The following is a 111,397-nucleotide window of genomic DNA, read 5'->3' on the forward strand; positions in this document are numbered from 1 at the left end:
AACTTGCATCACTGATGTATAGTTGAATTGTTCGACTAATTTAGGTGTTACTTCGTTGTTAAATTTTGTTTTTAAACGGCTTTCCATGTGGATAAATCCTCCTTCCCTGATTATTTAATAACTTCGTTAGATTTAGTTGACACACGCACTTTTTTGCCATCTTCAACACGGTAAGTTACCCGAGTAACTTCACCGGTCTTAGGATCAACAAGTTGTACATTTGAGGCATGAAGCGGAGCTTCAACTTCAACGATACCACCGGTTGATAATTGCGTAGGTTTTTGGTGTTTTTTGACAATGTTAATGCCTTCAACCACAACTTTATCTTCTTTAGGTAAGGTTTTTAGGACTGTGCCTTCTTTGCCTTTATCTTTACCAGCAATAACTTTTACTTTGTCGCCAGATTTAATACGCATTATGTATCCTCCTTCGTTATTTGATTACAGAACTTCTGGAGCTAATGAGACGATCCGCATATAGTTATTGTCACGTAGTTCACGGGCTACAGGTCCGAAAATACGAGTTCCACGAGGGGTTTTATCATCACGGATAATGACACATGCATTTTCATCAAATTTGATGTATGAACCATCTTTACGACGAGCACCTGATTTTGTTCTAACGATAACTGCTTTTACGACATCGCCTTTTTTGACAACTCCACCTGGTGTTGCTTGTTTAACCGTTGCAACAATCACATCACCAATGTTAGCGGTCTTACGTCCTGAACCTCCAAGTACTTTAATAGTTAATACTTCACGGGCACCTGAGTTGTCAGCAACTTTTAATCGACTTTCTGATTGAATCACTTGGTTATCCTCCTTCCGAGTAGACTAGATTGATTAGATAATAACTGCTTCTTCTACAATCTCAACTAAACGGAAGCGTTTCGTTTTAGATAATGGACGAGTTTCCATAATACGAACGATATCGCCTTCTTTGGCTTGATTGTTTTCATCATGGGCAGTATATTTCTTAGAATATTTCATTTGTTTGCCTAATTTTGGATGTTTTTTCCGAGTTTCAACGACAACAGTGATTGTTTTGTCATTTTTTGCGGATAAGACACGTCCTTGATAGACCTTACGTTGATTACGTTCTTCACTCATTACTTATAATACCTCCTTTGCCTTATTTGCCAGACAATTCTTGCTCGCGCATTACAGTTTTAATACGTGCAATTGATTTGCGAACTTGTTTGAGTTGAGCAGTGTTTTCTAATTGTCCTGTTGCTAATTGGAATCGAAGGTTAAATAATTCTTTTTTAAATTCTTTTTCTTTGGCTACCATTTCTTCAGTAGTCAATTCTCTAATTTCTTTAATTTGCATTCGATTCACCACCATATTCTTCACGTTTTACAAATTTAGTCTTGACAGGTAATTTGTGTGACGCTAAGCGGAATGCTTCACGTGCCACTTCTTCAGGCACACCATCAATTTCAAACATGATTTTGCCACGTTTTACTGGTGCAACCCATCCTTCAGGAGCCCCTTTACCAGAACCCATCCGGACACCGATTGGTTTAGATGTATATGATTTATGAGGGAAAATCTTAATCCATACTTTCCCACCACGTTTCATATAACGGGTCATCGCGATACGGGCAGCTTCAATTTGACGGTTGGTGATCCATTTAGATTCGACGGCACGAAGACCATATGAACCAAAATCAACATTCTTACCACCTTTAGCTTCTCCGTTCATTTGACCACGGAATTCACGACGGTGTTTTACACGTTTTGGTACTAACATGCTTATTTCCCTCCTTTGCCAGAGTTTTCTTGACCTGGTAAGATTTCACCACGGCAAATCCAAACTTTAACGCCGATTTTACCATAAGTAGTGTCTGCTTCTTCCCAAGCGTAGTCAATATCTGAACGTAGAGTATGTAATGGAACGGTACCTTCACTATAGTGTTCAGTACGAGCCATATCTGCTCCGTTCAAACGACCTGATACTTGTGTTTTGATTCCTTGTGCGCCAGCGCGCATTACACGTTGGATAGCTTGTTTTTGTGCACGACGGAAAGCAACACGGTTTTCTAATTGTTGTGCAATATCTAAAGCAACTAACTTAGCGTCTAAGCTAGGTTCTTTGATTTCAACGATATTAATATGAACTTTCTTACCTGTTAATTTGCTTAAGTCGTTACGTAAAGTATCAACTTCAGCTCCACCTTTACCGATAACCATACCTGGTTTAGCAGTGTGGATTGATACGATAACTCGGTTAGCAGCGCGTTCAATTTGAATTTGAGAAACTGAGGCATCTGTTAGTTTACCGTATACATAGTTACGAATACGTAAATCTTCATGTAAGAAATCGGCATAGTTCTTGTTGTTAGCGAACCATTTAGCATCCCAGTCACGGATAATGCCGACACGCATTCCTATTGGATGTACTTTTTGACCCATATTATGCCTCCTCTTTTTCTGATACTACCACTGTAATGTGGCTGGTACGTTTATTGATTGCAGAAGCAGAACCTTTTGCCCGTGGACGGTACCGTTTTAGAGTTGGTCCTTCGTTGACATAAGCTTCGCTTACATACAAGTTTTCTAAATCTAAATCATAATTGTGTTCAGCGTTTGCGATAGCTGACATCAATACTTTTTCAACGACTGGAGAGCCAGCTTTTGGTGTGAATTTCAAAATTGCGATTGCTTCACCAACGCTTTTCCCTCTGATTAAGTCTACTACCAAACGCACTTTACGAGGGGCAATACGAACTGTTTTAGCCGTTGCTGTTGCAGAAGTAATTTGTTCTGACATGTGTTTCCCCTCCTTTATTAGCGTTTAGCGGTCTTTTTATCGTCCGCTGCGTGACCTTTATAGGTCCGTGTTGGAACGAATTCGCCTAATTTATGTCCGACCATATCTTCTTGGATATATACTGGCACATGTTTACGGCCATCATAAACTGCAATGGTTAAACCAATGAAGTTAGGGAAGATGGTTGAACGGCGAGACCAAGTTTTAATAACTGATTTCTTAGGACTATCTGCTTGAGCTTCTACTTTTTTCATGAGATGGCCATCGACAAAAGGCCCTTTCTTTAAACTACGACTCAAAAGTGTAGCCTCCCTTCATATTATGTACTACGGTCTATTTTTTACGACCACGAATGATTAACTTGCTAGATTTCTTACGTGGGTTACGTGTTTTAGTACCCATTGTTTTCTTGCCCCATGGTGACATTGGACTTGGACGACCAATTGGAGCGCGTCCTTCACCACCACCGTGTGGGTGATCGTTAGGGTTCATTACAGAACCACGGACAGTTGGACGAACAGATAACCATCTTGTCCGACCAGCTTTACCTAAGTTAATCAATTCATGTTGTTCGTTACCAACAGTTCCAATGGTTGCACGACAAGTTGAAAGAATCATACGAACTTCACCTGAAGCTAAACGAACTAAGGTATATTTACCTTCTTGCCCTAATACTTGGGCACTTGCTCCAGCAGAACGAACTAATTGTCCACCTTTACCAGGTTTTAATTCGATGTTGTGGATAAATGTACCGACCGGAATGTTAACCAATGGTAAGGCGTTACCGATTTGGATATCGGCGTTTTCACCAGATTCAATTTTTTGACCTACTTTAATGCCTTTAGGGGCAATAATATAAGCTTTCACACCGTCTTCATAATGAACTAATGCAATATTTGCAGAACGGTTTGGATCATATTCAACTGTTGCGATGGTTCCGATGACACCATCTTTGTTACGTTTGAAGTCAATCACACGGTAAGCACGTTTATGACCGCCACCGTGATGACGAACTGTGATTTTACCTTGACTATTACGGCCAGCATTTTGTTTTTTTGATTCTAGTAATGTTTTTTCAGGTTTGTTCGTTGTAATTTCTGAAAAATCATAACCAGTCATGTTACGACGACCGTTTGTAGTTGGTTTATAATGTTTAATCGCCACGCGTTTTCCCTCCTACTTTAAAGATTGTTTAAGAATTATTCTTCTTCAGCGCCTTCACCGAATAATTCGATGTCTGCGGATTCAGCTGTTAATGTTACAATTGCTTTTTTGTAACGACGGGTGAAACCTACGTAACGACCCATACGTTTCTTTTTAGCACGAACATTGACAGTATTTACTTGAGCAACTTTTACGCCTTCAAACATTGCTTCAACAGCTTGTTTGATAAGGTTTTTATTAGCACGACGATCAACTTCAAAAGTATATTTCTTGTCATCGATTGCTAACATTGATTGTTCAGTGATTACTGGACGTAAGATAACTTCTGAAAATTCCATTATGCTAATGCCTCCTCTACTGTTGCTAATGCTGCTTGAGTAATTAAGACCTTATCATAATTTACAACATCTAAGACATTGACATTACCTTGGTCGATTACTTTCACATTTGGAATATTACGAGCAGCTCTGAAGACTGCTTCATTGTTATCTTCTAAGACAAGTAATACTTTGCGGTTCAAATCTAAGTTAGATAAGATTGCTTTGAATTCTTTAGTCTTAGTAGCTTCTAATTGGTCAACTACAACAAATTCGTTATCAATCACTTTTTGTGATAAGGCTGAACGAATTGCTAAGCGACGCATCTTTTTAGGTAATTTATAACTGTATGAACGAGGTGTTGGGCCGAATACTGTTCCGCCACCAACCCATTGTGGTGATCTGATTGAACCTTGACGGGCACGACCTGTACCTTTTTGTCTCCAAGGTTTACGTCCACCGCCGCGTACAGCAGAACGGTTTTTCACTGCGTGAGTACCTTGACGTTGAGAAGCTCTTTGCATGATAACTGCATCAACAACTACGCTTTGGTTTGGTTCAATCCCGAAGATTGCATCATTTAATTCAATTTCTCCTGCATTGCTGCCATCTTGTTTAAATAATGTTACTTTTGCCATTCTCTCGTTCCTCCTCTCTTAATTAATTGCTTTTAACTGCAGTTCTGATTTCTACTAAAGATTTTTTAGGTCCTGGGACGTTTCCTTTAATCAAGATTAAGTTGTCTTCAGCTACAACTGCTACAACTTCAAGATTTTGGATTGTTACTTGTTCGCCACCGGTTTGACCTGGTAGGTTTTTGCCTTTGAATACTTTAGAAGCATCTGACGCCATACCCATTGAACCAGGACGACGGTGGTAACGAGAACCGTGAGCCATAGGTCCACGAGATTGTCCGTGGCGCTTGATGGCACCTTGGAATCCTTTACCTTTAGATGTACCCGTTACATCAATGATGTCACCGGCTTCGAAAGTTTCTACTGTGATTTCTTGTCCTACTTCAAATGATCCTAGCTCAACATTACGAAACTCGCGAATGAAGCGCTTAGGAGTAGCATTTGCTTTTGCTACATGACCTTTATGTGGTTTTGTGGCTAACACTTCGCGTTTGTCTTGGTAACCTAATTGAACTGCTTCGTAACCATCGTTTTCAAGTGATTTAACTTGTAAAACAACGTTTGGAGTAGCTTCAACAACTGTTACAGGGATTAATTCTCCGTTTTCAGTGAAGTATTGAGTCATACCGACTTTTTTTCCTAAGATTCCTTTGGTCATGAGTACACCTCCATTTTTTAATTTTTATAATTTAATTTCTACGTCAACGCCACTTGGTAAATCTAATTTCATCAAAGCATCTACTGTTTTAGCAGTTGGATCAATGATATCGATTAAACGTTTGTGGGTACGCATTTCGAATTGTTCACGTGAATCTTTGTATTTATGTGGTGAACGGATAACTGTATAGACTGAACGTTCTGTTGGTAACGGAATTGGTCCAGCTGTTTTAGCTCCAGTTCTTTGCGCAGATTCTACGATTTTATTCGCTGATACATCCAAAGCACGATGTTCATATGCTTTCAAACGAATCCGAATTTTTTGTTTTGCCATGTGTTTTCCTCCTTCGTCATTCATCTTATTATGACTTGCTCCACAAGAATTACCGTCACATCCGTTCAATGGCAACTCAACCGGGTGTGTCGCAACCTCTCGTTTCAACGCTTCCCCTCACTCATTTCTGGGGGGTATGCACTAATTTAGGGCATAGCAATCCCTTTTTTAAGGCACAAAGAGTATTATAGCGAACAAATCCGCCATATGCAAGGCTTTTCCCTCACTTTATTAAAGTTTTTCTATGAAAACCTTTTATTTTTATTTTCTTGGTTTTGACCCTCAATTACATGCTTAAATTTTTCTTCTATACTTACATTTAATAAAGTTCGTGTTTGATTAGACTATAAAAAAAGAGAGCAGGCAAGAAGTAGAAAATCTGTGGTTTTCTACTTCTTGCCTGCCCAGCGCACTCTTGACTAGGATGGAACAAGTCGCATTGCGACGCCGTTTCCATCCAGTCAACTCCTCCGTGACATCATTCTTATTTTAATATAAACTAGCGGAGCTGGGCATGTTTGCCTAGCCCCTTGTTTCATTTATGAAATTAACGTGTGAAATCAATCCGTTTAGATAGAGGGTACATGAAGATAGCCCCTAAAGCTAAAGAACCTAATTCAATCACAACTTGTGAGATATAAAGCGGCCAGAAGGCATCGCCTGATCCTAGCATGATAATCATTAAAGTGATGGTAAACATCGATAATGAGAAAACAATTGCTAAAATCGCATATTTCACTAACATCGGATCGCCTTTAAAACCTGCTTTTTGAGCCCAAGTCGCAGCTTTTTCCGCTAAGTATTTACCAATAAATAGGAAGACTAAGGATGACAGTGACCCAATCACCATATCCCAAATACCATAAGCAAAGTAGTTAACGATAAAAACACCCACCGTAATGGCGTAAATATGCCGTTTATTGTAGAGGGCCAAGAAGTTTAGTCCTTCTGAAATCCGAAAACCTGGTCCAAAAGCCAGTGGGGCTAAGAGAAAGGTTAAGACGACATAGAGGGCTGAAACAACCGCCATAAGGGTCATATCGTGGGCTTTAGAGTTTACAGACTGTCCTTGATGATTCATTTTTATCCGCTCCTTTGTAGGTCAGTTTCCTGCCTAGTAGTCTACTATGGCCAAAGGACAAAGAGTGGTACTCCACTGAAGTGCCATAGCTATCTTAATTAAGACTTATCAATCTTACCGAAATAGAGCTGAAGTTTCAAGCCTTTTTAGCCAAAAATCACTCATCCTACCGGCTAATTATACTTGACCGACTAGCGAAACTAAAAAAACTGGTCAAAAAAATGAGCCTGGTCAACTATTTAACATAGCCAACCAAGCCCATATAATTATTTGATTTAATTCCTTGACAATTTATGCCTATAACAGAGAATGATCTTCTTTCTTTTCTTCCTCTTCCATGGCTTTAGACGCTTTTTCTAATTGCTTAGCCGCAAAGTCACGGCCACCTAAACCAAAGGCCAGCGCAATTGCAATGCCCACAGAACCGAGGACAATCATAAAGGCTGTATTAACAATCGTTTGAGCAATTTGTAATTGTTCTAGAATCATAAAGGCACCCACAATAATAATTGAATAGCGAACAAATTCGCCAGCTAGATTATTACCAGTGGCCTTAGCCACGAAATTAGCAAAGATATTACCACCTATAAGAGCAATACCTAAAATAATTAAGGCAGATAGGACTAAAGGTAAGTAGGCAATAATACTTTCACCAATCGTATTTAAGACTTCAAGCTTAAGCACATTGATTGCTTCTACAATAAAGAAGAGGACAATTACGCCACGGAGAATTCCTGCTGTTAAGCCAGAAATTGAAACATCTGATTCTTGCGAGTTAAAGTTGAGATACTTAGAATATTTATTAATCCCAGTGGTTGCTAACAAGTTTTCAACCAGGTCCCCGACCAACTTAGCAATAAAACCACCAATAATTAATAGGACAGCTGCTGTAATAATATTAGGAATAGCTGCTAAAATAGAATTGAGCATGCTAATAATTGGGACAGAAATCGATTGGATACCCAAGGTCTCCAAGGCTACCGTAAGAATTGGGACAAACAATAAAATGTAAATAATCGTAGCAACTACTTCGGCGACTTGTTGGTCATCTACATCCATTTGACCAGTTTGGCCAGTCATCTTGGCATACCACTTATCAATATTTAAACCGGATAGTAAATTTTTGATTAAGCGACGAACGAACTTACAGAAAAATGCACCCACCACTAAAATTAAGATGGCCAAGACAATATTAGGAATATAGTTGAAGAACTTATTAAACATATTAACAATCGGATCCATCACTCCACCCACATTTAAACCATTTAAAATGGCTGGTAAGAAGAATAAGATTACTAGAAAATAAACAATGGAGCCAATAGTGTCTAGGAATGTTTTACCTTCCTCATCGTTTTTAGCAATTCCCCATTTTTCTAAGCGATCAGAAAATCCAATCTTCTCTAGACCTTTAATAATTAAACTCTTTAAAGCCCAAGCAATAATTAAGGCTAAGATAAGCATTAACAAAGCCCCTAAAACCCCTGGAACAGCTGACATAATAGAATCAAAAAACTTTTGATAATTCATTAAAGCATCCTCCTATCTTTTATTATAATTCCACAAATAATTGTAACATATTTGTTATAATTACTAAAATGATAACTGTTTACCTCTCATTTTAAACTATTTACCGGAATATACTAACTACTTACGTTTCGTACATATCGTTGTAATAACAAAGCAAGAGATACATCACAAAACCTCCCCCGTCTAGTAGATAAAAAACATGACTTTTAAGACTATTGAGATAAATTAAGATTAATATGACTACTGTCGCGGAAATTAAGCGTTTAAGCCAGCGACCTGGTAGTTCTTGGTAATATAGCTAGGATAAACGGAGTAAAAAGATAAGGGGTGAAAAGACAACCATCATTAGCAATAAAACTTTGGGGTGCTTCCCCAGTAAATACTGCCAACGTTGATTCACCATTTCTTCGTCTAGACCTAAATACTGCTTAAGCTGACTATAGCCTAAAAAGCTCGTTGCGCACCCAAGGCAAGGGTTTTTATAGAATTTGAGCACAAAAAAACACCCCGAAGGGTGTTTTGATTAATCAACTAATTATGCAAGGATTGTAGTTACAGTACCTGCACCTACAGTACGTCCACCTTCACGAATTGAGAAACGAGTTCCTTCTTCGATAGCGATTGGGTGAATTAATTCAACTTCCATAGTTACATTATCACCAGGCATTACCATTTCAGTACCTTCTGGTAATTCTACAACACCAGTTACGTCAGTTGTACGGAAGTAGAATTGAGGACGGTAGTTAGAGAAGAATGGAGTATGACGTCCACCTTCTTCTTTTGATAATACATAAACTTCAGCTTTGAATTTAGTATGTGGAGTAATAGATCCAGGAGCTGCTAATACTTGACCACGTTCGATATCTTCACGAGTAACACCACGTAATAAAGCACCAATGTTATCCCCTGCTTCAGCAAAGTCTAACATCTTACGGAACATTTCAACACCAGTTACAGTAGTTTTCTTAGTTTCATCGTGGATACCAACGATTTCAACTTCGTCACCAACTTTAACTTGACCACGTTCAACACGGCCAGTTGCAACAGTACCACGACCAGTGATTGAGAACACGTCTTCGACTGGCATCATGAATGGTTTGTCAGTTTCACGTTGTGGTTCTGGAATATATTCATCAACTGCAGCCATTAATTCCATGATTTTTTCTTCTTGAGCTTCGTCACCTTCTAAGGCTTTCAAAGCAGAACCAGCGATTACAGGGATATCATCTCCTGGGTAATCGTATTCAGATAGTAAATCACGAACTTCTAATTCAACTAATTCTAGTAATTCTTCGTCGTCCACTTGGTCAACTTTGTTTAAGAATACTACGAAGTAAGGAACACCTACTTGACGTGATAACAAGATATGTTCACGAGTTTGAGGCATTGGACCATCAGCAGCAGATACTACTAAGATAGCGCCGTCCATTTGAGCAGCACCAGTGATCATGTTTTTAACGTAGTCCGCGTGTCCTGGAGCGTCGATATGAGCGTAGTGACGGTTTTCAGTTTCATACTCGATATGAGAAGTATTGATTGTGATTCCACGTTCTTTTTCTTCTGGTGCGTTATCGATTGAAGCATAATCTTTAGCTTCACCAAAACCGTGTTTTGCTAATACAGTTGCGATCGCAGCTGATAAAGTTGTTTTACCGTGGTCAACGTGGCCTAATGTACCAATGTTAACATGGGGTTTCGTACGTTCGTATTTTTCTTTTGACATTCTTATTCCTCCTAATAATTGGATAATAGATTCAATAAACACCTATCAAAGTTAATTATAGCGTGTCTTGTTAGGGATTTCAACAATATAATCCCTAACAAATCAGCTAGTTTCTAACAAATTAATTGCCAGAATGTTTTTTGATAATTTCTTCTTGGATAGATTTAGGAACTGCTTCATAGTGGTCAAATTGCATAGAGAAAGTACCACGTCCTTGAGTAGAAGAACGTAAGGTAGTTGCATATCCAAACATTTCTGATAATGGAATGAAACCTTTCACGATTTGCGCATTACCACGCATAGTTGTTCCTTCAACACGTCCACGACGAGAGTTTACGTGTCCCATTACATCCCCTAAATATTCTTCAGGAACTGTAATTTCTACCGCCATCATAGGTTCCAAGATGGTTGGTTGAGCTTTCTTAGCAGCTTCACGTAAGGCTAATGAAGCAGCTACCTTGAAGGCCGTTTCAGATGAATCGACATCATGGTAAGAACCATCATATAATTTAGCTTTAACGTCTACTAATGGGTAACCAGCTAAGACACCATTTTCCATAGCATCTTTAAGTCCGGCTTCAACTGCTGGGATATATTCACGTGGTACCACACCACCGACGATTGCGTTTTCGAATTCGAAACCGCCACCTTCTTCGTTAGGTGTGAATTCAACCCAAACGTGACCATATTGACCTTTACCACCTGATTGACGAACGAATTTACCTTCAGCTTGACAAGCTTGACGGAAGGTTTCACGGTAAGATACTTGTGGCGCACCTACAGAGGCATTTACCTTGAATTCACGTTTCAAACGGTCAACAATGATATCCAAGTGAAGTTCACCCATACCGGCAATAATTGTTTGACCTGTTTCATGGTCAGTGGTTGCACGGAAGGTTGGATCTTCTTCAGCAAGTTTTGCTAAAGCTTGGGACATTTTATCTTGGTCAGCTTTTGAATCTGGTTCAATTGCTACGTTGATAACTGGTTCAGGGAATTCCATTGATTCTAGAATAACTGGTGTGTCTTCAGCACATAAAGTATCACCGGTACCGGTATCTTTCAAGCCAACAGCTGCGGCAATATCACCAGAAAATACTTCTGGGATTTCTTGACGGTGGTTGGCATGCATTTGAAGAATACGGCCGACACGTTCACGTTTGTCTTTACTTGCATTTAAGACATATGATCCAGCTTCAAGTGTACCTGAATACACACGGAAGAAGGTCAAACGACCTACGAATGGGTCAGTCATCACTTTGAAGGCTAAAGCCGCAAAAGCTTCTGAGTCATCCGCATGGTGAGCTATTTCTTCTTCTGTTCCTGGAACAGTACCAATAATTGGTGGTACGTCAGTTGGAGCAGGTAAGTAATCAATGACACCATCAAGCATTAATTGAACCCCTTTATTCTTGAAGGCTGATCCACAGAATACTGGGTAGAATTCAACAGATAGGGTAGCTTTACGGATAGCTTGTTTTAGACGGTCAACAGAAATTTCTTCACCGTCAAGGTACATCATCATTAATTCTTCATCATAATCAGCCACAGCTTCGATTAATGAGTCATGTAATTCTTCAGCTTTATCTTTTAAGTCAGCAGGAATTTCAATCTTATCAATTTGAGTTCCTAAATCATCAGCATATTGCCATGCTTCCATGGTTACTAAGTCGATAATACCTGTAAAGTTATCTTCAGCACCAATTGGTAATTGAACCGCATGGGCATTTGCTTGAAGACGATCATGGATAGAATCAACTGCATCTAAGAAGTTTGCGCCTAATTTATCCATCTTATTAACAAATACCACACGTGGTACATGATAAGTGGTAGCTTGACGCCAAACTGTTTCAGTTTGAGGTTCTACACCTGATTGCGCATCCAAAACAGTGACAGCACCATCGAGTACACGTAATGAACGTTCTACTTCAACCGTGAAGTCCACGTGCCCTGGGGTGTCGATAATGTTTACGCGATACCCTTTCCATTGTGCAGTTGTTGCTGCAGAAGTGATGGTAATTCCACGTTCTTGTTCTTGTTCCATCCAGTCCATTTGGGAAGCACCCTCATGAGTTTCCCCAATTTTGTGGATTCGACCGGTATAATACAAGATACGCTCAGTGGTCGTTGTTTTACCAGCATCAATATGAGCCATGATACCGATATTACGAGTGTTTTCAAGAGAAAATTCTCTTTTTGCCATCGGTTTTTACCCCTCTTTCATTTTTTGAGATTTCATTTACATCGTTTCTAGAGTGACAATACCATAGTTTGAAATAGATTACCAACGGTAATGTGCGAAAGCTTTGTTAGCTTCTGCCATTCTATGCATATCTTCACGTTGTTTCACTGATGCACCAGTATTATTAGCAGCATCCATTACTTCACGGGCAAATCTTAATTCCATAGATTTTTCACCACGTAAACGTGAATAGTTAACTAACCAACGTAATGCAAGTGTGACACGACGATCTGGACGAACCTCAACTGGGACTTGGTAGTTAGATCCCCCAACACGGCGGGCTTTAACTTCAAGTAATGGCATAATGTTTTCAATTGCTTGTTCGAAGACTTCTAATGGTTCATTCCCAGTTTCTTCACGGATAATGTCGAAAGCTGAGTATAAAATTTTAGAAGCTTTTCCACGTTTACCGTCTAACATAATACGGTTAATTGTACGAGTTACTAATTGTGAATTATAAATTGGATCTGGCAAAACTTCACGTTTTGGCGCTCTTCCTTTACGAGACATTCACTTTCCTCCCTTCATTTGTAAGTTAATCGAGTATATATTTATTTTTTGGCTTAGCCTTTAGGACGTTTTGCACCGTATTTAGAACGACTTTGTTTACGGTCGTTAACACCTGAAGTATCTAAAGCACCACGTACGATATGGTAACGTACCCCTGGTAAGTCTTTTACACGTCCACCACGAATAAGAACAACACTATGTTCTTGTAAGTTGTGGCCTTCACCTGGGATATAAGCAGTTACTTCCATCAAGTTTGATAAACGAACACGGGCATACTTACGTAAAGCAGAGTTCGGTTTCTTAGGTGTCATGGTTCCCACACGAGTACATACACCACGTTTTTGAGGTGACATAGTAGTGATTTGAGAACGTTTGAAACTGTTGTAACCAACGTTTAATGCTGGTGAATTTGATTTAGAAGTTTTGCTCTTACGAGGCTTTCTGATCAATTGATTAATTGTAGGCATTTATAGGTCCTCCTCTCCTAATTCCTAGTCCACACATCCAAGTGTGTCATATGTGATAAAAAGTTAGGCAACCCCCAAGGGATTGCTAGCATCAGGTGGTTTTAAAGCAGTCAGCACGACTGGTTATCAGGAATCTGACATTAAAACACCTTAAATAATTTAACACTAATAAAGACTGGGGTCAAGGAAAATATAAAAAAAGAAGCCTAAATATAGCTTCTTTTCTTAACTTATTTTGCATCGACATTTATATGGTTGTATTTTTCAGGTTCTTCCTCAAATTTACGTACCACATATGGGCAAGTCGCTTTAATCTTCTTACCTTCTTTATCCATTTCTTCCACCAAGCGGTCTAGCAATTGACCTGCAGCACCTTGGCCACGGAGTTCCGGTGAAACAAAAGTATGGTTAGCATCCACTACGTTTGCATCTGCAGTTACCGGAAAAGTAATTTCTGCAATCTTTTCCCCTGCTTCATTATATGAACGAATTGCTTGACCTTCACGAACTAATTCCATAATATTCCCTCCTTTTTCATGATTTTATTATATAATGGTTACTGCAACCTGCCAAGAAATTGGCTTGGTATCGTAATGTCAAAGGAGATGCTTATGTTATTAAGTCGTAAAAATACCTTAAATATTCAAAGTCTAAGAAAACAACTCGCTTCACTCACCCCTTCTGAAAATTATCAAGAAACAGAAGCCTTAATCGAGGAATTGTCGGACTATGTCCGACTCTATCAAGTTTATGAAGCTGCCCTAAACGAAGTCGCTACTAAATTAGAAAATCTCGATAATGAATTTCAAGTAAATTATAACCATAACCCGATCCACCATATTGAATCTCGTCTTAAAAGCTTTGAAAGTCTAGTTAATAAAGCACGTCGTTTTCAAGTTAAATTAAGTATTCCTAATTTAAAACGGGAAATTCTTGATATTGCGGGAATTCGAGTGATTACAAATTATGTCGAGGATATTTATCAATTGGAAAAACTCCTCCTACAACAACATGATATCTCCCTGTTGAAACGCAAGGATTATATTAAAAGCCCCAAAGCCTCTGGTTATCGTAGTTTACATATCGTTGTTTCTGTTCCCGTCTTCCTTTCAACCGGTGTCAATTATATGCCAGTTGAAATTCAAATCCGTACCATTTCCATGGATATGTGGGCTAGTTTGGAACATAAACTACGATATAAAAATGATGGTAATGAGAAAGTGGCCCAGTATGAGGATGAGTTACAAACTATCTCTGAGCGATTATTCGCGATAGACCAAGAAATGCAGACCATCTACCACGCAATTTCTTAACTTTTTATTTTTAAATTTAACTAGACAAATAGCCAAGCCCTTTTATGATAGGACTTGGCTATTTGTATTTTCAAAACCTAATTTATATGACAAATGTATTTTGTGATTATTATGTTTAATTAGCTTATGATCACCATGATTTCCCATATAAATTATCCCAATAAAAATTTAAAACATAAAAAAAGACTAGCCATCTGGCTAGTCAAGATATTTAATTATTTCTTAAAGTTGGGAACAGTAAAACATCACGAATTGACTGAGCATCAGTTAGGAGCATCGCCAAGCGGTCGACCCCAATTCCGATACCACCAGTAGGTGGCATACCATATTCAAGAGCTTCTAAGAAGTCATCATCCACAGGATGAGCTTCATCATTACCAGCATCTTTTTCAGCCATTTGCGCTTCAAACCGTTCTCTTTGATCGATTGGATCCGTTAACTCGGTAAAGGCATTGGCGTATTCATTACCAACAATGAATAATTCAAAGCGGTCAGTAAAGCGCGGATCTTCATCATTCTTACGAGCGAGTGGTGAAACTTCCACAGGATGTCCGTATACAAAAGTTGGTTGAATACATTTATCTTCACAGTATTCTTCAAAGAAGTTATTGATTACGTGACCTACCGTATTATCATGGTCATTTAATGGCACATGGTGTTCTTTGGCTAATGCTTTAGCTTCTTCAAAGGTCATTTCTTGCCAGAAATCAACCCCCGTATATTCCTTAATCATATCAACCATATGACGACGTGCCCATGGCGTTTCTAAATCAATTTTTTGACCCGCATAGTCAATCACGGTTTGACCAATGGCTTCTTTAGCAACTGTCCGGATCAGATTTTCCACTAGGTCCATGCAGTCTGTATACACAGAATAGGCCGTATAAATTTCAATGGTTGTAAATTCAGGGTTGTGAGTAGTATCAATTCCTTCATTCCGGAAGACCCTTCCCAATTCATAAACCTTTTCAAAGCCACCGACTACGAGACGTTTTAAATGGAGTTCAGTTGCAATCCGTAGATATAATTCCATATCTAAAGCATTATGATGGGTGATAAATGGCTTAGCAGTTGCCCCACCTGCTATATTATGTAAAACAGGGGTTTCAACTTCTAAGTAACCCAAGTCATCCAAATAACGCCGGATTTGCCGGATAATCATCGAACGATTGATGAAACGTTGACGACTGTCATCATTAGAAATCAAGTCCAGATAACGTTGACGATACCTTTGTTCCACATTGGTTAAGCCATGGAATTTATCTGGTAGCGGACGTAAAGCCTTAGTTAGAGGATAAAATTCTTCTGCGTGGACTGAAAGTTCACCGGTATTCGTCTTGAAAACATATCCTTTCACTCCAACAATATCGCCTAAGTCAGCTTGCTTGAACCAAAGATAACGGTCTTCGCCTATTGCATCCTTACGCACATAGATTTGGATTCGGCCAGCCATATCTTGAATATGGGCAAAACCAGCTTTACCTTTACCCCGTTTAGAGACTAAACGACCCGCAATAGCCACTTGAATTTTAACTTCATTTTCAAAATATTCTTTATCGTATTGATCATAACTTGAAATAAGTTCTTGTGATAAATGGCTCCGTTGGAAACCTGAATCGAAAGGTTTAGCGTCTTCCGCTGCAAATAATTCAGCCATTTTTTCACGACGAACAATTAATTGATCATTTAAATCTTCTACCTGTACTTCTTTTTCTTTATCTAACACCCATGTCACTCCTTATTCTGAAATACTCTATCATTAGCATTTAAACATATTTTCTATATTTTTACAATCGTTGACCGGCTTTGGACTTAAAATTATCCATTAATCCAAGTCTTCAGACCTCTGTTCAATTTCAGCAACCATAGCCTGTAAATCACTTTCACTAAATTGATAAACCTCATTACAATAATGACAGACCACTTCAGCGCCATGGTCTTCAGCAATAATCGTCTTGAGTTCTTGGCTTCCAATCATAGCTAGCCGATTACGGTAGTAGCCCTTGGAACAAGGGCAATGGAAGGAAAGGGCCTGCCGGTCTAATTCGCGGTAATTGCCTGCCCCTACTAAAATATCTGCTAGTTCTTCTAAAGATTTACCTTGGTCAATCAAATCAGAAAAACGTCCCAAGGCTTGTAGTCGGTCTTCCAAGGCAGTAATTGTCTCTTCACTGGCACCTGGTAAGACTTGTATCATAAAGCCCCCCGCGGCCAAGACCGATTCATCCGGGGCCACTAAGACAGATAAGCCAATAGCGGAAGGCGTTTGTTCAGATACAGCCATATAATAAGTAAAGTCTTCCCCCAATTCACCCGAAACCAAGGGGACTTGGCCGACATACGGTTCCAAAGAATCTTCGATCGTCTTCTTGACAATCAAGGTGCCGGGTAAACCTACCCCACCGGCTACATCAATTTTACCGGCCGCATTCAAAGGTAAAGCAACATGAGGCTGACTAGCAAAGCCCCGGACGCGGCCATCATTATAGGCTTCAGCCATAATCCGGCCAAGCGGACCTTGACCATCAACGACGACATTAAGTCGATCTTTTCCTTTTAAATTAGCCGCTAAAAGACTGGTCGCAATCAAGGTCCGACCAAGGGCTGCAGTCGCAGTTTGCCAAGTATCATGACGTTGATGGGCCTCTTCCACTGTTTCTGTTGCCTTGACCACAAAGAGTCTTACTTCTTGATTAAAGGCTAGCGCCTTCATTAATTGATCCGTCATTGGTCTTTCCTTTCTTTTGTCCCATGAAAAAACCGAACGGAAAAGCACAAGATGCTCTCTTTCGCTCGGTCCTTTTAAATTTAATTACAAATTAGGGTCTGAATCCACTGGTTTATCGGTTGGATTGATTTCAGATGCCCCTGGGGCTGCTCCAGCTTGACTTGGATCAGCTTCTTCTTGAGCTTTTTCCTTAGCTTCTTCAAAACTATCAGCCTTTTCTGGCTCTTGTTCTGCCTCTTCTTCATCTGAATCAAGTGGCATATGACCTGTTTCAAACAAGGATTTAATTTGACGTTTATCTAAGGTTTCAATTTCTAACAACTTGTTAGCAATGACATCTAATTGTTGACGGTGAGCTGTGATAATTTCGGTTGCATCTTGATGGGCTTCTTCCATAATACGACGCACTTCGTTATCAATCTCAAAGGCAATATTTTCAGAATAAGCCGCATGTTGACCGTACTGACGACCCGCAAACGGTTTGGAATCATCTTCGTATTGAACTGTACCCAACTTATCAGACATACCATATTCGGTTACCATTGACCGCACAATCGCAGTCGCTTGTTTAAAGTCTTGACTAGCCCCCGTTGATTTATGGTTAAAGACGATTTCTTCCGCTACACGACCACCTAATAGACCGACCACTTGTTCATATAATTCTTTATACGTCACAATATATTGGTCTTCCTTAGGTAACATAATAGCATAACCGCCCGCGCGTCCCCGCGGTACAATCGTTACTTTGTGGACAATCCGCGCATCAGATAAGACCATCCCTACAACCGTATGACCAGCTTCATGGAAAGCGACCGTCCGGCGTTGAGCTTGAGAAATTTGTTTATCAGCTTTAGCAGGACCTGCAATCACACGGTCGTGAGCCTCGTCAACATCTGCCGCAGTAATTTCTTTGCGGTTAAAACGCGCTGCAATTAAGGCGGATTCATTTAATAAGTTTTCAAGGTCAGCCCCAGAAAAGCCAGGTGTTTGTTGAGCAATCACTTTTAAATCTACATCTTTAGCTAATTTCTTATTGCGGGCATGGACGCGTAAAATAGCTTCCCGACCTTTAACATCAGGGTTACCCACGAGAATTTGACGGTCAAAACGTCCAGGACGTAATAAGGCAGGGTCTAAGACATCAGACCGGTTGGTGGCTGCCATGACAATGATTCCTTCATTGCCTTCAAAACCATCCATCTCAACTAGCAATTGGTTAAGGGTTTGTTCCCGCTCATCGTGGCCACCGCCCATACCGGCGCCCCGTTGGCGACCCACTGCATCAATTTCATCAATAAAGATAATAGCTGGTGCAGCTTTTTTAGCATTTTCAAACAAGTCACGGACCCGGCTAGCACCGACCCCAACAAACATTTCAACGAATTCAGATCCAGACATACTAAAGAATGGTACACCGGCTTCACCTGCAACAGCTTTAGCAAGTAATGTTTTACCTGTTCCTGGAGGGCCTTCTAATAAGACCCCAGCTGGAATCCGAGCTCCTAAGGCTGTAAAGCGTTTTGGATCTTTTAGGAATTCAACCACTTCGACCAATTCTTGTTTTTCTTCTTCTGCTCCGGCAACGTCTGAGAAACGTACTTTAACATTTTGCTTAGAGACCTCTTTTGATTTACTCTTACCAAAGTTCATCACGCCACGGCCGCCGCCACCTTGTTGCATCATGGTATAAAGAATAAAGAAGGTAGGAATCAGCAAGAAGAAATAAGGTAACATGGACAACCACATGCCTGCACTGGACTCAGGCAAAGACTTCATTTCAGTTTTGCTGGCCTTAGCAAGATCAGTCACAGTTTTAAGGGTGGCATCATTACCTAAGATTTCAGTTTTAAATTTCTTAGCAGTATCTGAGCTTTCAAAAATAGAAATAAAAGAATCGGTTTCTTCTTTACTATTTTTTTCCTTATAGTCACCCTGGACACTATAGACGCCAGAGCCAATTTGAATTTCAAACTTGTCGATTTTACCTGCTTCCAATTGAGTCATGAATTCACTTGAATTAATTTCATCAACCTGGCCAAACTGGGACAGGGAACCGGTAAAAGCTTGAAATACACCAAATAAAGCCAAAACCATCACTACATAGAATAGGATGCCTCTTGGAAATTTTGGTTTTAAATTACGATTGTTCATCCAAGCATTTCTCCTTTAGTTATTTATTTAGTTAGCATTTAAAAATTATACCATAAACATTTTAAAAAGATGAAGCATAATGTTTATTGATAAACTTCAGGTTTAAGTACCCCAATATAAGGTAGGTTACGATATTTTTGCTTAAAGTCAAGGCCATACCCAACCACAAATTCATTAGGCACTTCTAAACCAACATAATCAGGAATTAAGTTTTTAACAATTCGACGTTCAGGCTTATCCAATAAGGTACAAACCTTGACTGAAGCTGCTTTCCGGTATTTAAACAACTCTACCAAATAGTTAAGCGTGCGGCCGGTATCAATAATATCTTCAACTACTAAGACATGACGACCTTCTAAGCGCGTATCTAAGTCTTTGATAATTTTAACTTCACCCGATGATTCAGTTTCTTCACCATAACTAGAAACGTCCATAAAATCAATATCAAGATAAATATCCATCTCACGAACAATGTCAGCCATAAAGACCGCTGCCCCTCGGAGGATACCGACTACGACCACTTCTTTGCCCCGATAATCTTGGGTCAATTGTGCACCTAGACGCACGACCGCTGCATGAATTTCTTCAGGACTAACTAAGACTCTCTCAATATCTTTATCTAACATGGGTATGCTCCTTTTTCTAAATATAGGTCTAATCTTATCATACTTTGGAAATTTGCTCTATGGTTTGATACAGAAATAAATAAGTCGCAAACTCTTGACTCACAATGGTTGGGTGGGCCGCTTTAATATTAGGTAAGCAAGCCATAATTTGATTTTGCCGGTCTACCAAAAGCCAAATTTGGTTTCGTATATTTTTTGGAAGCTTTTGGTCAATCATGACCCGGGCCAATTTCTTATGAAAAATGCGCCCACTTGCATCTTGTAATCGGATTTGGTCTCCTGGCTGCCGGTGCCTTAGTAAATAATTAATCGGTTGCTTAATATCGATATTCAGCGGGAGGACACATTGAGCTTCACTTAATAGCTTGTGGGAAACTTGCTCTTTTCGGAAAATACCAACCCGGTGGCATTCATCCACCCAGATCCATTTATTTAATTGTGTCAGAGGATGGAAGTCACTGTCATCAACAGATTCCTCAGGTCCAAGCTCTTTACTTCTATTAAATATCCGAATTTGGTCGTAATTCCGTTGTACATACCATTCACTGGGTAAATTCAAGCCTTGGTTGGGACTCGCAGTATCACAGATTAGTTGGTCCAACTGGTCTAATAAGCGTTTGTTATAAGACCCTAGATCAGCAATCAAACGTTCTTCAATAAAAATGGTTAAAAATGTCCGCCGCCTACTAGCTGATAATTGACGCCAAGTTGGGCGGTCCAGAATCCAGCCATTTTCACCTAAGGCAAGGACTAATTGATCTTCCTGGGCCATGTAGGTTTCAAAATTTTCTTGGTAGGCCTCAGCCGCCGCTTGGGTCATACTCTCTAAATTTGCTAGAAATTGCGGATTTTCACCTTCTAACCACGGTAACAGGTCCTGCCGCACTCGATTCCTTAAATGATGACGCGAAGAGTTGGTCGAATCTTCGCGATATTCTAACTTAAAATGTTCAGCATAATCCAACAATTCTGCTTTGCTTATTGACAATAAGGGGCGAACTAAGTCTGTAGCCACACCCTGTCCTTGATCAGTTGTGAGAATTCGCTGACTATATCGACGAATCCCCGCCAAGCCCTTAAAAGAAGTTCCTCGAATGAGGCGGATCATTAAAGTCTCGGCTAAATCATTGGAATGATGAGCTGTAACTAAGACCTGGCTTTGACTAGCGGCCAGGACATTAGCAAAAAAGTGATAGCGTGCCTCGCGTGCCAAACTTTCAGTATTTTTATGGCTAGGTTCCTGCCATTCACCGATAAAATAAGTGAGCTGATGGTGATGACAAAAAGATTCGACCAAACTAGCATCCAAGTCAGCATCTGACCGCAAATGATGGTTGAAATGAGCCACAATAATTTCCTTTCCCTGATTTTCTTTCAGGGCAAGCAACTTAATCATCAGGTCCAAAAGCACCATCGAATCGAGGCCACCTGAAACACCCATAACTAATTTATCGGTCTGCTGCCACTGGGGCCAAGCGTCAAAACTAGCCTTTACTTGTTTTAATAAAGCTTCCATCGCGGCCTCCCATCTTAATAGCGACTCTTGCTTATAAAAAGAGGCTGGTCAATCATCCAGCCTCCCTAAGTGATTTAATGTTTCCCTGGCTGCTTATAAAACAGCCGAGTGAGGGCGAGAAAAGGGGCTAGCCCTTTTACCTAGCCGCACTCCTGTCCCGCCCCCGCTATCTATAATAACTATCTAATTATGTTCGACGACCACCACGGCCGCCACGTTTACCTTCAGTGTTCCGTTTAAGAGACGTTAACCGATCTTCAGAATCCTTCAAGAAACGATTCATCATTTGGTCAAAATCATTGGTGGATGATTCTGAAAAAGAATGATTACTTGACGATACAAACTTCGGTTTGTTTTTGGGACCATTAGCAAAATTATTGGAATCTTTCTTATGAAAATCATCCTTTTTGGGTCTTGGTTTAAAGTTCTTAGACTGTTTTTTATCATCAGATGCTTTTGCATCATCATCTTTCATCGATAAATTAATTTTACCGTCGGGCATAATCTTAATGACCTTAACTTCAACTTCATCGCCAACTTTGATGAAATCATTAATATCTTTAACAAATGAATTTGAGAGTTGAGAAATATGAACTAGGCCTGATTCATTATCGGATAGAGACACAAATGCTCCAAAATTTTTGACACTGACAACTTTCCCTTTTACTTTAGCGCCAACTTCCAATGACATAAATAACAATATCCTCCTTAGATTCTCTGAATAGTTTTAGGGGCGATTGGCTTGAGCGGCTTGATCAAAGCCGTCATCTTCGAGACCCTCTAATTTAAAGATAATTTCGCCTTCTTTAGAATAATAGTAATCTTTTCGTGCAACTTGGGCTAAATATTCAGGGTCGTTTAAACGTTGTGCTTCTTCTTGTAGTTTAGCATGGGCCGCTTGGACTTCTTGATACTGAGCTTTTGCCTGCAAAAGATTTTCTTGGTTAACCGATTGCGCTTGTAGAGCTGTAAAAATCGGCACACTACAAATAAAAATTGAAGCGAGGCCTACCATCGCAATAACAAGCGGACGCTTGACAGACTGCTGCGAGCGGCCTTGATTTTCTTTATAATTACCTGGTTGTTGATTCAAATAAACAACCTTTGACTTGCCTTGTGCTTGCATGGTGACACCTCCTTGCTCTTATCGAGTATATCAATAAAGCTGGTTAATTTCCATCAAAATAAGGAAATTCAGACAATAAATTATTGATTGTTAAACTTCATCCGCTGACCGTTCATTTGCCAAAACAGAGTACATTGAGTCGGCATCTTCTTTTTTTGTTGAATCCTTGAGGGCTTCAACTTTAATTACTAGGGTTCGATTTCCGTAGCGAATGGTAATCTCGTCACCTACTTTAACAGTAGCCGATGACTTAGCCACAATATCATTAATTAAGACCCGTCCTTGGTCTGCCACTTCTTTAGCAACTGACCGACGTTTAATTAAACGAGATACTTTCAAAAATTTATCTAACCGCATTATTCTTGCTCCTCTCCTTGATTAACAATGGACATTGACTCTTTCGCTAAAGCTTTTAAGGCAGGCAACCATTGATAAGACACCTTGCCTTGGACTAATAAACGGATGGCTAATTTACCCCCATTTACGGTAACTTCGGCTTTTAACGGGACTTCCTGTAAGGCTTGGAAAATATTCGGCCCTTTAAGTTTCATACTGGCCCGTTCATTATAGGTGACCACAATTCGCTGCCGGTCTTGTTTAATTTCTTCAATACCAGATTTTAAGCCGTAATACTTAATTAAGGCAATATCTAACAAGTCAGCCACTTGGTCTGGAAACTCTCCAAAACGATCAATTAGCTGGTCTTGGATGCTACGATAGGCTTCCTCAGAATCGATTTGTTGAATTGCCTTATACATATTTATTTTCTGCCGTTCATCTTGAATATAATCTTTAGGAAGATAAGCGTCCACGTCCACATTCCATTCAATAGCTTGGGACTCATATTGAGATTGTTTCTTCTTAATCCCTTTACGTTGGTCAACGGCTTCTTTTAACATCTGGGTATAAAGGTCATAACCGACAGAATCGATAAAGCCAGACTGTTGCTTACCAAGCAAGTTACCGGCGCCGCGAATCGACAAGTCCCGCATAGCAATTTTAAAACCAGATCCTAGGTCAGTAAATTCCCGGATGGCTTTCAGGCGCTTTTCTGACACTTCACTTAATTGTTTAAAGGGTTCATACATAAGATAAGCATAAGCCACCCGGTGGGTCCGACCGACCCGACCTCTTAATTGATAGAGGGTCGATAACCCCATTTTATCTGCATGGTCGACAAACAGGGTATTGGCATTAGGAATATCAACCCCTGTTTCAATAATAGTGGTTGTCACCAAAACATCATAGAGACCTTGGATAAAGTCCACCAGTACGGTTTCCAATTCTGTTTCGGACATTTGGCCGTGGGCTACCGCAACTCGGGCTTGGGGCACGAGCTGGCTGATTTCATCCGCCCGTTGGTAGATGGTTGCCACCCGGTTATAGAGATAGAAACATTGACCGCCCCGTGCCATCTCCCGTTCAATGGCGGTTTTAATAGCCCCTTCATTCCGTTCCATGATATAGGTTTGGACCGGAAATCGGTTATTGGGTGGCGTTTCAATCACAGACAAGTCACGAATCCCAATCATAGACATATGCAGCGTTCGCGGTATCGGCGTCGCCGTCAAGGTCAAGACATCCACCTGAGCCTTGAGCTGTTTCAAACGTTCCTTGTGTTTAACCCCAAACCGTTGCTCTTCATCGACAATTAAGAGGCCCAAGTCATTAAAAACAATGTCCTTCGACAGGATACGGTGGGTTCCGACCACAATTGAAACTGCTCCGCTTTTAAGCTTAGCAATAGTTTCCTTCTGTTGGACCCGAGACACAAACCGACTCAAGAGACCAATTTCAAAGGGCCAATCATTAAAGCGAGCCTGGAGGGTATTATAATGTTGCTGAGCTAAGACAGTGGTCGGCACCAAGAAAGCCACTTGCTTGCCATCCATCACTGCCTTAAAGATTGCCCGCATAGCTACTTCAGTTTTACCGTAACCCACATCACCCACCAAAAGCCGGTCCATGGGCCGACTTTTTTCCATATCGGCCTTGATTTCTTGGCTGGAAGTTAATTGGTCAGGCGTTTCCACAAAACCAAAGGCTTGTTCAAATTCTGACTGTTCCGGTGTATCCGGGCTAAAACGGTAACCTTTTTCGGCTTCCCGTTTAGCATATAGTTTAATTAAATCATCGGCAATATCTTCAACCGTAGCTTGGACCTTTTGCTTAGTTTTGGCCCACTCTGTCCCCCCTAATTTATTAATTTTCGGGGTTTTAGATTCAGACGAGACATATTTTTGGATTAAATGAATTTTGTCCACGGGAATCAAAACCCGGGCATTATTTTGATATTCAATGGCCAACATATCCCGGTGGACCCCATTCATTTCTAGGGTTTCCATGCCTGTATAACGGCCGACCCCATGATTAAGATGGACCACATAGTCCCCTACAGATAATTCATTATAAGACTTAATCTTTTCTGCATTAGATAAATGAGGTTGACGGACCCGACCTCTGGGACGGTTCACTTCTTTAAATAGGTCATGGTGGGTGACTAAAGCCCAAGCTTGCTCTGATAAAACAAATCCCTTAGAGAGATCCAAGGTGACCAAGTTGACCCGGTTCGCTTGAATCGGTTGCTCATCTTGTAAATAAACCTTATCAAAACCGTGATCAGCTAAAGCTTGACGAAAATTCAAGACCTGTTTCTTACTCGGCAAAGCCACTTGGACCACATAACCTTGTTTGAGCCAGGTTTGAAGATCATCAATAATCATGGGCATTTGACTGAAATAAGGGGTCATAGTCTGGTACTTATAATTAAATAGTCCCGCCAATGCCATGGCGACATAACCTCGTTGGAGCACGGAAAAATGTAAAGTCGAACCAGAAAAATTCTTTACTAGGTCTTCGAAGTCCCATTTAATGGGTAAATTAGGAATTAGTTGTCCTTTTTCAATTTCTTGCTCAATCCAATAATGGTTTTGTTCAATTTGTTGGACTTGCTCTTGTTGTAATTTGGCATAGTCATTGATGACCAAGTGACCATCATAACGTAAATAATCTAAGAGCGAGCTCGTCTCAGGAATTAAACCAAAGAAGGCTGAGGCATATTTTAAAGGTTCATTATGGTCAGCCAAGTTCTTTAAATCACCCAGTAAATTTATTTGTAAATTATTTTTTATAGCGGGATCTTTCACCTTATCCAGGTATTTTTTAGCTCGTTTCTTCAGCTCATCCGCAACCATTAATTGCATGAAATTCGGGAAAATCAATTCCTGAACTGGGCTTAAAATTACTTCATCTATTTGTTCCACTGATTCTTGGGTTTCAGCATTAAAATAACGAATCGAGTCCACTTCACTATCGAAAAAGTCTAAGCGGACTGGATAGTCGCTATCTAAAGGATAGAAATCAACAATCCCTCCTCGAACTGAAAACTCACCCGGAGTCATCACCATATTGACTGACTTATAAGATAAGGCAATCAGCGTATCTAATAGGGCTTGCCGGTCTAGCTCTTGGCCGACCTGGATAATCTTATTATAGGCCACCCATTGGTCAACCGGATTTAATTTCTGGCGTAGACCCGCTAAAGTCGTTAGAACAAAACCCGGTTGTCCTTGAGCCAAAAAGTTTAAGGCCGCCACTCGTTGGGATGCAAAATCCATCGAAGCTTGGGCATATTCAATCGCAAGATTATCATCCGCAGGATAGGTTAAAACCGGCACCTCAGGTAAAATATGGGCTAAGTCTTGACTCAATTCTTGCATCTGTAGGTCTGAACTTTCCACAATCAAGATCGTCGTCGGTCTCGCTTGAAATAATTGAGCAAGATAAATAGCACGGGCTGACCCATCTAAGCCCGTGATTAAGTAGGGGAGTTTTCTCTTTTTATCCGCATTAATTTGTTGAATACTTTCCTGAAAAGCATTTCGATTTAATTCTACTTGCATCTGCTTTCCTCTCATATAATATTTATAAAATAAAGGAAGAAACCATACGGTCCAGTTCCATTTTATTTATTAATTAAACTTGTTCATCGTCTGAATAAAGTCCTCGTTATCAAGGTAGTCTGTTAAGGCTGAGGCCGCTTGACCTACAGCTTGGTCAATCAAGACTTGTTCAGTTTTATCAAAGGGAGCCAGGACGTGGTCTACGACCTTCCAACCTGGATGGGGACGGCCAATTCCTACTCGAATTCGATTAAATTGGTCAGACCCCAATATTGAAATAATTGATTTCATCCCATTATGACCACCTGAAGACCCTTTTTGCCGCAAGCGAATCCGGCCTGGATCTAAGTCTAAATCATCATAAACTACCACTAAATCCTCCATTCCTATTCCATAATAAGACATTATCGGTAGAACTGCTTCACCAGAAGCATTCATATAAGTAAAAGGTTTAAGCAAAAGGACTTTTTCTTTGGGACTATGCCAGATTTCATAGTCCGCCCTAAATTTCTGTTTAGTCATGGCCAAGCCATGATCTTGCATAAACTGATCAATCACAGCAAACCCGACATTATGTCGGGTCGCTTCATATTTTTCACCGGGATTCCCCAGTCCAACAAATAGTTTCATTATATAACTCCTCTTATTATTGCTTTTGCCCAACCATTATAACATAACTTTCATAGGAAAGCCTTTTCAGCAAGCTTCATTGATTGAAAATGAAAATTTTGTGTGATAACATTCACTAAGTAAGGAATATATTTTAAGGAGTGAATATTTTATGACACAAGAAAAACGTTCCGGTAAGATTATTTTAGTAGGTGATGGTGCCGTCGGTTCATCTTTTGCCTTTGCCCTTGTTTTACAAGATGTGGCTCGTGAAATTGGTATTATCGATATGAATAAAGATAAGACCGTCGGAGATGCCATGGACTTAGCTAATGCTGTTCCATTTACTCGACCTAAAACTATTTACTCAGCTGATTATTCAGACTGTGCTGATGCTGAAATCGTTGTTATTTCTGCCGGCGCTGCCCAAAAACCAGGTGAAACCCGTTTAGACTTAGTGAATAAGAACTTAGCAATTTTCAAATCAATCGTAACAGAAATCGTTGCTTCAGGATTTGATGGTATTTTCTTGGTTGCCACCAACCCAGTAGATATTTTAACCTATGCTACTTGGAAAATCTCTGGCTTCCCTAAAGAACGGGTAATTGGTTCAGGAACTTCCCTTGATACCGCCCGCTTCCGCCAAGAAATCGCTCAATTAGTGAATGTAGATGCCCGCAGTGTCCATGGTTATATTATGGGCGAACATGGAGACACTGAATTCGGTGTTTGGTCAAATGTAAATATTGGCGGCCAAAATGCCCAAGCCTGGCTCCACAATATGGACTTAGAATTACCCATTGAAGATATTGAAGAAAAAATTGTTGATAAAGTCCGTAACGCAGCTTATGAAATCATTAATAAGAAAGGGGCTACTTTCTACGGCGTGGCTGCTGCCTTAGCCTCTATTTGTAAGGCCATTTTATCTGATAGTCAAAGTATTCTGCCTCTATCCGTTTACTTAGATGGTCAATATGGGGCTGAAGATATCTTTATTGGAGCGCCCGCTGTCATCGGTCGCAAAGGGATTGAAAAAGTCGTTGAAATTTCCTTGGATGACGACGAAAAAGCTAAAATGGATCACTCCGTGTCGACTTTAAAAGCCATCATTGACAAGAGTTTTAAAGACTAAACTAACTAATTGATAAGAAGTAAGAGCCAGGAAAAATTTCCTGGCTCTTGTCTTATTTTTTTGTGAAAATTTGAGTAAAAAAGAACTGGACAAAAGTCCAGTTTCTTTACTAATTAAATTCTACTTCCACTGTATTGGTTAATACATCGCGGTAAGTATATGAAACGCGTTCAAAATTATTTTCATCTTGGTCCAAATTAACAATAAACACAGAACGATAAGTTTCTTGTAAGACACCTTTACGTTTCTTTTTCTTCTTCCGGCCCATTTGAACAGTGATTTTAATTTCTTCACCAATTCGTTGGTCTAGTAAACCTTTAATTTCCGCTATCTCGCGTGGCATTGGCTTCACCTCACTGCTAGTAGTATACCATAAATAATGATAAAAAACAATCATAACATATCTAATCCGCCATAACAAGTAGAAAGCCAAATTTTTAAGTTTAACTTGGTAAATCGTTCAGACTATTCATTTAGTTACAATTTTACCCTATCCCTTTACTGCTAAATAAGCTTGGTAAAGTTGCCCAAATTCTTCTAGACTCAGGGATTCGCCCCGACGTTGACGGTCAAGCTCTGCCTGGTCAAAAATCGCTTCCCATTGGTCAGCAGACAAATCGGCAAGATTAGTGGACATTGCATTCTTATAATTATTCCACAAGGTCTTCCGCCGGTAGACAAAGGCAGCTTGGACAAAATTTTGAAAATCACTTAAATCGGCTAAATCTAAACGAGGGGTGGCTAACCGCTCCAATACTAAGACAGCAGAATCAACATTTGGCTTAGGGATAAAAACATTCTTGGGCACAATAAAGTCTAGCCGTGCTTGCATTTGTAACTGAATCGCTATTGTTAAAGAATTATAGGCTTTGGTGCCTACCTGGGCCGTCATCCGTTCTGCCACTTCTTTTTGCATCATCATGACTAGACGGTCGAAAGGCAAGTGACTATCAATTAAATGCATAATAATTGGGGTGGTGATGTAGTAAGGCAGATTAGCAACCACTACTAAACGGTCAAGATCTTTTAAACTTGCATATTCTGGGGCCTGAAAATCCACCTTCAAAATATCCTGATGGATGACTTTTACATTATCATAAGCCGCCAATGTATTCTCTAAAATTGAAACAAAGCGGGCATCAATTTCAAAGGCTAACACTTGTTTAGCAGACAGGGCTAAGAATTCTGTTAAGGCCCCTATTCCAGGTCCAATTTCAATTACGGTCGTATCTGAATCGATGTCAGCCGCAGCTACCATCTTGTCTAGAATATTTGGCTCAATCAGAAAGTTCTGTCCTAAACTCTTCTTCATGGCAATATCATAATATTTCATGATTTGCGCGGTCCGGGTTGGGGTAGCAATCGGTCTAAATTCTGACATTTAATCCCCTCCTTCTTCTAAAAATTCTTCAAGGGTTGCTTGGCTAATCTGGTAACGGGCCAGTTGTTTCTGTAATTGCTTGCCATTAAGATGACCCAAGTGAAAATGTTGGGCCACCCTTTGTCGGTTCTGCTTGGCTTGGGGATGGCCAATCAATCCAAGAGAAACTAGAACCGATGTCGGGATCACTGGGGCTGTCTCCGATTTTTGCGGGGTCATCACCGCTTCTAAGGCAGCTACAATGGCTTGGGGCTTAGCATGTTCTATGCCTAGACTATCATGTTTGCGGTTTCCTCTAGCTTCTTGGGGCGTTAAATAAGCTTGCTTAGCTGTCGGAACTGCCTGAGTGATTAAGCGGCGGATCCGGTCGCCTTGATAGTCAGGATCTGTAAAGATAATAATGCCAAATTCCTGGGCAGCATGGCTAATCTGTTTTTGAACTGGGCGACTTAAAGCAGATCCATTGGTCTCGATGGTTTTCACTTGAGAACCAAAGACCTCAATCAAACGCTTGGTATCGTCACGCCCTTCCACCACAATAACTTCCTGAGGAGGTGTATATATCATAAGCTCCTCCTATTTTTCAGGGTACCACTCAAAGAGTTTAAAGGCATTTTCAGTCGTAATGTGTCCTATTTCCTCAAGAGATAAATCACGGACTTGCGCCAGCATTTCAGCAACATAGCGAACATAGGCAGGTTCGTTTTGTTTGCCCCGTTTAGGTACGGGAGCCAAATAAGGGGCATCAGTTTCAATTAATAATTTATCCAAGGGAACTAATTTTGCGGCTTCGCGGACTTCTACTGTTTTTTTAAAGGTAACCACTCCGGAAAAAGACAAGTGCATACCTAAGTCGAGAAACTTTTTGGCAGCTTCTGAATCTTCACCGAAGGAATGCATAATCCCCCCAGCTTCAGGTAAACCTTCACTTTTAAGAATCTTATAAATATCATCCGTTGCATCCCGGTTATGAATCGTAATTGGTAAATTATGTTCCTTGGCCATGGCGATTAAACGACGCAAGACTTTTTCTTGTTCAGCCTTAGTTGAATCGGGCCAATAATAATCTAAACCAATTTCACCTAACATTTTGACCTGGGGCTTTTCTAAGTCTTGCTCCAATTGTTTTTCAATAGCAGCATTATAGCGGTGGGCTTCGGTAGGATGCCAGCCAATCACTGAGATGATTGAGTCATAATCTTGAGCATATTGGAGACTCTTGTGGATGGTTTTCTCATCAAAACCGACCACTGCCATATAGGCCACGCCATTATCACGGGCCCGTTGAACCACTTGGTCTTCAATGCCCTCAAATTGATCAGCATTGAGGTGGGTATGGGTATCAAAAAGGGCTAATTTTGTCATAATCTTCTCCTTTATAAAAGAAGAGGCTGAGACCCTAGGCCTAACCTCTTTTTTTAAGCGATAGAATTCTATTCAACACTTGAACCATTGTCAGCATCATCCGGTGCAAAAACAAACTTAACATTTTTGCCAGATTCTGCAGTAAGAATCATTCCTTGACTAATGAAACCCATCATTTTACGCGGAGCTAGGTTGGCAACAATGACTAATTTCTTACCAATTAAGGCTTGATAGTCAGGATAATATTTGGCCATACCGGATAGGATTTGCCGGTGACCATTTTCGCCCGCATCTAAGCGGAAACGTAACAATTTATTAGAACCTTTAACAGGCGCTACATCTAATACTTCAGCTACTTTGAGATTGACCGCTATAAAGTCATCGTATTGAATTTCTTTTTGGTCTTCTCCTAATAACTGAGTAGCTTCTGGCTGCCAGTTTTCATCATCAACTGAATAAGCCTGGTCATTCACAATATTACTTCCCCCATTCATCGCGGTTTGAATGTAAGCAATTTCTGCTTCGACATCTAAACGCGGGAAGATAGGTTCCCCTTTCTTAACCACTTGGGCGCTTTCAGGGAATTGTCCCCAAGCCAAATCATCCAATTGCCGGTTGGTTTCAGATTCAATACCTAACTGTTGGAAAATCTTTTCTGGGCTTTCTAACATAAATGGACGTAACAAGTTGGCAACCAAGCGTAAAGCTTCAGCCAAGTGATACATAACCGCGCCGAGTTGGTCCTTAAGATCTGGATCCTTGGCTAAGACCCAAGGCGTCGTTTCATCAATATATTTATTGGTACGTGAAACCATATGCATGACATGGTCGAGAGCCTGATCAAAAGTCATGCTTTCCATACTTTCAAAATAAGCAGTCATTTCATCAGCTAAATAGGCTTCAAAATCTTGGTCAAAATCAGTGCTTACTTTTGCTTGCGGTACTTGGCCATCAAAATATTTATTCATCATAGCCACGGTCCGATTTAATAAGTTACCTAAATCATTGGCCAATTCAAAGTTTGCCCGGTTAACGAAGTCTTCCGGTGTAAAGACAGTATCATTACCCTGACTCATCTCTCTTAAAAGATAGAAGCGAGTTACATCAAGACCATAACGGTCAATTAAAGTTTCAGGATAGATCACATTTCCTCTAGACTTAGACATCTTGCCATCTTTCATGACAATCCAACCATGGGCATAGATTTTTTTAGGCAGTGGTAAATCGAGCGCCATTAATAAGATTGGCCAATAAATCATATGGAAACGGGAAATATCCTTACCAATCACTTGTACATCAGCTGGCCAGAACTTATCCATAATATCTTGATGATCATTGCCATAACCTAACTTGGTAATATAATTGGACAAAGCATCAATCCAAACATAGACCACATGTTTAGGATTAGACTTAACTGGAATCCCCCAAGTAAAAGAAGTCCGAGAAACAGCCAAATCTTCTAGACCTGGTTTAATAAAGTTATTGACCATTTCTGTTTTACGGAAAGCTGGTGTAATAAAATCAGGATGTTGGTCGTAGTATTCCAATAAACGATCCGTATAATTGCTGAGTTTAAAGAAGTAAGATTCTTCCTTGACTAATTCAACCTTATTACCAGTTGGGGCAATCCCACCGATCACCTTGCCATTTTCATCTTTGAATACTTCACTTAACTGCGTTTCAGTAAAGTATTCCTCATCAGAAACAGAATACCAACCTTCGTACTCCCCTAAGTAAATATCTCCTTGGGCTAATAAACGTTCAAAAATATCTTGAACTGCTTTTTGATGATAATCATCACTGGTTCTAACAAAGCCGTCATTAGAAATTTTTAGTTTTTCCCAAAGAGCTTTAATATCTGCTGCCATTCCGTCTACATAGGCTTGAGGTTCAATACCTAAGTCAGCAGCTTTTTGTTCAATTTTTTGCCCATGCTCATCTGTACCGGTTAAGAAATACACATCATAACCCATTAAACGTTTGTAACGTGCCATGGCATCCGAAACCAGGGTCGAATAGGAATTACCAATATGTAACCGCCCAGATGGATAATAAATCGGTGTCGTAATATAAAATGTCTTTTCAGTGTGAGTCACGAATGAGTGCCCCTTTCCTTGTGTTGATACCTTCAATTATATACCAAATAAAGCTTATAAAACAGTCTTTTAGCCAGATAAGCTAAAAGGCTAGGATTCTCTATGGATTTTGGTTTTAGGCACGGCTTAGTGAGTCAGCAAAACTATGGTTAAGAATAGATGATGATTTTTTTGAAAAAAGTTAAGTGCCTACTGAATTAGTTTGTATTTTTCATTAGTGCGCGGTAATACACAGACCCGCAATATGGCGTGCATTGAAACTTGGCAATACACAAGGAATTCTAATTTTGTGCATTGAAACTCGGCAACGAACAGGAACTTATAATGTTGTGCATTGAGGCGTTGTTATGCACAAAATCAAAGATTGCGTGAGCAAGTGGCATTAAAAAAGGGATGGACCTTTCGTCCATCCCCTTCTAATTTATTTAGTTAAATTATTTATTAACCCGTAAAGCAAAGCTAGGTGCAAAGTAAGAGTTTACTTGACTATATTTCAATGGAGTTCCAAAATCTACTGCATGTAAGTAGTTACCATTACCAGTTGCTAAGGCAACGTGATAAGTTGAACCACCATCAGACCAGAAGTATAAGTCGCCTGCTTGGGCTTCAGATACGGGAATTTGAGTACCTGAGTTTTGTTGAGCTCCTGTCCAACCACCAATATCAATACCGTAAGTTTCTTTGAAGACATATTGTACGAAACCTGAGCAGTCAAAACCAGATGGTGATTTACCGCCCCATACATAAGGTGTGCCGATATATTTTTCAGCATTAGCAATTAAAGTATTCACATTGGCTGAAGCAGCTTGGGCAGCTTCGGCAGCAGCATTGGCAGCTTCACGTTTAGCTTGGGCTTCAGCGGCAGCTTGGTCAGCTGCGGCTTGTTGTGCAGCGGCATCGGCTTGGGCTTGAGCTTCGACAGCAGCTTGGGCTTCGGCAGCAGCAGCTTCTTGTGCAGCGGCATCGGCTTGAACTTGTTCTTCAGTTACAGTTTGGTCAGTTTCAGCTGGAGCTACTTCTTCAGCAGGAACTTCTTCTACTGGAGCTACTTCAGCAGGAGCAGCCGGCTGTCCAGCAGCGGCATCGGCTTGGGCTTGAGCTTCAGCAGCAGCAGCTTCTGCTTCCTGAGCTGCTTGTTCAGCGGCGGCTTGTTCTGCTTGGGCTTGTTCCGCTTGAGCTTGGGCTTCTTGAATGGCAGCATCTTGTGCTTCTGCTTGTGCTAATGCTGCTTGGTACTGAGCATCTAACTCAGCTTGTGAGTCAGCTTGTGCAGCTGCAGCTACAGATGCTTCTAAAGCTGCTTGGTTAGCTGCCTCAATTCTTAATTGTTCTTCATAAGCCGCTTTTTCATTGATAAGGGCTTGTTTTTGGTCAGCAGCTAAATTAAGATCATTGGTTAATTGATTATAAGCTGCCTCTTTGTTAGCTGTTTGGGTAGCTAAATCTGCTTTTAAGCCTTCAAGTTCATCCATCTTAGCAACTTTTTCAGCTTTGGTTGCTTGTGTTTCAGATTTTTTACTTTCAACGGCTTCTTTATCTTCTTTTTGTGCAGAAATCATATCTTTATTGGCTTCAACTAAACGGTTAACCACGTCAACACGTCCAACTAAATCAGAAACTGATTTAGAAGAAGCAACATAATTTAAATAGTTACTTGTTCCAGCAGAGACTTGAACCTTACGTGCTTGTTTAGCTAAAAGTGCTTGACGTTTTTCAATTACTTCTTCAAGCGTTTTAATTTCTTGATTTAAGTCTTCAAGCTTAGCATCATCAGCATCGATATCATTTAACAATTCATCTGCTTGCGCTTTTAAAGCTTCAATCTGTGCGTAGGCATTTTGTAATTCTGTATAAACTGAAGATTGTTCAGCAGATAAGTTATCAATTTGCGCTTGCGTATCGTTAATCATGGTATCGTAGTCTTGTGCTGAAGCAACGATAGGGGATGCTACAGCAGTTAAAGCGGCTGCTGATGTGAATAAAGTTTTGAATAAATTCTTATTTGAAGACTTTTTCATAGTTTATTTGCTCCTCGTTCTTTTAGTTTATAATTTATAATTTAATTAAGTATTTTCTAAGAAAATCTAAGTGATAATCTACTTCAATTATTTCACTGATAGCATCGTATCACAGAATCACCCTTTTGTGACTTATTTCGTCAATTCGTATAGTCTTTGTAACATTCTTGTAATTTTTATGAATTTTTTTGTCATTTTTTTGAAGACCGCCCGCATGTTGGATTGATTCTGTCACAGTTAATCCCTATAATAAAACTATTAAACAAAGAAAAGGATGTGACCTAGGTGACAATTATTGATGAATTAGAATGGCGCGGGGCCATCAACCAACAAACCGATGCAGATGGTCTTAAAAAACTAGTAAGTGAAAAGGAAATCTACCTCTATTGTGGGGTTGATCCAACCGGAGACTCTATGCATATCGGCCATCTAATTCCTTTCATGATTCTAAAACGATTCCAATTAGCCGGTCACCATCCCATTGTAGTTATTGGTGGCGCGACTGGTTCGATCGGTGATCCTTCAGGACGAACCAGTGAACGGACGCTACAAACGATGGAAGTGGTCGAAAATAATGCGGATAAACTCAAAGCCCAAATGATTCACCTGTTCAATAAGGGACAAGGCGGGGACTTTGAAATTGTCAATAACCATGATTGGCTAGGTAAAATCTCCCTCTTAGACTTCTTACGCGACTACGGCAAACACTTCAATATCAATACCATGCTCGCTAAGGATATTGTGGCCAGTCGTCTAGATGTAGGAATTTCCTTCACTGAATTCTCTTATCAAATTTTACAATCAATCGATTTCCACCATCTATATAAAGAACACCAAGTTCAATTACAAATTGGTGGTGGCGACCAATGGGGTAATATTACTTCTGGATTAGACTTTATTCGTCGGATGGAAGGGCCTGAAGCTGAAGCATATGGCTTAACCATTCCCCTAATGTTGAAATCAGATGGGACAAAATTTGGTAAGTCAGCTGGGAATGCTATCTGGCTAGACCCTGAAAAAACGACACCTTATGAGTTTTATCAATTCTGGCTAAACCAACAAGATACTGATGTGGTTAAATTCTTGAAATACTTTACTTTCTTATCTAAAGAAGAAATTGACGCCTTGGCTAAGGAAATTGAAGAAAGACCCCATTTACGGGTAGCCCAACAACGTCTGGCTGAAGAAATCACTCGTTTTGTCCATGGTCAGGCTGCCTTAGATGAAGCTCAATTAATTACCAAGGCCCTCTTTACCGGAGATGTGGCTCAATTAAATGAAAAACAAATCCGCGATGGCTTCAAAAACATGCCTCAATTTACAGCGCCGCAAACCGATAACACCCTGGCTATTTGGTTAACTGACATTGGACTGGTTGATTCTCGCCGCCAAGCCCGTGAATTTGTCTCAAATGGCGCCATTTCCTTAAATGGGCAAAAAATCACTGATGTGGATTATCCAATTTCAAGTGACCTGGCTATTGGTGGTAAATACCTCATTGTACGTCGCGGTAAGAAAAATTATTACTTAGTTACATTTGAAGATTAATTATTAATATTTTTAATAGGCAAAAGGAGACTGGAAAAACCAGTCTCCTTTTTATATATAAATCTATACTATAAAAACTATTTCTTAGCGATGACTTCAATTTCAACTAGGCCACCCAAAGGTAGGGCTGCTACCGCAAAAGCAGATCGAGCTGGGAAAGGTTCAGAAAATTTTTGAGCATAAATTTCATTCACTTTGGCAAAATCCTTAATATCATTTAGTAAGACTAAAACTTTCACCACATTATCTAAAGTTAAGCCAGCCTCTTCTAGGACATAGCTAATATTGATAAACGCTTGTTGGGTTTGCCCTTCAATGCCTTCAGCCATTCGACCTGTTTGGCGGTCAATGCCTAATTGCCCCGATAAATAGACAAAGTCTCCCGCATCAATGGCTTGTGAATAAGGTCCAACAGCTTGAGGTGCCTTATCTGATTCAATTTTTTTCATACTCATTCTCCTTTGATAATTTTTCTATTATTGTAGCGAACTTCAAGAAGCAATGTCTACCAATTACTTGGGTTCCAGGCAGTGCCATCTAATTGCCCCTGCCGCCGTTCAAGTAAACCAGCTTGTTTTTGAGCTAATTCCAAGGCTGCCTCCAGGTAAGCACGGTCTAAATAGGCAGGACACTGGTCTTGCCAGGCTTTAATCTGGTCTTGTAACCACTGTAAGTCTTCCATTAGTCTTCCTCCCAGTTATTCGCTAAGTCGACCATTTCATCTACCTCATCTATTTGATCTTCAAGTTGGCCCAAGAAGGTCTCAAAAATAAGTGCCTGGGTCGGATTACTTTGAAATGGAAAGGACCTTGCTTGTAATTTCTTTAGTAAAAAACGACTGTATGAAACCTGGCCGACCTGACCGCGACTCAAATAATGTTGGTAGGCTACGGCCAACAAAGCTTTTTCCTGGTCAGTCTTTAAAGCGAATTGATGAATGACAAATGGCGGCAGAAAGTCTAATTTAAAATGGCGGGCTAAGACATGATATGGACTCAATATGTCGGACAGACTATGGCCTTCACGCCCCCCAATTTGGTAATGGTAGGCTGCTGCTCCGACTGTCACACATAATCCTAAAGCCTTGCCTTTAAGTCCCTGACTAAAAGCTTCCAGGTCAGCATCGGTATCAAAAACTTGATCTAACCATACTTTTAAAATAGCTGGTGCTTGATACCAAATTAAGGGGAACTGAAAGATAATCCGGTCTGCCCTTAATAAACGTTGCCGCTCTTGGACCTTGTCAAAGCTGCCCAGAAAATCTAACTGGGACTGCAAATCGATCCATTCAATGCCAGACAAGTCTTGCGCACACTCTTTTAGAAAGCTCTGACTTTGGGACCTAGTCGCATCCCTGTGGGCTAAATATATTAAGGTTGTCATTGGTCACCGTCCTTTGGGTCTACCGCCACCACTTGGCTCGGCTTATGTGGCAGATGAATAATAAATTGGCTACCTTCATTTGGTTGTGATTGAACCTCGATACTAGCATGATGGGCATCAATTAACCCTTTAACTAAGGACAAACCAATCCCCGACTCACCAAATGTCGTATTTTTCCGCGAAACATCTACTTTATAGAAGCGTTCCCAGATTTTCTTCAATTCCTGAGCATCCATCCCAATGCCATGGTCACGTACCTTAATCTCCACATAATCAGTTTGCGAATGGGCTGAGAGCTCAATTGCTGAATTTTCAGAAAACTGAATGGCATTGGTCACCAAGTTAATGATAATTTGTTGTAACCGGTCATGGTCACCCCATAAGACAAGCCCTTCTTCAATATTTAGCTGAATTTGGTCATTTTTAGCTGCCGCCTTGACCGCCATTTGAGCCTTAATATCTTCAAAAAAGCTTTGGCCTTGGATGGTCACATAATTTAAATGATATTGACCCGAGCGAATTTTCTCATAATCTAAATTCTCATTCACTAGTCGAGTTAACCGTTGGGTTTCTCGATGAATCAATTCCAAACTTCGTTGCCGGTGTTTTTCTGGAATCATATTATTCATGAGCCCTTCGGTCATCCCACCCATGGTGGTCAAAGGGGTCCGCATTTCATGGGCCACATCCATCATAAACTGACGGCGTAAATCTTCTTGAGCTTTAATTTCTTCCTTGGATTCTTGCAAAGCTTGCGCCATGTGTTTAAAGTCACGGGCTAGGTCCCCAAACTCATCTTTAGCCGAGGTGTCGACTTGGACTTGATAATTTCCTTTGGTAATCTCTTGGGTCACTGCCTGTAATTGATGGATTTTCTTCGTTTGAAAATAAGCATAGAAAATCGTAATGGCAATCCCAATCACTAAGGCCGCAAGCGAGGTCCAATAAATATTCTGACGGACTTGGGCTAATTGGTCCTGTAAATCATCCAAGGGTGCTCCCAGTGAAATAAAGCCATCCGGAAACTGGCCCACATCATGGTGGGGTAAATATACAGTTAGGTATTGGTCAATTTTGCCATCATTTTGAATCCGTTGAATGGTTCTAAAACCCAAAACTTCATTTGAATTCAACTGATTCAAGTCTTCTTGCGATAAACTGGCATTATTTCGTTGATCATAAGACGGATAGATGGTCCGACCATCAGGTAGATAAACTTGGATTAGAATATTTTCACTGGCTAACAATTGCGATGCCCGGTATAAATCTTCCCGAGAAAAATTATTCTCAACAATATTCCGACCATAGTCCATCAGTTGGTCTTGACGTTCTTCCTCGATTTTAGACGTAATATAAGATTCCATCCGAACCGTTATTAAAGATAGGGTTAAGAAAATCAGGATAACAATTCCTAAGACTTGTTGCCAGAGGAATTTCATTCCTGGTCACCAGGTTCTTGGTATTTATAGCCCACACCCCATACGGTTTGGATTAATTGCGGGCCTACAACTTCAATTTTTTGCCGTAATTTCTTTATATGGGCATCGACCGTCCGTTCATCTCCATAGAATGGATCTTCCCATAATGAAGTCAAAAGGTCATCCCGGGAGAAGACCCGTTTAGGGCTCTTAGCAAAGGTCACCAACAAATCAAATTCTTTTGGAGTTAGGTTTTCAATCACTTGGTCATTATAACGTGCTTCCCGTGTTGCAGTATTAATCTTAAGATGGTCTGTGGTTACATCAAATTCAGCATCTGCTTCATGTTGGTCAGAAGGCACTATTTGAGCCCGACGGTGGAGAGCTTTCATCCGGGCTAGTAAGGTCATGGGACTAAAAGGTTTAGTCACATAGTCATCAGCCCCCATCTCTAAACCGATGACTTGGTCTGATTCAGAGTCCCGTGCGGTCAACATAATTATTGGGGTTTCTGCTGATATTTTACGGATTTGTCGACAAATTTGCATGCCATCCATGGAAGGAAGGTTTAAATCAAGAATCACAATATCCCAGTGCTTAGGCTCAGCTTTATAGGCTTCAAAGCCTTCTAAGCCGTCATTTTTAAAGGTTGCAGTATAATTTTCATTTTCAAAGAACATCTCCATCATTTCGCTGACAGATTCATTGTCTTCAATCATTAAGATATTCATGGTATCCCTCCTGTTCTGATTGGTATTATACTACATTAAGACTAGATAAGTAAAAAAGAGCGCGGGCAAGAAGTAGAAAATCTTAGATTTTCTCTGTTCTTGCCCGCACTTTGAGTATTTATGGTTTATTAACCTGATGAATGACCATTAAAAAGCGAGTCACCTTTTTATTTTCTGAGTAGCAGCTTAAGTATTTTTGATTTTTCTATTGAATGGTCTCCAAAATCTCCTCCAAAATTTCCTGGTCTTGGTCCGCTTTTGACCGAGTCGAAACCAGGGTCACTTCATCCACAATACATTCTATGGTATACCGGGTTTTGCCATCCTTATCATCATAAGACCGACTCCGCATTTTTCCGCTTAAAGCCACTTGTTGACCCTTTTGGCAATACCGTTTAATTAAATCGGCTGTCTGGTTCCAGGCGACAAAAGGGATAAAATCCGCATCCCCCGATTTACTTTTATTCCGCCGCCGCACCGCCAAGACATTGTTACACACCCGGGAATTATCCGAAAGGTTCTTCAATTCAATAGGCCTAACAATTCGTCCCACAAACATTACTTGATTCATTGCTTTCCTCCTTATTTTTGGACTAATAATAAATACCCCAAAAAAAGGCCAATCCTTTTACAGATTGGCAGCAATTTTTGTTAGTTTGCGAAAACGATGGTTGACCCCAGATTTAGAAATTGGTCCCCCAGGAACTTGTTCCCCAATTTCTTTCAAACTCATTTCTGGATTAGCTAGACGGAAACGAGCAATTTCTTCTAATTTCTCAGGTAAGGAGGATAAACCAATGGTCTCTTCGATGAGACGAATGGCTTCAACTTGCTTTTGGGCTGCATCGACCGTCTTATTAATATTAGCATTCTCCATATTCATTAAACGATTAACAGAATTCCGCATATCGCGAACAATCCGGATATCTTCAAATTCAAACATGGCTGAAGAAGCACCAATCACTGACAAGAAATCAGCAATTTTCTCTGCTTCTTTAATATAAGAAATGTAGCCGTTGCGGCGGACCACTGTGCGAGCATTCAAATCAAACAGGTTCATCATTTGGCAAATATTCTGATTATGGCCTTCATAATTTGAATAAATCTCTAGATGATAGTTACTCGATTCTGGGTTATTGACGGACCCACCTGCTAAGAAAGCCCCTCTCAAATATGACCGAGCTTTTTGTTGGTCAGCCATAATGATTGGATCAACCTCAGTAATAATTTGACCATCCTTATAGATTTGTAATTCATCCAGGATATCAATCACATGATGACGGCAACGAACAATATAAACATTATTCTTTTTCAATTTCATCTTCCGCCGCACCAAGAGTTCTGCTTCCGTTTGGAAGTGATTTTTAAGTAAGAGATAAATACGTCGTGCAATCGCCGCATTCTCACTTTGAATATTTAAGACAAATTGACGTTGGTAAATGGACAGGGCTCCATTCATTTTAATCAAGGCGGCTAGTTCTGCCTTAGCATGTTCATGGTGTACTTCCAAGAGGGTACATTCTTTTTTTACATCGGCTGCAAAGGTCATGGCTAACTTCCTTTCGAATAACTATGCCTTACTTTTATTGACTTCTCGCATATAAAATTTACTCGTCTCTAAAATGTGACGGAGTTCCTCCACAACTTTTTCGGTATCGTGGTAGGCTCCTCCATCTTTCATACTTAGAAATTCACTCGAAATAACCCGGCAGCCTTGTTGGCGTAAACCATTGAAGTCATGCCGTACTTGGAGTAAATACTCTTCATTGGGTTGATTTTCGATATAGTCTTGGGGCACTTGAGAAATATTCACTAAGACTGTATCAATAAAATTCTTCTTTAAGTGCTCATGCAAAACCTCCACATGGTTAGCATCTGAAAAATTCTCAGTTTCACCAAGTTGGGTCATAATATTACAGATATAAACAACCTGAGCTTGGGTTTCATTCACTGCTTGACCAATTTCATCGATCATTAAGTTAGGCAGGATACTAGTATAAAGACTGCCTGGGCCGAGCACAACCATATCCGCATCCATGATAGCCTCCACTACCTTAGGAGAAGCTAGGCGAGCAGGTTCCCCATCCATAGTAGTTAAATCGACATGCTGAATCTTCTTCCGGTGTTTAGCAATTGAGGATTCTCCGACTGCAATTGAACCATCCTCAAATAAGGCATTCAAGACCAAGGGTTCCTCTGCTGCAGGTAAAACCTGGCCGCGAATATTCATCCACTTGGACAAGAGTTCAATGGACCCCGATAAAGACCCTTTCATTTCTTTTAAGGCAGCAATAATTAAATTACCAATGGCATGACCTGCTAAGAAGGCGTCTTCGGTATCAAAACGATACTGGAACATCTCCAAAAAAGTTTCATCCATATCAGCCAGAGCCGTCATACAGTTACGAATATCGCCTGGAGGGACCACATTAATATAATCACGAATAATCCCAGAAGAACCACCGTCATCAGCGACGGTGACAACCGCTGTAATAGAGGCATCTAAAGCCTTTAAGCCCCGCAAAATTACTGGTAAGCCTGTACCGCCACCAATGACAGCGACTTTATAGCGCGGTGCATTCTCACTCATTGTCATCACTTTCCTTTATTTTTTTAAATAATCTCGGTGCGAGATATTAACCGTATAACGGTCATTTTTTAACTGATTACCAATCCGCTCAGCTAAGGCAACAGAACGATGTTGCCCCCCTGTACACCCGATTGCTATCGTGACACTTGGCTTTCCTTCTTTTTTATAGCCTGGTAAACAGAATTCAATTAAATCCATGAATTTCCGGTAAAATTCTTGACTTTCAGGTTGCTTCATAACATAATCATAGACCACTTGGTCCTTACCAGTAAGGGGACGAAGTTCATCGATATAATAGGGATTTGGTAGGAAACGTACATCTATCACAATATCCGCATCAATGGGAGCTCCGTATTTAAAACCAAATGAGAGAATTTCAATATGAAAAGGAGTATATTCCTCTGTTTTAAAAGCTTCCGTAAGCTTAGCTCGTAATTGTCTTGGCGTCAAATCTGAGGTGTTAATAATCATTTGAGCCCGACTCCGAATATCAGCTAAAACTTTCCGTTCTTTGGTAATTCCATCTAAGGTCCGGCCGTTTAATGCTAAAGGATGAGACCGACGTGTTTCTTTATAGCGAGACACGAGTGCTTCATCATCGGCCTCCAAAAATAAAATCCGGGTTGTTACAAACTGAGTATTGGCCATGTTTGAGATAATATTTTCTAATTCTTGGAAAAACTCCCGACTTCTTAGATCAATAACCAAGGCAATCTTGGTTATTTTACCAGATTCTTTCATTAATTGCCAAAAAGTGGGCAATAAAGTCGGGGGCATATTATCAATACAGTAATAGCCTAAATCTTCAAAACTCTGTACCGCCACGGTTTTACCCGCTCCAGACATACCCGTAATAATCACTAATTCTAAACTATCGGTCATCTTTGTCCTCCTCCAATCATCTGAGAGCAACTTATACGGCAACCAAGTGATCAATCGCTTGACTAATTTCCTTTGCTTTTTGAGCTAGACTTTGACGGTCACCCGCTTTAATTCCATAATAGAGCTTAATTTTAGGCTCAGTCCCACTTGGTCTAAAAGCTAACCAAGACCCATCGGCCAAACAATATTTTAAGGCATCCGATTTTGGTTCGGTCAAGCTGCTTTCTTGGCCTTGACCATCGACATGGATTTGATTTAAATAATCATATTTATCTGTAACTTCAATTCCGGCAATCGTATTGACAGGAGTTTGCCGGATATGGCTCATAATCTCTGCCATTTGGTCTTTACCTGCTTGGCCTTCAAAAACCTTCGATACGGTAACTTCTTGGAAATAGCCATATTTTTGATAAATATTTTCTAAAACTTGCGGTAAAGTCCGGCCTGCTTTTTTATGATAAACCACCATTTCTGCCAGTAATAAGAGGGCTTGAATGGCATCCTTATCCCTCACAAAAGGCTTAATCAAGTAACCATAGGATTCTTCAAAGCCCATAATAAATTCATGGTCACCGCTCGTTTCATACTGCTTAATTTGTTCAGCAATGTATTTAAAACCCGTTAGGACTGACTTAGTTTCAATCCCATAGTCAGCCGCAATAGCATCAACTAAATCGGTCGATACGATTGATTTAACAAGCCGACCATTTGGAGCCAAACTAGCTTTTTCTTGCAAGGCCTTTAGGATATAATCAGCCATCAAAACTGCAATTTGATTCCCTGTTAAAATTTGAAATTCACCGTCGTCTAAAGGAATCATGGCCCCCAAGCGGTCAGCATCTGGGTCGGTAGCTAAAAGAATATCCGCCCCTACATCTTGGCCAAGTTTTTGGGCTAAGTCAAAAGCGGATACTTCTTCAGGATTGGGAGATTTTACAGTTGGAAAATCCCCATTACCTTGGGCTTGCTCCTCTACCACATGAATTTGCTTAAAACCAGCTTGTTTTAGGGCTTTCATCCCTAGATATAACCCCGTTCCATGTAGCGGAGTGTAGACAATATTGACCATGTCCGCATGATTTTTGATTAGATTAGGATTAATTGTGACACTCTGAATAGCTTCAAGATAAGCTTGATCTAGGTCATCCCCAAGAATTTCTAGTAAGCCTTGGTCGACTAACCGAGATTGGTCAGCCACCTTCACAGTAAGGGGGCTAGCAATTTGACGAATATATTTGGTTAAAACATCCGCATCTTCTGGAACCATTTGGCCGCCATCAGAGCCATAGACCTTATAGCCATTATATTCAGCTGGATTATGGCTGGCCGTAATCATAATGCCCGCGAAGGCTTTTAAGTGACGTACGGCAAAAGATAAGACGGGGGTAGGTCGTAAACTCTCATAGACATAGGCTTTAATGCCATGGAAACCAAGGACTCTAGCTGCTTCAAAGGCAAATTCATAAGACATGTGCCGAGAATCATAGGCTATGGCTACTCCCGCTTGAACAGCATCCTGGCCCTTATCCAAAATCAATTGGGCTAAGCCTTCGGTTGCTTGTCTCACGGTATAAATATTCATCCGGTTGGTACCTGGCCCTAAAACACCCCGCATGCCAGCCGTTCCAAAAGATAGGTCCGAACCAAAGGCATCCTGAAGTTGAGTTTCAGAAAGTTTACTTAATTCTTGATTTAACGCTTTATCTAAAGTTTCAAAATTTTTCCATTCTTGATAGTTTTTTTCCCAAGTCATAACTTTCCACCTTTTCATAAATTTTCATTCTTTATTATACCATGGAAAGAAGAGGCTTACAGTATTTTCCCTTAATTTGCCCCACCATCTATCCAACCGCTCTTCTACTTGATGAAATGACTTAAATTAGACAAAAATCCTCGTCCACCTATTTAACTATGGTGGTTCGAGGATTTATTAATTACTATTTAACTATTTAAAGCTTAATCATTTAAGGCTTGGAGGTAATTATAAGCACCTTGACCAGCCAAAGCGCCATCACCGACTGCTGTAGCAACTTGACGTAAGTGTTTTTGACGAACATCGCCCACAGCAAATACACCAGGAATCTTGGTTTCCATAAGGTCATTGGTTACAATCCAACCCTCAGGATCAGAAATGCCTAACCCTTCTGCAATCGCTGCGTTAGGTACTAAGCCTACATAGACAAAGACCCCATCCGTAGGCATGGTTTTTTCTTCACCGGTTTTGACATTCTTAACTTGAACCGCTTGGACCATAGGGTCGCCTTGGATTTCTTCAACGACACTATCCCAAATGAAATGAATCTTGTCATTGGCAAAGGCCCGGTCTTGTAATATTTTTTGGGCGCGTAATTGGTCACGGCGGTGGATAATTGACACCGACTTAGCAAATTGAGTTAAATAAGTGCCTTCTTCCACGGCAGAATCGCCACCGCCGACAACCACAATATCCTTATCTCTAAAGAAGAAACCATCACAGACCGCACAATAAGAAACACCACGACCATTGAGGTCTTTTTCACCTGGCACTTGTAATTCTCGGTGGTGGGCTCCCATGGCTAAAATCAAAACAGGGGCTTGGTAGACCTTATCACCTACAAAGACTCGACGTATCAAACCATCAATTTCAATTTTATTGACATCGCCGTATTCATGTTGGGCACCAAAGGCCATGGCTGAATCATAAAAGTTTTGGGCTAAGTCAGGTCCTGCAATCTTGGTATAACCCGGATAATTCTCCACATCTGCCGTGTTAATTAACTCACCGCCTGGCGCACCCTTTTCAATTAAAATGGTTTTTAAATTAGCGCGTGAGGCATAAAGAGCTGCAGTCATTCCCCCAGGACCTGCACCGATTACGATTACATCTGCTTCCATTATTGTGTTTTCTGTCTCTGTCATTCTACAAACTCCTTAAACTATGACTTTTGATAATCTGTCGCTAAGTGTAACAGGATACACCCTTTTAGACAAAAATTATGCTTACTCATCACCGAGATGATCTTCAATCTTAGCTTCAGATTTACCTTCCCGTGTCATTAAACTATAAACCAGTTTTTGAACGTCCTCGCCTTCATATAGTAATTTATATAAAGCTTGGGTAATCGGCATTTCAATTTCTAAGTCCTTAGCCAGTTCAAAGGCAGCCTGACAGGTATTTAGCCCTTCAATTGCCATATTAATTTTAGCTCTGGTTTCTTCGATTGAGTAGCCTTGTCCTAATAAGCGACCGGCGCGATAATTTCTTGAGTGTTGACTGGTCGCAGTTACAATCAAATCACCCAAGCCGGATAGACCCATAAAGGTTAAAGGATCTGCACCTAAAGCTACCCCTAGACGGGTGATTTCAGCCAAACCACGGGTTAAGAGGGCTGCTCTTGAGTTATCACCGTAACCTAAGCCATCAATCATACCAGAGGTAATCGCAATAATATTTTTAAGGGCGCCCCCCAATTCTACCCCTAACATATCGGTATTGGTATAGACCCTAAAATATGGATTCATAAAAAAAGCTTGGACCTCTTGGGCAGTTTCTAGATTTTGAGCGGCTATGGTAACCATGGTTAACATATCTTGCCCGACTTCTTCGGCATGACTCGGTCCCGATAAGACAGCTAAGCCACGGTAAGTATCAACTGATAAACTGGCTTTAATCATTTGACTCACCCTCAGATGGGTCCCCACTTCAATCCCTTTAGTTGCATGGACAATCAAAGGTTGAGTGGCGTCTCCTTGACCTAAGACTTGATTTAATTGGTCACAGACCGACCGAATCGCCTTAGTAGGTACGACAATCAGAATCATTTGGCTATCGGCCACTGCTTGCTTCATGTCTGTCATGGCTGTAACTGTTTGGGGCAAAGGACAATTATTTAAATATTTAGCGTTCACTTGGGTCTGGTTAAAATAATCGACTAGGGCCTGGTCCCGCCCCCACAAATTAACTTGATGGCCATTATTAGCCAAAACTCTGGCCAGGGCAGTCCCCCAGGAACCCATTCCTAAGACAGCTGTTTGCATAATAATCCTCCTTATAGCTGAGTTTGATAATAATTAATTTGATGCGACCGACGTCGGTAAAGGATAAAAATAAGACTGACTATGACTAAGACGAGTGACAGCCATTGAGAAACCCGTAAGGAACCTAAATAGAGACTATCGGTCCGCATTCCTTCAATCGTGAAACGTCCCGCACCATACCATAGTAAATAAAAAGCGAGAACTTCTCCCTCTAGTAAAAATCTTGGTCGGTGACGAATAACTAAAATAATAAGCAAGCCGAATAGGTTCCACAGAGATTCATATAGAAAGGTTGGGTGATAGTAAGTACCATTAATTAGCATTTGGTCAATAATAAATTGAGGCAAATGCAGTTTTTGGAGAAATTCTAAAGAAACTGGGCCACCATGGGCCTCTTGGTTCATAAAGTTTCCCCAACGACCAATCGCTTGGGCCAAAATTAAGCCTGGTGCCGCCGTATCCAATACCGTAATAAAATTAATTCCATACCGCCGGCACAAGTAATAGAGAGTAACTACCGCGCCAAGCACACCGCCGTATATAGCAATCCCCCCATGCCAAATTTGAATAATTTGATCCGGGTTGGCTAAATAATAATCCAATTTAAAGATGACATAGTATAAACGGGCGCCAATAAAGCCAAAGATGACCGCATAGAAGAAAAGATCAAACACGCGGTCTGGATCAATTCCTTTAGCTATAGCTTCTCGACGAAAGACCCATTCTCCTAAAATAATACCTAGGACGATAATTAAGGCATACCAGCGAATTTGCATGGGGCCCAGCTCAAATGCAATTGGGTCAAAGGCTAACAGTAAGGAACTAATCATGCTCCACCTCACGATTAGAAAGAATCAATGCATCTAAGCGACGGGTAAATTCTTCTTTGGCATCAAAACCAAGTTCAGATGCCCGGAAGTTCATCGCGGCTGATTCAATAATAACGGCCAAGTTACGACCAAGTTTAACTGGAATTTTAATTTTCGGTACATTCACCTCAAAGATTTTTTCATATTCATGGTCATAACCTAAGCGGTCATATTCAATGGTACCATCATCAATTCTTAGGTCAATGATTAAATCCAGCCGACGTTTACGACTAACTGACCGTACCCCGAAAAGGGTCATCACATTGATAATCCCAAGCCCTCGGATTTCTAGTAAATTTTGTAAGATTTCAGGCGCTTCTCCCATCAAGGTTAGCTCATCAATCTGATAAAGTTCGACCCGGTCATCCGCCACTAAGCGGTGCCCTCTTTGAACTAATTCCAAGGCGGTTTCTGACTTACCCACCCCAGAAGCGCCCACTAGGAGAACCCCCATCCCATAAACCTCTAAAAAGACCCCATGCTTGGAGACCCGTTCTGCTAGATAGGTTTCTAAGAAATTGGTTACATTAGCCAACACGCGAGATGTTTTAGACCGGGCTGATAAAATTGGAATTTGATATTTATCAGCAATCGGAATTAACTCTTGGGGCACTTCCATCCCACGGGCAATAATAATGGCAGGGGTGTCCACGGTACACAGATTTTTAAAAATTTCTTGTCGTTCTTCACTAGTTTTACTATTCAAAAAGCCCATTTCCGTCCGACCAATTAACTGCACCCGTTCATGGGGGTAATTATCAATATAGCCGGTTAAAATTAAGCCAGGACGGGAAACTTCACTGGATTTAATTATTATGTTTTCAAATTCTTGACCATATACAATATCTACTGCCAGAGTAGAGGTTAATTCTTTGACACTCACTGTGTTAGACATAAATTTCCTCCTTTTTGCTCGTTCTATTAAAGTATAGAAATTTTTAAGTAAAATAACAAGTTTATTCCCCAATTCTCCCCTGGCATTCCTGAGATTGTCAGACAAGGGTTGCTAAGTAACTAAAAAAGGGATTGAGCTTTTTTGCCCAATCCCAATTATTTTCTCCTACAATTTCGACCTAGAAGTTACTCCAGTCATCCTCAGAATCAGGGGTCACATCACGGCGGTTATGGTTGTTGTCTTTAGATTCTGGCCAAGACCAGCCAGCATTTCCCTTCTTATGACCACGCCCCTTAACTTCGTAATCATTTGGCAGACAAACAGCTAAGGCAATATAGACCCAGAATAGGACCGAACCCGAACCAAAGGCACCGATAAAGAAGATAATCCGGAGAATGGTTGGGTCAATATTAAAAGCTTCACCTAACCCCCCACATACTCCAAAAAGTTTACGGTCAGTTGATGATTTATATAATTTAATCATAGTTATTCACTCTTTCTAATTAAAATTCAGTATCTTTTAAGAAAATATTACCAATCATAGTTTCTAAAGCAAGCTCAACTTGTCCGTTTTCACTTCCTCGGTCAAAAGTAAAGGATTTGGTCGCCTGCATCGTGGTGACTTGATCAAGGCGACTTTGGACCTTACCTTGGTTACTTTTAGCCTTACCTTTAAGACCCAAGGCTTTAGGAATGGCCACTTTAATATCGCCACTTAACGTATTAATCCGTAACTTGCCAACTTCTTGATTCCGCTTAGTTACATAAATATCCGAATTATTACCATCAACCGTTACGTCTTTTAGATTATCCTCTAGACGGATATCCCCATTTAAACAGGAAATCATGATCATATCAATGTCTGAACTTTCAACATTAATATCGCCATTTAAATTATCAAGGTCTAACTTATCAGCATGACAGTCAGCCACTCTAATATCGCCATTGCGATTAATTAAATCCAAGCTTTTAACTTCTATGCCCTTAACCACTAAATCACCATTGGTTAATTCAAAACGTCCTGCTTTATATGCTTTAGCTGGTACAGATAAAATGCCATCCATCGATACATAAGGGGATTGGATATCTAAGACTAAGGTGTTTTCATTCACTTCCAGTTTAGCATATCTCATAAAATCATCGACACTGGCTTCTTCAAAGTTACCATGGAGTCTTAATTCAGCGCTAAGGTGGGCTTGGTCATCCTCACTGGTTTTCACGATCATTGACCCATTGAATAAGCGTACATCGATATCTTCAAAGTTAGTTTCTGAAAAATCAAAAGTATGATTTAATTTTTGGGTCCGTACCCATGGGATTTTGAAAGAAAGATTCACATCCTTGCTTGAAAAGCCCTTAACGAAATCATTCACTTGGTCTCGTAGACTTTGGCCTAATTTCTTAGATTCATTGGCAAAATCACGGGCTGTCTGACTATACTTTTTTGCATTATCATTCAGGGTCGTCCGGATGTCTTGATATGACTTATGACTACCAGATAATTGGTTTAATTCCTGTTCAATAGTTGCTTCTTTTTCTTTCAAATCATTAATCTCAGCGGTGAGTTGTTCAGATTGTTGTGATAATTCTGAACTTTCGCCTTCTAATTCCACTAAAACTTCCACTTCTCTTAGACGTTGTTGAGCAATGGTCAAGCTCTCTTGATTTTTACTTAAGGCTGCTTTTAATTCAGCGATTTTAGCGTCAGTTTCTTGGCGGTTATCCGTTGTTCTATGGTCATGTTGATCTTTTTCAATCGCTTGATCATTTAAATCTTCTGCTAGATCATCTCTTTTTGCTGCTTCTAATAAGTCTAAGGCTTCTTCCATACTGATGACTTTATTTTTAACTAATTCAATAATACGTTCTTTTTCATTCATCCTGATTCCTCCTAGCTATAAATATCCTTGTCTACATTCACTATTATGCCAAGAAGCAAAAAAATAAACATAGGCCCCAAGACCTATATTTATTTTTTAAGATTATTTTAGAATTTTTTTCAAATATTGGCCAGTATAAGAGTCAGCCACCTCAGCCACCTCTTCTGGGGTGCCAATTGCAATCACTTGCCCCCCGCCGACACCGCCTTCCGGCCCCATATCAATAATATAGTCAGCTGTCTTAATCACATCTAAATTATGTTCAATCACAACGACCGTATTTCCAGCTTCAACCAGACGGTCTAAGACTGCCAATAAGCGTTTAATATCTGCTGGATGGAGTCCTGTGGTTGGCTCATCTAAAACATAGAAAGTATCGCCGGTTGATACCCGTTGTAACTCAGCCGCTAATTTCATCCGTTGGGCTTCCCCACCGGATAAGGTTGTGGCAGATTGGCCTAGACGGACATAACCTAAGCCGACATCCACCATGGTTTGGAGTTTACGTTTGATCTTAGGGATATTTTCAAAGAAGTCTAAGGCTTCTTCAATGGTCATATCTAAGACTTGGGCAATATTCTTACCTTTATAGGTTACTTCAAGCGTTTCTGAATTATAGCGGGTGCCATGACATACTTCACAAGGCACATAGACATCGGGTAGGAAGTGCATTTCTATTTGCTTAATCCCGGCACCTTTACAGGCCTCACACCGACCACCCTTGGTATTAAATGAAAAACGCCCCTTATTATAACCATGAATTTTGGCTTGGTTGGTTTGTGCAAACAGGTCCCGAATATCATCAAAGACCGAAGTATAGGTCGCTGGGTTGGACCGTGGCGTCCGACCAATTGGGGACTGGTCTATATCAATCACCTTATCCAAGCCTTCCCAGCCGGTAATTTCTTTAAATTTACCTGGTTTCTCTTTGGTAGAAGTCAAACGCTTCGCTAGAGCAATTTTCAAAATCCGATTTACCAAACTTGATTTACCTGAGCCTGAGACCCCAGTCACACAGGTAAAACGACCAATCGGAAAGGCCACATCCACATTTTGTAAATTATTTTCTTGGGCCCCTTTAACCTTGACCCAACCTAAATCTTCTTGGCGGCGGTGGTCTGGGATTTCAATTTTCTCCTTACCAGATAAATAACGACCCGTTATGGACTTAGAATTAGCCATGACTTGCTTAGGTGTGCCTGCTGCAATGACCTGACCTCCATGTTCCCCTGCCCCCGGACCAATATCAATAATATAGTCAGCTTCTAGCATGGTTTCATCATCATGTTCAACGACAATTAAAGTATTGTCTAAATCTCGCATTTGTTTTAAAGATTCAATCAAACGGGCGTTATCTCTTTGGTGGAGGCCAATGGAAGGTTCATCAAGAATATACATGACCCCAGATAAGTTAGAACCGATCTGCGTTGCTAAACGGATCCGTTGGGCTTCACCCCCAGATAAGGAGCCTGCCACCCGAGAAAGGGTCAGATATTCTAAGCCAACATTATTTAGGAAGGTCAAGCGGTCGCGAATTTCCTTAATAATTGGTTGACTAATTTGAGCGCGACTATCGTCAAAGCTTAAGTTTTGGAAGAAATCCAGACAGTCTCCGATGGATTTTTCAGTGACTTCTGCAATGTTTAAGTCTTTTACCTTAACAGACAGAGCCTGCTCATTTAACCGTTGACCGTGGCAATGAGGACAAGTCAATTCATACATATATTCCGCCATTTGTTCGCGGACGAAATCAGACGAAGTTTCGCGGTAGCGACGGTCAATGTTATTTAAAATTCCTTCAAAGGTTAACATTTTAGTTGTCTTGGTGTTACCCATCATCGATTTATAGGTAAACTTATAGTTAGCATTCAGTTTGCCATATTTAATCAATTCTTGTTGTTTTGAAGTCAAGTCCTTGAAAGGCACATCCATCGGAATACCTTCACTCTCAGTGAAAGCTTTCAACATAGAATAATAATAATAGGTATCATTAGCTTTCCATGGAGCTAAAGCCCCCTCTGCTAAAGTCAAAGTGGGGTCAGGAATAACCAAGTCTTCATCGACAGTTAAACGCGACCCTAAACCGTCACAATAAGGACAAGACCCAAAAGGGGCGTTAAATGAAAAGAGCCGCGGCTCTAATTGGTCTAAGGAAAAGTCACAATAAGGACAGGCGTAATGTTCATTAAAATAAAGGTCTTCGCCTTCTAAAATATTAATAATCACATAGCCTTCCGAAAGACTAAGGGCTTGCTCAATTGAATCAAACAAACGTGACCGAATTCCTTCTTTAATGACAATCCGGTCCACCACGGCTTCGATATTATGTTTTTTGTTTTTTTCTAAATCAGGCACTTCTGTAATATCATAAATTTCACCATCAACCCGGACACGAACATAGCCATCCTTAGCGGTTTTTTCTAAGACTTTAACATGTTGCCCCTTCTGATTACGGATCAGGGGTGCTAACACTTGGATGCGCGTCCGTTCTGGTAAAGCTTGAACACGGTCAACAATCTGTTCGGGTGACTGACGCTCAATCGGAATATGGTGGTTAGGACAATAGGGGGTCCCCACTCGGGCGAATAAAAGCCGTAAGTAATCATTGACCTCCGTTGCAGTACCTACGGTTGAACGGGGGTTATGGCTAGTTGTTTTTTGGTCAATCGAAATAGCTGGACTTAGGCCTTCAATTGAATCGACATCCGGTTTATCCATTTGCCCTAGAAATTGACGGGCATAGGCTGATAAACTTTCGACATAACGTCGTTGACCCTCAGCATATAAAGTATCAAAGGCAAGCGACGACTTACCAGAGCCAGATAATCCTGTCATGACAACTAATTTATTCCGGGGTATTTCAATATCAATATTTTTTAGATTATGGGTCCGAGCCCCTTTGACTTTGATTACGTCTTTTACCATGTAATTACTCCTTTTTGGCTTACTTCACTCTATGAAATACATTATAACATACTGAACATATGTTCGTCTTAAAATAGACTCATTTCCCAACCAAGTCTGTAATTTGATTATTAACTTTTATGTATATTTAAAAACCTTATCTTAGCTTTATATCCGGCATTTTAAAATAAAAAAAGAGGAGCTAGGCTTTCACCCAACTCCTTGAAAATAATTTATTTATCTATAATTATTTTACAGCTTCTGCCCAGTCAGCAACATCGCCTAAGAAGATATTCTTGATAGCTTCTAATTTCAAGTCTTCAACAGCGTTTTCTTTGTTAACAACCACTGCGATACCATCAATTGCGATTGCATCAAATTCTAAAGCTTCTTTTTCTTCATCACTTAATTCACGAGAAGCCATACCTAAATCAGCGGTACCTTCCATAGCAGCTTCCATACCAGCAGATGAACCGTTTGAAGTGATGTTAATTTTAACATCTGGATTTAAGCCCATATATTCTTCAGCTAATTTTTCCATTAAAGGAGTTACAGAAGTAGAACCAACAACTTCTATGTCACCTTTTAAGCCTTCTTTAGCTTCATAAGCAGCTAATTCAGCTCCAGCTTCTTCTGAACCAGCTTCTGATGTAGCTTCTTCTGAGCTTTCTTCAGATGCAGCTTCTTCAGATGCAGTTTCTTCTGAGCCTTCTTCTGATGCAGCTTCTTCTGAACCTGCTGCTTCTGAACCTTCTTCAGATGCAGCTTCTTCTGAGCCAGCTTCTTCTTCTTCGTTAACACCAGCAGATGAAATATAGCCTTCTTCTTCAACGATTGCTTGTCCATCAGCTGAGTGGATATAAGATAAGAAGTCAGTTGCTACGTCAGACATTTCGCCATCTTTTTTCCAAGCTACGTTAAATGGACGAGCGATTGCATAGTCCCCAGCTTTAATGTTTTCAGCAGTTGCTTCAACGCCGTCAACCTTAACCGCTTTAACTGAATCATCTAAAGATCCTAAAGAGATATAACCAATTGAAGCTGGGTCACCAGCAACAGTAGTCATAACACCATTCGTTGAGTTTTGGATACTTGCTGCTTGTGAAGTCATGTCGTCGCCATTTTCGTCAACAACACCAACGATTTCAACAAAAGCGCCACGAGTACCTGAACCATCTTCACGAGAAATTACATTGATAGGTCCTTCTTGTGCGAAAACTGGCACAAAAGAAGCAAGTAATAAAGCGGCAGATGATACGAATTGCAATGATTTTTTCATTAAAAAATCTCTCCTTTAATTTGCTTTTCTGTATTAGAAACAATGTCCGACAGACCAATTTCCATCGATACAAGCTAAGTTTACCATCTGAATATAAATTCTTAGTAAATTTTATGTAAATTTTATGTAAAGGAAACGAGCAAGCTTAGATCGTATGATCCTAAGCTTGCTCTAATTATAATAGACTCCAGTTCTTTAAGATTAACTAAAAAAGGGACCTAGCCTCTCGCCCAAGTCCCTTTCATCCATAATTTTATGATTTAATTATTTAATTATTTAATTCGATAATCGAACCAGTTTCAACATAGATAATCCGCTCACAGATATTAGTCACATAGTCCCCAATCCGTTCTAAGCTAGTACCAATGCCGACATATTGGATTCCGCGAGCAACATCCTCTTTGTTTTCTTGCATCCATTTTGCAGCTTCGTGATAGAGACGTTTTAATTGCGCATCGACTTCTTTATCTTTAGCCGCAATACGATTAGCGGCTTCAACATCATAGTTAGCCCGGGCCTCAATCACTTCAACCAGCATTTCACCTACAAAATTCTGCATCGTGAAGATAATTTCATCTAAAATATCAACTCGATTTTCAATTCCTTCTGTTCTAATCACAGCACGAGCAATTGATACAGAGTGGTCAGCTATCCGTTCAAAATCGTTGGATGAAATCAAAGCCGCAAAGACCCGACGTAAGTCATGGGATACCGGTTGTTGTAAAGCAACAATCTTATAGGCTTTTTGTTCAATTTCATTTGTTAAGTAATTGATTCTTAAATCATCTGAGATCAATTCTCGGCCTAATTCTTCATCAGCGTCTTTAAATGATTTGATTGCTTTATGGAAAGATTCTACGACAGCATTACCTAAACGCGTAATATCATTGGATAAGTCTACTAATTCTTCTTCAAATAGCGTTCTCATTTCTTACTTCCTCCCTTTTTGGGTTTAATCTAACCAAAGCGACCTGAGATGTAGTCATTCGTCCGTTGGTCAACTGGATTAGAGAAAATCTTTTCAGTATCATCAAATTCTACCACTTCTCCGGTTAGGAAGAAAGCTGTTTTATCAGAAATACGGCCAGCTTGTTGCATATTATGCGTCACAATAATAACAGTATATTTATTCTTTAAATCATGAACTAATTCTTCAATTTTATTAGTGGAAATTGGGTCTAAGGCAGAAGTTGGTTCATCCATCAATAAAACATCTGAATCATTGGCAATCGCCCGAGCAATACAAATCCGTTGTTGTTGCCCCCCAGATAAATCGGTTGCTTTACGGTCCAATTTATCCTTTACTTCTTCCCAGACAGCAGCGCCTTTAAGACTTTCTTCAACAATCCGATCTAATTCCTTACGGTCTTTAATACCATGAGTCCGAGGACCATAAGCAATGTTATCATAAATCGTTTTTGGAAATGGATTTGGATGTTGGAAAACCATCCCAACCCGTTTACGTAAAAGGTTGACATTATAATTTTTTTGGTAAATATCTTCACCGTCTAAACGGATTAAGCCATCCACCCGAGTGCCAGGTACTAAATCTTGCATCCGGTTTAAAGTTTTTAAAAAGGTTGATTTCCCACAACCAGATGGTCCGATAAAAGCAGTCACCTTATTGGATTCAATTGCCATATTAATGTTTTTTAATGCATGAAAATCACCATAATAAAAATCTAAATCTTTAATATCAAATTTGATTGGATTGGTCATCTTATTTTCCTCCTGAAGCTAACTTGTTACTTAACCATGTAGAAATTGAATTAATTATTAGAACCATTAAGACTAAAATTGCTGCGGTTGAATAGGCTTCACTCACATGAAAACCTTCTTGCGATAGCATATACATATGAACAGCTAGTGTCCGTCCGGAATCCCCTAACCCTCTAAGCATAGAGGTAGATGACCCAAGGGTATAAATAAGCGCGGCAGATTCACCAACAATACGCCCAACAGCAAGGATAATCCCTGACAAAATACCTGGCATGGCTACGGGTAGAACAACCGTAAAAATTGTTCTTAATTTACCAGCGCCTAAGGCCAATGAACCCATCCGTAACTCATTATTGACGGACCGCAATGCTTCTTCTGTGGAAGAGATAATAATTGGCAAAATCATAATGGTAATCGTTAAAATCCCAGCCCAATGTGAATATCCCATCCCTAAATTGATGACGAAGAATAACATCCCGAACAAACCATAAACAATGGAAGGAACTGCCGCTAAGGTATCTGTAGCTAGACGAATCACTTTTAAAAACTTATTGTTTGGATCTGCATATTCTACCAAATAGAAAGAGGTAAAGACCCCAAAAGGAACGGCGATTAATAAGGCGATTGCCACAATGACAAGTGTCGAGATAATTGCAGGCATCATCGAAACATTGGATGTCGTATATTTCCAATTAAACATACCCCAGTTCATATTAGGAATCCCTTTATAAAAGATAAAGATTACAATAAACATGAGCATGGCTAGGGTAAATAGACCCGCTACCCAGACAAGTCCTTTGATAAATTTATTCATGCTTATCTATCCCCTTTCGATTTAACCACCATAAAGATACTATTTATGATTAAAATGAAAATGAAGAGGACCACCGCTGTTGCAATCAGCGCTTCACGGTGACGACCAGAGGCATAACCCATCTCCAATACAATATTTGTGGTTAAGGTCCGTGTTCCTGAAGCAAGATTACGTGGGAATATTGGTTGGTTCCCAGTAACTAAAATGACCGCCATGGTTTCACCAATGGCCCGTCCAATTCCAAGAATAATGGCTGAAAAAATTCCTGGTTTTGCTGCCGGCACTACCACGTTCATAACAGACCGCTCATGGGTTGCTCCTAGACCTATACTGGCTTGATAGAAGGAATTAGGTACGGCCCGTAAGGCTGCTTCAGAAAGTCCAATAATAGTTGGTAAAATCATCACTCCAAGTAAAACTGAAGCGGTGATAATATTCATCCCTGTTCCACCAAATAAATCCCGTGAAATCGGCACAAAAATTTGGAGGGCAAAGAAACCATAAACAATCGATGGAATCGCCGCCATTAAGTTAATGGCTGGTTTAGCAAAACGATATAACTTGTCTGGACAGAAAAATGCCATAAAAATTGCGGTTAACACTCCAATCGGAACCCCAACAATAACTGCCCCTAGAGTAACAATGATAGATCCCACAATCATCGGTAAAATTCCAAACTTAGGGTTAGAAGCTGTTGGTCGCCATACATCACCTAGCAGGAATTTACCAAATCCCTCTTCTAACATAAAAGGCAAACCGCCTTTAAGAATAAAGTAAAAAATTAAAATAATCGAAATGATTGATATTGAAGCAGAGAAAATAAAAACCCACTTCATCAATGATTCCTTCAAATCACCACGTCGCATATGCAATCTCCTCATCCTAAATCTACTATAACATCTACCATAGATACTACATTCCTATTGTACAGATTAAATGTAAAAACAATGTAAATTTTATGTAAATTCGATACAGAAAAATTTACACAAACGTTTACATTGCTTCCGGAATTAATTATTAATAGGAATAAAAATTTTAAACGTGGTTCCTTGTCCTTCTACACTGGTAACCTGAATATTGCCCTCCATAATCCTCACTAAATTATTAACAATGGATAGGCCCAGTCCTGTTCCACCTGAATTGCGGCTTCGATCTTTATCCACTCGATAAAAGCGTTCAAAAATCCGACTCTGGTCTGCTTCAGGAATTCCAATTCCTTTATCGGACACTTGAATCAAGGCTCCTTGCTTAACTTTTTCAACGGCTAGTAGAATTTCGCCCCCAAAATCAGAATAATTAATCGCATTATCAATTAAGTTAATCATAATTTGTTCTAGACGATGTTTATTGGAATCGATCATAAGCTGGTCAATATTAGATGAGAAATTCATTCGAATGTTCTTCTGTTGGGAGGCTTGTTTAAATAATTGTAACACTGCTTTGCCAGTCGCTACTAAGTCTAAAAGCTGAGTCTCCCAAGGTTCAGAATTTTTTTCAACCCGGGATAATTCTAAGATATCATGAATAATCACTTCTAAACGATTACTTTCCTTGGCAATAATTTCAACAAATTGCTTGGTCATATCAGGGTCTGAAAGGGCTCCATCTAAAAGCGTCTCGGCAAAACCTTTAATAGCAGTAACTGGTGTCCGTAACTCATGTGATGCATTGGCAACAAATTCCGTACGAATCGTTTCTAATTTACGGTTACGGGTCACATCATATAGCAATACTAAGGATGAATGAGCTATATGACCAGACCGTTCCCGTTGGTAAGGAATAATATTCACATCAATCACCCGGTAATCGGGATAGTAAAACTCAATTTCTTCTTGCTTAGCTTGTTCATCTTTCTGTACTGCCCTAATCAGTTCAACCAACCGAACTGAACGAATGATTGTTTCAAAAGGTAAACCAACAATTGGCGCAGATAAGTCTAAAAGTTTCAACGATTCAGGATTATTTAATTCAATCCGATCACGATCATCTATTAAAAGCACACCTAAATTTAAATGGTTTAATAAAATAGATAGGCGTCGTTCACTGTCCTCAAGATTCCGATATTGGTGCCGGAGCTGGGTCACTAAATCCTCTGCCGAATCATTTAAATCAGCTAAACTAGTAAAATTTGCAGTGACCTTATAATAACGATAATCTGAATCAACAATATGACGTAATTGTTGGCTCATCTCGCGGATAGGCTTAGTTACAGTCCCATAAAGTGCTAAGCGGCCTAACAGAAATACTAAGATAATTGCTAGTAGACTGGCAATCTTAACCCGGTTAAAAATTGCTTGGGTGGATTTAAAATAGGACGGTTCATAAACTAAATAATAGGCAGGGCTTTCCTGGTCAATGGCCTCGACCCGTTGAAAATATAAGCCATTGATTTTTCCGGTCCTGCTCGGGGCTTTTCTTATCTCTTGACTCAACATTTTTAAACTAATGGGTAGGTTTTTAAATAACTGCGGTCCAGAAACAGCAATAATCCGGGTATCGGAATCAAGCGTCTGCTCAACCGGCTCTATCCCATTGATTGTCTCTAAGTTATCCATAAAATCTTTTGAATCAACCATTTGGACCTGTCTAAGATAGGGTGTTGCCCGGTCTAATTGATTAATTATCGCAGCATCTAAAACCCGGTCTAAGCCTAAACTAACCGTGATTAAAGCTAAGAGTAAAAAGAAGAGAGACCGGTTAAAAAGCCATTTTAAAAATCGATTTGACTTTTGCGGCATTATTCTGGTACCTCAAATTTATAACCAAAGCCACGCATTGTTTGGATATATTTAGGATGGCGATTATTATCTTCGATTTTCTCTCTCAAATGGCTAATATGAACATCAACAATTCGAGTTTCTCCCACATAATCAAAATCCCAAATTGAATTTAATAATTGTTCGCGACTCAAAATTCGGCCTCGTCGTGTGACCATATAAACCAATAATTCAAATTCCTTAGGGGTAATATCGACTTTTTTATGGTTGACCCGCACTTCATAGTGCTCAGGATAAATTTCTAACTCGCCCACCTTTATCAAACGACTCTCTTGAGTAACTGGACTCTCTGCTCCTTTTGCTAGTGTATTTTCATAATTATGACGAATTTGGTCCAATTCTAAGCCAAAATTATCATTATCTCTTACTTCCATGGTTTCTTCTTCATCAAGGTCAACAATATTTAGGTCATTTTGACTACCTGTCCGCCGTAAAATTGCCTTAATCCGAGCCAAAACTTCCCGTGGGCTAAAAGGTTTGGTCATATAATCGTCGGCACCTAATTCTAGTCCAACTACCTTATCATATTCTTCATCTTTAGCCGTTAACATGAGGATAGGAACCTGGGACCCCTTTTTGCGAACTTTACGGCAAATATCCATCCCATCCATACCAGGTAACATCACATCCAAAATAATAAAATCATACTTATTTTGTTCAATCATTTCATAAGCTAATAAGCCATCGTCTGCTTGATCAACTTGATAGCCAGCCTGTTGTAAATTGTAGGCTAATAAGGTTAAAATTGATGGCTCATCATCCACTATTAATATATGTTCCACGAGGGACCTCCTATTATATATCGAATCTTTTGCAAGTTAATCTTACCATGCTAAAGGCGAGTTGAAAACTTTTTCTCTAATTACTTAATATTTCAAGACTTAAAGGAATTTCTCTTCTAAACAAAAACCCTTAAAGGTTAGCAGTCATAGCAACCTTCAAGGGAATAATTCAACGTCTTTTATATTTGGAGAAACCGCCGCGTCGCTCGACGTGCTCCCAAGTTACCTAACAGAATACCGATAATTAATAAACCAGCGCCGATATACCAAAGTATCGGAAAGAGTGGGGTAAAACTTAAAATCCGTGCTCCAAACAGTTCAACACTAGCCGACTGAATCCCGTTATAAATCGCATAAAGTAAAGCCGTGGCAAAGATTGCTGAGAGAGTTCCCATAAACATCCCCTCATAGACAAAGGGAGCTTTAATATAACGGTTGGTCGCCCCCACCAAGCGCATAATCTCTAATTCAGTTTGGCGCGCAGCAATGGTGAGGCGAATTGTGTTAGAAATTAAGAGAATCGCGATTACAATCAGAATTGCTGCCACTAATGCAATAATAGTTCGTGCAATTTGGATCGTTGACAATAAATTCTGAGTATCGATTTCACCATAAGTAACCTCACTTGCATAAGGAAGCTTAGAAATAGCTTGCGTCACACTCTCTAAATTAGCTGTATCATCAACATCTACTAAGAAGACATTATAAAATGGATTATCATCACCTGAAAACATTTCAAAGTCAGAACCCATTTGTGCGACTAAATCTTGGTATTCTTCTTCCTTAGTCCGATAGGTCACCCCACTAACGTGGTCCAGGGCTTCGATTGATTCTTTTAGCTTGGCTTCGTCATCCTTATCCGCTGCTAAATCAATATGGGTCCGAATCTTAACCCCACCCTCAATATCTTGGGTAATATTTTGAATATTTTGGGCTAAGAGGACAAAACCACCAATCATGATTAGGGTTAAGGTCATGGTTAAGATAGTCGCAATCGTCATCCAACCATTCCTAAATAAATTACGGAAGGCATCTCGGATATGACGGAAAAAATTACGAAATATCATAAATTATAATCCCCCTCTACCTCATCGGATACAATCCGACCTGCTTCAATCTGAATTACCCGGTGTTTATACTGGTCTACTAACTGATTATTATGGGTCCCCATGATAACCGTGGTTCCTTGAGCGTTGATAGTTTCTAACACCTCAAAGATTTCTCGTGCCGTTTTAGGGTCTAGATTTCCAGTTGGTTCATCCGCAATAATAATCGAAGGTTCATTAGCCAAGGCACGCGCAATCGCCACCCTTTGTTGTTCCCCACCTGATAATTCATCGGGAAATTGGTTAGCTTTTCGGGTAAGGCCAACCAAGTGTAATACTTCTCTCACCCGTTCTTTAATCACTTTTTTCTTCGCCCCGGTAACTTCTAAGGCATAAGCTACATTTTCATAGACTGTCAACTTAGGTAATAGTTTAAAATCTTGAAAAATTACGCCTATATGACGTCGTAATTTAGGAATATGGCGGTTTTTAATCGCATGAACTTGGTAAGGACCGACGGTTAATTTTCCTTTAGACAGGCGCTCATCGCGATACATTAACTTCATGAGGGTTGATTTACCTGAGCCAGAGGGCCCAATAATATAGACAAACTCACCCTGTTCAATGCGTAAGGAAGCATCCTTTACAGCTACAATCCCATTACTATATCGTTTACTAACATGGGTTAACTGAATCATTTAAGTCACCATCCTTTCAGTGTATTTTTTCATAATCTCTATTTTAACGTAAAAAGCTAACTTAGGAAACTTGTAAAAAGTTCCAGTCTATTCATTTTCAAAATCTTCATTTCTAATCGCAGTGGTTGATTGAATGGAACTACGCCACAAAACAACTTGTTCCATCCTAATCAACTCAACTGTGCAGGAAATTAAGGCAGCTGAGCTCACTTGTCCACTCAGCTACTGGAGCACTATGTCGCTTTGCTCCGAGTACTCCAGCAAACTAAAATCTTAGATTTTCTACTTCTTGCCCGCTCCCTTCAGTTTGCTTTCAATCTTGATTTTGGACCTGCCATTTTAAATAAGCATCCATAAAACCATCTAAGTCTCCATCAATGACCGCTTGACTATTTCCGACTTCATAGCCGGTCCGGTGATCCTTCACCATAGAATAGGGATGGAAGACATAAGACCGAATCTGTGAACCCCAACCAATCTCTAACTGTTGGCCTTTAATGGCAGCCATCTCTTTGGCGCGTTCCTCTTCCTCACGTTGATATAATTTAGCCTTTAACATGGCCATGGCTTGATCACGGTTTTGGAATTGGGACCGTTGAGCTTGGCTTTGGGTTACAATCCCCGTGGGAATATGGGTAATCCGCACGGCAGATGAAGTCTTATTAATATGCTGACCCCCAGCTCCAGAAGCCCGGTAAGTGTCCACTCGAATATCATCCGGATTAATTTCAATTTCAATGGAATCATCCATTTCCGGGGTCACCTCAATTGAAGCAAAGGAGGTATGACGACGGGCATTGGAATCAAAGGGCGAAATTCGCACTAAACGATGGACGCCTTTTTCTGATTTTAGATAGCCATAGGCATTGTGGCCCTTGATTTCTAAAGTGACTGATTTAATACCAGCCTCGTCTCCGGCTTGATAGTCTAAAACCTCCACTTGAAAGCCTTGTTTGTCGGCCCAACGCTGGTACATACGAAGTAACATAGATCCCCAATCTTGGGATTCTGTTCCCCCAGCTCCAGGATGGATTTCTAAGATTGCATTGGCACTATCATGGGGGCCTGACAAAAGTAATTGTAATTCATAATTATTTAAAGCCTTACTGGTGACTGTCATGATGTCTTCTGCTTCGCTTAGCATGTCCAGATCTTGACTTTCCTCATATAGTTCCAGCGCCATCCCTAGATCATCAACTTGACTGACCAAGTCCTGAATGGTTTGGTAGGAAGCCTTCGCTTCGTTCAACTGACTAATCACCTTCTGAGCTTTATCATTATCATCCCAAAAATCAGGCGCCAGCATCTGGTGCTCATAATCAGCAATATCTTCTTCCAATTGGTCTAAGTCAAAGAGACCTCCTGATTGAGATAACTTGGTCTTGGGCCTCCGTTAAAAAATTCTTCATTTCATATAATTCCATCTAAATTACCCCTTTACTAGAAAAGAAAAAGAGGCAGTCGCCAAGAGCTTGATTTTACTTAAAATCTTTGCACCTGGAACCGTCCCTTTTAACTCGTAACCTGACTAGGCACTTTGCATATTTTGACGAATTTGGGCTTTCATAATAAAACGAGTCACATCATATTCAATTGCGGCTGACATTTCTTCAAATCGTTCATAGCCCTCTGTTTGATATTCAGTCAATGGATTTGTTTGGGCATAGGCACGAAGACCTACACTTTGACGAAGGTTATCCATCATATCAATATGGTCGGTCCATTTAGAATCAACTACTCGTAAAATAACCACTTTTTCAAATTCTTTAACTTGTTCTGGTGTAGCTAAAGCAGCAATCTTTTCATCATACTTACTTTCAGCCAAACCATAAAGGAAGTTAATTAATTCTTTACGATTCTTACCTTGGAGTTGACTTAGACTTAATTCATCCGGACTAACTAAAGCAGCATGACCAAAATCAAGTAAACTTTCTAAGTTCCAATCTTTCTTCTTATCTGCCTCCGTAGCAATTTCAACTTGACGGGTAATCGTCCGTTTAATCATAGCTTTAACATATGGGGTCAATGACTCTTCGGCTTGAATGACTTGCAAGCGTTGTTTGTAAATAACTTCCCGTTGTTCACGCATGACTTCGTCGTATTCCAAGACATTCTTACGGGTATCATAGTTATTCCCTTCAACCCGCTTTTGGGCTGACTCGACTTGACGAGAAAGCATACGAGAATTGATTGCTAAATCATTATCTTCATCTGACTCAGCCATTTTTTCCCAGAAAGCTTGGATTCGTTCAGATCCAAAGCGACGCATCAAATCATCTTCTAATGAAAGATAGAATTGTGAAGCACCTGGGTCTCCTTGCCGACCAGAACGACCCCGTAATTGGTTATCAATCCGACGCGATTCATGACGCTCAGTTCCAATCACACATAGACCACCCAATTCTTTAACACCTGAGCCTAATTTAATATCGGTACCCCGACCAGCCATGTTAGTTGCAATCGTTACGGCCCCTTTTTGACCAGCTTGCATAACTATTTCAGCTTCTTTAAAGTGATTTTTAGCATTTAAGACTTCATGCGGAATACCAGCTTGGCGTAATAATTTAGATAAGTATTCAGAAGTTTCTACGGCAACCGTACCGACCAAAATCGGTTGGCCTGTGGCATGTCGTTCTTTAATTTCCTCTACTACCGCTTTGAATTTTGATTTTAAGTTTGGATAGAGTAGATCAGAAGCATCGTCCCGAATAACTGGCCGGTTAGTAGGTACTTGAACCACGTCCATATTATAAATTTCACGGAATTCTTCTTCTTCAGTCTTAGCAGTACCAGTCATACCAGATAATTTTTCATACATCCGGAAATAATTTTGGAAGGTAATGGTAGCCATGGTCTTAGATTCGTCTTCAATTTCAACGTTTTCTTTGGCCTCAATGGCTTGGTGGAGTCCATCAGAATAACGACGGCCTTCCATAATCCGTCCCGTAAAGCCATCCACGATTTTAACTTTGCCTTCATCAACCACATAATCAATATCTAATAGCATGATATAGTTAGCCCGAAGCGCTTGGTCAATATGATGAACTAAGGCAGTATTATCCACATCATAAAGGTTATTTAAACGGAAAACGCGTTCAGCCTTATCGACCCCTTCATCAGTTAATGATATAGACTTAGAGGTTAAATCAATCGTATAGTCACGTTCTTCTTTCAAGCCTTTAACAAAGTAGTCAGCCCGTGTATATAAGGCAGTTGACTTACCAGCTTGACCAGAAATAATTAATGGAGTCCGGGCTTCATCGATTAAGATAGAGTCCACTTCATCGACCACCGCAAAATAAAGCGGACGTTGAACCATTTGACTTTGACTGGCAACCATGTTGTCCCGTAAGTAGTCAAAACCTAGTTCATTATTGGTTGAATAAGTAATATCACAATTATAAGCTTCACGTTTTTGGGAAGCATTCATTGAGTTTAAGTTTAAGCCGACGGTTAAACCTAAGAAGCGATAAACTTCCCCCATTTCTTGGGAGTCACGGGTTGCTAAATAATCGTTAACTGTTACCACATGGACCCCTTTACCAGCTAGGGCATTTAAATAAACTGGCATAGTTTCGGTTAGGGTTTTACCTTCCCCGGTTTTCATCTCAGCGATGTTCCCACCATGAAGGATAATCCCTCCTTGAATTTGAACCTTATAGGCATTTAAGCCTAAAACCCGGCGCGCCGCTTCCCGCACGACAGCATAAGCATCAGGTAAAATATCATCAAGACTTTTGCCCTTAGCTAAACGTTCTTTTAATTCTACGGTCATATTTTTTAATTCTTCATCCGACATCGGACGATAGGTTTTTTCTAAGGCTAGAATTTGATCTGCCATTTTAGCCGTCTTACGTAAAACAGCCTTATCATTTTCCACTAAATTTTTAAGCAAATTTGGCATTCTGCTTGTCAGCTCCTTTAATCAGTCATAGGATACTTACACATTGGTCTGGATACCCTTATTGTTTTTTGCATTCACTGTTATAGTGTACCATGTAATTTACAATTTTTGTATATTTATTTCAAGTCCGAGCCTTTTTAATCCAATAATTTTAGTTTCAACCAATAAAATGACTGAAACAACCCAATCTTCTGCCGGTCAAAAATAAAGGACTGAGTTATTTCACCCAGTCCTTTATCATTATTTAACTAACAGTAAGTATTTATCAGTCTTAGAGAGCTGCTGTTTCAATTAAACCATAACGACCATCTTTTCGACGATACACAATTGCAGTTTCCATCGTTTCCGCATCGGTATAGATAAAGAAGTCATGACCTAACATGTTCATTTGTAACACAGCTTCTTCGCTACTCATTGGTTTTAAGCTAATCCGTTTAGATCTTACAATTTCTAATTCTGGCTCTTCTTCCTCTGGACTATTTGCACTTACCGCAAGATCTGGAAGATCCCCTTCGCGAATCGTACCGCCACCTTTGGCTTTACGATTAATTTTGGTTTTATATTTACGAACTTGACGTTCAAGTTTATCAACCACAAAGTCGATACTCTTATATAAATCATCTGTGGTTTCTTCAGCCCGGAGTACTAAGAATGATAATGGAATCGTCACCTCAGCCTTGGCTGTCTTATCGGGATAAACTTTTAAATTCACGTGTGCTGTTGCATCAGGCACATCAGTAAAGAAGCGTTCTAATTTAGCAACCTTTTTTTCGGCATATTCTCTGATTGCTTGGGTCACTTCAATATTTTCCCCGCGAACATTATAGTTAAACATAAAAATCCCTCACTTCTAAATAATATTAAAAGATAACTTTTACCTTTTACTAATTATAACATATTCACAAGAATTTGAAAACGGAAACAATTATTTTCAATTATTCTCGGACTAATGATAGGGAGATAAGTTCATGTTTATCAGTAAAGTAAGGGGTTTCAATCATAGCCCTTTTCGCGGATAATAAAGTAGTTCCAGTTGTATAAACATCATCAAAAAATATAATTTTTTCATGGGCTTTGATAAAATCTATTCCCGATTGATTCAATACAAAAGGTTGGCTCAACTTTAACCGCTCCTGACGACTTTTACGGGCCTGTTTACGTCCATCCCCTTGATAATCAAAAGGAATACAATAGGGTTGCTTAACTAAATCTAAAAGGTGACCGACAGGATGAAAATTACGTTGGCTTAAACTAGTTGGCGAAGAAGGCAAAATAATGAAGGAATAGGACCGATATACTTTTAAGGCATGTTCTAAAGGACCTTTTAAGAGTTGCCCTAAATAAATATCCCCATGGTATTTATAACGAAAAAGCCAATCACGAAACATATCTGTATACGCAAAAAGATAATGATGTCTCAAATAATAGCTAGGGTAGGTGTCCAACCAACGCAGGCAATCCTGGCAATAATCAGCTTCTCCACCAGACTTTAAAATCCGATGACACGCTTTACACCGATGGCTTTGATCCATATCTTGAATTTGAAGCCAAGCCTCAAAACAGTCGGAGCAAATATAGGGAGTATTTAACGGGCGCCAAGCAAAAATATCCTCTAAAGCTAATTTTTTAGGTATTTTTCCCTGACAGAATTCACAAAAAGTATCATTCATGCAATAAACCTCGCTCTCTGGCCAAGCGATTCATCCTTTTAATTTGCTGGCGGGCTGACCACATAGCCATAGATACTCCGTTATGGCCATAAATTAACGTTCCTCTTGGAAAATTTGATTTTCGCCCCACTCGTCCTGACATTTGAATGAGGGCTGCACTCGTAAATAATCTATTATCTGCTCCCACAATATAAACATGACAATTCTCAAAGGTCACTCCGCGCTCTAAAATCGAAGTTGTAATTAAAGCGGATACGTTCCCTTCTCTTAAAGCCATCACCTTATCCTGTCGTTCAGGATCTTGGGCATGGACACAGGCTAGATCCGGATACATCTGGGTTAATAGTGAATATAATTGTTCGGCTAAGGCAATATTCGCCATAAAAATTAACTTTTTTCCAGGATGTCTGAGAAATGAAGAAAGTTTTTGGAATAGTTTACCTTGCTTTTTACCTGACTTCACTTCCTCTTCCCAAGGACCGATATAGTGAAAATCGGGCTCCGGTAAGGGATAGCCATGATAGCGTGCAGGTAAGATGGTCGCCGTCATTTGTCCGTTTTGCACTTGCTTTTTTAAATATTTATCTGGGGTGGCTGTCAAATATATTAGCTTCCCTTGCAGTCCTAAAGCTCCTTGGACTGCCTGATGCAAGATGGGGTCACCCGCATAAGGAAAAGCATCCACCTCATCCACAATCATCAAATCAAAGGCCGCTTTAAAGCGAAGCATTTGGTGGGTAGTCGCAATCAGAATCGGAGTATACCGATAAGGCTCGGTCATAGCTCCATGCAAGACTACCAGATCCAAGTTTGAAAAGGCAGCTTGAATCCGAGGATACAATTCTAAACAAACATCCACCCGGGGTGACACGATGGCTACCCGTCCCCCTTGACTCACAACCTGATCAATTAAAGGGAAAATCATCTCTGTTTTTCCAGCACCCGTCACCGCATGCACCATATGAGGGCGGCCCCTATCCTTCAAACTTTCTAAGAGTTCTTCTTTGGCCCGACCTTGTTCAGCTGATAAACTACCCTGCCAAGTCAGATAACTTTTGCCAGCTAGTCCCAGCGGATCTTTAGCCGGTGGGAGCCCATATAACTTACTTTGACTACTCATCCGACCAAGTTGGATACACTGACGACAATATGAAACAGAGAGCGGCTGACCTTGAGTATCAAGACCATCAAAGTAAATCAAATCTTGATTACCACAACGTTGGCAAGTTCCTTGAATAATAGCCGGTTGGCTTTGTAACTCAGCTTGGATAGCCTGCCATTGGTCAGGGTCTAGGCGGCTCTCATGCTGACTGATTAAACGTCCCCAGAATATGCTTGCTAATTGTTGAGACATAATTCACCCCTAGCAATAAATACCCCATTTAACTCCGTTTCCTTTTAAAAAAACAAGCTTAAGTAGAAATTTCTACTTAAGCTTGTTTTCTAAAATGAGAATATAAGTCTTAATAGAGCTTCGGAACTGTGGCCATGCCACAAGACCCTATGCCAACATGGGTTGCCACAACTGGTCCTAACAAACCAACTTGATAGTCGATGGTGCCAAACTTTTCTTCAAGAATTGCTACCACTTGATCGATCACCTCTTGACCCAAGGCATGGGCAAAATATAATTGAAAGCCTTGAGGGTTGGCTTCAAAAGCACCCTCAGCAATCTCAGCCAGACGTTGATACAATTTACGACGAGTGCGGACTTTTTCTAAAAGGACAATCTCACCCGCCTCATTAAAAAATAAAATCGGTTTAATCGCAAATAGGTTACCAATAATTGCAGCTGAATTCTTCAACCGGCCGCCACGGCTCAAATAAGTTAAGTCTTCCACCGTTAAATAAATATGACTTTGAGCAATCATATCCTTGAGAATTTTATCTAGTTCCGGCATGGCCATGCCTCGGTCTAATAAGCTTAGACTAGTCTCAACTAAGGCCATCATAACCACTGAAGCAGCTTTAGTATCATAGACATAGCATTCAACTTGGTCTTTAAATTCCTGTAAGACTGTCACTGCGGTCTGATAGGTTCCCGAAATGGCGGAAGAAAGGTGAAAGGCCAAGATTCGCTCATAACCTTGATCAACTAAATCTTCAACCAACTGCATATACTCACCGATGGGTGGTTGTGAGGTGGTGGCAGTTTGTTTGGACTGACTCAAATAATCATAGAATTTTTGTGCCTTATCGTCCGAAACTAAATCAGAAACTTGTTTACCATCTTCAAATGTCACAGATAAAGTTACTTGATATACATGTGGGTGTGCCAATAATTGTTCTGGCAGATAACTGGTACTATCAACAATAATTGCTGTTGGCATTTTTTCACTCCTTAACCACGGTATACTCCCTCTGGTAAATAATTAATCTAAGTCATATTTTACCATGATAAATTCGCTTTGTCGTCAAAGGCCCTCAAATTTTTGCCTATTTCATAAAAAAGCAACTGACCGTTACCTCACTCACCCATACTTGCGGGATTTTAAAAACATTTGTAAAATATAGAAAAGTCAGGGGGAATACCATGTCGATTAATTATTATTCAATTGCCCAGCCACAAGAGGCTGAGCTTATTGTAAATAAATCACGTTTTATTAGCTATTTAGAACCTATCACTAGCCCAGACCAAGCCCAAACACGACTGCAAGAAATTCGTAAAGAACATTACAAAGCTAACCACCATTGTTGGGCTTATATTTTAGGGGATGATTCGAATATTCAAAAGTTGTCAGATGATGGTGAACCCAGTGGCACGGCAGGAATGCCCATCTTAGAGGTCCTGAAACAGAACCAATTAACTTATATTCTAGCTGTAGTAGTCCGCTATTTCGGCGGTATTAAATTAGGAGCTGGAGGCCTTATCCGGGCTTATTCATCCGCCACCAGTGAATGTTTGGCTCAGAGTCAACGGATTCAAAATGTTGACCAAAATCAAGTGGAATTAGTCATTGATTATAAAAATAATGACGGCTTGCTTCAATCCCTTCACACACACACCTTACCGCTTGAAATTACCGATACTAAATATACTGATAAGGTCATTCATCACTTATCCATTCCTAGCCAAGAGCTTGACCATGTCATGGTTGAATTAACCGACCGCCTCCAAGGCAAACTGAGTTGGGAAGACCTGGGCATCAAACAAATCAATTTACCTTATCATTAATTGCATCCATAAAAAAGAGACCCTTCAGGATGTCTTTACCAAACGGTAGCGACAATCCTGGAGGGTCTTCTATTATTAAAGTAAATCTTACTTAAGCATTATTCTTGACTTTCAGTTGATTCACTCGCACTGTCAGCTGCTTGGTCTGTGGCGCTATCACTTGCATTTGCATCGGCACCATCACTGGATTCTTGACCACCATCAAAGGTTGGGGCATCAGCTGGTACTTGAATATCAAAGTTTTGACCATGGTTTTTAAAGTTCATTTCAAGATTAAAGACAAGGTTTACTTGGCTATCCTCCGCTGGCATTGCTTCACTAGCAAGTTTAGCAAGATCTTCATTGTCTAAGGTCATATTCATGACTAACTTAGTTACTTTATTTGTATCTTTGGCATAGTGAATTTCATAATTATCAAACATGTCAAAAATCATATTAAAGGCTTTATCATAAGTATCTTTCATTTGAGCTTTTTGTTCTTCAGTCATTTCGATTCCTTGTGCTTCAGCCTGAGCAATGGCATCATCAATGGCTTCTTGTTTAATTTTTTCAATATCAACAACTTTTTGTGCATCTGCCCAGAATTCTTCCGAATTGATATCTGGTTTCATTTTAAAAACATATTCTGAATCGGTTTCAGTAATATCCATATATTTTTCATATAAAGCAACTAAGTCATCTGTTACTTCAGCTTGAGATTCTGTTACTTGAGCCATAGCGTCAGTATAGACTTTAGAAACCTCAGCTTCAACATCAGAAATATCTTCGACTGTCCAAGCAGAACCATCAAAGGCATAAAGAATACTATCTAATACAGTTATCTGACCTGAAAAAGGAATTTCTTGGTTTTGTGTTTCAGTCACATTACCATTTTCGTCCGTTACAGGAACTGCTTGACGAAAATTCCCTTGGCCATCAATAAAAGCAGCAAATTTAGGATCGACATTCATTTGGAAGGTTCCATTTAAATCGCCTGCAATTTGTTCAGTTCCATCGATTGTCACTGAGAAATCTAATTTAGCATCGCCTTCTTGAGAACCTAGTTCTTTATTGGCCTCTTGAACCTTTGTTAAAACATCTTTAACATTAATATCTTGGGCAGAAACTGGCATGGCACCGGCAAAAATCAAACTAACAACAGCAATAGTCGCAATCATTACATTGAACAATTTTTTCATATTTTCACGCCTTTCATTATTTTTTTATAGTATACCATGGATTTAAAATCTGCTCTAATCTAAAGCTTTATTTGATTATATCTATATCATTTTTAAATTTATCCCAAGTTACTTGACTTTCCACCTTATCTTCAACCCCACGAGAGCTTACCTTATCAAAGAGAATTTTAATGGTTTGAAAAAGTAGTTTAAAATCAAAGGCTAAAGAATAGTTCTTAATATACAATAAATCAAAATTTAACTTACTATTAAAATCAGTCGCATACTTCCCGTAAACTTGAGCGTAACCCGTGATACCGGCCCGCACATGATGACGAAGTGAATAATAGGGATTGAGCTCTACGAATTGATTAACAAAAAAAGGTCTTTCAGGTCTTGGTCCAACCAAGGACATGTCCCCTTTAAGCACATTAATCAATTGCGGTAATTCATCAATCCGGGTAGCCCGAATAAACTTACCCACCCGGGTCACCCGACTATCATTACTAGAAGCTAGGACCGGGCCGGATTGAGCCTCAGCTGACTGACTCATTGATCGGAATTTTAGGATATTAAAAGGACGGTGGTCCATGGTAATCCGTTCTTGTTTATAAAAAATTGGCCCGGGTGAATCAATCCGAATAGCTAAAGCAGTAATCAAGGTAATTGGCAAGGTTATAACTAGCAAACAAAAAGCCGCCACAATATCCAAAAAACGCTTGACCATGGCTTCTTCGCTAGCAATACCAAAGGAAGATACTTCAATAATACTTTCATCCTGAAAATTCATAATATTAGGATTAACCATCATGAGGTTTTCAAAGTTGGTTGATATAAACAACTTCTGATTGTGGTCCATCAAAAATTTATAAATTTCTAACCGTTCACTTTCTTCAATCCGACCAGTTAGATAGACAATATCAACTTCATCCGCTAGCTGGCGCACATTATAATAATAATTAGATAGAACCACATGAGTTACCTTATGCCGGCTATTTTTCATGAGGGAGAAGTTTTTAACGGCTTCCAAAGCCCTATCTTCTTGTCCCACCACCATGACTCGTTTCTGACCACGAATACGTTGATAAAGGATGTAAGCCAAGCTATTGAAAGCAAACATTAAAACACTACCCACTAAGAAATTAATTAAGACCACTGACCGGGGGAAAGATAGCCATGAGCCTGCATAAGTTAAGGCCATTAAATAGACGGTCATTGCCAGCTGACTTAAAATGGTGTAATAAGCTAAGTCTAGTAAATTTTTATTATAAAAAATATAAGTTCCAAACAGGATGTTAATAATTATATATCCAATAATAATCCAGGGATAGGAGGCCTCAAAGGCCCAAAGATTTCTTCCCGGAACCTGCCCAAAAAATTTAAAATAAAATGAAATATAAATACCTAGAAGAAATAACAAAGCACCCATGATAGTGGTTGAAATTCTTAGGATATTATTCCAATCTGAATGTTTCTTCAAGAAAAACTTCCTTTCTGTAAAGGATCCTTATCCTTTATTTCTCCCATATTATAAAGGTTTTACTTTCTTTTTACCATAAAAACTCCATTAACTTGACATGAAACAAGTCAAGTATGACAAAATTTTCTAGTATTTTATATTTTGAAAATAACCAGACCCCCTACAAGGCACTAAGGCTCATAGGAGGTCAAGCTTATTTATTTTAATAATCAGTGTGGGATAATTTAAATTTAATCAATTATTTTAAATTGTTCATTAAAGAGTGGACTTACAGACCGGTTTTCATGAATCCGCTTGATGGCTTCACCTAATAATTGGGCTACCGTTACCACTTCAATTTTATCAATATGTTTTTCTTTTGGTAAGGCAATTGTATCAGTAACCACTACTTTTTTGATACAAGATTTTTCTAAGCGTTCAATGGCAGGGCCAGATAAAACAGCATGAGTACAGCAGACATAGACTTCTTTTGCCCCTTTATCTTTAATTCCCTGCGCACCAAGCGTAATAGTACCTGCTGTATCAATCATATCATCGATAATAATAGCAACCTTATCTTTAACATCGCCGACTATATTCATAATTTCAGCAACATTATCTTTTGGTCGACGTTTATCTACGATGGCAATCGGTGCGTGGAGGAACTCTGCTAATTTGCGTGCCCGAGTCACACCACCATGGTCTGGTGAAACAACTACTACATCATCTCCAGATAGATTCTTATCCAAGAAATAGTTAGCTAATAAAGATGCCCCCATCAAATGGTCTACGGGAATATTGAAGAAGCCTTGAATTTGGGCAGCGTGAAGGTCAATCACTAGCATCCGATCTACACCAGCATTGGTTAACATATCTGCGACTAATTTAGAAGTAATGGGTTCGCGTGATTGGGCTTTGCGGTCTTGACGCGCATAGCCGTAATATGGCATGACAACATTAATTGTTTTGGCACTTGCCCGACGAAGTGCATCAATACAAATCATTAACTCCATTAGATTATCATTAACAGGATTTGATGTGGATTGTACGATATAAATATGATCCCCACGGATACTTTCTTCAATATTTACCTTGATTTCACCGTCAGCGAATTTCGAAATACTAATTTTACCTAACTCAACCCCAACTTCATCCGCCACTTTTTGGGCTAATTCGGGATTAGAACTTAAAGAAAATACCTTTAACTTTGGATCTTTATATGTGTGCTTTTCCATTACTACAAATTCCTCCTATTATTTATTTATAAACTTGGGATAGTAATTGGGAATATTAGTTTGGCGTGACCGCGCAATTCCCATCGCGTCTTCAGGTATGTCATCGGTAATAACCGAACCTGCTGCTGTTACAGTTCGTGGTCCAATCTCGACTGGAGACATAATTTTTGTATCACAACCAATAAAAGCTTGATCGCCTACTGTAGAGCGATGCTTGTACTTACCATCATAATTGACAAAGATGGTTCCACAACCTATGTTAATATCTTTGCCTAAGTCGACATCGCCAATATAAGTTAAATGACCTGATTTAGTGCCCTTACCAATCGTCGAATTCTTCACTTCAACAAAATTGCCAATATGGACTTCATCCATTAAATGAGAATTCGGTCTTAAATGAGCAAAAGGACCTATGGTTGCAGCCCGCTCTACTGTAGACTTTTCTATCACAGATTGACTAATTTGCACCTGATCGCCAATTTGACTATCACAAATCTCAGAATGGGCTCCAATATAGGCATGACTACCAATTCTGGTTTGTCCTTTTAAAGAGACGCCACCTTCAATCACTGTATCTGGGCCAATTTGAACTTGGGCCTCAATATAAGTTGTGGCTGGGTTAATTAGAGTAACGCCATTCAACATATGTTTGCGGTTAATCCGGCGGCTCATCAAACGACCTGCTTCTGCTAAAGCAAGGCGGTCATTCACACCTAAAGCTTCGTCTGCATCAGCCATAACGTGAGCGGCAATCAGATGTCCTCGTTCTTGTAAGAGGCCAATCACATCCGGCAGATAATATTCACCTTGTGCATTGTCGTTAGTGACTAAATCTAACATTTCAAATAAGAGTTGATTATCAAAAACATATGTGCCGGTATTAATTTCAGTCACTAAACGTTCGACATCATTAGCATCCTTTTCTTCAACAATATGAGACACTGTCCCATCTGTTTGTCGAATTATCCGACCATAACCAAACGGGTTGTCGAATTGAGCGGTCAGGACCGTTCCCTTGGCACCACTCTGTTCATGAAAGTCGAACAGTTGATTAATTGTTTGGGATGAAATCAAAGGGGTATCCCCACAAATTACTAAAGTAGCCCCATCTTCTCCAGCTAAAATACTTTTAGCCTGTTGAACGGCATGTCCCGTTCCAAGTTGTTCTTCTTGAAGGGCATATTGACTCTTTTCACCTAGTAATTCTTTGACTGCTTGAGCCCCAAAGCCTACTACTGTCACTATTTGATCAACTTTTGCGGCTTGCACTGCATCCACAACATGTTCAATCATAGCGAGGCCATTCACTGGATGTAAGACCTTATATAGATCTGATTTCATCCGTGTTCCTTTACCAGCGGCTAAAATAACCGCTAACCGTTTTGACATTCTGCCACTCCTTTAAGCAAAAAATTTTCCAAATTTATTATAACGTTTTCAAGGCTTTTTTACTAGGAACTTAGATATTTTTTAATAAAGATCCTGGTTGGGCTATCAAATCATGGTGTCTCGTTTCTGAATTAAAAACCATATTGACCGACATTAAGGCTTGCATATCATAAGGTAGTCCATGATCGGGCGCCGTATTTTCGACTAAAACACAAACCCCTGCTTCATGACAATCAAATTCACCTAATAAAGTAATCAGACCATCTACTGTCCCACCATTGCGTAAAAAGTCATCCACAATCAAGACATTACTTCCTGCTTGTAGACTATCCTTGGGTAATTCCATCTTCATGACCGTTTGATAAGAACCTGAAACAAAGGATACGGAAATCGTCGGAGCCACTGAATCCTTGGAATCCCGTCGAACAACCACGGATGGCACATTCAATAAATTAGCGACCAAAGCAGCCAAGCCAACCCCTTTTGTTTCAATCGTCATCACTGCATCGATTCCCTGGTCGGCATAATGGCCAGCAATCAGTTTAGCAGCCAAATGCATAAGCTGCGGATCACGGATAACATCATTTAAGCTAATATAATTACCGGGTAAGACACGGGGACTGGCCTCCAAGATATGGGTCAACTTTTCTTTCAGCAATTTTTTTTCTGCCTTGCCTAAACTTGGTACAAAAATCATCCCACCGCCGGCACCCGTCTGCGAAATTATACTCCCAAATTCATATTTAGCAAATAAATCTCGTAAAATATCCATATCTTCACTCAATGAAGATTTAGATGCACTTAACTCTTCACTTACATCAGAAAATTGGATTAATTGATTAGGGCGTTCTAAAAAATAATGGGTTAAATAAATTAAACGTTCATTGCGTTTAGGTTTAGTCATTGTCATCAGGCCCTCCTTAAGCTTTGCCTTATTTTACCACAAAAAACAAACTTTAACAGTGTTTTTATTATTTTTAGTTCGTGAAACGATTTATTTAAAGAGAGGGCAGAAACGAAACCTAAGTGTTTCCTTTGCCGCCCTCTTGGTATAAGTGTATCTAGTATTTTAAATTAAACTTTGGTGTGTCTTTCCTTATTAAGTTTATAACTTGCTATCGGCTTGTATACGATGGCGTTGACTCTGAGACCAAATACGATGGCAGATCGTCACTACTACAAAAATAAGAATAAATGATAGCGTAATGGACGCACCTGGTGGTGTGTCAAATTGATAGGACAGCGTAATCCCAGCAAAGACTCCTAACAGATTAATCACAAAGGAAAAAAATATCGTTTGCCCAAAGCTCCGTGAAACTTTGATAGCAGTGGCTGAAGGAATAACTATAAGGGCTGAAACTAAGAGCGCCCCCACAATTGGCATCATAATCGAGATCGCCACCCCGGTTACGACTGAAAAAATAATAGACATCCACTTAACTGGTAAACCAGCTGTATAGGCTGTTGCTTCGTCGAAACTCATTACGTACAAAGGACGTTTAAAGATTAAATAAAGCACCATAACTACCAAAGCTAACCCATATAAAAGCTTCACTTCTTGATCTGATATAAGGATAATCGAACCAAATAAATATTGGTCAATATTAAAGACTTGTCCCGATGTATTAAAGGTAATCAGGACTAGGGCCACCGACATCCCCGTCGCCATCATCATGGCGACCGAAATTTCTGAAAAGTCTGCATAGACCACCCTTAAATATTCTATTAATAAAGAAGCTAGCACCACTACAATCAGCGTAGCATAAGTGGGACTCCATTGTAAAAGTAAGCCTAGGGCCACCCCGGCCAAAGAAATATGAGACAAAGTATCTGATAAGAGTGATTGTCGGCGCAGTATTAAAAAGAGACCTAAAATAGGGGTAATAAAGGAAATGGCTAAACCTGCGGCAAAGGCTCTTTGGATGAAGTCATACTGAAACATCTCCATGGGGTTCCCTCCTCTCTATGTAAATGAATCTCACGGTCATAATAGCCCTCCATCTCAGCATCCGCATGGGTTACCATCAAGATAGCTTTACCATGATGGCGGCATAAATGACGTAATAAATCATAAAAGGCGCGTCTTGATTTAGTGTCCATCCCATTCGTTGGTTCATCCAGGACGAAGAAATCAGGATCCGTTGCAAAAACCCGGGCCAGGGAAATCCGTTGTTTCTGACCACCCGATAAATCACCAATCAATTTATGACGTAGGTTGGTCATCCCCACTGAATCGAGGGCTCGCTCTACATGCTCTTGATCTTCTGCATCCAAGCGTTTAAACCACCGGTTCTTCGGATACCGGCCTGACTCAACAAACTCTTGAACCGTAGATGGAAAACCAGCATTAAATGAGGTGATATTTTGTGGAACATAACCAACAGATAATTTCTGTCCTCTTTGATTGATCTTGGCTAGTTTTACTTGTCCCGTTGCTGGATTTAATAAGCCTAAGATTGCCTTGATTAAAGTTGATTTAGCCGCTCCATTTTCACCGGTCAAAATCACAAATTCACCTAATTCCAGACTAAAATTGATATTATTTAAAACTTTTTCATTATCATAAAAAAATGATAAATTCGATACTTCTAGTAATGGCATAAGTACTCCTTTTTCTAGATTGTAAAAGTAATAATTACAATTGTATTTCCATATTACTCTGTCACCGCTTGAATAACAAGTTATATAATCGTTTTATTTTACATAGACTTTGCTTTCCTTTAGCATGGAAACATCGGGAAAATACAATAATGGAGGTTATTTAATGAACTGGACTGTGCTTTTCCAAATATTTTCAATCAATTTAATTTATATTATGCTAAACACTATGAGGGTGATTCTAACCACTAAAGGTTACCGAAATGTTGCTCCCTTAGTTGGTATTATCGAAGTCATTGTTTATACCTTAGGTCTTTCTATGGTCATGAAATTTCTTGATAATCCCATCTACCTGATTGCCTATGCCGTGGGCTTTGGAGTTGGGACCTACATTGGGATTTTAATCGAGGACAAAATTGCCTTGGGTTATTCGGCTATTCAAATTTTCTCCCCTTCTGATGACCACCGCTTAGCCAACAATCTTAGAGAGTTGGGTTATGGGGTCACGGTCCAACCAGCCTACGGAAGGGATGGGGACCGCATAGTCCTGACTGTCCTGACACCACGCTCTAATGAACGGGCGCTTTACCAAACCATTGAGGAAATAGACCCGAGTGCTTTCTATATTTCCTACGATGCCAAGGTTATCCATGGGGGCTTCTGGTCTAAACGCGTTAACCCGCTTGACTTTAAAGAAGGCCTATCTAAATTGCAAGGCAAACTCAATCAACCTCGGAAAGTTTCCAATCAAACTAAAGATGAGTTTATTCGCTGATAGGAGCAGGCAAGAAGCATGAAAATCTCTGATTTTCGCTTGCTGGAGCACTTGGATAAATGTAGTTGAGCTCATACTTTCGCTCAACTACTGGAGCGCTAACTTGTTTACCTCCAAGCGCCCCAGTAAGTGCTCCAATAGTTGAACAAAGATATGAGTTCAACTTCATTCAATAAAGAACCACTGCAAACCACCGCGTTACAATATTTTATTATCAAAAAATAGCTCTCCTTAAGAACAAATACTTAGGGAGAGCTTATTTGATTTATTTTATTTTTTCTTCTTATTAAATAAGGCTTGGGCCCAATCTACAACGTTCATATCTTTAAATCCTTCTGGCAGGACTTCACTTAAAGTTTCAAATTGTTCTTTCAAACTAGAATTCATCAGACGTTGGATTTCTTTAAGTGGCATATCCCGACCTGCTTTTTCAGCTAAGGTCACCTGCTTCAAGACCTCAATATAGGAATAAGCTAAGGCGACGGTTAAACTCGAAGCTGTTGCTCCTGAAATTAAACCACCGGTGACAGTGCCTAGACCCGGAATTAATTTAGTCGCCGATGACACCAAATATTTACCAATTAAGGTAGCTCCCCCAGTACCGCCGATACCAGCTAAAACTGATAAGATTTGCGATTTATCTAAGGATACACCAAAAATTGAAGAAATATGGGCTAACATGCCGATTTGCATTGGTACTAAGACGGCCGAATCAGCTACCGGAATTGGGATAAAGCCGACCCCAAAGGCAGTAGTGATATAACGTTTCGCCCAACGCCTAGCCCTTGCGACCTTGCGGTCTAGATCTACTTGTTGGGCATTAATAAAAGCCCCTTGACTTTCCTCAGGCAAAACTTCAATCGTCATATCAATCAAGGCTTGCAAACCAAAACTTGGTAAATATTCTTTACCCGTCAATAAATAGGGTTTAGCTAAGACTGGAATTATGGCCCGTACTGGTAGTTTCAATTCTTTAAGATAAGTTTCAAAATCTTTCCGTTCTTGACCTAAAGTTTGGGTTAAAACTAGAATGACAGGAACCTTTTTAGCTAAGGCTTGAATCAATTCAATCTCGAAATCCTCAATCCGGCCCATGCTGTTATTAATACAATAATAAACCAGATTAATCGCCGCTTTAGGTCCTTTTTGTGCTTGAACTTTAATTAAGTCTGCTAAAGTCGTCAAAACTTCTTTTTGGTTTCGTTGGCTCAACTCCAAGCCCTTGGTATCATACAGGACTACTGGTAAACCTTCTTTAGTAATTTCTTGAATATGCTGGGTAATCGGTTTACCCACCCCGGTTTGGGCAATTTTTTCGCGAAAAATTGCATTAATGAGGGTCGATTTACCTGACCCAGTTTTACCTGCGACAATAATATTGGCAGTCTGCATCTTATCCAGATGACTTTTACTTTTCGACTGTAAATCGACAGCCAAATTCGGATTAAATTTATTTGAAATAAGTCGGTTAATGAGACCCATTAACAACACTCCTTTATGTAATAAGACTAAGTTAGCTTAGTCTCGCCGACGAGAAATTAGAATTAGACGGAAGAGTTGCAAGGCGGTTGAAATGGCAGCAGCTACATAAGTAAAGGCAGCAGCCCGTAAGACCTTGCGCGCACCTGGTAACTCTGCCATTGAGAAGACTCCTTGACCTTCTAGGATTTGAAGTGCCCGTTTCGAAGCATCAAACTCAACCGGTAAAGTGACAATTTGGAATAGTAAGACAAGAGTAAAGGCAAAAATACCTAGTTTAACTAAGCCCATCCATTGCATCAATAAGCCAATAAAGATTAGAGGCATGGCTGCTTGTGAGCCAATATTTACCACCGGAACTAAGGCCGCCCGTAAACGTAGAAAACCATAATTTTGTGCATCTTGAACCGCATGCCCACATTCATGGGCCGCGACTGCTACTGCAGCAACTGAGGTTGAAGCATAAGTAGCTTCTGATAAGCGTAAGACCTTATTTTGAGGATCATAATGGTCAGTTAATTGACCGCGAATCGGTTCTATCCGAACATTATGAATGCCCGCACCTTGGAGAATTAATTGAGCAGCATCTTTACCTGCAATTCTTTTTTCCGTTTCTAAATCATTATACTTATTGAAGGTTGACTTCACCCGACTTGAAGCCCAACCAGCTAAAAGCATCCCAATAATTACTAATAGATAAGTTGAATCAAACATTGAATAGTACATAGGATTCCCTCCTTTTTTATACATTATTATAGCAAGAATCCCTCATTAGGTCATTTAGACTGCCTTCAAAAGAGGAATATAAATAAATTATAAGCGAATAAAAATAAAATTCGTCCACCTTTAGACCCAATTATTGCCTTCGAGTTATACTTCATATTTGAAACGGTAAATGATAAAGAAAAAGGGCTGGGCTTTCTGCCCAACCCCTGATTATTCATTCTATTTATCAATCACTCCAAGTAAAGTCTAAAACAGTAGGGGCAAGATGATTACTTGTCTCCTTTATTCTTCTAGATTACTTTCATGGGGCAATATTAAGTTTAGAGCTACACCCACTAAGGCAGATAAGGCGGTGCCTGAAATAACCAAGGCCGAGCCCGCCTCCAAGACCGCACCGCCTAAGCCAATCACCATCATGGCTGAGGCAATCACTAAATTACGTGATTGGTTGAAATCAACTCGGTTTTTGATCAGTACTTTCAAGCCATTTGAGGCAATGACGCCATATAAGAGAATTGACATGCCACCTAAGACAGCCGTAGGAATGGTCGCAATCAGGGCAGATAATTTACCTAAGAATGACATGGCAATCGCAATCAAAGCCGCATTTCGAATAACTGAAATGGAAGCAATCTTCGTTAAGGCAATCACTCCGGTATTTTCCCCATAGGTTGTATTGGCTGGTCCACCAATCAAGGCCGAAACAAAGGTAGCAATCCCATCGCCAGCCAAGGTCCGTTTCAAGCCAGGATTCTCTATGATATTCCGGCCAATAATTTCACTTAGAACGAGAGAGTCCCCCATGTGTTCAGCAATAGTGACAAAGGCAATCGGTAAGATAGCCCAGGCTTCCGGACCAAAATAAAACCTATACTGACCAAATTCTGGGATGGTGGTAGCAAACGGTAAACTTAGGTCTGGTAAACTAAACCAGGCAGCCTCTTTCACCTCCGTAAAATCAACTAAGCCAAAGAAAATCGCACAAATATAACCAACTAAAATAGCAACCAAGAAAGGAACCACCCGGATAAAGCCCTTGGCCTTGGTTTGGATCAAACTCGCGACGAGAAAAGTAACTAAGGCAGTGACAATCTGCTTCCAATCCCCATCTTCGATAAACCCGGCATTCTTCACCGCTGTACTAGCTAAGCCAAGCCCAATAACCATAATCATGGGACCAATCACAATCGGAGGAAAGAGCTTATTAATCCACTGACTGCCGGTGAATTTTACGATGGTGGCGACCAAGACGTAAAGGAGCCCTACCATCATAATCCCCGTTTGAGCGGCTGAAATATCACCACCTAATTGCTCTTTAGCAAAAGCCATGGCTGCAATATAAGCAAATGAAGAGCCCAGGTAGACTGGAGCTTTAAATTTAGTACAAACCATATAAATTAAAGTCCCTATTCCAGAGGCTAACAAGGCGGTTGAGACTGACATCTTTAAGACTAAGGGAACTAAAATAGTCGCTCCAAACATGGCAAAAACATGTTGGAAGGATAAGAGAATCCCTTGTTTAAGCGGTGGTGTTTGTTCAACCCCATATATTAACTGACAATTATTTGCACTTGTTTCCATTGTGTCCACTCCTTTTTTATTTGGCTTTTGGGCACACAAAAAGCCCTCTGATTTCCAAAGGGCTTTCCTCGAATTTATAAAAATTCAAACGGTACTTTTGCAAGCTCTCGGCTTGCATTAAAAGCCTTAAAATCTAAACCTAGTTTAGCATACTCTCTTAAAAAGGCAAGTTTATTCTGAAAGTAATAATTCATCTGAAACCAATTCTTGGCCAGCTGCTTGCTTAAAGAGATTCATTAAATCAGTAATAGTTAACCTAGCTTTCTCTTCACCTTTGACATCTAAGACGATTTTCCCTTGATGCATCATAATCAAACGGTTGCCTAGATTTAAGGCTTGTTGCATATTATGGGTAATCATCAAGGTAGTTAAATTTTGCTCTTCGATAATTTTTTGAGTAATATCGATAACCATCTCAGAAGTTTTGGGATCCAGGGCTGCGGTATGTTCATCCAAAAGTAATAGTTGGGGCTTGCGTAAAGTCGCCATTAATAAGGTAATTGCCTGTCTTTGGCCACCGGATAAAAGAGAAATTTCTGTGCCAAGACGGTCTTCCAAACCTAATCCTAGGGAAGCCAAGGCTTGTCGCATTTGTTGGCGGTCAGCTTCTTTAACCCCTTTTCTTAGACGATGACTTAAACCACGGCGTGAAGCTAGGGCCATATTTTCTTCGATGGTCAACCGTCCTGCCGTTCCCATCCGTGTATCTTGAAAGACATAAGATACCAATTTAGCCCGCTTATGACTCGGCCACCGGGTCACATCTTGCCCATCGATAGTAATACTTCCTTTGTCAGGACTATAGGCACCCGAAATGGTATTCATCAGGGTTGATTTTCCCGCCCCATTGCCCCCAATAATCGTCACAAAGTCTCCTAGATTTAGTTCAAGATTAAGACCTTTTAAGACATGGTTTTCATTGACTGTTCCTTGTTCAAAAATTTTATGGATATTATTTAACTCAAGAATTGTTTGGCTCATTATCTTATCCTCCTATGCCTTGCTTTGACTTCTACGACGCTTATGGCCTTTTTGGAATTCAGGCAGATAAAGAACAAAGCCAAGTAAAATCGCTGAAAACAGGCGTAAATCTGTCGGCTGGATATCAATCAAACCTTGATTTAAGATCATATCAATAATAAACCGGTAGACAAAGGAACCTAAAATTAAAGAAACTAAGCGGACACCAATCGACTTATTGGGTAAGATAACTTCTACCACCACGATGGAGGCTAAACCAATTACAATGGTCCCAATCCCCATCGAAATATCAGCAAAGCCATCCTTTTGAGCGACCATTGCGCCAGACAAAGCAATCAAGCCATTCGACACCATGTACCCCAAGGTCTTCATAGCTGCAATATTAATCCCATTGGCTTGACTCATCCGGTCATTGTCCCCGGTTGCGCGTAAGCCCAAACCAATTTCAGAGTGTAAGAAAGCAACTAGTAGTAGGATTACAATCACTAAAATAAGTAAAGAAACAATTGTTACACTCACATTTTTAGAAAAAGCAAAGTGATTTTGAAAGAGGGAATAAATGGTATCCTGACCCAAAAGGGAAATATTTGGCCGACCGGCCATGATATGTAAGTTAATAGAATAAAGTCCCGTCAACATTAAAATACCCGTGATTAATGGTGGGATGTTCAATTGGGTGTGAATCCACCCAGCCAAAGCTCCTGCCAAACAGCCTCCTACAAAGGATAAAAGCGTGGCAATAATCGGATTGATACCCGAACTAATCATAATCGCTGCGATCGCCCCCCCTAAAGGAAAAACACCTTCGGCTGATAGGTCCGGAATATCTAGTAAACGAAAGGTAATATATACCCCAATCGCCATTACCGCCCAGACTGTACCCTGGGTCATACTCGATGTTAATACATCAATCATCATCTAATTTCATCCTCTTTCTTGATTAATCACTTAATAAATCTATTTAATCGATGCTGGGTCTAAATTCAAAGCTTTCGCAAAATCTTCATTGACCACAATTTCATAAGCATCACCTAATTCAATCGGCATATCGCCTGGTTTAAGCCCTTCATCTAACATTTTAATTAACATCTTAGCTGTTTGTACCCCATAATCTTCATAGGAATTAGAGATAGTCGCTAAACCATTGGTTCTAACAACCGAATCGGATGAACCAATGGTTGGAATACCGGCTTCCTTGGCCGAATCTCCCACTAGGGTAATGGCACTATCAATGGTATTATCTGTCACCATAAACATGGCGTCGACTTGGTCTAACAGAGGATTTAGAACTTGGGCAATGTCATTGGTACCAGTGACTGTCGCCACCTGGGCTTTAAGGCCTGCTTTTTCAAGCAATTCCACTGCTTGGTCAGCCTGGATCTTAGAGTTTGTTTCTGAAGAATTATAGATTAAACCGACTGTCTTGGTATCCGGAAAATTCCGTACCAGCAAATCAACTTGTTCGTCAATCGGTGCTTGGTCACTAGTTCCGGTCACATTCCGCCCAGGGTTTTCCATGGAATCAGCTAAGCCAGCTGCTACTGGATCTGTAACGGCAGCAATAAAAATTGGTTTCTCACTTTCTACTGTAGCTAAAGCCTGAGCGGCTGGCGTAGCAATGGCAAACAAATAATCATTATCGCGGGCTAATTTTTCTGAGATGGATTGCAGGGTCGCTTGGTCACCATTGGCATTGGTTTGATCAATTTCAATCCGGTCACCATATTCAGAGGCCTCTAAAGTCTCTACAAAACCTTTATTGACTGCATTTAAGGCATCATGGTCTACATATTGTAAGATACCTACTTTGATGGGATCTTCAGCTGCTTGAACCTTACTTGGATTGAAAGTTAAGGGACTTGCTAACAAGGCAAGTGCTGCCAAACATTTTACTATATTATTTTTTTTCATGATAATTCTCCTTATTTTATTTGGTTTTAATTGATTCTGGATCTATGCCTAGAGCTTGTGCCACATCCTTATTGACAACAAGATCTAACTTAGCTGCCGTTTGAATAGGGATGTCTTTTGTATCTTTTCCACTTTTAACTTGGTCAACCAACATTTTAGCTGTTTGTTTACCGAGTTCATAATAGTCTAAACCGTAAGTCACCAAGCCCCGATTAAGGACCATATCTTTGGAGCCACCCACTAAAGGCAATTTGGCTTCAATTGCCATATCTCCAACTAACGTCATAGCAGAAGCAATCGTATTATCGGTCACAGTAAATAGGGCATCGACCTTATCAGCTACGAGGCTCTGCATCACTTGGGAAATATCATTTGTAGAAGTAACGGTTTGTTCAGCCACTTGGTAACCGGCTGCCTCTAGTTCTTTTTTAGCAAGTTTGGCTTCTGACACTGAATTTGCTTCTCCAGAGTTATAAATCAAGCCCACCTTTTTAGCATTTGGGGCAACTTGACTAATTAGGGCAACCTGTTCTTTCAATGGACCCGCATCAATGGTTCCGGTGACATTGGTATTGGGTTTTTCTAAAGATTCTACCAGACCCGCCGACACAGGATCTGTCACTGAAGAAATATATATGGGTTTTTCCTTTTCAATATTAGCCAAAGCTTGCGCCACTGGTGTCGCAATCGCAAAGAGGTAATCGCTGTTTTTGCCGACAGATTCTGACATGGACTGCAAATTGGCGTTATCTCCCGCTGCATTCACATAGTTTAATTCAAGATTTTTACCTTCTTCATAACCAGCTTCTTTAAGGCCATCGACAAAACCTTGATAATTTTGGTCTAGGGATTCATGTTCCACATATTGGATCACCCCAACCTTCAAGCTTTCATCTGCTTGCACCTGATTTTTATGCAAAGCTAAGGGGCTGAGTGTCATCCCTAAAGCTGAGAGAGTGATAAGTCCTTTGCGTAAATAGTCATACATAATAATTCCTCCTGTCTCTTTTCCAAGTAACAAAAAAACCGCCCGAGAATCAACTCGGGCGGAAAAAAGAAAAAGGATACTTTAAGAAAGGTCCTGCCACCCTTGATAGATTCTCATCTATAAGGGCGCATCAGAAGTACGGCTCCTTATAGATACAAACATTGTTTGTTAAGTGTTTGTATCTATAAGATTAGATACAAACACTATCTAAAGTAGCCGTAATAAAATGATTGACATGGTTTTAGTTGTGTCTTCATCATTTCTTACCTTCCTTAAATAATTGATTAATGATAATATACCTGTCTCATCTCATAATGTCAAGGGTTAAATTAGAAAAAACTAATCTTTTTCTAAGGATTGCTTGTCATCGGTTTGATTGCCGCTCTCATTAAGATCAAAACTATAATCCAAGAGGGTGTGCTTATTTTGGTAATTAAAATGCGTCGATAATACATCCTTAATCCGGGCGAGAATTTCTCGACTCTCTCGTTGAAAACGCGTGGAGTACGTCTCCTGGGCTGCGACCCCAAGTGCCTGAACACCTAATTGTTTGGCTATGTAGAGGGTCCGTGATAGGTGATAATTTTGGGTAATAAAAATGGCTTTATCAATCTTTAAGACATGTTTTAAGCGATAAATTGTATTATAGGTTGAGGTCCCTACGTGGTCTAAATAGATTTGGTTAGCGGGAATCCCTTTATCGATTAAGTAATTCTTCATGACTGCCACTTCATTATAATTATCTTGAAGGTGGTCACCGGACATAATGAATTTACGGTCCGGAGCTTCCTCAAAAACTTGATAGGCTTTATCCAAACGTAATTTAAGAATCTGACTAGGTTCTTCATTATTAATCACCCCAGCTCCAAGGACCACTACAGGCACCTGGTCTCCATAACCTTTACTTTGTAATTGGTCAATTACTACCGTGCGACTATAGCCATAAGCAATCATAGCCAAATTAATCATGATCACCAGAGCCAGAAAGGCTAAGATTAAATATGCAGAGCCTTTAGCTAAGATTTGTATAAATTTAAACAGGGCATCCATCCTAAAAGCTCCTTTATAAGTTAGTATCTGCTAGATTATAACAATCTGAAAGACAGAGAACAAGTCCCGAAAACTTAGAAAAGCTAGCAACAGCAAATCAATTAAATTCTTCTAAACTTAAGCTGAAGCAAATTGACTATTATATAGGTCAGCATAGCGACCCTGTAAGGCCATTAATTCATCATGGTTTCCTTGTTCAACAATATCGCCATGTTCCATATAAAGAATTCGGTCTGCATCACGAATCGTAGATAAACGGTGGGCAATCACGAAGGACGTCCTTCCTTCCATTAAATGGTCCATAGCTTGTTGGATTAAGACTTCGGTTCGGGTGTCCACCGAGGAAGTGGCTTCATCTAGGATTAAGACGGGGCGGTTTGCTAGAATTGCCCGCGCAATCGTCAATAATTGTTTTTGCCCTTGAGAAATATTATCCGTATTTTCATTTAACTCAAATTGGTAGCCCCCCGGTAGAGACTTAATAAAACGGTGGACGCGGGCAGCCTTGGCAGCTGCAATCACTTCTTCATCACTGGCATCAAGTCGACCGTAACGGATGTTTTCCATCAGCGAACCTTTAAATAACCAGGTGTCTTGTAAAACCATGGCCATGGCTTGTTGGTAAGACATTCGAGAGAAGTTTGTGGTTGGGCTCTTATCCAAGAGAATGGCACCTGCATTCACATCATAGAAACGCATTAAGAGCTTAACGATGGTTGACTTGCCCGCACCCGTAGGTCCGACTAAGGCCACCTTTTGCCCTGGTTGGATTTGAGTTGAGAAATCATGGACAATAATTTGGTCGGGTTGATAACCGAATTTAACGTGATCAAAATCTACCTGTCCTTCTATTTGAGCCACATCGATGCCTGCTCCGATTTCTTGATTTTCTTCATTTTCATCTAAGAATTCAAACACCCGTTCTGAAGCGGCAGCCATAGATTGCATTAAATTAAAAATTTGGGCTAATTGAGTAATCGGTTGGGTAAAACGGTTTACATACTGAGTAAAGGCTTGGATATTTCCTACCGCCATTCGGCCTTGAATGGTTAAATAAGCACCCACAATAACAACCGCTACATAACCCAGACTTGAAATAAAACGCATAATCGGGAACATAACCCCAGAAACAAACATTGCTCTCATGGTTTGGTCTCTCAAAGCATCATTTTTAATATCAAAACTATCCTTCATCGCCGTTTCTTGATTAAAGGCTGTCACAACTCTTTGTCCCGCATAGACTTCTTCGACTTGACCTGACACCTTACCTAAGGTCCTTTGCATGCCACGGAAGTAACGCTGAGATAATTTAAGAATAATCCGGACGATAACGACGGATACGGGAACAATAACCAAGACCACGAGTGCCATGGTGGTATTAATTGTGAACATAATAATCCCAATACCAATTAAGGTCATCAAAGAATTGAGCAATTGCGCAGCCGACTGACTCATGGTCATACCTAGGGTATCCACATCATTTACAATCCGTGATAAGATTTCACCGATATTCTGTGATTCAAAGTAAGACATAGGCAAGCGATTAATCTTAGCTAACATCCGCTTGCGAAGATTATATGTCACTGTTTCTGTAATCGTAATCATGGCATAGCCTTGAACCGCATTGAAAATACCAGAAACAATATAAAGGATTAAGACAGTTAATAAGACCCGACCTACCGCAGCTTGGTCAATACTGCCATGCCCTTGAATCATGGCTTGGACGCCTTCAAAAATCAAAGTCGTGGCTTTTCCTAATTGGACTGGTCCAAAAATAGTTAAGAGGGTGGCCATGATGGTTGAAAATAGGACTAAGATTAAGCCCCATTTATAGGCTATAATTTCTTTGACAATCCTTAAAATGGACCCGGTCACATCATTTGCTTTTTTATGTCTGTGTGCTTGATTTGCCATAAGTTAGACCTCCTTTTCTTGTTTGTGCGCCTGGGCTGCTAGCTCTGCTTGCGAAAGTTGTGATTCTGCAATTTCGCGGTAAACGGCCGATTTTTCCATTAAGTCAAGGTGACGGCCAATGCCATCAATCCGGCCTTCATCCAGCACAATAATTTGATCAGCATCTAGGATAGTTGAAATCCGCTGCGCCACTATAATAACGGTGGCATCTTTGACCGTTTCATTCAATGCCTTTCTTAATGAGGCATCGGTCCGATAATCTAAAGCAGAAAAAGAATCATCAAACAAGTAAATTTCTGGTCGTTTAGCAATCGCTCTGGCAATAGAGAGTCTTTGTTTTTGTCCCCCTGAGATATTGGTCCCACCTTGGGCAATGGCTGCTTGCATCCCCTCTTCTTTTTCATTAATAAATTCACTGGCATGGGCAATCTCAGCCGCTTCTTTTAATTGGTTTTGTTCTATGTCAGGAAGGCCAAAGCCAATATTAGAAGCAATGGTCCCTGAAAATAAGACACCCTTTTGAGGCACATAGCCAATATGGCGACGGAGATCCGCTAATTTTAGGTTGCGAATATCTTGACCATCAATTAATATTTGACCCTCACTGACATCATAGTAGCGCATCAAAAGATTTAGAATGGTTGATTTACCTGAGCCAGTTGACCCAATAATCGCGGTGGTCTGACCTGGATGAGCCACAAAATCAATATCGGTTAGAGCCTTTTCATCTGCCCCTTCATAAGTAAAATCAACATGGTTAAAGGTCACTTGACCTTTCACTTGCTTAGCTTCTAAACTGAGCGCTTGTGGCTGGTCATAGATCGAGAAAGGCTCCTCTAGAACAGCATCAATCCGGCCTAAGGCCACCAATGACCGGGGAAACATCATTGACATATTCGATAACATCACGAAAGAAATAAGGATTTGCATAGAATATGAAATAAAGGCCATCATTTGGCCTACTTGCATAGTTCCTCCCGCGATTTGTTGACTCCCATTCCAGACAATGAGAATCGAAGACGCATCCAAGACAAATATCATAAAGGGCATCATCATCGACATAACCCGACCTGAGAATAAGTGATTTTGTTGCAGTTCATAATTAGCTGTATCAAACCGCTTGCCCTCATAGTCTTGGCGACCAAAAGTACGAATAACTTGAATGCCAGTAATTACCTCACGGGCAATTAAATTAACTCGGTCAAAGAGACCCTGAATACGACGAAAGCGTGGCATGGTTAACTTAAAGAGCACAAAAACCATCACGGCAATAACCGCAATAGACAAACCTAAAATCCAAATAATATTCGGTTGGATTCCAAATAAGTAGATTAAACCACCACTGGCAACAATGGGTGAAAAAATCATAATCCGCAGGAATAGGGTCACCATCATTTGGATTTGTTGCACATCATTGGTAGTCCGAGTGATTAAAGAAGCTGAAGAAAATTTTTCGATTTCATGGTCAGAAAATCTCAAGACTTTATCAAATAATTGTTTCCGAATACGATAACCAAAATCGGCCCCCACCTTAGCCGCTAAGTAAAAGGCTAAAACTGCGGATGAAATGGTCACTAAAGTAATCCCTAACATGAGAAAGCCTTTGCCAAAGAGATAATCAAATTGTACCTTATTAGGGTTAAGCCCAGCATCAGCATACATTTGAATGGCTGCTTGAACTCCTTGACTCGTCACATAGGTCAAACCTGAAATAGAGGCTTGCTTCTGCAAGGCGTCTCTTTCTTTACTGATTAACGTTTGATCACTAAAGGCTTGGGCTTGGTCAGAATAAACTAACCGTTGGTAAAGGGCAAGGGGAATAGCTAAATCTTCTTCCAGCGAAGTCAGTTGTTCCTTACTTGAAACTTGGTCTTTCAAATGAAAGACTCCATCTGTTCCCCGGTAATAAGCCTTTTCAACTTGGCTGGGGTTCTCTAATAAGGATTGTAAATTCTGATAATCTTCTTGTGACATAGCTAAGGGCACAGCATATTCAAAGCCCTTAGCCTGAATCCCCACATCGACCAAGCCTGAAGTGTAGGTAGGCAAGAGTAAAGTAGAGTAGGCTTGAACTACATGGGCGACTAAAATAATAGCAATAATTTTCCAAAATGGTTTAAGATATTTTACTAATAGTTGCATAAATTTCCTCCTTACAATGATTTTTTATTTTGATTTACTCGGTCAATAAATTGATAACCCACCCTTAGGAATGTTTCCAGGTCTTCTGGCTTAATTTCAGCAAGATAATCAGCCATGTAAGCTGCGCTCTTGTCCTTAATCTGGGTCCATTCTTTTAAGCCTTGGTCAGTCACTTTAAGGTAGACCGTCCGCCGATCACTATCCTTTGATACACGCTGGAGCCAACCCTTTTGAGTCAAATGTTTAACGGTTCTGGAAATAGCCGCTGGGGATATGTTAGATTTCTCAGCTAAGCTACCAATCGTATATAAATCTTGCCCCGTTTGTTGAGCTCTTATAATATCTCCTAAGAAAAAAAACTCACTTCGCGTCATAACATCACTGAATTCAAATAACTGGAGTTTAGTAAAGTCACGTTTAAAATGAAAAACGGCATCCACATAATCTCTCATACCTAACCTCCTAATAATTTCTTAACAATGTTAACTATTAACCTAGTTAAGTATAGAGATTTATTTTCATTTTTGCAAGTCCCCTATCTAACTTTGCCATCAATCTGTTACTCTCCTGTTATTGGGAAACGGTCAGTTTTCTGTTATAATAAACCACAATGATTCAGAAAGGATTCGATTATGAAAAAAACGATACTTTATTTAACTAGCCTAATAGTCTTGAGCGGTTGTAGCTTCTTCCAAGAAAACAGTCCTGCACAAAGTTCCAAACAAAGCAGTGAGATCCAGGCAGTAAGCTCTGAAGCTAGCCAAGAGAGAACAAACGAAAGCCAGGTAGACCAAACTAATGAAGGACCTGTATTCCAAGAAGAGGAACTTTCTAGTACAAACCTACCTCAATCTTCATTGGATGAGTCGGTTAATTATCAAGAACTACGGGATGCCGTTAACCAATATTATGACCAAGAAGTCGACTCTGAAGTCAAAGAACTTAATCAAGAACCTATTGCTGAGGATGACCTAGAAAATCTCCAATATGTATTTGATAACAACGACCAATATAAAGACCTAGGTGTCCAAGTTGACCAAGTTAAAATTCCACTCGGTGGCACTGATAATTATGTCGTTCGCTTAATCGTAGCTGATTCCTATGCTGCAACTGAAGCAAAGGTTGAAGGAGCGGATATTTTATTACTTAACGAAAGCTTTGCTCAGACTGCTCCCGACCGTTTAGTATTATTAGAATATTTTGATCAAGAAGCTGGCACAATTATTCCAATGCATTTATCTACCTCTAATCAAACGATTTTTTACAATCAAGTCGAAGAGGATAAGTTGAACCAATAATTTGCTTAGCATGAATGACCACTTTGACTTATAGCCAAAAAAGAACCATCCCATGGATTCTATAGTGACCCCCTAAAGTTGGACCAGAGAGATGAGTACATATTTTATGTACTTGTCTCTCTTATTTTTTTGTTTTGGCAAGCGCCTTTTAATCCTTCAATTCCAAACGCTTGGTAGGCATTATCCCAAACCTCAATTTGAAAAGAAGACTTAAATTTATATTTTTTACCTAATAATCCATACCCAATCGTATTCGAAAGATATTCTACGACGACTTTCATTTTGAAATCTAAGCTATATTTAGCCATACAAAGACCCCCTAAAGTTGGATTTTTTGGTCCAACTTTAGGGGGGGCACTCCATTCAATCTCCAATGGAAATGGTTCTTTTATTTATCACAAATTAAATGGTCAACTCATCAAGTAAAATCTTAGAGACTTTTCCGGTAATTGGCTACAATAGCTTTACTGATATATATATCCTCAGCTGCTAAAGCTGATACCACTTGATCATCCGTTAGACTTTGATCTGATGATTGAATAATCTCAACCATCCGGTCTTTAATGGAATCAAAAGTCCGGCTATCTCTACCTTTAGTCGCTGCAACTGTAATGAAATCAGCTAAGCGGAAGATCCTTCCTTCAAATTCCAAGTGTTTATGATTTAAGATTCGATATAATAAAGGTTCTGAAAAACCAGTCAAGGTCATCAGTTGTCGCATAGATAAAGAATGGCGACGATCAATATTTTGCAAATAAGCACCTTGACCCTCAATTAAATGAGTCGCCACCATGACAAGAATTTCTTGTCTTAATTGTAAGGTTACTTGTAAATAATCATACTCAGCAGCCTTATTCTCAATATAAGATTTGACTTCTAAATCTTCCTCTTGAGCCATCCGGTCAAAATAATCTTGCTTAAAGCTAACCAAAACATGGTTTTTGGCTAAGTAATTAATTTTTAGTTGGCCATCCACTAGCTTAGCTGCCAAATCAGGTACGGCTTCTTGCCCTTCATCAGCACTAAAGAGTTGGGCAGGCGACCGGTATAATCCCGCATAGTATTTCACACACTGGCTGATTTCTGCTTCTGAAAAGGGACTTTCTTGGTTAATTTTAGCATAATCCTTCGCCCTTAATTCCTCAAAGAAAACTTCTAGTAAATAATAAGCGGGTTCAGGAGCATTACTATCTTGTTCGGTTTGTAACATCAAGGCTTCCTTTAGGTCATAAGCCCCGACCCCAACCGGCTCTAAATTCTGTAATAAGGTGACGGCATCCATTACCAAATAGTTATCTGCGCCTAAGTCTTGACTTAATTGATCAATTGTATAGGGCAAAAAGCCGTCTTCATCAAGCAAAGGAACTAATTCTAACATCAAATCCCGGATAGGAGTTTGACGATACAAGAGAATCTGTTCATATAAATAGGATTCCAAGGTTTGTGAGGGCTGAATCATAGCAATTTGCTTATCCAAAGCCTTTACCTTTAAACCTCGACTATTATTTTCAAGGGGGTAATTTAAGTGGATAAAAGGATTATCCAATACATAATCCTCCAAAAAATAAGTTAATTGTTCTGCATTTAAAGCCAACAAGTCCATTAGCAGGGTATTATCTTGAATGGCTTTTACATTTAGATCTTCTAAATAAGCAGGTAAACCATTTGCTTGCTTCATATTGGCAATCCTCCTCCTTCTAGTACTTTTATACTATTATAAGCTATCTTAATGAAAGCGTCCAACATCTTAGACAAAGGGTGCGATAATCCGCAAAATTGCATCCCACATGGCCCCAAAAAAACTAGGTCTAACATCTGTAATAAACACTTCTCTTGAAATTGCTTGAGATTCTTCAAAGTCAGAGCGAATAGCTTTAATTTCGGGATGGAAATACATAATTGTCCCGGTCTCAAAGTGAAGATAGAGTGACCGATAATCTAAATTAATCGTTCCAACCACAGCAACCTTGTCGTCAGAAACAAAAGATTTAGCATGGAGGAATCCGGGACTATACTCAAAAATACGTACACCCGCCTCTAAAAGGGGCCGGTAGAATGACCGGGTCATTCGGAAAACCACTTTTTTATCTGGAATCCCAGGCGTCATTAAACGAACATCCACCCCACGTTGAACGGCATTGACTAAGGCTTGCTGCATTTCATAAGAAATGACTAAATAGGGTGTATAAATATAAACATAATCAACCGCTAAATTCAAAATCTGACGGTAGGTATTCTCGCCTACTGGATTAGAATCTAAGGGGTCATCCCCATAGGGTTGGATAAAATGGGTGGCTGACTCCGATGCCAATGAAGAACCTGCTTTAGTTTCAAGCAAATCCTTAGGTGCAAAAGCCAGATAAGAATCTTCCTCTCCTTTAAAAGCATTCCACATGGCCAAAAATAAGCTAGTATAAGACCAAACTGCCTGCCCTTGGACCCGAATTACAGTATCCTTCCAGTAACCAAAACGTTCGACCACATTAATATATTCATCCGCCAGATTAATCCCACCTGTATAGCCAATTTCATCATCAATAATAATAAACTTACGATGGTCACGGGTATTATAAACCATGGACACCAAAAGACGGACCGGATTAAACTTTAAGGCTTTGATGCCATCCGCTGCCAATAAATCAACAAAATTATCGGGAAGCCGGGTAATCGAACCAAAATCATCATAGATAAACCGAACATCTAATCCTTCAGCCGCCTTGGCTTTAAGTATTTCATAGATTTGATCAAACATTTGCCCATATTCAACAATAAAAAATTCAATAAAAATATTTTTCTTAGCAGAACGTAAATCAGTTAATAGCTGATCCATCACTGATTCGCCATTTTTAAAATAATTCAAATGACTATTTTTATAAAGGGGAGCATCTGCAGTGTCATTAATGTATTGACTCAAACCTGCCAAGCGACAGTCTTGTGCCGCTAACTGATCCGTCACATCAGGAACCAGGTCTTTCGCTTGGTCAAGCGCAGGCCTTTGCGATTCAATCTGCTTGCGTAACCCTTGTGTCGGCCGCTTATTTCCCAAGGAGAGATAAAGAACCCCACCAAAGAGCGGCATCAAAGCAATGATAATAATCCAAGATAAACGGTAAGCTGGACTTTCGTCTTTTAAAATGAGATACAGAATCATCAAAATAGAAGACAGGGTAAAAATCCACTCAATATAGGGGGAATATTTAACAATCTCGGTAAAAACACTTAAGTACCAAATAATTTGGACTAAAAAAGCAATACCAATATAAATAACTCTTTCTATGGGGGGGCGTCCCTTGGGAAGTTTCATACTCATCTTATTAGCCTAATTTCTATAATTATCCATAACTTTGGCGAAAATTTCACCTGAAGTCGGTGGTGTATAAGTAATCGCATTGGCACCGGCTGCAATTGTTTGGCGGATCGATTCTCCACCAGGACCACCGGTTGCAATAATCGGTACCACATTTCCTACCTCAGACCGGATTAACTTTACTAAATCCGCAGTTTGAGCACCTGCTGAGACATTTAACATATCTGCCCCTGCATTTAATTTTCCAATATAATCGTCCTTACTTGAGGCTATCGTTGCAATTAAAGGAATTTCGATCACCCGGTTCATTTCCGCAATCACTTCATTTTTCATAGGGGCATTTACTACTACCCCATAAGCACCCAGTTGTTCTGCATGGAAGGCGATATTAATGGACCGTTGTCCTGAGGTTGTACCGCCACCTACGCCTAAGAATACCGGCACAGATGCCACATTGACGATAGATTGCATAATGGCATATTGGGGTGTAAAAGGATAGACAGCAATAATTGACTGAGCATCACTATTACGAATAATAGCCACGTCAGTAGTAAACATGATGGATTTAATCCGTTTGCCAAAAATTTTAATACCAGATGCCTGATAAATTTCTTCTGGCATTTCTACAATCCGACTCCGTAAACGGGAGTGGTATTCAGGAATATACAAGCCCTTACGGCGTGGGGGTAAACTTTCTTCTTCTGGTGAAAAAACCAGTTCGAGCTCATTATTTTTATCCAATTCGGTTCGGACAAATTCTTGTTCTATATTTTTTTGATTTTTTAAATAGGCTTCTAAATCAAAATGTTCATCATGGGTCATAAGACACCTCCAATAATCTAAATTGCTACTACTAGAATAATAAAAGAAAGACATGCATTCAACCAAAAGATTTCATGCATGTCCTAATAATTAAATAGATGCCGCTTCGAGTAATTGTTTAACCTGAACATCTTCAATCCAATAGAGCACATGTTTTCCTTTCTTCTTGGATTCAATAAAGTTATTCTTGCGTAAGGTAATCAAGTGATGCGAAGTTGTCGCAACCGTCGCATCAATAATCCGTGAAATCTCATAAACACATAATTCGTCATGCTGTAATAAAATTTCTAAGATTTTCAAGCGATTCTGATCACCTAGCACCTTAAACAAATTTGCTTTTTTTTCAAGCTCTGCATTACAACAATAAGACGAAAATTCATCTGCTTTTTTATCAATTACTTTATCGTCTAATATTTGGTAGTCTTCCATAGATTCATCATCTTCCTTCATTATTATATAAATAGCATCGCTATTGCCGCAATAAAATTCTGTAACATGTGAACCATAATAGCATATTCAATGCGCCGGGTCTTTAAATAAACAAAAGTAATTCCTAGGGATAAGATAAAATAGGTCATAAAATCAGTGATATTAGCGGGGCCATGTAAAAATACAAAGAAGAGAACCGCCACAAGGGCACCAACCCAAGGATATTTCGGTAAAATATAAGTCATGACCATACCGCGACAGATAATTTCTTCCACAATAGGAGCTGCAATCACTACCATAAAGAAGAAGATGGGATACGGTAGGACTCCTAACATAGACTCAACCGCCGCCTGATTATCGGGTCCTGCATATTCTGGTTGTAACCAAGTCACTAGACCAGAAAAAAGAATCTCTAGTAAATACATAAAGACGAAAATCTTCAAAGTCCATTTAACCTTATCGCCCTCAAAATGGAGTCCTTTTAATAAGGGAAGCTGAAATAACTTAAGTAATAATAAGACAAGTAATACTAAGGCAATTTCCTTCAGTAAAAACAAGATTGGATTTGCAGTCATGGCAGCCAGAGCTTCAGTGACCGATGCGACGGATTGATCTGGCAAATTATTCAACATCAAGCTAATTTCTGCTGCCGTTCGAATCACAAAATAAATAATAATAACTAAAAGACCGCGCCACCAAGTTTCAGACCAAGAAACCGACCAAGGCTGGCCCAACTTTTTCAAATCATTCATAACTAACCCTTCCTTCTCAAATTATAATGTATCAAGTAATGTAAATAATTGATACAAATCTGTAATCCAATAATCTGCTTTCGCTAAATAAGAACTTTTATGGCCTTTCGGATCATAAGCAATCGCCGCTTGGGTTAATGAACCGTAGACCATATCTACTTCTGAATCCCCTACATACACCATATCTGCTAAATTCAAATTAAATTTCGCCGCTAAAGCCAGTAACGCGTCGGGTTCGGGCTTAGCCGGGAATTCATCGGCACAAGCAATAAAATCAAAGAAATCATAGATTCCTGCCTGCTTTAAGATATAGTCAGTAAGGATCCGAGAGTCGTTTGTCACTAAAGCAAGTATATAATCTTGACTGAGCTGACTTAAAACTTCCAATACCCCAGGATTTAATTGGATAACTTGGGGATGGGCCTGGATAAATTTTAAATAAATTTGAGTCAGGGTTTTCTCTACCCTAAACTTGTTTCGCTTACCCATCAGTTGGGTAAAAAATTCAGCTTGTTGGCCGATACTAGCTGTAGCAAATAAGGAATTAGCTTGAACTCTACCATTTACAATTCCTAAGCTTGTTTTTACCTGGGCACGTTCGACTTCACTTAATTGGGTTTGGTTCAAGAAAAACTCACTAATCTCAACCGCTGGTTGGTCCCAAGCATTACTTAATGCCAAGAGGGTCCCGTCTTTATCGAAAACAATTGCTTTTACCATGGGCAACCTCCCTTACTAGTATCTTATCATATTATAACTACAAAAAACCTAAAATTGCCCCGAAATCATCATATAAGCAAAAAATATTCGTAATTATTACGAATAAAAGGATAAGCCATACTAAGTTGATGATATCTTTCAATAAAATTAAAAAAAGTTCATGTGATCAAAGGGAAACCCATTGAAAAAGTAAAAGGAGCTAGACTATTTTCCCAGCTCCTTTTTGTTTCAATTTAATATTAAGACTTACCATTCTGTAATTAGACAGTAGACGTAGGTTAAAATTATAGCAGGATTTAAAGGATGCCCAAGTTGTGACTCATACCGCTTCGCTTGTAAAAGTGTTTGACGCATCGTTATATTCCCTGCTCCTTGAACATCTGTTATCGCATTAAATAAAATTTGTGGTCGTTGTGCGATTAACTTAAAGAAAGCTAAGGGTTTGAGACAAGGTGCGATCCCTTTTTGAAGTGAGTGTGTTAATTTCTGACTTATCCGCGTTAATTCCTTATCTTCTTTTGATAAAGAAGCCAATGATACTTCTAAAGTTGGGGCCGTCTGGATAGCTGAAGAATCAGAATTAGTTTTATTCTTTGTTTCATCTGAATTAGAGGAAGATTCATCCTGATTTGTACTTTTTGGGGATGGTTTCGATTCTTGAGACTGTGATTCTTTCTCTTGACTAGCAGACTGACTTTCATCAGTCGCAGGGTTTTCGTTTGAACCAGAGGTTTCATCCCCTTCGGTTACATCATCATTTTTTTCATCATAATTTTTTGGTGGCTCTGGCTGAGGGGGAGTAGACCCTGATTCACTAGGTTTACCAAAAGATTCCTCAAAACTACCTCGTTCTTCTTCATTCATATGTGTTTTATCAGACTGGTCACTTTCAGCATTCCTATTGCTTTCATCTTTATTTTTGACGTTATTTTCTATATTTGCCCCACTTGAAGCAGATTCTTGGGCAGAAAGAGCAGGCACACTAATGAATAAAAATAAAAAAGATGTAAGAATAATTATATGTGTTTTTTTAGACATCAATGTATCTCCTTTCTCCTCTTATACTTATCTAAGTGTAAGTTTACCATAAAGTCATTCATATTGGTAAAAATTACCTTTTTGTAGCATTAATTTCATATTTTATTTATAATTAATATGAAAATAACATACGGAGGTAATAAAATGGAAATAATTGTCTTAGATAGTGTCGAAGCAATCGGTAAGAAAGCTGCCGAAATTGTAAAAGAAACTTTAATAACTGGCCAAGAAAATTTTGGTCTCGCCACTGGATCCTCACCGGAAGGACTTTATAAAGAATTACGTGAGTCGGATTTAGATTTTAGCCAGGCTACTTCAGTCAATTTGGATGAATATGTAGGACTCGGGGCTAACCATCCCCAATCCTATGCTTATTTTATGCAAGAGCAATTATTTGATAGCAAACCCTTTAAAGCTTCTTATCTACCTAATGGACTCAATTCAAATGAAAGCGATGAAATTTCGCGTTATGAAGCCATCCTAAAAGAACATCCAATTGATTTACAAATCCTAGGAATTGGCACGAATGGACATATTGGTTTTAATGAACCAGGATCATCCTTCCAAAGCGTCACCCATAAAGTTAACTTAACCCCATCAACCATTGAGGCCAATAAGCGTTTCTTTGAATCAGCTGACCAAGTTCCAAGTCAAGCTTACTCCATGGGGATTAAATCCATCATGCAAGCAAAAAAAATAGTCTTAATCGCCTTTGGCAAAAATAAAGCCGATGCAATCGCTGGCATGATCGAAGGGCCGGTTACTGAAGACCTGCCTGCTTCAATTTTACAAAAACATCCAAATGTTACTGTCTTATTGGATTCAGCAGCAGCTAGTAAACTTAGTTAATAGATAGCTATCATTATTACTAATAAAGATATTAAAAATTATTATATTTTTCATTAATTTTTTTAGTTTTTTTAGCTTTTTACTATTTACAAGTTGACTTGATATAGTATTATAATGGGGTGAGAATAAATTTAAACTTTATCATAAAAAGGAGGACCATTCATGTACATTTCAAATGTAAACTCTGCGTCTATTAGTCTTAAGTCAATCGAAATGCAACATATTGCGACTGAGAATAATTATACAATTCAGTCATTTGATGATTTAGCCATGATTTATATTAACAAGGGTGCCGCAAATTTTGACAATGGCAAAGAGATTTATGAAATTAAAAAACGTGACTTTATTATTTTAAACCCTAACCATGAAATTACAATTGAACCGGTCCGCAAGTTAGAATGGATTCGGATTGACGTGGATGGTATTCTTTTCACCTCATCTCTCGAAATCAATTCAGCTGAACAACTTTTTATTATTAATGACGCCTACCGAACCATCAAATACTATCTTGATCTGGCTTTATTAGAGTCAGAAAATCGTTTCCGTGGCTCAGATATTATCTTGAAACGGCTCCTAGAATGTATTATGGTGCATATTTTACGGAACAACCATTTATCAATCAAGGACTCCAGTATTCAAATTAAAAATAATGAAATTGAATTAATCCAACAATTTATCCGCGGTAACTATAAAGAAAAAATCACCCTTGATCAATTAGCTGATTTGGTAGAGATTAACAAATACTATCTAATTCGACTCTTTAAACAAAAAACCGGCTTATCCCCGATTGACTATTTAATCCATGTTCGTTTATCAGAAGCTGAAAAACTGCTATCACAAACCAATACCAATATCTCTGATATTTCTGATATTGTCGGCTTTCATTCTCCTTCTCACTTCTCTAAAACATTTAGAGAAAATAATCATATGACCCCTTCCGCTTACCGTAAACTATACAAAAACCGGACCGGCGTTGTAACCGGCGAATAAGTCTATAAAATAAATAGAGGGAAGAATTATCAACAGATAATTCTTCCCTCTATTTTTAATTTAAAGCTTGACTCCTTGGTCTTTAAGTCAGATCCATAATAAAGCAAAGTTATACTCTAATTCATTTTCAGCTTTGCTTATAAATCAGCAGTTAACAGTGTCCAAGAAAGTGTGACTGTTCCTTTATCTAATAAGCGGTTTAGCAATTCTGCTTGTTCTTCGGGCGCTAAATCCCAGGTTAGGGGTGTCATAGTAATTAGAGCCTGAGCCATTGGGGGGGTTAAATCAAGCTCTGCTTGGATTTTTTGGCTTTGACCTTCTCTAAAATGTTCCCTAAAAATATCAATCACCGCTTGGTTATCATAAGATTCATAATCCTTACCACGAATTAATGTTAGTTCATGGCGAATTTCTTTAAGATAATCTGGATTGGGAATTAACTTAAGTAAAATAGCTCCTGCTTGGCTCGCTGCAATCCGTTTAAATTCATCATAATTAGCGGGGGATAAAATTGATAAGATAATATGACAAGAATCATCTTTAAAGGGTAGGTGACTAATGTCTGCTACCAAAGGAAGAAAATCGCCCACGTAATCCGTCGCCAGTTGAACTCCCTGCCGGGATAAGTCAAGCCCATATACATGAGAATGAGCCGGTAAAGTCGGTAGGATTTGTGCCAAATGGCTTCCCTCTCCCATACCGGCATCAATGATGGTAGGTGGTTGCCCTAGTTTTTCACAAAAGTTAAGGATTATTTGTTTAATCTCGCTCATTGCCGACTCAAAGAGACCATACTCTTGGATGACAGTACGGCGAGCCGTCCATAAATCATGCTGATACTTACTGTCCTGATGGACTGAAGTTAAATAAAAATATCCTTGGCGGGCGATATCAAACCGGTGGCCATTTGGACATAGCAAAGATTGATCTTGAAGAGCTAACATTTGCCCACAATGAATACAAGCTAAATCTAAGTCTGTTTGACTCAAATTATGAATGTAAGCTAAGGTCTTTTCTTTTTTACTAAGACTCGCTGATTTTTGGGTCATATAATTCCTTTCTAGCGATTAACTTATGAAAAAGCAACCACTCCAAAAAACCAGTCATTCATTCTTGCCTAGCAACTAGTTCCATTATGGTGATTGCTTATAGTTTACTTATTATTTTAATGAATAAATCCAATATATTGGGTCAAGTGAGCTTAATCCAAACCACGCTCTTGGCGGATGACTTCTGCTATCTTATCCACATATTGGCTTACTTTTTGATCAGTTGAAGCTTCCGCCATCACACGTAGTAAAGGCTCAGTCCCACTCGGTCTTACTAAAATCCGACCATCTCCTTGCATTTCGGCTTCCACCTCAGCAATAACCTCTTTAACTCTCGGTTCCTCCATCACGGTATGTTTATCACGTACCCGAACATTGACTAATTTTTGAGGGAAAATAGTCACTTGACTGGCCAAATCTTTCAAGCTTTGGCCACTTTCTTTTAAGATGGCTAATAATTGAAGGGCAGTCAGCATGCCATCACCGGTGGTATTATGGTTTAGGAAGACAATATGCCCAGATTGTTCGCCGCCTAAATTATAGTTTCCTTTGCGCATGGCTTCGACCACATAACGGTCGCCCACTTGGGTTTTCAAAGCAGTCATGCCATTTTCTTCAAGGGCCTTATGGAAACCAATGTTAGACATCACGGTAGAAACTATCGTATTGTCAGCTAAACGTCCTTTTTCCTTGAGATATGATCCACAAATGAACATAATCTTATCCCCATCGACAAGATTTCCCTCTTCATCCACCGCAATAACCCGGTCACCATCGCCATCAAAGGCCACTCCGACATAGCCAGTGTTTTCCTTAACCATTGCTTGTAAAGCCTCTGGATGAGTAGAACCAACATTTAAGTTGATATTTAAACCGTTCGGACGGTCTCCCATGGTCAGAAAATCAGCATCTAAATCAGCAAATAATTGGTTCACCAAGGGGGCCGTTGCCCCATGCGCAGCATCAACACAAACCTTAACATCAGATAAATCAGTGTTAATCGTTGTTTGTAAAAATTGAATATACTTAATCACACCTTCAGGGAATTCTTCCACAATTCCCAAACCTAAACTAGATGGACGGGGTAAGGTATCTTCTTCTTGATTCAATAAGGCTTCAATTTCTTCTTCTTGATCATCTGATAATTTATATCCATCTGAACCAAAGAACTTAATACCGTTATCATCTACGGGATTATGTGAGGCTGAAATCATAACCCCAGCCGTTACACCCTGGGTCCGAGTTAAGTAAGCTACACCTGGTGTTGAAATCACACCTAATTGCATGACATCGATTCCCACTGATAAAAGACCTGCAGTCAAGGCTGCTTCCAATACTTGGCCTGAAATCCGGGTATCACGTCCAACTAAAACCTGGGCTTTTTCTTCATTTTCTTGAGCATGTTGTAATAAAACATACCCTCCAAAGCGTCCTAATTTAAATGCTAATTCTGGAGTTAATTCTGTATTAGCAATCCCTCGTACTCCATCTGTGCCAAAATATTCTCTCATGATTGTCTCCTTTTTTCTACACTCTTATTAAAAGTTGCTTATTCAGATTCATCTTCTGTACTAGTGACTTGATTCTCTTCTGATTCTTGGCTAGCATTTGACTCACTAACCGCCTCACTAGAGATTTGACTGGATTGATTAATTGCCGACAGAGTAACCGTTACTGAAATATGCTGGTAGCTCATCTGGTCAAGCCCTTCTGGCATTTGAAGATAAGCTGTTCGTATCCCGGATTGGGTCATATCTGAAACATCAACTACTGCATCAATACTGGCTATTTGATCCAACACACTTTGGTCGCCATTAATCACAACATTTGCAACATCGGCATAAGCATATTGATAAGTATAATTTTCGGTTTGTTCTCCCTCAGGGACAATATTAATTGGAACTGATTTGCCATCCGCTGAAATAGTAACATCAGCCTTAATATCCGTTTGGTCTACATTGACATCTAGCAAGTTGCCATCGGCGTCGGCTACCTGTAGAACATAGGTTTCTGAAAATGACTCTGTCACTGGATTATTCGCGCCAATGCGAATAAATGCTCGGCTCACTTTGGCAATCTCATCGCTGCGTCCCGTTAAAGTCACTTCCTGAGGATTAACTGCGACTGAGTCAACTTGATAGCCATCAGCAATCAAATTCTTAGCTAATTCATATTCCACTTTAACTGTCTTTTGTTCTAACTTACCGATTTCTACCATAACTCTTGACGGAGTGATGCGATAATCAATTCCCTCTGGAAGTCCTTCCATAATTAATTTAACTGTTCGTTTTCCAGTATTTACCCCGGTCAAGTCTTCTGTCACGGCACGGGTATCACCAGCAGTTGCTTGATTAATTATATTTCGCGGACCTGTTAGTTCAACAGAGACTGTCTCAGGTAAGCCTGACACAAACATATCATCATCAATATCTCCCACATAGACCGGAACATTCGAAATGGTTTCTGTCACATTAACAGAAGTATTACTTTGTCGATTCGCTTGGGTAAATTGCGTATTTGATTGACTCACTGCAACATGCAAGAAAATTGCAAACAAAAGGGATACCAATCGCAAAAACCACTTGTTATCAAAAAGTTTATTCGTTTTCATGCTTGTCACCTCTTACTTTACCGGCTCCAAATATGAATTCTTTGGCAAGGGTTAAATAATCTTTACTTGCAACTTCGTCTTCTTCACGTAAAAGATAAAGTTCTAATAAACGATGTAACTCATCTTTATCAACTCCACGAACCAAAGCAGCATCTTTAACTAAGGATATATCACCTGTTTCTTCAGAAACAATTAAAACTAAGGCATCTTTTGTCTCACTTAAACCAATTCCTGCCCGGTGGCGGGTTCCTAGTTCCTTAGAAATTTGACCATTTTCTGATAGGGGAAGATAACATGACGCTGCCATAGCCTTATAGTCTTTAATGACCACCGCACCATCATGGAGGGGGGTATTTGGAATAAATATATTAATCAATAACTGATTACTGACTTCTGCATCCAAAACAATCCCTGTGTCAATGATATCTTGTAACTCATCATTACCTTCAATGGCAATGAGGGCGCCAATTTTCCGTTTAGACATATAAGATAAGGCGTACTCTAAATCCGAAATTAATTTAACATCCGGATCATTTTGCCGGTTCCGATTTTTTCGGAACATATCCCGCCCCAAAATCTCTAGAAAGCGGCGTAACTCAGGTTGGAATAAAACAATGACTGCAATAACACCCCACGATAAAATCTGGCTTAAAATCCAATCAATCGTCTGAAGTCCAATTACCTGGGCAATAAATTTAATGGCAATAAAAATAGCCAACCCCTTGAGTAAGTTCATCATCTGTGTCCCTCGTGCATAAACAATGACACGATAAATAATAAACCAGACAATTAGAATATCTAAGATCCGTACTATGGGTTTATCTAATAGGAACTGATTAAATATATCTAGCACATTTTCCCCACCTTTCATTAATCCCTTAAATTATAGCACAATTCTGCAAAACCATGAAAAAAGACTAAGCGGATTACCAAATAGTCTTACATAAGCTTACTTCTCTTCATGTGGCCGACTGCGGCGCAAAGTAAAATAATCAGGTACTGGATCATATCCCCCATGTACAAAGGGATGGCACCGTAAAATCCGCGCAATTCCCATTAAAAAACCTTTGAATGGTCCATGTTTTTCAATTGCGCCTAGCATATAATTTGAACAAGTCGGTTTATAACGACATGAAGGTGGAAAAAAAGGGGAAATTCCCCTTTGATAAAAGTGAACACATGTTATTAAAAATCGCTTAACCATTCCAAACACTCCTAATTAAATAACAAGCGATAGATAAATGAAATTGATTCAGCTGAAATAAAGGTAAAAATAAATAAGGAAATCGGCCGAAAAACTATGACTAACTTATAAAACTCCCAGAAAGTCATATCAGACAAACCGGTTATCATACAGAAAATATCATCAGGAAAAACAGGAAAAAAGAAACCCAAGGCTAACAACTTCTTATATCCTTTACCTTGGTTCATTTTACCAACATATTTTTCATAATCTGCATCCGAAATAAAGGCTTTTACAAAAGAAGAGCCAAAGCGTCGTCCTAAGTAAAAATTAATGGCTGAACCAATTAGCATCCCCAAACAATTGAGTAAAAATCCATGAACATGGCCAAAAATTAATACCCCAACGACGTTCGTTAGACCGAGGGGAATAATTGGATAGATAATTTGACTTAATTGCACAAAAAAGAAAATTATCGGGGCAAAAATCCCCATCGATAATAAAAGATGATGAAAGCCACCGTCTGGTTTAAAATAATCAGACCGGCCAATATATATAGATGCACAAATTGTAAAAATGACCCCAATGACTGTGGTATAGCGAATAATTTTTCGTTTTTGTTCTAAAGTTAATGACATCAGCAGACTCCTTAAGCTTTAATCTTATAGTCTAAAGGGTTATACTATTACTATGATTTTAGCCTAGTCTGTCATAAATTTCTAGTCATTTACTGACATTAACTAACTTGTAACAAGAAAGGAGCTTATTCATGTACCAAACGCGTATTTCTAAGCTTTGCCAAGCTCTCAAGAGCCAAAACGTTGACTATCAACTAATCTCTGATCCGGCTTCAATTAACTATCTTACCGGATATAAAACTGATCCCGGTGAACGCTTGCTCTTACTTATCTTAGCAGCCGATGGACACTTAACTTTAGTCTTAAACCAACTCTTTCCACCCGCTCAAGTTGACCCAAAAATTGAACAACTTATTTATAGTGACGGCCAACCAATCCTAAAGAAAATTGCCGCCTTACTAAGCAATGGAAAACAGGTTGGCATCGATAAAACCTGGCCAAGTCATTTCCTCCTCGACCTAATGGCCCTCAAACCCGACCTCCTTCCCCTAAACAATTCCGCAATTATTGATGACCTACGGGCCATCAAGTCGCCTGAAGAAATTGAAATTATGAAAAAAGCTTCCGCACTAAATGACCAAGCGGTTGAATTTCTCATTAGTCAGGTAGACCAAGGCTTAGCCGAAACTGAAATGGTTAAACGATTAAATGACTTCTATAAAAAGACCGGTCATAGCGGGCTTTCATTTGAACCCATCGTCGCATACGGCGCCAACGGCGCTGACCCCCACCACACAAGTTCAGATAGTTTGCCTAAAATAGGTGACTCTGTTGTCCTAGATATTGGTGGTATCTATCAAGGCTATGCTTCCGATATGACTCGAACTGTTTTCTATGGCCAAGCATCCCCAGAAGCAGTCAAAGTATATGAAACTGTCTTAGCTGCTAATCTAGCGGCACTTAATCAAGTTAAACCTGGTGTCCCCCTCAAAACCATCGATCTAGCCGCTCGTAAAATAATCGAAGATGCTGGATACGGTCCATACTTCACCCATCGAACAGGTCACTTTATTGGTCAAGAATGTCACGAAGCCGGTGATGTTGGACCATATAATGAAACACTAACCCAAGTAGGAAATGTCTTTTCAATCGAACCAGGAATCTACTTACCCAACAAATTAGGCGTAAGGATTGAAGACTTAGTCGTTGTAACCGAAGATGGCTATGAACTCTTAAACCATGCTAATAAAGAACTGCAGATTATTCCTATTGATAAAAAACAATAAAATTTGCCCTAAAACCAAACAAGGTTTTAGGGCTTTTAACTTAAAAATAAGCAAGAAAAAAACTGGTCCTTAAGACCAGTTAATAATACACCCTACAGGAGTCGAACCTGTAACCTTTTGATTCGTAGTCAAACACTCTATCCAATTGAGCTAAGGGTGCATATCATCTAATAAAGTTATTATAGCACCAATCACCAAAAAAGCAAGTAAAGATTAAATTTTTCTAATAAAAAAAACCAGAATCCTGGTCATTTATACACCCTACAGGAGTCGAACCTGTAACCTTTTGATTCGTAGTCAAACACTCTATCCAATTGAGCTAAGGGTGCATGTAGTGCCGAAGATCGGAGTCGAACCGATACGGAGTGTAACCTCCGCAGGATTTTAAGTCCTGTGCGTCTGCCTATTCCGCCACTCCGGCTTAAAAAATAAAAAAGCGGAAGACGGGGTTCGAACCCGCGACCCCCACCTTGGCAAGGTGATGTTCTACCACTGAACTACTTCCGCAAAATATTAAAGCCATTTGCCGGGATCGAACCGGCGACCTCATCCTTACCATGGATGCGCTCTACCTACTGAGCTAAAACGGCAAATTATAAAATAACTAAAATTAATAATACATAAAATTCTATCGAAAATCAATAAGATTAAAGAAAAAATTTAAATAATAATAATAAAAATGGTTAAAGAAAATAAAAAGGTAAGGCCTAAGCCCTACCGCAATAG

109 protein-coding genes, 5 tRNA genes and 1 pseudogene (1 of these 115 running past the window's edge) are annotated in these 111,397 nt (G+C 39.7%); 9 read left to right on the forward strand and 106 right to left on the reverse strand.

The genetic code is table 11. The features are described from left to right. The 21 genes from rplE to HMPREF9257_RS02230 all read right to left on the reverse strand — a co-directional run. Positions 1–87, reverse strand: partial view of a 50S ribosomal protein L5 gene (gene rplE, locus HMPREF9257_RS02130; RefSeq protein ID WP_006417942.1) — the beginning only. It extends 456 nt beyond the left edge of the window; 87 of the gene's 543 nt are visible here — the first part of the coding sequence; its start codon is at positions 85–87; its stop codon lies off the left edge, out of view. 23 nt (positions 88–110) lie between these two features. Continuing rightward, positions 111–416, reverse strand: coding sequence for a 50S ribosomal protein L24 (gene rplX / locus HMPREF9257_RS02135; RefSeq protein ID WP_006417804.1), 306 nt, complete (start codon positions 414–416; stop codon positions 111–113). 24 nt (positions 417–440) lie between these two features. Beyond that, entirely contained in the window at positions 441–809 is a 369-nt protein-coding gene (gene rplN / locus HMPREF9257_RS02140) for a 50S ribosomal protein L14 (protein WP_006417952.1), read from the reverse strand. A gap of 33 nt (positions 810–842) precedes the next feature. Continuing rightward, the gene (gene rpsQ, locus HMPREF9257_RS02145; protein WP_006417886.1) at positions 843–1,109 is read right to left on the reverse strand and encodes a 30S ribosomal protein S17; all 267 of its coding nucleotides are present in this window, start codon (positions 1,107–1,109) and stop codon (positions 843–845) included. A gap of 22 nt (positions 1,110–1,131) precedes the next feature. Then, positions 1,132–1,329 carry a 50S ribosomal protein L29 gene (gene rpmC / locus HMPREF9257_RS02150; RefSeq protein ID WP_006417722.1) on the reverse strand — a complete coding sequence of 66 codons (198 nt, stop codon included), beginning with the start codon at positions 1,327–1,329 and terminating at the stop codon, positions 1,132–1,134. Then, complete coding sequence (rplP, locus tag HMPREF9257_RS02155) at positions 1,319–1,753, reverse strand: 50S ribosomal protein L16 (protein WP_006417839.1); 435 nt, start codon at positions 1,751–1,753, stop codon at positions 1,319–1,321. Before rplP ends, rpmC begins: the two co-directional genes overlap by 11 nt. A 2-nt stretch (positions 1,754–1,755) precedes the next feature. Then, positions 1,756–2,415, reverse strand: coding sequence for a 30S ribosomal protein S3 (gene rpsC, locus HMPREF9257_RS02160; RefSeq protein WP_006417733.1), 660 nt, complete (start codon positions 2,413–2,415; stop codon positions 1,756–1,758). A gap of 1 nt (position 2,416) precedes the next feature. After that, on the reverse strand, positions 2,417–2,773 hold the full coding sequence (gene rplV / locus HMPREF9257_RS02165; protein ID WP_006417800.1) for a 50S ribosomal protein L22: 357 nt from the start codon (positions 2,771–2,773) through the stop codon (positions 2,417–2,419). Positions 2,774–2,790: 17 nt separating this feature from the next. Beyond that, positions 2,791–3,072, reverse strand: a complete 282-nt coding sequence (gene rpsS / locus HMPREF9257_RS02170; RefSeq protein WP_006417757.1) for a 30S ribosomal protein S19 — start codon at positions 3,070–3,072, stop codon at positions 2,791–2,793. A 34-nt stretch (positions 3,073–3,106) separates the two neighbouring features. Beyond that, positions 3,107–3,937, reverse strand: a complete 831-nt coding sequence (gene rplB, locus HMPREF9257_RS02175; RefSeq protein WP_006417737.1) for a 50S ribosomal protein L2 — start codon at positions 3,935–3,937, stop codon at positions 3,107–3,109. Positions 3,938–3,972: 35 nt separating this feature from the next. Next, positions 3,973–4,275 (reverse strand): 50S ribosomal protein L23, encoded by a 303-nt coding sequence (locus HMPREF9257_RS02180; protein WP_006417850.1) that lies wholly within the window; start codon positions 4,273–4,275, stop codon positions 3,973–3,975. After that, complete coding sequence (rplD, locus tag HMPREF9257_RS02185; RefSeq protein WP_006417792.1) at positions 4,275–4,892, reverse strand: 50S ribosomal protein L4; 618 nt, start codon at positions 4,890–4,892, stop codon at positions 4,275–4,277. Before rplD ends, HMPREF9257_RS02180 begins: the two co-directional genes overlap by 1 nt. A 22-nt stretch (positions 4,893–4,914) precedes the next feature. Beyond that, positions 4,915–5,547, reverse strand: coding sequence for a 50S ribosomal protein L3 (gene rplC / locus HMPREF9257_RS02190; protein ID WP_006417943.1), 633 nt, complete (start codon positions 5,545–5,547; stop codon positions 4,915–4,917). A gap of 24 nt (positions 5,548–5,571) precedes the next feature. Continuing rightward, complete coding sequence (gene rpsJ, locus HMPREF9257_RS02195) at positions 5,572–5,880, reverse strand: 30S ribosomal protein S10 (RefSeq protein ID WP_006417872.1); 309 nt, start codon at positions 5,878–5,880, stop codon at positions 5,572–5,574. Positions 5,881–6,427: 547 nt separating this feature from the next. Further along, positions 6,428–6,961 (reverse strand): QueT transporter family protein, encoded by a 534-nt coding sequence (locus HMPREF9257_RS02200; protein ID WP_006417760.1) that lies wholly within the window; start codon positions 6,959–6,961, stop codon positions 6,428–6,430. Positions 6,962–7,258: 297 nt separating this feature from the next. Beyond that, positions 7,259–8,488, reverse strand: coding sequence for a mechanosensitive ion channel (locus tag HMPREF9257_RS02205; RefSeq protein WP_006417860.1), 1,230 nt, complete (start codon positions 8,486–8,488; stop codon positions 7,259–7,261). A 535-nt stretch (positions 8,489–9,023) separates the two neighbouring features. Beyond that, a complete protein-coding gene (gene tuf / locus HMPREF9257_RS02210) occupies positions 9,024–10,211 on the reverse strand; it encodes an elongation factor Tu (RefSeq protein ID WP_006417826.1) in 1,188 nt (395 codons plus the stop codon). Between the two features lie 121 nt (positions 10,212–10,332). Further along, positions 10,333–12,414 carry an elongation factor G gene (fusA, locus tag HMPREF9257_RS02215; protein WP_006417914.1) on the reverse strand — a complete coding sequence of 694 codons (2,082 nt, stop codon included), beginning with the start codon at positions 12,412–12,414 and terminating at the stop codon, positions 10,333–10,335. A gap of 78 nt (positions 12,415–12,492) precedes the next feature. Further along, positions 12,493–12,963 (reverse strand): 30S ribosomal protein S7, encoded by a 471-nt coding sequence (gene rpsG / locus HMPREF9257_RS02220; protein ID WP_006417761.1) that lies wholly within the window; start codon positions 12,961–12,963, stop codon positions 12,493–12,495. Positions 12,964–13,016: 53 nt separating this feature from the next. Continuing rightward, positions 13,017–13,430: a 30S ribosomal protein S12 gene (gene rpsL, locus HMPREF9257_RS02225; protein WP_006417819.1), complete on the reverse strand. Its 414-nt coding sequence runs from the start codon at positions 13,428–13,430 to the stop codon at positions 13,017–13,019. Positions 13,431–13,660: 230 nt separating this feature from the next. After that, positions 13,661–13,948: a GNAT family N-acetyltransferase gene (locus HMPREF9257_RS02230; RefSeq protein WP_006417771.1), complete on the reverse strand. Its 288-nt coding sequence runs from the start codon at positions 13,946–13,948 to the stop codon at positions 13,661–13,663. A gap of 93 nt (positions 13,949–14,041) precedes the next feature. On the opposite strand from HMPREF9257_RS02230, the gene HMPREF9257_RS02235 reads away from it, so the two are divergent. Next, positions 14,042–14,743, forward strand: a complete 702-nt coding sequence (locus tag HMPREF9257_RS02235) for a GTP pyrophosphokinase (RefSeq protein ID WP_006417785.1) — start codon at positions 14,042–14,044, stop codon at positions 14,741–14,743. Between the two features lie 211 nt (positions 14,744–14,954). On the opposite strand, the gene lysS is transcribed toward HMPREF9257_RS02235, so the two are convergent. The 10 genes from lysS to pth all read right to left on the reverse strand — a co-directional run bounded on the left by lysS (position 14,955) and on the right by pth (position 27,422). Further along, on the reverse strand, positions 14,955–16,469 hold the full coding sequence (gene lysS / locus HMPREF9257_RS02240; RefSeq protein ID WP_006417750.1) for a lysine--tRNA ligase: 1,515 nt from the start codon (positions 16,467–16,469) through the stop codon (positions 14,955–14,957). Positions 16,470–16,568: 99 nt separating this feature from the next. Beyond that, positions 16,569–17,471: an Hsp33 family molecular chaperone HslO gene (gene hslO / locus HMPREF9257_RS02245; RefSeq protein ID WP_006417789.1), complete on the reverse strand. Its 903-nt coding sequence runs from the start codon at positions 17,469–17,471 to the stop codon at positions 16,569–16,571. Between the two features lie 84 nt (positions 17,472–17,555). After that, positions 17,556–19,622: an ATP-dependent zinc metalloprotease FtsH gene (gene ftsH / locus HMPREF9257_RS02250; protein WP_006417774.1), complete on the reverse strand. Its 2,067-nt coding sequence runs from the start codon at positions 19,620–19,622 to the stop codon at positions 17,556–17,558. Between the two features lie 83 nt (positions 19,623–19,705). Then, positions 19,706–20,248 carry a hypoxanthine phosphoribosyltransferase gene (gene hpt / locus HMPREF9257_RS02255; RefSeq protein ID WP_006417818.1) on the reverse strand — a complete coding sequence of 181 codons (543 nt, stop codon included), beginning with the start codon at positions 20,246–20,248 and terminating at the stop codon, positions 19,706–19,708. A 37-nt stretch (positions 20,249–20,285) separates the two neighbouring features. Further along, complete coding sequence (gene tilS, locus HMPREF9257_RS02260; protein WP_006417887.1) at positions 20,286–21,764, reverse strand: tRNA lysidine(34) synthetase TilS; 1,479 nt, start codon at positions 21,762–21,764, stop codon at positions 20,286–20,288. Positions 21,765–21,951: 187 nt separating this feature from the next. Continuing rightward, on the reverse strand, positions 21,952–22,455 hold the full coding sequence (locus HMPREF9257_RS02265; protein WP_006417802.1) for a S1 domain-containing RNA-binding protein: 504 nt from the start codon (positions 22,453–22,455) through the stop codon (positions 21,952–21,954). 36 nt (positions 22,456–22,491) lie between these two features. Next, positions 22,492–22,890: an FtsB family cell division protein gene (locus HMPREF9257_RS08695; RefSeq protein ID WP_006417751.1), complete on the reverse strand. Its 399-nt coding sequence runs from the start codon at positions 22,888–22,890 to the stop codon at positions 22,492–22,494. A 90-nt stretch (positions 22,891–22,980) separates the two neighbouring features. Further along, entirely contained in the window at positions 22,981–23,247 is a 267-nt protein-coding gene (locus HMPREF9257_RS02275; RefSeq protein ID WP_006417833.1) for an RNA-binding S4 domain-containing protein, read from the reverse strand. After that, a complete protein-coding gene (mfd, locus tag HMPREF9257_RS02280; protein ID WP_006417922.1) occupies positions 23,247–26,792 on the reverse strand; it encodes a transcription-repair coupling factor in 3,546 nt (1,181 codons plus the stop codon). Before mfd ends, HMPREF9257_RS02275 begins: the two co-directional genes overlap by 1 nt. A gap of 69 nt (positions 26,793–26,861) precedes the next feature. Then, positions 26,862–27,422 carry an aminoacyl-tRNA hydrolase gene (gene pth, locus HMPREF9257_RS02285; protein ID WP_006417825.1) on the reverse strand — a complete coding sequence of 187 codons (561 nt, stop codon included), beginning with the start codon at positions 27,420–27,422 and terminating at the stop codon, positions 26,862–26,864. A gap of 151 nt (positions 27,423–27,573) precedes the next feature. Between pth and HMPREF9257_RS02290 the strand changes: the two genes are divergently transcribed. Beyond that, positions 27,574–28,533, forward strand: a complete 960-nt coding sequence (locus HMPREF9257_RS02290; RefSeq protein ID WP_006417735.1) for an L-lactate dehydrogenase — start codon at positions 27,574–27,576, stop codon at positions 28,531–28,533. A 109-nt stretch (positions 28,534–28,642) separates the two neighbouring features. On the opposite strand, the gene HMPREF9257_RS02295 is transcribed toward HMPREF9257_RS02290, so the two are convergent. From HMPREF9257_RS02295 to HMPREF9257_RS02320, 6 genes are all read right to left on the reverse strand, one after another. Beyond that, positions 28,643–28,876, reverse strand: a complete 234-nt coding sequence (locus tag HMPREF9257_RS02295) for a Veg family protein (RefSeq protein WP_006417855.1) — start codon at positions 28,874–28,876, stop codon at positions 28,643–28,645. A gap of 147 nt (positions 28,877–29,023) precedes the next feature. Further along, a complete protein-coding gene (gene rsmA / locus HMPREF9257_RS02300) occupies positions 29,024–29,914 on the reverse strand; it encodes a 16S rRNA (adenine(1518)-N(6)/adenine(1519)-N(6))-dimethyltransferase RsmA (protein WP_006417929.1) in 891 nt (296 codons plus the stop codon). Beyond that, on the reverse strand, positions 29,915–30,481 hold the full coding sequence (rnmV, locus tag HMPREF9257_RS02305; protein ID WP_006417766.1) for a ribonuclease M5: 567 nt from the start codon (positions 30,479–30,481) through the stop codon (positions 29,915–29,917). Between the two features lie 9 nt (positions 30,482–30,490). Further along, positions 30,491–31,279, reverse strand: a complete 789-nt coding sequence (locus HMPREF9257_RS02310; protein WP_006417836.1) for a TatD family hydrolase — start codon at positions 31,277–31,279, stop codon at positions 30,491–30,493. Between the two features lie 68 nt (positions 31,280–31,347). Then, a complete protein-coding gene (metG, locus tag HMPREF9257_RS02315; protein ID WP_006417795.1) occupies positions 31,348–33,375 on the reverse strand; it encodes a methionine--tRNA ligase in 2,028 nt (675 codons plus the stop codon). Positions 33,376–33,809: 434 nt separating this feature from the next. Then, a complete protein-coding gene (locus tag HMPREF9257_RS02320) occupies positions 33,810–35,393 on the reverse strand; it encodes a C40 family peptidase (RefSeq protein WP_006417899.1) in 1,584 nt (527 codons plus the stop codon). Between the two features lie 285 nt (positions 35,394–35,678). Between HMPREF9257_RS02320 and tyrS the strand changes: the two genes are divergently transcribed. After that, positions 35,679–36,941 carry a tyrosine--tRNA ligase gene (gene tyrS, locus HMPREF9257_RS02325; protein WP_006417747.1) on the forward strand — a complete coding sequence of 421 codons (1,263 nt, stop codon included), beginning with the start codon at positions 35,679–35,681 and terminating at the stop codon, positions 36,939–36,941. A gap of 77 nt (positions 36,942–37,018) precedes the next feature. Here tyrS and HMPREF9257_RS02330 read toward each other — a convergent pair whose 3' ends face one another. The 32 genes and pseudogenes from HMPREF9257_RS02330 to HMPREF9257_RS02480 form a co-directional block, all read right to left on the reverse strand. Further along, entirely contained in the window at positions 37,019–37,390 is a 372-nt protein-coding gene (locus HMPREF9257_RS02330; RefSeq protein WP_006417820.1) for a RidA family protein, read from the reverse strand. A 56-nt stretch (positions 37,391–37,446) separates the two neighbouring features. Continuing rightward, the gene (locus HMPREF9257_RS09225; RefSeq protein WP_006417862.1) at positions 37,447–37,623 is read right to left on the reverse strand and encodes a hypothetical protein; all 177 of its coding nucleotides are present in this window, start codon (positions 37,621–37,623) and stop codon (positions 37,447–37,449) included. After that, positions 37,623–38,324 carry an NAD(P)H-dependent oxidoreductase gene (locus HMPREF9257_RS02335; protein ID WP_006417782.1) on the reverse strand — a complete coding sequence of 234 codons (702 nt, stop codon included), beginning with the start codon at positions 38,322–38,324 and terminating at the stop codon, positions 37,623–37,625. The genes HMPREF9257_RS09225 and HMPREF9257_RS02335 overlap by 1 nt, the downstream gene beginning before the upstream one ends. Further along, the gene (locus HMPREF9257_RS02340; protein ID WP_006417763.1) at positions 38,321–39,763 is read right to left on the reverse strand and encodes a sensor histidine kinase; all 1,443 of its coding nucleotides are present in this window, start codon (positions 39,761–39,763) and stop codon (positions 38,321–38,323) included. The genes HMPREF9257_RS02335 and HMPREF9257_RS02340 overlap by 4 nt, the downstream gene beginning before the upstream one ends. Then, positions 39,760–40,473 (reverse strand): response regulator transcription factor, encoded by a 714-nt coding sequence (locus HMPREF9257_RS02345; protein WP_006417937.1) that lies wholly within the window; start codon positions 40,471–40,473, stop codon positions 39,760–39,762. The genes HMPREF9257_RS02340 and HMPREF9257_RS02345 overlap by 4 nt, the downstream gene beginning before the upstream one ends. A 205-nt stretch (positions 40,474–40,678) precedes the next feature. After that, a complete protein-coding gene (locus HMPREF9257_RS02350; protein ID WP_006417894.1) occupies positions 40,679–41,044 on the reverse strand; it encodes a single-stranded DNA-binding protein in 366 nt (121 codons plus the stop codon). A gap of 57 nt (positions 41,045–41,101) precedes the next feature. After that, a complete protein-coding gene (whiA, locus tag HMPREF9257_RS02355; protein WP_006417912.1) occupies positions 41,102–42,022 on the reverse strand; it encodes a DNA-binding protein WhiA in 921 nt (306 codons plus the stop codon). Positions 42,023–42,043: 21 nt separating this feature from the next. Next, entirely contained in the window at positions 42,044–43,063 is a 1,020-nt protein-coding gene (locus tag HMPREF9257_RS02360; RefSeq protein ID WP_006417871.1) for a gluconeogenesis factor YvcK family protein, read from the reverse strand. Positions 43,064–43,078: 15 nt separating this feature from the next. Continuing rightward, a complete protein-coding gene (gene rapZ, locus HMPREF9257_RS02365) occupies positions 43,079–43,945 on the reverse strand; it encodes an RNase adapter RapZ (RefSeq protein WP_006417724.1) in 867 nt (288 codons plus the stop codon). Between the two features lie 31 nt (positions 43,946–43,976). Continuing rightward, positions 43,977–45,698, reverse strand: a complete 1,722-nt coding sequence (locus tag HMPREF9257_RS02370; protein ID WP_006417877.1) for a phospho-sugar mutase — start codon at positions 45,696–45,698, stop codon at positions 43,977–43,979. A 203-nt stretch (positions 45,699–45,901) separates the two neighbouring features. Further along, positions 45,902–46,843, reverse strand: a complete 942-nt coding sequence (gene trxB, locus HMPREF9257_RS02375) for a thioredoxin-disulfide reductase (RefSeq protein ID WP_006417741.1) — start codon at positions 46,841–46,843, stop codon at positions 45,902–45,904. A gap of 81 nt (positions 46,844–46,924) precedes the next feature. Beyond that, the gene (locus HMPREF9257_RS02380; protein WP_100069370.1) at positions 46,925–47,968 is read right to left on the reverse strand and encodes an NAD(P)H-dependent glycerol-3-phosphate dehydrogenase; all 1,044 of its coding nucleotides are present in this window, start codon (positions 47,966–47,968) and stop codon (positions 46,925–46,927) included. Between the two features lie 5 nt (positions 47,969–47,973). Then, a complete protein-coding gene (gene lgt / locus HMPREF9257_RS02385) occupies positions 47,974–48,792 on the reverse strand; it encodes a prolipoprotein diacylglyceryl transferase (protein WP_006417808.1) in 819 nt (272 codons plus the stop codon). Then, positions 48,785–49,726 (reverse strand): HPr(Ser) kinase/phosphatase, encoded by a 942-nt coding sequence (gene hprK, locus HMPREF9257_RS02390; protein ID WP_006417867.1) that lies wholly within the window; start codon positions 49,724–49,726, stop codon positions 48,785–48,787. Before hprK ends, lgt begins: the two co-directional genes overlap by 8 nt. A 178-nt stretch (positions 49,727–49,904) precedes the next feature. Next, complete coding sequence (locus HMPREF9257_RS09505) at positions 49,905–50,210, reverse strand: PspC domain-containing protein (RefSeq protein WP_006417814.1); 306 nt, start codon at positions 50,208–50,210, stop codon at positions 49,905–49,907. Between the two features lie 19 nt (positions 50,211–50,229). After that, the gene (locus tag HMPREF9257_RS02400; protein ID WP_006417791.1) at positions 50,230–51,606 is read right to left on the reverse strand and encodes a DUF4097 family beta strand repeat-containing protein; all 1,377 of its coding nucleotides are present in this window, start codon (positions 51,604–51,606) and stop codon (positions 50,230–50,232) included. A gap of 102 nt (positions 51,607–51,708) precedes the next feature. Next, complete coding sequence (gene uvrA, locus HMPREF9257_RS02405) at positions 51,709–54,531, reverse strand: excinuclease ABC subunit UvrA (protein ID WP_006417743.1); 2,823 nt, start codon at positions 54,529–54,531, stop codon at positions 51,709–51,711. 226 nt (positions 54,532–54,757) lie between these two features. After that, positions 54,758–55,789 carry a substrate-binding domain-containing protein gene (locus tag HMPREF9257_RS02410; protein WP_006417880.1) on the reverse strand — a complete coding sequence of 344 codons (1,032 nt, stop codon included), beginning with the start codon at positions 55,787–55,789 and terminating at the stop codon, positions 54,758–54,760. 268 nt (positions 55,790–56,057) lie between these two features. Beyond that, the gene (phoU, locus tag HMPREF9257_RS02415) at positions 56,058–56,717 is read right to left on the reverse strand and encodes a phosphate signaling complex protein PhoU (RefSeq protein ID WP_006417936.1); all 660 of its coding nucleotides are present in this window, start codon (positions 56,715–56,717) and stop codon (positions 56,058–56,060) included. A gap of 29 nt (positions 56,718–56,746) precedes the next feature. Next, the gene (gene pstB / locus HMPREF9257_RS02420; RefSeq protein WP_006417926.1) at positions 56,747–57,508 is read right to left on the reverse strand and encodes a phosphate ABC transporter ATP-binding protein PstB; all 762 of its coding nucleotides are present in this window, start codon (positions 57,506–57,508) and stop codon (positions 56,747–56,749) included. Between the two features lies 1 nt (position 57,509). Next, positions 57,510–58,322, reverse strand: coding sequence for a phosphate ABC transporter permease PstA (pstA, locus tag HMPREF9257_RS02425; RefSeq protein WP_006417876.1), 813 nt, complete (start codon positions 58,320–58,322; stop codon positions 57,510–57,512). 2 nt (positions 58,323–58,324) lie between these two features. Beyond that, a complete protein-coding gene (gene pstC / locus HMPREF9257_RS02430) occupies positions 58,325–59,188 on the reverse strand; it encodes a phosphate ABC transporter permease subunit PstC (RefSeq protein WP_006417758.1) in 864 nt (287 codons plus the stop codon). Positions 59,189–59,332: 144 nt separating this feature from the next. Further along, a complete protein-coding gene (pnpS, locus tag HMPREF9257_RS02435) occupies positions 59,333–61,060 on the reverse strand; it encodes a two-component system histidine kinase PnpS (protein ID WP_006417834.1) in 1,728 nt (575 codons plus the stop codon). Further along, on the reverse strand, positions 61,060–61,881 hold the full coding sequence (locus tag HMPREF9257_RS02440) for a response regulator transcription factor (protein WP_006417788.1): 822 nt from the start codon (positions 61,879–61,881) through the stop codon (positions 61,060–61,062). The genes pnpS and HMPREF9257_RS02440 overlap by 1 nt, the downstream gene beginning before the upstream one ends. A gap of 179 nt (positions 61,882–62,060) precedes the next feature. After that, complete coding sequence (ftsX, locus tag HMPREF9257_RS02445; protein ID WP_006417953.1) at positions 62,061–62,948, reverse strand: permease-like cell division protein FtsX; 888 nt, start codon at positions 62,946–62,948, stop codon at positions 62,061–62,063. After that, entirely contained in the window at positions 62,945–63,625 is a 681-nt protein-coding gene (ftsE, locus tag HMPREF9257_RS02450; RefSeq protein ID WP_006417883.1) for a cell division ATP-binding protein FtsE, read from the reverse strand. The genes ftsX and ftsE overlap by 4 nt, the downstream gene beginning before the upstream one ends. Before the next feature lie 313 nt (positions 63,626–63,938). After that, positions 63,939–65,049 (reverse strand): peptide chain release factor 2 gene (gene prfB / locus HMPREF9257_RS02455; protein WP_218015539.1). Its coding sequence is split into 2 segments (ribosomal slippage): positions 63,939–64,976 and positions 64,978–65,049, totalling 1,110 coding nucleotides; the frame shifts between segments, so codons are not numbered across the junction. A gap of 113 nt (positions 65,050–65,162) precedes the next feature. Then, a pseudogene (secA, locus tag HMPREF9257_RS02460) lies at positions 65,163–67,529 on the reverse strand (preprotein translocase subunit SecA); the annotation flags it as partial. A gap of 271 nt (positions 67,530–67,800) precedes the next feature. Then, positions 67,801–68,364 carry a ribosome hibernation-promoting factor, HPF/YfiA family gene (gene hpf / locus HMPREF9257_RS02465; RefSeq protein WP_006417754.1) on the reverse strand — a complete coding sequence of 188 codons (564 nt, stop codon included), beginning with the start codon at positions 68,362–68,364 and terminating at the stop codon, positions 67,801–67,803. 100 nt (positions 68,365–68,464) lie between these two features. After that, the gene (locus HMPREF9257_RS02470) at positions 68,465–69,199 is read right to left on the reverse strand and encodes a ComF family protein (protein WP_006417803.1); all 735 of its coding nucleotides are present in this window, start codon (positions 69,197–69,199) and stop codon (positions 68,465–68,467) included. Further along, entirely contained in the window at positions 69,192–70,553 is a 1,362-nt protein-coding gene (locus HMPREF9257_RS02475; protein WP_006417790.1) for an ATP-dependent helicase ComFA, read from the reverse strand. Before HMPREF9257_RS02475 ends, HMPREF9257_RS02470 begins: the two co-directional genes overlap by 8 nt. A 109-nt stretch (positions 70,554–70,662) precedes the next feature. After that, a complete protein-coding gene (locus tag HMPREF9257_RS02480) occupies positions 70,663–71,529 on the reverse strand; it encodes a DegV family protein (protein WP_006417918.1) in 867 nt (288 codons plus the stop codon). A 203-nt stretch (positions 71,530–71,732) separates the two neighbouring features. Between HMPREF9257_RS02480 and HMPREF9257_RS02485 the strand changes: the two genes are divergently transcribed. Continuing rightward, positions 71,733–72,374: a YigZ family protein gene (locus HMPREF9257_RS02485; RefSeq protein WP_006417813.1), complete on the forward strand. Its 642-nt coding sequence runs from the start codon at positions 71,733–71,735 to the stop codon at positions 72,372–72,374. Between the two features lie 98 nt (positions 72,375–72,472). Here the strand turns inward: HMPREF9257_RS02485 and HMPREF9257_RS02490 are convergent, their stop codons facing one another. From HMPREF9257_RS02490 to HMPREF9257_RS02520, 7 genes are all read right to left on the reverse strand, one after another. Beyond that, entirely contained in the window at positions 72,473–73,552 is a 1,080-nt protein-coding gene (locus HMPREF9257_RS02490) for a hypothetical protein (protein WP_006417794.1), read from the reverse strand. A 67-nt stretch (positions 73,553–73,619) separates the two neighbouring features. Continuing rightward, a complete protein-coding gene (locus HMPREF9257_RS02495) occupies positions 73,620–75,011 on the reverse strand; it encodes a sugar transferase (RefSeq protein ID WP_006417904.1) in 1,392 nt (463 codons plus the stop codon). A gap of 230 nt (positions 75,012–75,241) precedes the next feature. Further along, entirely contained in the window at positions 75,242–76,225 is a 984-nt protein-coding gene (locus tag HMPREF9257_RS02500; protein WP_006417786.1) for a ribose-phosphate diphosphokinase, read from the reverse strand. An 18-nt stretch (positions 76,226–76,243) separates the two neighbouring features. Then, the gene (gene glmU / locus HMPREF9257_RS02505) at positions 76,244–77,614 is read right to left on the reverse strand and encodes a bifunctional UDP-N-acetylglucosamine diphosphorylase/glucosamine-1-phosphate N-acetyltransferase GlmU (protein WP_006417762.1); all 1,371 of its coding nucleotides are present in this window, start codon (positions 77,612–77,614) and stop codon (positions 76,244–76,246) included. A gap of 70 nt (positions 77,615–77,684) precedes the next feature. Beyond that, positions 77,685–78,524, reverse strand: coding sequence for a pur operon repressor (gene purR, locus HMPREF9257_RS02510; protein WP_006417736.1), 840 nt, complete (start codon positions 78,522–78,524; stop codon positions 77,685–77,687). Positions 78,525–78,719: 195 nt separating this feature from the next. Next, positions 78,720–79,562 (reverse strand): metal ABC transporter permease, encoded by an 843-nt coding sequence (locus HMPREF9257_RS02515; protein WP_040466633.1) that lies wholly within the window; start codon positions 79,560–79,562, stop codon positions 78,720–78,722. After that, positions 79,511–80,215, reverse strand: coding sequence for a metal ABC transporter ATP-binding protein (locus tag HMPREF9257_RS02520; protein ID WP_006417746.1), 705 nt, complete (start codon positions 80,213–80,215; stop codon positions 79,511–79,513). The genes HMPREF9257_RS02515 and HMPREF9257_RS02520 overlap by 52 nt, the downstream gene beginning before the upstream one ends. Positions 80,216–80,378: 163 nt before the next feature. On the opposite strand from HMPREF9257_RS02520, the gene HMPREF9257_RS02525 reads away from it, so the two are divergent. Further along, positions 80,379–80,987 carry a DUF2179 domain-containing protein gene (locus tag HMPREF9257_RS02525; protein ID WP_006417874.1) on the forward strand — a complete coding sequence of 203 codons (609 nt, stop codon included), beginning with the start codon at positions 80,379–80,381 and terminating at the stop codon, positions 80,985–80,987. Between the two features lie 270 nt (positions 80,988–81,257). Here HMPREF9257_RS02525 and HMPREF9257_RS02530 read toward each other — a convergent pair whose 3' ends face one another. From HMPREF9257_RS02530 to HMPREF9257_RS02580, 11 genes are all read right to left on the reverse strand, one after another. Further along, positions 81,258–82,469, reverse strand: coding sequence for a YcjF family protein (locus HMPREF9257_RS02530; protein WP_006417906.1), 1,212 nt, complete (start codon positions 82,467–82,469; stop codon positions 81,258–81,260). 36 nt (positions 82,470–82,505) lie between these two features. Then, positions 82,506–83,192 carry a zinc metallopeptidase gene (locus tag HMPREF9257_RS02535; protein WP_006417799.1) on the reverse strand — a complete coding sequence of 229 codons (687 nt, stop codon included), beginning with the start codon at positions 83,190–83,192 and terminating at the stop codon, positions 82,506–82,508. A 282-nt stretch (positions 83,193–83,474) separates the two neighbouring features. Further along, the gene (locus HMPREF9257_RS02540; RefSeq protein ID WP_006417908.1) at positions 83,475–84,773 is read right to left on the reverse strand and encodes a uracil-xanthine permease family protein; all 1,299 of its coding nucleotides are present in this window, start codon (positions 84,771–84,773) and stop codon (positions 83,475–83,477) included. Between the two features lie 171 nt (positions 84,774–84,944). Then, positions 84,945–85,754 carry an ABC transporter ATP-binding protein gene (locus HMPREF9257_RS02545; RefSeq protein WP_006417798.1) on the reverse strand — a complete coding sequence of 270 codons (810 nt, stop codon included), beginning with the start codon at positions 85,752–85,754 and terminating at the stop codon, positions 84,945–84,947. A 12-nt stretch (positions 85,755–85,766) separates the two neighbouring features. Further along, entirely contained in the window at positions 85,767–86,672 is a 906-nt protein-coding gene (locus tag HMPREF9257_RS02550) for an ABC transporter permease (protein WP_006417870.1), read from the reverse strand. Between the two features lie 39 nt (positions 86,673–86,711). Then, positions 86,712–87,665 carry an ABC transporter substrate-binding protein gene (locus tag HMPREF9257_RS02555; RefSeq protein ID WP_006417806.1) on the reverse strand — a complete coding sequence of 318 codons (954 nt, stop codon included), beginning with the start codon at positions 87,663–87,665 and terminating at the stop codon, positions 86,712–86,714. A 16-nt stretch (positions 87,666–87,681) separates the two neighbouring features. Next, positions 87,682–88,653: an ABC transporter substrate-binding protein gene (locus HMPREF9257_RS02560; RefSeq protein WP_006417842.1), complete on the reverse strand. Its 972-nt coding sequence runs from the start codon at positions 88,651–88,653 to the stop codon at positions 87,682–87,684. A gap of 339 nt (positions 88,654–88,992) precedes the next feature. Further along, entirely contained in the window at positions 88,993–89,703 is a 711-nt protein-coding gene (locus HMPREF9257_RS02565; RefSeq protein ID WP_006417731.1) for a SanA/YdcF family protein, read from the reverse strand. Positions 89,704–89,820: 117 nt separating this feature from the next. Next, positions 89,821–91,617 carry an ABC transporter ATP-binding protein gene (locus HMPREF9257_RS02570; RefSeq protein ID WP_006417851.1) on the reverse strand — a complete coding sequence of 599 codons (1,797 nt, stop codon included), beginning with the start codon at positions 91,615–91,617 and terminating at the stop codon, positions 89,821–89,823. Between the two features lie 3 nt (positions 91,618–91,620). After that, positions 91,621–93,759 (reverse strand): ABC transporter ATP-binding protein, encoded by a 2,139-nt coding sequence (locus tag HMPREF9257_RS02575; RefSeq protein ID WP_006417723.1) that lies wholly within the window; start codon positions 93,757–93,759, stop codon positions 91,621–91,623. Positions 93,760–93,770: 11 nt separating this feature from the next. Then, positions 93,771–94,211: a MarR family winged helix-turn-helix transcriptional regulator gene (locus HMPREF9257_RS02580; RefSeq protein ID WP_006417859.1), complete on the reverse strand. Its 441-nt coding sequence runs from the start codon at positions 94,209–94,211 to the stop codon at positions 93,771–93,773. A 180-nt stretch (positions 94,212–94,391) separates the two neighbouring features. Between HMPREF9257_RS02580 and HMPREF9257_RS02585 the strand changes: the two genes are divergently transcribed. Beyond that, complete coding sequence (locus HMPREF9257_RS02585; RefSeq protein ID WP_006417840.1) at positions 94,392–95,057, forward strand: membrane lipoprotein lipid attachment site-containing protein; 666 nt, start codon at positions 94,392–94,394, stop codon at positions 95,055–95,057. 104 nt (positions 95,058–95,161) lie between these two features. On the opposite strand, the gene HMPREF9257_RS02590 is transcribed toward HMPREF9257_RS02585, so the two are convergent. The 8 genes from HMPREF9257_RS02590 to HMPREF9257_RS02625 all read right to left on the reverse strand — a co-directional run bounded on the left by HMPREF9257_RS02590 (position 95,162) and on the right by HMPREF9257_RS02625 (position 102,125). Further along, positions 95,162–95,365 (reverse strand): transposase, encoded by a 204-nt coding sequence (locus HMPREF9257_RS02590; RefSeq protein WP_006417745.1) that lies wholly within the window; start codon positions 95,363–95,365, stop codon positions 95,162–95,164. Positions 95,366–95,487: 122 nt separating this feature from the next. Next, a complete protein-coding gene (locus tag HMPREF9257_RS02595; protein WP_006417935.1) occupies positions 95,488–96,735 on the reverse strand; it encodes an RNA polymerase factor sigma-54 in 1,248 nt (415 codons plus the stop codon). Positions 96,736–96,804: 69 nt separating this feature from the next. Continuing rightward, the gene (gene cls, locus HMPREF9257_RS02600) at positions 96,805–98,367 is read right to left on the reverse strand and encodes a cardiolipin synthase (protein WP_006417930.1); all 1,563 of its coding nucleotides are present in this window, start codon (positions 98,365–98,367) and stop codon (positions 96,805–96,807) included. 9 nt (positions 98,368–98,376) lie between these two features. After that, positions 98,377–99,186: a beta/alpha barrel domain-containing protein gene (locus HMPREF9257_RS02605; RefSeq protein ID WP_006417796.1), complete on the reverse strand. Its 810-nt coding sequence runs from the start codon at positions 99,184–99,186 to the stop codon at positions 98,377–98,379. A 90-nt stretch (positions 99,187–99,276) separates the two neighbouring features. Further along, positions 99,277–99,615: an ArsR/SmtB family transcription factor gene (locus HMPREF9257_RS02610; protein ID WP_006417925.1), complete on the reverse strand. Its 339-nt coding sequence runs from the start codon at positions 99,613–99,615 to the stop codon at positions 99,277–99,279. 23 nt (positions 99,616–99,638) lie between these two features. Beyond that, positions 99,639–100,367: a CPBP family intramembrane glutamic endopeptidase gene (locus HMPREF9257_RS08700; RefSeq protein WP_006417775.1), complete on the reverse strand. Its 729-nt coding sequence runs from the start codon at positions 100,365–100,367 to the stop codon at positions 99,639–99,641. 21 nt (positions 100,368–100,388) lie between these two features. Next, the gene (locus HMPREF9257_RS02620) at positions 100,389–101,087 is read right to left on the reverse strand and encodes an HAD family hydrolase (RefSeq protein ID WP_006417742.1); all 699 of its coding nucleotides are present in this window, start codon (positions 101,085–101,087) and stop codon (positions 100,389–100,391) included. Positions 101,088–101,333: 246 nt separating this feature from the next. After that, positions 101,334–102,125, reverse strand: coding sequence for an ICP22 family protein (locus tag HMPREF9257_RS02625; RefSeq protein ID WP_006417932.1), 792 nt, complete (start codon positions 102,123–102,125; stop codon positions 101,334–101,336). A gap of 144 nt (positions 102,126–102,269) precedes the next feature. On the opposite strand from HMPREF9257_RS02625, the gene nagB reads away from it, so the two are divergent. Together nagB and HMPREF9257_RS02635 are read left to right on the forward strand one after the other, a co-directional pair. Next, the gene (gene nagB / locus HMPREF9257_RS02630; RefSeq protein WP_006417816.1) at positions 102,270–102,974 is read left to right on the forward strand and encodes a glucosamine-6-phosphate deaminase; all 705 of its coding nucleotides are present in this window, start codon (positions 102,270–102,272) and stop codon (positions 102,972–102,974) included. Positions 102,975–103,136: 162 nt separating this feature from the next. Beyond that, the gene (locus tag HMPREF9257_RS02635; protein ID WP_006417907.1) at positions 103,137–103,964 is read left to right on the forward strand and encodes a helix-turn-helix transcriptional regulator; all 828 of its coding nucleotides are present in this window, start codon (positions 103,137–103,139) and stop codon (positions 103,962–103,964) included. A gap of 137 nt (positions 103,965–104,101) precedes the next feature. Here the strand turns inward: HMPREF9257_RS02635 and HMPREF9257_RS02640 are convergent, their stop codons facing one another. From HMPREF9257_RS02640 to HMPREF9257_RS02660, 6 genes are all read right to left on the reverse strand, one after another. Further along, entirely contained in the window at positions 104,102–105,013 is a 912-nt protein-coding gene (locus HMPREF9257_RS02640) for a putative RNA methyltransferase (protein WP_006417721.1), read from the reverse strand. Positions 105,014–105,165: 152 nt separating this feature from the next. Continuing rightward, positions 105,166–106,524 carry a phosphoglucosamine mutase gene (glmM, locus tag HMPREF9257_RS02645; RefSeq protein WP_006417931.1) on the reverse strand — a complete coding sequence of 453 codons (1,359 nt, stop codon included), beginning with the start codon at positions 106,522–106,524 and terminating at the stop codon, positions 105,166–105,168. A gap of 38 nt (positions 106,525–106,562) precedes the next feature. Continuing rightward, on the reverse strand, positions 106,563–107,624 hold the full coding sequence (locus HMPREF9257_RS02650; protein ID WP_006417888.1) for a CdaR family protein: 1,062 nt from the start codon (positions 107,622–107,624) through the stop codon (positions 106,563–106,565). Continuing rightward, the gene (gene cdaA / locus HMPREF9257_RS02655; protein ID WP_245526819.1) at positions 107,611–108,477 is read right to left on the reverse strand and encodes a diadenylate cyclase CdaA; all 867 of its coding nucleotides are present in this window, start codon (positions 108,475–108,477) and stop codon (positions 107,611–107,613) included. Before cdaA ends, HMPREF9257_RS02650 begins: the two co-directional genes overlap by 14 nt. 96 nt (positions 108,478–108,573) lie before the next feature. Further along, positions 108,574–108,828, reverse strand: coding sequence for a membrane protein insertion efficiency factor YidD (gene yidD / locus HMPREF9257_RS08920; protein ID WP_081453717.1), 255 nt, complete (start codon positions 108,826–108,828; stop codon positions 108,574–108,576). An 11-nt stretch (positions 108,829–108,839) separates the two neighbouring features. Beyond that, positions 108,840–109,445, reverse strand: coding sequence for a TVP38/TMEM64 family protein (locus tag HMPREF9257_RS02660; RefSeq protein WP_006417740.1), 606 nt, complete (start codon positions 109,443–109,445; stop codon positions 108,840–108,842). 131 nt (positions 109,446–109,576) lie between these two features. On the opposite strand from HMPREF9257_RS02660, the gene HMPREF9257_RS02665 reads away from it, so the two are divergent. After that, on the forward strand, positions 109,577–110,671 hold the full coding sequence (locus HMPREF9257_RS02665; protein WP_006417902.1) for a M24 family metallopeptidase: 1,095 nt from the start codon (positions 109,577–109,579) through the stop codon (positions 110,669–110,671). 86 nt (positions 110,672–110,757) lie between these two features. Here HMPREF9257_RS02665 and HMPREF9257_RS02670 read toward each other — a convergent pair. The 5 genes from HMPREF9257_RS02670 to HMPREF9257_RS02690 all read right to left on the reverse strand — a co-directional run bounded on the left by HMPREF9257_RS02670 (position 110,758) and on the right by HMPREF9257_RS02690 (position 111,261). Continuing rightward, positions 110,758–110,831 (reverse strand) — tRNA-Arg (locus tag HMPREF9257_RS02670). Between the two features lie 95 nt (positions 110,832–110,926). Next, positions 110,927–111,000: transfer RNA gene (locus HMPREF9257_RS02675), tRNA-Arg, on the reverse strand. A gap of 6 nt (positions 111,001–111,006) precedes the next feature. Continuing rightward, positions 111,007–111,092: transfer RNA gene (locus tag HMPREF9257_RS02680), tRNA-Leu, on the reverse strand. 14 nt (positions 111,093–111,106) lie between these two features. Next, a tRNA-Gly gene (locus tag HMPREF9257_RS02685) sits at positions 111,107–111,178 on the reverse strand. 10 nt (positions 111,179–111,188) lie between these two features. Next, positions 111,189–111,261: transfer RNA gene (locus tag HMPREF9257_RS02690), tRNA-Thr, on the reverse strand. Positions 111,262–111,397 lie beyond the last annotated feature (136 nt).

This window comes from Eremococcus coleocola ACS-139-V-Col8 (assembly GCF_000183205.1).
Lineage (GTDB): Bacteria > Bacillota > Bacilli > Lactobacillales > Aerococcaceae > Eremococcus > Eremococcus coleocola.

Excerpts from the sequence above, each read along its gene's own strand:
- rplX (WP_006417804.1), bottom strand. The coding sequence starts at position 416 with ATGCGTATTAAATCTGGCGACAAAGTAAAAGTTATTGCTGGTAAAGAT.
- rpsQ (WP_006417886.1), bottom strand. The coding sequence starts at position 1,109 with ATGAGTGAAGAACGTAATCAACGTAAGGTCTATCAAGGACGTGTCTTA.
- rpmC (WP_006417722.1), bottom strand. The coding sequence starts at position 1,329 with ATGCAAATTAAAGAAATTAGAGAATTGACTACTGAAGAAATGGTAGCC.
- rplP (WP_006417839.1), bottom strand. The coding sequence starts at position 1,753 with ATGTTAGTACCAAAACGTGTAAAACACCGTCGTGAATTCCGTGGTCAA.
- rpsC (WP_006417733.1), bottom strand. The coding sequence starts at position 2,415 with ATGGGTCAAAAAGTACATCCAATAGGAATGCGTGTCGGCATTATCCGT.
- rplV (WP_006417800.1), bottom strand. The coding sequence starts at position 2,773 with ATGTCAGAACAAATTACTTCTGCAACAGCAACGGCTAAAACAGTTCGT.
- HMPREF9257_RS02180 (WP_006417850.1), bottom strand. The coding sequence starts at position 4,275 with ATGGAATTTTCAGAAGTTATCTTACGTCCAGTAATCACTGAACAATCA.
- rplD (WP_006417792.1), bottom strand. The coding sequence starts at position 4,892 with ATGGCAAAAGTAACATTATTTAAACAAGATGGCAGCAATGCAGGAGAA.
- rplC (WP_006417943.1), bottom strand. The coding sequence starts at position 5,547 with ATGACCAAAGGAATCTTAGGAAAAAAAGTCGGTATGACTCAATACTTC.
- rpsJ (WP_006417872.1), bottom strand. The coding sequence starts at position 5,880 with ATGGCAAAACAAAAAATTCGGATTCGTTTGAAAGCATATGAACATCGT.
- HMPREF9257_RS02200 (WP_006417760.1), bottom strand. The coding sequence starts at position 6,961 with ATGAATCATCAAGGACAGTCTGTAAACTCTAAAGCCCACGATATGACC.
- HMPREF9257_RS02205 (WP_006417860.1), bottom strand. The coding sequence starts at position 8,488 with ATGAATTATCAAAAGTTTTTTGATTCTATTATGTCAGCTGTTCCAGGG.
- tuf (WP_006417826.1), bottom strand. The coding sequence starts at position 10,211 with ATGTCAAAAGAAAAATACGAACGTACGAAACCCCATGTTAACATTGGT.
- fusA (WP_006417914.1), bottom strand. The coding sequence starts at position 12,414 with ATGGCAAAAAGAGAATTTTCTCTTGAAAACACTCGTAATATCGGTATC.
- rpsG (WP_006417761.1), bottom strand. The coding sequence starts at position 12,963 with ATGTCTCGTAAAGGAAGAGCGCCAAAACGTGAAGTTTTGCCAGATCCA.
- rpsL (WP_006417819.1), bottom strand. The coding sequence starts at position 13,430 with ATGCCTACAATTAATCAATTGATCAGAAAGCCTCGTAAGAGCAAAACT.
- HMPREF9257_RS02230 (WP_006417771.1), bottom strand. The coding sequence starts at position 13,948 with ATGGAATTAGTTCGTGAAGGTCAAGCAATTCGTTCATATAATGAAGCA.
- HMPREF9257_RS02235 (WP_006417785.1), top strand. The coding sequence starts at position 14,042 with ATGTTATTAAGTCGTAAAAATACCTTAAATATTCAAAGTCTAAGAAAA.
- hslO (WP_006417789.1), bottom strand. The coding sequence starts at position 17,471 with ATGACGGATCAATTAATGAAGGCGCTAGCCTTTAATCAAGAAGTAAGA.
- ftsH (WP_006417774.1), bottom strand. The coding sequence starts at position 19,622 with ATGAACAATCGTAATTTAAAACCAAAATTTCCAAGAGGCATCCTATTC.
- hpt (WP_006417818.1), bottom strand. The coding sequence starts at position 20,248 with ATGTTAGATAAAGATATTGAGAGAGTCTTAGTTAGTCCTGAAGAAATT.
- tilS (WP_006417887.1), bottom strand. The coding sequence starts at position 21,764 with ATGGAAGCTTTATTAAAACAAGTAAAGGCTAGTTTTGACGCTTGGCCC.
- HMPREF9257_RS02265 (WP_006417802.1), bottom strand. The coding sequence starts at position 22,455 with ATGTCATTGGAAGTTGGCGCTAAAGTAAAAGGGAAAGTTGTCAGTGTC.
- HMPREF9257_RS08695 (WP_006417751.1), bottom strand. The coding sequence starts at position 22,890 with ATGCAAGCACAAGGCAAGTCAAAGGTTGTTTATTTGAATCAACAACCA.
- HMPREF9257_RS02275 (WP_006417833.1), bottom strand. The coding sequence starts at position 23,247 with ATGCGGTTAGATAAATTTTTGAAAGTATCTCGTTTAATTAAACGTCGG.
- mfd (WP_006417922.1), bottom strand. The coding sequence starts at position 26,792 with ATGCAAGTAGAATTAAATCGAAATGCTTTTCAGGAAAGTATTCAACAA.
- pth (WP_006417825.1), bottom strand. The coding sequence starts at position 27,422 with ATGAAACTATTTGTTGGACTGGGGAATCCCGGTGAAAAATATGAAGCG.
- HMPREF9257_RS02290 (WP_006417735.1), top strand. The coding sequence starts at position 27,574 with ATGACACAAGAAAAACGTTCCGGTAAGATTATTTTAGTAGGTGATGGT.
- HMPREF9257_RS02295 (WP_006417855.1), bottom strand. The coding sequence starts at position 28,876 with ATGCCACGCGAGATAGCGGAAATTAAAGGTTTACTAGACCAACGAATT.
- rsmA (WP_006417929.1), bottom strand. The coding sequence starts at position 29,914 with ATGTCAGAATTTAGACCGATTGCTACCCCAACCCGGACCGCGCAAATC.
- rnmV (WP_006417766.1), bottom strand. The coding sequence starts at position 30,481 with ATGATATATACACCTCCTCAGGAAGTTATTGTGGTGGAAGGGCGTGAC.
- HMPREF9257_RS02310 (WP_006417836.1), bottom strand. The coding sequence starts at position 31,279 with ATGACAAAATTAGCCCTTTTTGATACCCATACCCACCTCAATGCTGAT.
- HMPREF9257_RS02320 (WP_006417899.1), bottom strand. The coding sequence starts at position 35,393 with ATGAAAAAGTCTTCAAATAAGAATTTATTCAAAACTTTATTCACATCA.
- HMPREF9257_RS02330 (WP_006417820.1), bottom strand. The coding sequence starts at position 37,390 with ATGAAAAAAATTGAATCAGATAAGGCACCTCAAGCTGTTGGACCTTAT.
- HMPREF9257_RS09225 (WP_006417862.1), bottom strand. The coding sequence starts at position 37,623 with ATGGAAGACTTACAGTGGTTACAAGACCAGATTAAAGCCTGGCAAGAC.
- HMPREF9257_RS02335 (WP_006417782.1), bottom strand. The coding sequence starts at position 38,324 with ATGACAACCTTAATATATTTAGCCCACAGGGATGCGACTAGGTCCCAA.
- HMPREF9257_RS02340 (WP_006417763.1), bottom strand. The coding sequence starts at position 39,763 with ATGAAATTCCTCTGGCAACAAGTCTTAGGAATTGTTATCCTGATTTTC.
- HMPREF9257_RS02345 (WP_006417937.1), bottom strand. The coding sequence starts at position 40,473 with ATGAATATCTTAATGATTGAAGACAATGAATCTGTCAGCGAAATGATG.
- HMPREF9257_RS02350 (WP_006417894.1), bottom strand. The coding sequence starts at position 41,044 with ATGAATCAAGTAATGTTTGTGGGACGAATTGTTAGGCCTATTGAATTG.
- whiA (WP_006417912.1), bottom strand. The coding sequence starts at position 42,022 with ATGACCTTTGCAGCCGATGTAAAAAAAGAATGTACCCTCTTGGAAGTA.
- HMPREF9257_RS02360 (WP_006417871.1), bottom strand. The coding sequence starts at position 43,063 with ATGAGTGAGAATGCACCGCGCTATAAAGTCGCTGTCATTGGTGGCGGT.
- rapZ (WP_006417724.1), bottom strand. The coding sequence starts at position 43,945 with ATGACCGATAGTTTAGAATTAGTGATTATTACGGGTATGTCTGGAGCG.
- HMPREF9257_RS02370 (WP_006417877.1), bottom strand. The coding sequence starts at position 45,698 with ATGACTTGGGAAAAAAACTATCAAGAATGGAAAAATTTTGAAACTTTA.
- trxB (WP_006417741.1), bottom strand. The coding sequence starts at position 46,843 with ATGACAGAGACAGAAAACACAATAATGGAAGCAGATGTAATCGTAATC.
- lgt (WP_006417808.1), bottom strand. The coding sequence starts at position 48,792 with ATGATTAGTTCCTTACTGTTAGCCTTTGACCCAATTGCATTTGAGCTG.
- hprK (WP_006417867.1), bottom strand. The coding sequence starts at position 49,726 with ATGTCTAACACAGTGAGTGTCAAAGAATTAACCTCTACTCTGGCAGTA.
- HMPREF9257_RS09505 (WP_006417814.1), bottom strand. The coding sequence starts at position 50,210 with ATGATTAAATTATATAAATCATCAACTGACCGTAAACTTTTTGGAGTA.
- HMPREF9257_RS02400 (WP_006417791.1), bottom strand. The coding sequence starts at position 51,606 with ATGAATGAAAAAGAACGTATTATTGAATTAGTTAAAAATAAAGTCATC.
- uvrA (WP_006417743.1), bottom strand. The coding sequence starts at position 54,531 with ATGGTAAAAGACGTAATCAAAGTCAAAGGGGCTCGGACCCATAATCTA.
- HMPREF9257_RS02410 (WP_006417880.1), bottom strand. The coding sequence starts at position 55,789 with ATGAAAAAATCATTGCAATTCGTATCATCTGCCGCTTTATTACTTGCT.
- phoU (WP_006417936.1), bottom strand. The coding sequence starts at position 56,717 with ATGAGAACGCTATTTGAAGAAGAATTAGTAGACTTATCCAATGATATT.
- pstB (WP_006417926.1), bottom strand. The coding sequence starts at position 57,508 with ATGACCAATCCAATCAAATTTGATATTAAAGATTTAGATTTTTATTAT.
- pstA (WP_006417876.1), bottom strand. The coding sequence starts at position 58,322 with ATGAATAAATTTATCAAAGGACTTGTCTGGGTAGCGGGTCTATTTACC.
- pstC (WP_006417758.1), bottom strand. The coding sequence starts at position 59,188 with ATGCGACGTGGTGATTTGAAGGAATCATTGATGAAGTGGGTTTTTATT.
- pnpS (WP_006417834.1), bottom strand. The coding sequence starts at position 61,060 with ATGCCGCAAAAGTCAAATCGATTTTTAAAATGGCTTTTTAACCGGTCT.
- ftsX (WP_006417953.1), bottom strand. The coding sequence starts at position 62,948 with ATGATATTTCGTAATTTTTTCCGTCATATCCGAGATGCCTTCCGTAAT.
- ftsE (WP_006417883.1), bottom strand. The coding sequence starts at position 63,625 with ATGATTCAGTTAACCCATGTTAGTAAACGATATAGTAATGGGATTGTA.
- hpf (WP_006417754.1), bottom strand. The coding sequence starts at position 68,364 with ATGTTTAACTATAATGTTCGCGGGGAAAATATTGAAGTGACCCAAGCA.
- HMPREF9257_RS02470 (WP_006417803.1), bottom strand. The coding sequence starts at position 69,199 with ATGAATGATACTTTTTGTGAATTCTGTCAGGGAAAAATACCTAAAAAA.
- HMPREF9257_RS02475 (WP_006417790.1), bottom strand. The coding sequence starts at position 70,553 with ATGTCTCAACAATTAGCAAGCATATTCTGGGGACGTTTAATCAGTCAG.
- HMPREF9257_RS02480 (WP_006417918.1), bottom strand. The coding sequence starts at position 71,529 with ATGCCAACAGCAATTATTGTTGATAGTACCAGTTATCTGCCAGAACAA.
- HMPREF9257_RS02485 (WP_006417813.1), top strand. The coding sequence starts at position 71,733 with ATGTCGATTAATTATTATTCAATTGCCCAGCCACAAGAGGCTGAGCTT.
- HMPREF9257_RS02490 (WP_006417794.1), bottom strand. The coding sequence starts at position 73,552 with ATGAAAAAATTGTTCAATGTAATGATTGCGACTATTGCTGTTGTTAGT.
- HMPREF9257_RS02500 (WP_006417786.1), bottom strand. The coding sequence starts at position 76,225 with ATGGAAAAGCACACATATAAAGATCCAAAGTTAAAGGTATTTTCTTTA.
- glmU (WP_006417762.1), bottom strand. The coding sequence starts at position 77,614 with ATGTCAAAACGGTTAGCGGTTATTTTAGCCGCTGGTAAAGGAACACGG.
- purR (WP_006417736.1), bottom strand. The coding sequence starts at position 78,524 with ATGACAATGACTAAACCTAAACGCAATGAACGTTTAATTTATTTAACC.
- HMPREF9257_RS02515 (WP_040466633.1), bottom strand. The coding sequence starts at position 79,562 with ATGGAGATGTTTCAGTATGACTTCATCCAAAGAGCCTTTGCCGCAGGT.
- HMPREF9257_RS02520 (WP_006417746.1), bottom strand. The coding sequence starts at position 80,215 with ATGCCATTACTAGAAGTATCGAATTTATCATTTTTTTATGATAATGAA.
- HMPREF9257_RS02525 (WP_006417874.1), top strand. The coding sequence starts at position 80,379 with ATGAACTGGACTGTGCTTTTCCAAATATTTTCAATCAATTTAATTTAT.
- HMPREF9257_RS02530 (WP_006417906.1), bottom strand. The coding sequence starts at position 82,469 with ATGGGTCTCATTAACCGACTTATTTCAAATAAATTTAATCCGAATTTG.
- HMPREF9257_RS02535 (WP_006417799.1), bottom strand. The coding sequence starts at position 83,192 with ATGTACTATTCAATGTTTGATTCAACTTATCTATTAGTAATTATTGGG.
- HMPREF9257_RS02540 (WP_006417908.1), bottom strand. The coding sequence starts at position 84,773 with ATGGAAACAAGTGCAAATAATTGTCAGTTAATATATGGGGTTGAACAA.
- HMPREF9257_RS02545 (WP_006417798.1), bottom strand. The coding sequence starts at position 85,754 with ATGAGCCAAACAATTCTTGAGTTAAATAATATCCATAAAATTTTTGAA.
- HMPREF9257_RS02550 (WP_006417870.1), bottom strand. The coding sequence starts at position 86,672 with ATGATGATTGATGTATTAACATCGAGTATGACCCAGGGTACAGTCTGG.
- HMPREF9257_RS02555 (WP_006417806.1), bottom strand. The coding sequence starts at position 87,665 with ATGAAAAAAAATAATATAGTAAAATGTTTGGCAGCACTTGCCTTGTTA.
- HMPREF9257_RS02560 (WP_006417842.1), bottom strand. The coding sequence starts at position 88,653 with ATGTATGACTATTTACGCAAAGGACTTATCACTCTCTCAGCTTTAGGG.
- HMPREF9257_RS02565 (WP_006417731.1), bottom strand. The coding sequence starts at position 89,703 with ATGGATGCCCTGTTTAAATTTATACAAATCTTAGCTAAAGGCTCTGCA.
- HMPREF9257_RS02570 (WP_006417851.1), bottom strand. The coding sequence starts at position 91,617 with ATGGCAAATCAAGCACACAGACATAAAAAAGCAAATGATGTGACCGGG.
- HMPREF9257_RS02575 (WP_006417723.1), bottom strand. The coding sequence starts at position 93,759 with ATGCAACTATTAGTAAAATATCTTAAACCATTTTGGAAAATTATTGCT.
- HMPREF9257_RS02580 (WP_006417859.1), bottom strand. The coding sequence starts at position 94,211 with ATGAGAGATTATGTGGATGCCGTTTTTCATTTTAAACGTGACTTTACT.
- HMPREF9257_RS02585 (WP_006417840.1), top strand. The coding sequence starts at position 94,392 with ATGAAAAAAACGATACTTTATTTAACTAGCCTAATAGTCTTGAGCGGT.
- HMPREF9257_RS02590 (WP_006417745.1), bottom strand. The coding sequence starts at position 95,365 with ATGGCTAAATATAGCTTAGATTTCAAAATGAAAGTCGTCGTAGAATAT.
- HMPREF9257_RS02595 (WP_006417935.1), bottom strand. The coding sequence starts at position 96,735 with ATGAAGCAAGCAAATGGTTTACCTGCTTATTTAGAAGATCTAAATGTA.
- cls (WP_006417930.1), bottom strand. The coding sequence starts at position 98,367 with ATGAGTATGAAACTTCCCAAGGGACGCCCCCCCATAGAAAGAGTTATT.
- HMPREF9257_RS02605 (WP_006417796.1), bottom strand. The coding sequence starts at position 99,186 with ATGACCCATGATGAACATTTTGATTTAGAAGCCTATTTAAAAAATCAA.
- HMPREF9257_RS02610 (WP_006417925.1), bottom strand. The coding sequence starts at position 99,615 with ATGGAAGACTACCAAATATTAGACGATAAAGTAATTGATAAAAAAGCA.
- HMPREF9257_RS08700 (WP_006417775.1), bottom strand. The coding sequence starts at position 100,367 with ATGAATGATTTGAAAAAGTTGGGCCAGCCTTGGTCGGTTTCTTGGTCT.
- HMPREF9257_RS02620 (WP_006417742.1), bottom strand. The coding sequence starts at position 101,087 with ATGGTAAAAGCAATTGTTTTCGATAAAGACGGGACCCTCTTGGCATTA.
- HMPREF9257_RS02625 (WP_006417932.1), bottom strand. The coding sequence starts at position 102,125 with ATGTCTAAAAAAACACATATAATTATTCTTACATCTTTTTTATTTTTA.
- nagB (WP_006417816.1), top strand. The coding sequence starts at position 102,270 with ATGGAAATAATTGTCTTAGATAGTGTCGAAGCAATCGGTAAGAAAGCT.
- HMPREF9257_RS02635 (WP_006417907.1), top strand. The coding sequence starts at position 103,137 with ATGTACATTTCAAATGTAAACTCTGCGTCTATTAGTCTTAAGTCAATC.
- HMPREF9257_RS02640 (WP_006417721.1), bottom strand. The coding sequence starts at position 105,013 with ATGACCCAAAAATCAGCGAGTCTTAGTAAAAAAGAAAAGACCTTAGCT.
- glmM (WP_006417931.1), bottom strand. The coding sequence starts at position 106,524 with ATGAGAGAATATTTTGGCACAGATGGAGTACGAGGGATTGCTAATACA.
- HMPREF9257_RS02650 (WP_006417888.1), bottom strand. The coding sequence starts at position 107,624 with ATGAAAACGAATAAACTTTTTGATAACAAGTGGTTTTTGCGATTGGTA.
- yidD (WP_081453717.1), bottom strand. The coding sequence starts at position 108,828 with ATGGTTAAGCGATTTTTAATAACATGTGTTCACTTTTATCAAAGGGGA.
- HMPREF9257_RS02660 (WP_006417740.1), bottom strand. The coding sequence starts at position 109,445 with ATGTCATTAACTTTAGAACAAAAACGAAAAATTATTCGCTATACCACA.
- HMPREF9257_RS02665 (WP_006417902.1), top strand. The coding sequence starts at position 109,577 with ATGTACCAAACGCGTATTTCTAAGCTTTGCCAAGCTCTCAAGAGCCAA.